At 64.9% G+C, this 115343-nt stretch carries 85 protein-coding genes, 4 tRNA genes, 1 pseudogene and 2 riboswitches (2 of these 92 cut by a window edge); of the genes and pseudogenes, 30 read left to right on the top strand and 60 right to left on the bottom strand.

Annotated elements, in window-relative coordinates; genetic code table 11:
* Together KVP70_RS18095 and KVP70_RS18090 are read right to left on the bottom strand one after the other, a co-directional pair.
* Window positions 1-1076: the 5' portion of a TldD/PmbA family protein gene (locus tag KVP70_RS18095; protein ID WP_217943590.1), read on the bottom strand. Its footprint begins 262 nt before the window's first position; 1076 of the gene's 1338 nt are visible here — the first part of the coding sequence; its start codon is at window positions 1074-1076; its stop codon lies off the left edge, out of view.
* A 17-nt stretch (window positions 1077-1093) separates the two neighbouring features.
* Window positions 1094-2731, bottom strand: coding sequence for a TldD/PmbA family protein (locus KVP70_RS18090; RefSeq protein ID WP_217943589.1), 1638 nt, complete (start codon window positions 2729-2731; stop codon window positions 1094-1096).
* 443 nt (window positions 2732-3174) lie between these two features.
* Here KVP70_RS18090 and KVP70_RS18085 point away from each other — a divergent pair, with 443 nt between their 5' ends.
* Window positions 3175-3987, top strand: coding sequence for a class I SAM-dependent methyltransferase (locus KVP70_RS18085; protein ID WP_217943588.1), 813 nt, complete (start codon window positions 3175-3177; stop codon window positions 3985-3987).
* Window position 3988: 1 nt separating this feature from the next.
* Here KVP70_RS18085 and KVP70_RS35855 read toward each other — a convergent pair whose 3' ends face one another.
* The gene (locus tag KVP70_RS35855; RefSeq protein ID WP_217943587.1) at window positions 3989-5461 is read right to left on the bottom strand and encodes a methyl-accepting chemotaxis protein; all 1473 of its coding nucleotides are present in this window, start codon (window positions 5459-5461) and stop codon (window positions 3989-3991) included.
* A gap of 104 nt (window positions 5462-5565) precedes the next feature.
* Between KVP70_RS35855 and KVP70_RS18075 the strand changes: the two are divergent.
* A pseudogene (locus KVP70_RS18075) lies at window positions 5566-6633 on the top strand (RNA-guided endonuclease InsQ/TnpB family protein).
* Between the two features lie 126 nt (window positions 6634-6759).
* Here KVP70_RS18075 and KVP70_RS18070 read toward each other — a convergent pair.
* Genes KVP70_RS18070 through KVP70_RS34355 form a run of 12 tightly spaced genes read right to left on the bottom strand, consistent with a single transcriptional unit; the run spans window position 6760 to window position 18548 of the window.
* Window positions 6760-8322 carry a HAMP domain-containing methyl-accepting chemotaxis protein gene (locus tag KVP70_RS18070; protein WP_217943586.1) on the bottom strand — a complete coding sequence of 521 codons (1563 nt, stop codon included), beginning with the start codon at window positions 8320-8322 and terminating at the stop codon, window positions 6760-6762.
* A gap of 22 nt (window positions 8323-8344) precedes the next feature.
* On the bottom strand, window positions 8345-8869 hold the full coding sequence (locus KVP70_RS18065) for a chemotaxis protein CheW (RefSeq protein WP_217943585.1): 525 nt from the start codon (window positions 8867-8869) through the stop codon (window positions 8345-8347).
* 11 nt (window positions 8870-8880) lie between these two features.
* Window positions 8881-10569: a methyl-accepting chemotaxis protein gene (locus KVP70_RS18060; RefSeq protein WP_217943584.1), complete on the bottom strand. Its 1689-nt coding sequence runs from the start codon at window positions 10567-10569 to the stop codon at window positions 8881-8883.
* A 39-nt stretch (window positions 10570-10608) separates the two neighbouring features.
* Window positions 10609-11877, bottom strand: coding sequence for an EAL domain-containing response regulator (locus KVP70_RS18055; protein WP_229224905.1), 1269 nt, complete (start codon window positions 11875-11877; stop codon window positions 10609-10611).
* Window positions 11878-11888: 11 nt separating this feature from the next.
* Entirely contained in the window at window positions 11889-12962 is a 1074-nt protein-coding gene (locus KVP70_RS18050; protein WP_217943582.1) for a protein-glutamate methylesterase/protein-glutamine glutaminase, read from the bottom strand.
* Complete coding sequence (locus tag KVP70_RS18045) at window positions 12959-13495, bottom strand: chemotaxis protein CheD (RefSeq protein WP_217943581.1); 537 nt, start codon at window positions 13493-13495, stop codon at window positions 12959-12961. The genes KVP70_RS18050 and KVP70_RS18045 overlap by 4 nt, the downstream gene beginning before the upstream one ends.
* On the bottom strand, window positions 13492-14298 hold the full coding sequence (locus tag KVP70_RS18040) for a CheR family methyltransferase (protein WP_217943580.1): 807 nt from the start codon (window positions 14296-14298) through the stop codon (window positions 13492-13494). Before KVP70_RS18040 ends, KVP70_RS18045 begins: the two co-directional genes overlap by 4 nt.
* 13 nt (window positions 14299-14311) lie before the next feature.
* Window positions 14312-14893, bottom strand: a complete 582-nt coding sequence (locus tag KVP70_RS18035; RefSeq protein WP_416053847.1) for a chemotaxis protein CheW — start codon at window positions 14891-14893, stop codon at window positions 14312-14314.
* Between the two features lie 16 nt (window positions 14894-14909).
* Window positions 14910-17093, bottom strand: a complete 2184-nt coding sequence (locus KVP70_RS18030; RefSeq protein ID WP_217943579.1) for a chemotaxis protein CheA — start codon at window positions 17091-17093, stop codon at window positions 14910-14912.
* 37 nt (window positions 17094-17130) lie between these two features.
* Window positions 17131-17439 (bottom strand): STAS domain-containing protein, encoded by a 309-nt coding sequence (locus tag KVP70_RS18025; protein WP_217943578.1) that lies wholly within the window; start codon window positions 17437-17439, stop codon window positions 17131-17133.
* Window positions 17440-17462: 23 nt separating this feature from the next.
* Window positions 17463-17831, bottom strand: a complete 369-nt coding sequence (locus KVP70_RS18020; RefSeq protein WP_026334860.1) for a response regulator — start codon at window positions 17829-17831, stop codon at window positions 17463-17465.
* Between the two features lie 33 nt (window positions 17832-17864).
* On the bottom strand, window positions 17865-18548 hold the full coding sequence (locus tag KVP70_RS34355) for a methyl-accepting chemotaxis protein (RefSeq protein WP_229224918.1): 684 nt from the start codon (window positions 18546-18548) through the stop codon (window positions 17865-17867).
* 781 nt (window positions 18549-19329) lie between these two features.
* Between KVP70_RS34355 and KVP70_RS18010 the strand changes: the two genes are divergently transcribed.
* On the top strand, window positions 19330-20892 hold the full coding sequence (locus KVP70_RS18010) for a response regulator (protein WP_217943576.1): 1563 nt from the start codon (window positions 19330-19332) through the stop codon (window positions 20890-20892).
* A gap of 94 nt (window positions 20893-20986) precedes the next feature.
* Window positions 20987-21679 (top strand): aquaporin Z, encoded by a 693-nt coding sequence (aqpZ, locus tag KVP70_RS18005; RefSeq protein ID WP_217943575.1) that lies wholly within the window; start codon window positions 20987-20989, stop codon window positions 21677-21679.
* Window positions 21680-21714: 35 nt separating this feature from the next.
* Here the strand turns inward: aqpZ and KVP70_RS18000 are convergent, their stop codons facing one another.
* The gene (locus tag KVP70_RS18000) at window positions 21715-23334 is read right to left on the bottom strand and encodes a methyl-accepting chemotaxis protein (protein ID WP_217943574.1); all 1620 of its coding nucleotides are present in this window, start codon (window positions 23332-23334) and stop codon (window positions 21715-21717) included.
* Between the two features lie 306 nt (window positions 23335-23640).
* Here KVP70_RS18000 and KVP70_RS17995 point away from each other — a divergent pair, with 306 nt between their 5' ends.
* The gene (locus tag KVP70_RS17995; RefSeq protein ID WP_217943573.1) at window positions 23641-24189 is read left to right on the top strand and encodes a Crp/Fnr family transcriptional regulator; all 549 of its coding nucleotides are present in this window, start codon (window positions 23641-23643) and stop codon (window positions 24187-24189) included.
* 96 nt (window positions 24190-24285) lie between these two features.
* Here KVP70_RS17995 and panD read toward each other — a convergent pair whose 3' ends face one another.
* Window positions 24286-24642, bottom strand: coding sequence for an aspartate 1-decarboxylase (gene panD, locus KVP70_RS17990; RefSeq protein ID WP_026334859.1), 357 nt, complete (start codon window positions 24640-24642; stop codon window positions 24286-24288).
* A 201-nt stretch (window positions 24643-24843) separates the two neighbouring features.
* Here panD and KVP70_RS17985 point away from each other — a divergent pair, with 201 nt between their 5' ends.
* Window positions 24844-26583 (top strand): GGDEF domain-containing protein, encoded by a 1740-nt coding sequence (locus KVP70_RS17985; RefSeq protein ID WP_217943572.1) that lies wholly within the window; start codon window positions 24844-24846, stop codon window positions 26581-26583.
* A gap of 12 nt (window positions 26584-26595) precedes the next feature.
* Here KVP70_RS17985 and KVP70_RS17980 read toward each other — a convergent pair whose 3' ends face one another.
* Window positions 26596-28182, bottom strand: a complete 1587-nt coding sequence (locus tag KVP70_RS17980) for a serine hydrolase (RefSeq protein WP_217943571.1) — start codon at window positions 28180-28182, stop codon at window positions 26596-26598.
* 2 nt (window positions 28183-28184) lie between these two features.
* Complete coding sequence (locus tag KVP70_RS17975; protein WP_217943570.1) at window positions 28185-30029, bottom strand: M1 family metallopeptidase; 1845 nt, start codon at window positions 30027-30029, stop codon at window positions 28185-28187.
* Window positions 30030-30116: 87 nt separating this feature from the next.
* Window positions 30117-30293: riboswitch (yybP-ykoY riboswitch) on the top strand.
* Between the two features lie 21 nt (window positions 30294-30314).
* On the opposite strand from KVP70_RS17975, the gene KVP70_RS17970 reads away from it, so the two are divergent.
* Both KVP70_RS17970 and KVP70_RS17965 read left to right on the top strand, forming a co-directional pair.
* On the top strand, window positions 30315-30890 hold the full coding sequence (locus KVP70_RS17970; RefSeq protein WP_217943569.1) for a TMEM165/GDT1 family protein: 576 nt from the start codon (window positions 30315-30317) through the stop codon (window positions 30888-30890).
* A 108-nt stretch (window positions 30891-30998) separates the two neighbouring features.
* Window positions 30999-31244: a PEP-CTERM sorting domain-containing protein gene (locus KVP70_RS17965; protein ID WP_217943568.1), complete on the top strand. Its 246-nt coding sequence runs from the start codon at window positions 30999-31001 to the stop codon at window positions 31242-31244.
* Between the two features lie 6 nt (window positions 31245-31250).
* Here KVP70_RS17965 and KVP70_RS17960 read toward each other — a convergent pair whose 3' ends face one another.
* The 3 genes from KVP70_RS17960 to KVP70_RS17950 form a co-directional block, all read right to left on the bottom strand.
* The gene (locus tag KVP70_RS17960) at window positions 31251-33401 is read right to left on the bottom strand and encodes a CehA/McbA family metallohydrolase (RefSeq protein WP_229224904.1); all 2151 of its coding nucleotides are present in this window, start codon (window positions 33399-33401) and stop codon (window positions 31251-31253) included.
* A 205-nt stretch (window positions 33402-33606) separates the two neighbouring features.
* Complete coding sequence (locus tag KVP70_RS17955; RefSeq protein ID WP_217943697.1) at window positions 33607-42276, bottom strand: GH36-type glycosyl hydrolase domain-containing protein; 8670 nt, start codon at window positions 42274-42276, stop codon at window positions 33607-33609.
* 185 nt (window positions 42277-42461) lie between these two features.
* Window positions 42462-44507: an aminotransferase class V-fold PLP-dependent enzyme gene (locus tag KVP70_RS17950; protein WP_217943567.1), complete on the bottom strand. Its 2046-nt coding sequence runs from the start codon at window positions 44505-44507 to the stop codon at window positions 42462-42464.
* A 123-nt stretch (window positions 44508-44630) separates the two neighbouring features.
* Here KVP70_RS17950 and KVP70_RS17945 point away from each other — a divergent pair, with 123 nt between their 5' ends.
* The 4 genes from KVP70_RS17945 to KVP70_RS17930 all read left to right on the top strand — a co-directional run bounded on the left by KVP70_RS17945 (window position 44631) and on the right by KVP70_RS17930 (window position 49988).
* Window positions 44631-45107, top strand: a complete 477-nt coding sequence (locus tag KVP70_RS17945) for an Lrp/AsnC family transcriptional regulator (protein ID WP_217943566.1) — start codon at window positions 44631-44633, stop codon at window positions 45105-45107.
* Window positions 45108-45169: 62 nt separating this feature from the next.
* Window positions 45170-46333 carry an HPP family protein gene (locus tag KVP70_RS17940; protein ID WP_217943565.1) on the top strand — a complete coding sequence of 388 codons (1164 nt, stop codon included), beginning with the start codon at window positions 45170-45172 and terminating at the stop codon, window positions 46331-46333.
* A 249-nt stretch (window positions 46334-46582) separates the two neighbouring features.
* A complete protein-coding gene (locus tag KVP70_RS17935) occupies window positions 46583-48400 on the top strand; it encodes a DUF885 domain-containing protein (protein WP_217943564.1) in 1818 nt (605 codons plus the stop codon).
* 181 nt (window positions 48401-48581) lie between these two features.
* The gene (locus tag KVP70_RS17930; RefSeq protein WP_217943563.1) at window positions 48582-49988 is read left to right on the top strand and encodes a sensor histidine kinase; all 1407 of its coding nucleotides are present in this window, start codon (window positions 48582-48584) and stop codon (window positions 49986-49988) included.
* Here the strand turns inward: KVP70_RS17930 and KVP70_RS17925 are convergent.
* The 14 genes from KVP70_RS17925 to KVP70_RS17860 form a co-directional block, all read right to left on the bottom strand.
* Window positions 49985-50593, bottom strand: a complete 609-nt coding sequence (locus KVP70_RS17925; RefSeq protein ID WP_217943562.1) for a helix-turn-helix domain-containing protein — start codon at window positions 50591-50593, stop codon at window positions 49985-49987. The two genes, KVP70_RS17930 and KVP70_RS17925, sit on opposite strands and share 4 nt — an antisense overlap.
* Before the next feature lie 380 nt (window positions 50594-50973).
* A complete protein-coding gene (gene rpoC, locus KVP70_RS17920) occupies window positions 50974-55206 on the bottom strand; it encodes a DNA-directed RNA polymerase subunit beta' (RefSeq protein ID WP_217943561.1) in 4233 nt (1410 codons plus the stop codon).
* Window positions 55207-55277: 71 nt separating this feature from the next.
* Window positions 55278-59384, bottom strand: a complete 4107-nt coding sequence (gene rpoB, locus KVP70_RS17915) for a DNA-directed RNA polymerase subunit beta (protein ID WP_217943560.1) — start codon at window positions 59382-59384, stop codon at window positions 55278-55280.
* A 269-nt stretch (window positions 59385-59653) separates the two neighbouring features.
* Window positions 59654-60025, bottom strand: coding sequence for a 50S ribosomal protein L7/L12 (gene rplL / locus KVP70_RS17910; RefSeq protein WP_217943559.1), 372 nt, complete (start codon window positions 60023-60025; stop codon window positions 59654-59656).
* Between the two features lie 72 nt (window positions 60026-60097).
* The gene (gene rplJ / locus KVP70_RS17905; protein WP_217943558.1) at window positions 60098-60637 is read right to left on the bottom strand and encodes a 50S ribosomal protein L10; all 540 of its coding nucleotides are present in this window, start codon (window positions 60635-60637) and stop codon (window positions 60098-60100) included.
* A gap of 255 nt (window positions 60638-60892) precedes the next feature.
* The gene (gene rplA / locus KVP70_RS17900) at window positions 60893-61588 is read right to left on the bottom strand and encodes a 50S ribosomal protein L1 (protein WP_217943557.1); all 696 of its coding nucleotides are present in this window, start codon (window positions 61586-61588) and stop codon (window positions 60893-60895) included.
* Window positions 61589-61590: 2 nt separating this feature from the next.
* The gene (rplK, locus tag KVP70_RS17895; RefSeq protein WP_008444110.1) at window positions 61591-62022 is read right to left on the bottom strand and encodes a 50S ribosomal protein L11; all 432 of its coding nucleotides are present in this window, start codon (window positions 62020-62022) and stop codon (window positions 61591-61593) included.
* Window positions 62023-62144: 122 nt separating this feature from the next.
* Entirely contained in the window at window positions 62145-62759 is a 615-nt protein-coding gene (nusG, locus tag KVP70_RS17890) for a transcription termination/antitermination protein NusG (protein WP_217943556.1), read from the bottom strand.
* Window positions 62759-63142 (bottom strand): preprotein translocase subunit SecE, encoded by a 384-nt coding sequence (gene secE, locus KVP70_RS17885; RefSeq protein WP_008444107.1) that lies wholly within the window; start codon window positions 63140-63142, stop codon window positions 62759-62761. The genes nusG and secE overlap by 1 nt, the downstream gene beginning before the upstream one ends.
* Before the next feature lie 36 nt (window positions 63143-63178).
* A tRNA-Trp gene (locus tag KVP70_RS17880) sits at window positions 63179-63254 on the bottom strand.
* Between the two features lie 66 nt (window positions 63255-63320).
* The gene (gene tuf / locus KVP70_RS17875) at window positions 63321-64511 is read right to left on the bottom strand and encodes an elongation factor Tu (protein WP_020704295.1); all 1191 of its coding nucleotides are present in this window, start codon (window positions 64509-64511) and stop codon (window positions 63321-63323) included.
* A 110-nt stretch (window positions 64512-64621) separates the two neighbouring features.
* A tRNA-Thr gene (locus tag KVP70_RS17870) sits at window positions 64622-64696 on the bottom strand.
* A gap of 30 nt (window positions 64697-64726) precedes the next feature.
* A tRNA-Gly gene (locus tag KVP70_RS17865) sits at window positions 64727-64800 on the bottom strand.
* A 69-nt stretch (window positions 64801-64869) separates the two neighbouring features.
* A tRNA-Tyr gene (locus tag KVP70_RS17860) sits at window positions 64870-64953 on the bottom strand.
* Window positions 64954-65162: 209 nt separating this feature from the next.
* Between KVP70_RS17860 and KVP70_RS17855 the strand changes: the two genes are divergently transcribed.
* Window positions 65163-68435 (top strand): EAL domain-containing protein, encoded by a 3273-nt coding sequence (locus KVP70_RS17855; RefSeq protein WP_217943555.1) that lies wholly within the window; start codon window positions 65163-65165, stop codon window positions 68433-68435.
* Here the strand turns inward: KVP70_RS17855 and KVP70_RS17850 are convergent.
* Together KVP70_RS17850 and KVP70_RS17845 are read right to left on the bottom strand one after the other, a co-directional pair.
* Window positions 68422-69951 carry an HDOD domain-containing protein gene (locus KVP70_RS17850; RefSeq protein WP_217943554.1) on the bottom strand — a complete coding sequence of 510 codons (1530 nt, stop codon included), beginning with the start codon at window positions 69949-69951 and terminating at the stop codon, window positions 68422-68424. The genes KVP70_RS17855 and KVP70_RS17850 overlap by 14 nt on opposite strands.
* A gap of 44 nt (window positions 69952-69995) precedes the next feature.
* Window positions 69996-71579: a DUF3369 domain-containing protein gene (locus KVP70_RS17845; protein ID WP_217943553.1), complete on the bottom strand. Its 1584-nt coding sequence runs from the start codon at window positions 71577-71579 to the stop codon at window positions 69996-69998.
* 239 nt (window positions 71580-71818) lie between these two features.
* On the opposite strand from KVP70_RS17845, the gene KVP70_RS17840 reads away from it, so the two are divergent.
* Window positions 71819-72301, top strand: coding sequence for a chemotaxis protein CheW (locus KVP70_RS17840; protein ID WP_217943552.1), 483 nt, complete (start codon window positions 71819-71821; stop codon window positions 72299-72301).
* A gap of 22 nt (window positions 72302-72323) precedes the next feature.
* A complete protein-coding gene (locus KVP70_RS17835) occupies window positions 72324-74036 on the top strand; it encodes a methyl-accepting chemotaxis protein (RefSeq protein ID WP_217943551.1) in 1713 nt (570 codons plus the stop codon).
* 6 nt (window positions 74037-74042) lie between these two features.
* Here the strand turns inward: KVP70_RS17835 and KVP70_RS17830 are convergent, their stop codons facing one another.
* Both KVP70_RS17830 and KVP70_RS17825 read right to left on the bottom strand, forming a co-directional pair.
* Window positions 74043-75059, bottom strand: a complete 1017-nt coding sequence (locus KVP70_RS17830) for a J domain-containing protein (RefSeq protein ID WP_217943550.1) — start codon at window positions 75057-75059, stop codon at window positions 74043-74045.
* 123 nt (window positions 75060-75182) lie between these two features.
* The gene (locus KVP70_RS17825; RefSeq protein ID WP_217943549.1) at window positions 75183-76334 is read right to left on the bottom strand and encodes a class I SAM-dependent methyltransferase; all 1152 of its coding nucleotides are present in this window, start codon (window positions 76332-76334) and stop codon (window positions 75183-75185) included.
* Between the two features lie 57 nt (window positions 76335-76391).
* Between KVP70_RS17825 and KVP70_RS17820 the strand changes: the two genes are divergently transcribed.
* The 4 genes from KVP70_RS17820 to KVP70_RS17805 all read left to right on the top strand — a co-directional run bounded on the left by KVP70_RS17820 (window position 76392) and on the right by KVP70_RS17805 (window position 78960).
* Window positions 76392-77174 (top strand): SDR family oxidoreductase, encoded by a 783-nt coding sequence (locus KVP70_RS17820; protein ID WP_217943548.1) that lies wholly within the window; start codon window positions 76392-76394, stop codon window positions 77172-77174.
* A gap of 25 nt (window positions 77175-77199) precedes the next feature.
* Window positions 77200-77598 carry a dihydroneopterin aldolase gene (locus KVP70_RS17815; RefSeq protein WP_217943547.1) on the top strand — a complete coding sequence of 133 codons (399 nt, stop codon included), beginning with the start codon at window positions 77200-77202 and terminating at the stop codon, window positions 77596-77598.
* A complete protein-coding gene (ttcA, locus tag KVP70_RS17810; protein ID WP_217943546.1) occupies window positions 77595-78530 on the top strand; it encodes a tRNA 2-thiocytidine(32) synthetase TtcA in 936 nt (311 codons plus the stop codon). The genes KVP70_RS17815 and ttcA overlap by 4 nt, the downstream gene beginning before the upstream one ends.
* A gap of 82 nt (window positions 78531-78612) precedes the next feature.
* Window positions 78613-78960: a hypothetical protein gene (locus tag KVP70_RS17805; RefSeq protein WP_217943545.1), complete on the top strand. Its 348-nt coding sequence runs from the start codon at window positions 78613-78615 to the stop codon at window positions 78958-78960.
* Here KVP70_RS17805 and KVP70_RS17800 read toward each other — a convergent pair.
* Together KVP70_RS17800 and KVP70_RS17795 are read right to left on the bottom strand one after the other, a co-directional pair.
* Window positions 78957-80726 (bottom strand): M14 family metallopeptidase, encoded by a 1770-nt coding sequence (locus KVP70_RS17800; protein ID WP_217943544.1) that lies wholly within the window; start codon window positions 80724-80726, stop codon window positions 78957-78959. The two genes, KVP70_RS17805 and KVP70_RS17800, sit on opposite strands and share 4 nt — an antisense overlap.
* Window positions 80727-80858: 132 nt before the next feature.
* The gene (locus KVP70_RS17795) at window positions 80859-81770 is read right to left on the bottom strand and encodes a LysR family transcriptional regulator (RefSeq protein ID WP_217943543.1); all 912 of its coding nucleotides are present in this window, start codon (window positions 81768-81770) and stop codon (window positions 80859-80861) included.
* A 103-nt stretch (window positions 81771-81873) separates the two neighbouring features.
* Here KVP70_RS17795 and KVP70_RS17790 point away from each other — a divergent pair, with 103 nt between their 5' ends.
* On the top strand, window positions 81874-83097 hold the full coding sequence (locus tag KVP70_RS17790; RefSeq protein ID WP_217943542.1) for an MFS transporter: 1224 nt from the start codon (window positions 81874-81876) through the stop codon (window positions 83095-83097).
* 111 nt (window positions 83098-83208) lie between these two features.
* Complete coding sequence (locus tag KVP70_RS17785; RefSeq protein ID WP_217943541.1) at window positions 83209-83469, top strand: hypothetical protein; 261 nt, start codon at window positions 83209-83211, stop codon at window positions 83467-83469.
* On the opposite strand, the gene KVP70_RS17780 is transcribed toward KVP70_RS17785, so the two are convergent.
* The gene (locus tag KVP70_RS17780; protein ID WP_217943540.1) at window positions 83466-86168 is read right to left on the bottom strand and encodes a TonB-dependent receptor plug domain-containing protein; all 2703 of its coding nucleotides are present in this window, start codon (window positions 86166-86168) and stop codon (window positions 83466-83468) included. The two genes, KVP70_RS17785 and KVP70_RS17780, sit on opposite strands and share 4 nt — an antisense overlap.
* Window positions 86169-86297: 129 nt before the next feature.
* Here KVP70_RS17780 and KVP70_RS17775 point away from each other — a divergent pair, with 129 nt between their 5' ends.
* Both KVP70_RS17775 and KVP70_RS17770 read left to right on the top strand, forming a co-directional pair.
* On the top strand, window positions 86298-87008 hold the full coding sequence (locus KVP70_RS17775; protein WP_217943539.1) for a 4Fe-4S dicluster domain-containing protein: 711 nt from the start codon (window positions 86298-86300) through the stop codon (window positions 87006-87008).
* 2 nt (window positions 87009-87010) lie between these two features.
* On the top strand, window positions 87011-89644 hold the full coding sequence (locus KVP70_RS17770; protein ID WP_217943538.1) for a molybdopterin-containing oxidoreductase family protein: 2634 nt from the start codon (window positions 87011-87013) through the stop codon (window positions 89642-89644).
* A gap of 39 nt (window positions 89645-89683) precedes the next feature.
* Here the strand turns inward: KVP70_RS17770 and KVP70_RS17765 are convergent, their stop codons facing one another.
* Window positions 89684-93247 carry an indolepyruvate ferredoxin oxidoreductase family protein gene (locus KVP70_RS17765; protein ID WP_217943537.1) on the bottom strand — a complete coding sequence of 1188 codons (3564 nt, stop codon included), beginning with the start codon at window positions 93245-93247 and terminating at the stop codon, window positions 89684-89686.
* A 328-nt stretch (window positions 93248-93575) separates the two neighbouring features.
* On the bottom strand, window positions 93576-94688 hold the full coding sequence (gene hppD / locus KVP70_RS17760) for a 4-hydroxyphenylpyruvate dioxygenase (protein ID WP_026334845.1): 1113 nt from the start codon (window positions 94686-94688) through the stop codon (window positions 93576-93578).
* Window positions 94689-94814: 126 nt separating this feature from the next.
* Between hppD and KVP70_RS17755 the strand changes: the two genes are divergently transcribed.
* Together KVP70_RS17755 and KVP70_RS17750 are read left to right on the top strand one after the other, a co-directional pair.
* A complete protein-coding gene (locus tag KVP70_RS17755; protein WP_020704271.1) occupies window positions 94815-95336 on the top strand; it encodes an Lrp/AsnC family transcriptional regulator in 522 nt (173 codons plus the stop codon).
* A 259-nt stretch (window positions 95337-95595) separates the two neighbouring features.
* On the top strand, window positions 95596-96147 hold the full coding sequence (locus tag KVP70_RS17750) for a hypothetical protein (protein WP_217943536.1): 552 nt from the start codon (window positions 95596-95598) through the stop codon (window positions 96145-96147).
* Here KVP70_RS17750 and dsbD read toward each other — a convergent pair.
* The 11 genes from dsbD to KVP70_RS17695 form a co-directional block, all read right to left on the bottom strand.
* Window positions 96137-97921 (bottom strand): protein-disulfide reductase DsbD, encoded by a 1785-nt coding sequence (gene dsbD / locus KVP70_RS17745; RefSeq protein ID WP_229224902.1) that lies wholly within the window; start codon window positions 97919-97921, stop codon window positions 96137-96139. The genes KVP70_RS17750 and dsbD overlap by 11 nt on opposite strands.
* An 11-nt stretch (window positions 97922-97932) precedes the next feature.
* Window positions 97933-98829, bottom strand: a complete 897-nt coding sequence (locus KVP70_RS17740) for an FAD:protein FMN transferase (protein WP_217943534.1) — start codon at window positions 98827-98829, stop codon at window positions 97933-97935.
* A 7-nt stretch (window positions 98830-98836) separates the two neighbouring features.
* Window positions 98837-99979 carry a DUF3570 domain-containing protein gene (locus tag KVP70_RS17735; RefSeq protein ID WP_217943533.1) on the bottom strand — a complete coding sequence of 381 codons (1143 nt, stop codon included), beginning with the start codon at window positions 99977-99979 and terminating at the stop codon, window positions 98837-98839.
* Between the two features lie 8 nt (window positions 99980-99987).
* Complete coding sequence (locus KVP70_RS17730; protein WP_217943532.1) at window positions 99988-100203, bottom strand: DUF4266 domain-containing protein; 216 nt, start codon at window positions 100201-100203, stop codon at window positions 99988-99990.
* Complete coding sequence (locus KVP70_RS17725; RefSeq protein WP_217943531.1) at window positions 100200-100694, bottom strand: TlpA family protein disulfide reductase; 495 nt, start codon at window positions 100692-100694, stop codon at window positions 100200-100202. The genes KVP70_RS17730 and KVP70_RS17725 overlap by 4 nt, the downstream gene beginning before the upstream one ends.
* 1 nt (window position 100695) lies before the next feature.
* The gene (locus KVP70_RS17720; RefSeq protein ID WP_229224901.1) at window positions 100696-102837 is read right to left on the bottom strand and encodes a choice-of-anchor D domain-containing protein; all 2142 of its coding nucleotides are present in this window, start codon (window positions 102835-102837) and stop codon (window positions 100696-100698) included.
* Between the two features lie 21 nt (window positions 102838-102858).
* Window positions 102859-103224: a JDVT-CTERM system glutamic-type intramembrane protease MrtJ gene (mrtJ, locus tag KVP70_RS17715; RefSeq protein ID WP_262311717.1), complete on the bottom strand. Its 366-nt coding sequence runs from the start codon at window positions 103222-103224 to the stop codon at window positions 102859-102861.
* Between the two features lie 87 nt (window positions 103225-103311).
* Window positions 103312-103989 (bottom strand): GNAT family N-acetyltransferase, encoded by a 678-nt coding sequence (locus tag KVP70_RS17710; protein ID WP_217943530.1) that lies wholly within the window; start codon window positions 103987-103989, stop codon window positions 103312-103314.
* On the bottom strand, window positions 103986-105245 hold the full coding sequence (locus KVP70_RS17705; protein ID WP_217943694.1) for a multifunctional CCA addition/repair protein: 1260 nt from the start codon (window positions 105243-105245) through the stop codon (window positions 103986-103988). Before KVP70_RS17705 ends, KVP70_RS17710 begins: the two co-directional genes overlap by 4 nt.
* Before the next feature lie 5 nt (window positions 105246-105250).
* Window positions 105251-105967, bottom strand: coding sequence for a glutathione S-transferase family protein (locus tag KVP70_RS17700; protein WP_217943529.1), 717 nt, complete (start codon window positions 105965-105967; stop codon window positions 105251-105253).
* Window positions 105968-105993: 26 nt separating this feature from the next.
* Window positions 105994-107973, bottom strand: a complete 1980-nt coding sequence (locus KVP70_RS17695) for a lytic transglycosylase domain-containing protein (protein WP_217943528.1) — start codon at window positions 107971-107973, stop codon at window positions 105994-105996.
* A gap of 35 nt (window positions 107974-108008) precedes the next feature.
* Between KVP70_RS17695 and KVP70_RS17690 the strand changes: the two genes are divergently transcribed.
* Window positions 108009-108605 (top strand): 5-formyltetrahydrofolate cyclo-ligase, encoded by a 597-nt coding sequence (locus tag KVP70_RS17690; RefSeq protein ID WP_255575833.1) that lies wholly within the window; start codon window positions 108009-108011, stop codon window positions 108603-108605.
* On the opposite strand, the gene metF is transcribed toward KVP70_RS17690, so the two are convergent.
* From metF to ahcY, 3 genes are all read right to left on the bottom strand, one after another.
* Complete coding sequence (gene metF, locus KVP70_RS17685) at window positions 108597-109424, bottom strand: methylenetetrahydrofolate reductase [NAD(P)H] (protein ID WP_217943526.1); 828 nt, start codon at window positions 109422-109424, stop codon at window positions 108597-108599. The genes KVP70_RS17690 and metF overlap by 9 nt on opposite strands.
* The gene (locus KVP70_RS17680; protein ID WP_026334838.1) at window positions 109417-109767 is read right to left on the bottom strand and encodes a phage holin family protein; all 351 of its coding nucleotides are present in this window, start codon (window positions 109765-109767) and stop codon (window positions 109417-109419) included. Before KVP70_RS17680 ends, metF begins: the two co-directional genes overlap by 8 nt.
* Before the next feature lie 77 nt (window positions 109768-109844).
* Entirely contained in the window at window positions 109845-111272 is a 1428-nt protein-coding gene (gene ahcY, locus KVP70_RS17675) for an adenosylhomocysteinase (protein WP_217943525.1), read from the bottom strand.
* A gap of 26 nt (window positions 111273-111298) precedes the next feature.
* Window positions 111299-111366, bottom strand: a riboswitch (S-adenosyl-L-homocysteine riboswitch).
* A gap of 121 nt (window positions 111367-111487) precedes the next feature.
* On the opposite strand from ahcY, the gene KVP70_RS17670 reads away from it, so the two are divergent.
* On the top strand, window positions 111488-112015 hold the full coding sequence (locus KVP70_RS17670) for a hypothetical protein (RefSeq protein ID WP_217943524.1): 528 nt from the start codon (window positions 111488-111490) through the stop codon (window positions 112013-112015).
* A 128-nt stretch (window positions 112016-112143) separates the two neighbouring features.
* Here KVP70_RS17670 and metK read toward each other — a convergent pair whose 3' ends face one another.
* Window positions 112144-113310, bottom strand: a complete 1167-nt coding sequence (gene metK / locus KVP70_RS17665) for a methionine adenosyltransferase (protein ID WP_161086607.1) — start codon at window positions 113308-113310, stop codon at window positions 112144-112146.
* 195 nt (window positions 113311-113505) lie between these two features.
* Here metK and KVP70_RS17660 point away from each other — a divergent pair, with 195 nt between their 5' ends.
* The 3 genes in view from KVP70_RS17660 to dapF are tightly spaced (at most 15 nt apart) and all read left to right on the top strand, a layout consistent with a single transcriptional unit that may run on beyond the window.
* Window positions 113506-114369, top strand: a complete 864-nt coding sequence (locus tag KVP70_RS17660) for a lysophospholipid acyltransferase family protein (RefSeq protein ID WP_217943523.1) — start codon at window positions 113506-113508, stop codon at window positions 114367-114369.
* Window positions 114366-115244: an LpxL/LpxP family acyltransferase gene (locus KVP70_RS17655; protein WP_217943522.1), complete on the top strand. Its 879-nt coding sequence runs from the start codon at window positions 114366-114368 to the stop codon at window positions 115242-115244. Before KVP70_RS17660 ends, KVP70_RS17655 begins: the two co-directional genes overlap by 4 nt.
* Window positions 115245-115259: 15 nt before the next feature.
* Window positions 115260-115343, top strand: partial view of a diaminopimelate epimerase gene (dapF, locus tag KVP70_RS17650; RefSeq protein WP_217943521.1) — the start only. Its footprint extends 780 nt past the window's final position; only the first 84 of its 864 coding nucleotides appear in the window; its start codon is at window positions 115260-115262; its stop codon lies beyond the right edge, outside the window.

The following is a 115343-nucleotide window of genomic DNA, read 5'->3' as shown; positions in this document are numbered from 1 at the left end:
GTACGGGTGACCAGCACACCCTTCTTGGTGTTGGCGATCAGCTCCTCAGTCGACTTGTTGGTGCCGGCCATGATGATGTTGCCCGGCGAGCCGACGGCGCGCTTGCCCTGCTTCTTGGCCCAGTAGGTCGAGTAATCGAGGTTGGCGATCTTGCCGCCCTTGATGATGTCCTGGCGTTCGCGCGCCAGCATGTTCTGGCCATTCCACGGCAGCACCGCCACGTCCTTGTCCCACGGGTCGGCCCAGACGTTGACCTGCTCGTCGAACAGTTTCTCGCCCATGCGGTTGCCGCCGCCCTTTTTCGACAGGAAGCTGCGGCCCTCGTCGGCCTGGCGCGCGTCGAAGCCGTTGAACATGAAGCCCAGCAGGTCCGAGGTCGCAGCCGGCTCCAGGATCACCGTGTAGCGGCCCGGCTCCAGGGCCTTGGCGTCCACCGAGCGCAGCGCTTTTTCAATCGCCACGTTGGATGCTTCGCGCGCGTCGAACTTGCTGACGTCGCCCACGCTGCGCTTGACCCAGCCCGAACCGCGGCCGTCTTCGGTGCGCACGGTGACGGTGAAGTCCAGCCCCGTGTCCTGCTGGTAGCCGAACACGCCGTTCGAGTTGGCGATGGTGTTGAACTTGGTGCTGTCGCTGAAGAAGCCCGCCGCCACCAGTTTGTTCTTCTTGCTGTTCTCGATGCTGTAGGCCGCCACCTGCGCGCGGAACTCGGGATCGATGTCGGCGGTCTTCTGGAAGAAGGTCTCGCTGGCCTTGTATTGCTGCTTGGTCGGCGTCGGCATGAACTCCGGGTTCTCCGGCGCCAGGCGGGCCAGGTCTTCCGCGCGGCGCACCACTTTTTCCAGCGACTTGTCGTCAAACTCGTTGATGGTGGCCGTGCCCTGCTTCTTGCCGAAGGCGACCGACACCACCAGCTGGGTGTCCTCGATCAAGCCGGCGGTCGACACGGCGTTGCGCGCGTAACGGATATTGCCCTTGCGGCTGCCGGTGATGTTCACTTCGCACTGGTCGCCCTTGGAGAAGGACAGCACCTTGTCACTGATACGTTTTGCTTCGTCTTGACTCAAATTCTTCATCTCGTGGTCTCCAGGGCTTAGCCGATTTTGCGTGCGGTGTTGATGACGTTGATGCCGTTGAAGCGCGCCGTGCTGGCGCCATGCGACACCACCGACACCTGCGAAGGCTGGCCTTTACCGTCAAAGAAGGAACCGCCCATGCGCCAATCGCGCTCGTCGCACAGACCGGCGCAGGCATTCCAGAACTCCTGGGTGTTCGATTGATAGGCCACGTCTTCCAGCATCTCGCCGATCTTGCCGTTCTTGATTTCGTAGAACAGCTGGCCGCCGAACTGGAAGTTGTAGCGCTGCTGGTCGATCGAGAAGGAACCGTCGCCGACGATGTAGATGCCCTTCTTGACGTCCTTGACCATCTCGTCCGGGGTCATCTTCTTTTTACCGGCTTGCAGCGAGACGTTGGGCATGCGCTGGAACTGCACGCTGCTCCAGTTGTCCGCATACGAGCAGCCGTGCGATTCCTTCTCGCCGATGATGTGGGCCTGGTCGCGGGTGGCCTGGTAGTTGACCAGGATGCCGTCCTTGATGATGTCCCAGCGCTTGCACTTGACGCCTTCGTCGTCGTAGCCGACGTTGGCCAGCGAACCCGGGGTGGTCTTGTCGGCGACGATGTTGACCATGTCCGAGCCGTACTTGAATTTTTTCGACTGCCATTTGTCGAGCGTGGCGAAGCTGGTGCCGGCGAAGTTGGCCTCGTAGCCGAGCACGCGATCGAGCTCGGTCGGGTGGCCGACCGATTCGTGGATGGTCAGCCACAGGTGTTCCGGCGACAGCACCAGGTCGTACTTGCCCGGCTCGACCGACTTGGCGCTCAGCTTTTGCTTGGCCTGCTTGCCGGCTGCGCGCGCATCCTCGATCAAATCGTAGGACTTGGTGTACAGCGTGGTCACGCCGCCGGCCGCCTTGATCTTGTGCTCGGGACGCGCGTCCAGGTATTCGTAGCCCATGCCGACCGGCGACGACAGGCCCTGGCGCGAACGGAACTTGTTGGTCTTCTGGTCGACGGCGGTGGCGAACACCGGCATCCACAGGCGATGCACGTCCTGGTCGATGTAGGAGCCGTCGGTGGAGGCGAAGTACTTCTGCTGGTTGACCTGGAACAGCAGCGACTGCATGAAGCTGGCGCCGCCCTCCATGCCGGCCTTGTTGGCGGCGATCAGCAGCTCGGCCTTGTCCTTGATGGCGACGGTGCGCCAGTCCTTGACGATGGGCGTGGCCCACGACACTTCGCCGACACCCTTGACCGGCGCCAGGATCACCGGCTCGGTCTGCAGCCTGGCGTTGGCCTTGGCGATGGCGACCGCCTTGCGCGCGGCGGCGGCCACGCCGTCCGGGCTCATGTCGTTGGTGGCGGCAAAGCCGTAGGCGCCGCCGGCGATCACGCGCACGCCGACCCCGGCCGATTCCGTGTTGACCACGTTCTCGACGTTCAGGTCGCGGGTGGTGATGAACTGGTTCAGGTAGCGGCCCACCCGCACGTCGCAGTAGGAGGCGCCGGCCTGGGTCGCCGCGGTCAGCGCGGTATCGGCCAGCATTTTCTTGAATTGCAGGGCGACTGGCTTGAGCAGCTCCTCCGCCGCGATTGCGCGACCGAAGGCGGGCAGCAGCATCGTGCCCAGGGCCAGACTACTAACATTGAGGAATGCACGTCGTTCCATCGTATCTCCAAAAACGTAACAGCAAGGATTAGATTGCGGGCCGGTCGCCCGGGGTTCTGCTTTTTATTTGCTCTTCTAGCTGGAACTACTTCGTTACCGCTCGTTGCTTTGCACTACACCTGAATATCCGCCGCCGTTTCCGCCGGTTTTGCAATATTAGCGCCGGATTAAGGAACGAGATAGGCAAAATGTGTGCCACGGGTATTCATGTTGAAAGTTGCTGCGGTTGGCGGGAGTTTCAGGGGTGTAGTGTCCGCCTGACTGTCCGCCCGACTGTCCGCCAGTGTCCGAAAGTGTCCGCCCGGTGTCCGCTTGCGCGCGGCCGTCACGCTGGCGCGGAGCGCCGTCCCAATTCGCTTGACCTTCTGGCAAGCCTGCACCATGATCGCGCAGGGCGAGCGGCTGCGCATCGCCACAACAAACGAACCTTTTGGAGACTTTGCATGAAACGAACCGTACTTGCCGCCCTGGCCGCCACCATGTTGATCGCCGGCGGCGCCTTTGCCGCCGAAGACGCCGCCTTGAAGGCCGCGATCGCCGCGCCGTCGCGCACGCCCGCCAACGTCGAGCGCGACGTCTATCGCCATCCTTACGAAACGCTGAGCTTTTTCGGCATCAAGCCGAACATGACGGTGGTCGAGCTGGAGCCGGGCGGCGGCTGGTACACCGAGATCCTGGCCCCCTACCTGCGCGACCATGGCAAGCTGATCGCCGCCGGCAACGACCTGGCCGCGCCCGACGCCAACGAGCGCAAGGCCGCCGAGCGCTTCATGGCGCGCCTGAACGCCAAGCCGGAGGTATACAACAAGGTGGCGCTGGGCGTGTTCTCGCCGCCGCGCAAGTATGAACTGGCGCCGGCCGGCAGCGTCGACATGGTGGTGACCTTCCGCAATGTCCACAACTGGATGGAGATCGGCCCGGACAAGCTGAAGACGCTGTTCGGCAGCGTCTACACCAGCCTGAAGAAAGGTGGTGTGTTCGGCGTGGTCGAGCACCGCCTGCCGGCCGCCAAGGTGCAGGACAAGGACGCCAGCAGCGGCTATATGCACGAGAAATATGTGATCGGCCTGGCCGAGGCGGCCGGCTTCAAGCTGGCCGACAAGTCGGAAGTGAACGCCAACCCCAAGGACAACGCCGAGCACAAGGGCGGCGTCTGGGCGCTGCCGCCGACCTACGGCAACAAGGACGAGGACCGCGCCATGTACCAGGCCATCGGCGAGAGCGACCGCATGACGCTGAAGTTCGTCAAGCCGTAGTCTAAAACCGCGTAAACTTGTTCTCGTCGGGAGCGCCCTCGGCCACCAGGTCGAGCTTGCGCGCCGGGCGCGCATGCTTGGCGCCGCCGGTCTTCAGCACCACCGGCCGGCGCGCCGATCCGGCGCGCGGCAGCTCCTCGACCGCATACTGCTTGAACACCGCCATCAGCCGGGTCAGCTGCTCGGCCTGCGCGCTCATCTCTTCCGACGTCGCCGCCAGTTCCTCGGAGCTGGCCGCGTTGATCTGGGTGGTCTGGCTGAGCTGGCCAACCGCGCTGTTAATCTGCCGCACGCCGGAGCTCTGTTCCTCCGACGCCGCCGAAATCTCCTGCACCAGGTCCGACGTCTTGCGGATATTCGGCACCAGCGCATCGAACATGCTGCCGGCCTGCTCGGCCAGCTCGACGCTGTCCGACGCCACCTTGCTGATTTCCTGCGCCGCCACCTGGCTGCGTTCGGCCAGCTTGCGCACCTCGGCCGCCACCACCGCGAAGCCCTTGCCGTGTTCGTGCGCGCGCGCCGCCTCGATCGCCGCGTTCAGCGCCAGCAGGTTGGTTTGATAGGCGATGTCGTCGATGATGCTGATCTTGCTGGCGATTTGCTTCATCGCCGCCGCCGTGGCCTTGACCACCTCGGCGCCGCGCGCCGCGTCCACCGCCGCCTGGGTGGCGATGCCGTCGGTGACCTTGGCGTTTTCCGTGTTCTGCGCGATCGACGCCGTCATCTGCTCGATCGAGGCGCTGGTTTCCTCCACGCCCGCCGCCTGCTCGCTGGCCGCCTGCGACAGCGACTGCGCGGTCGAGCTTACTTCCTCGGAGGCGCCGGCCAGGCTGCCCACCACCGCCTGCACCTCGCGCACGATGCCCGACAGGCTGCGCGCCAGCCACAGCGCCAGCACGCAACCGAGCACGGCGATCACGATGTCGATGCCCAGGATCAGCTTCTTGGCGGAGTCGGTCACGTCCGTCATGGCGGCCGATGCGTTGTTGGTCGCGCTGTCGTTGACTTTGAGCAGCTTGCGGAAGGCGGTCGAGATGGCTTCGTCCGCGCCCTTGATGTTCTTGTCCATCTCCTGCGCCGTCATGCCCTTCTCGCGCATCGCTTCCAGCTGGGTCATGCTGTCGCCGTAAGCCTTGGTGCCCGCCACCACGTCGTTCAGCAAGCTCAGCTCGTCGGCGGCGACGGTGCCCACCGCCTTGTAGCTGGCCATTTCCTTGTCGATGGCGGCCAGGTCGGCGCGGAACTTGCTGTTGTTGTCGCCACCGCGCAGGATGTAGTTCTTGAAATGATGGACCGCATTGCCGTGGGCGGTAACGCCTTCCAGCACGGCGTTCTTGCGCACCAGTGTGATGGTTTCGAAGTCGTTCCAGTGCTCGTGCAGCGAGCTCAGCTTGGCGAAGGCTATCACCCCCAGCAAGATCACCAGCAGCACGATGCCGCCAAAACCGGCATGCAGCCGGGTCTCCATTTTCATCAGATTTGCTCCGAGATACCCCGTCCTTCAGGGCGGGGAGTGAAAGGAGCCGACTGCGTAGCAGTCGTTGCCCTTCGGTTGAGATAACTGTATATAATCACAGTATGATTTTGGTCTATCGTTACCGAGTGAAGTCGCTGATCGGCTTGCTGAACAAGCAAAGCCGGGCGTGCAATTTCGTCTGGAATTTTTGCAACGACAGGCAGAAAGACGCTCTGCGGTTTGGTCGTCGTTGGCACACAGGTTTCGACCTGAACAAGCTTACGCAAGGCAGCAGCAAGGAACTGGGCCTGCACTCGGGCACGATCAATGCGGTTTGCGAGCAATACGCCAAGTCGAGAGCTCAGAAAAAGCGCCCTTTTTTGCGCTACCGAGGCAAAAAAAACCTCGGATGGGTTCCGCTCAAGGGGCGCGAACTGAAACGCGAAGGTGATGCGTTCCGGTTCGCCGGCAATACGTTCCGCGTGTTCAACAGTCGCCCGCTCCCGGAAGGCAAGATCAAGGACGGTACGAATTTTTCCTGCGACAGTCGGGGCAACTGGTTTCTCAACATCGTGATTGAAGTTGATGCGACGGCCGCTAACGCGCGCGCGCCGGTGCGAGGGGTGGGGATAGACCTTGGACTGAAAGACTTCGCGACGCTGTCCACTGGCGAGAAAATCGAAGCGCAGCGGATTTACCGCGGTATGGAACAAGCACTTGCTGTCGCCCAGCGTGCGCACAAGAAGCGCCGGGTTAAAGCGATCCACGCCAAGATAGCCAATTGCAGAAACGATTTTCACCATAAGCTGTCGAACCGTCTGGTACGTGAGTTCGACTACATCGCGGTGGGCAATGTGAGCGCCGCCGGACTTGCCAAGACCAGCATGGCGAAGTCCGTTCTCGATGCCGGCTGGTCGTCCTTCCGAAGCAAACTGGCGTACAAGGCTGTTAAGCATGGCGCATGGTTCGTAGAAGTGAATGAAAGATTTACCTCCCAAACCTGTTCGAATTGCGAAAAATAATTCCAGATCCGCGCGCCAAGGCGGGGACCGAAAGGTATCGCAGGGCTTGGAATAAGAGAGTGGCAATGTAGTGATTGCAATTGCGTACATGATCGCGATCTCAATGCTGCGTTAAACATTCTCCGTCGCGGACGTGCGACGCTGGATGTAGGAATCCCCGTCCTTTAGGGCGGGGCGGACGTCAACTGCTTGAACATGAGTCAATTCTCCAATCGGCGGCGGGGGCACGAGTCATTGTGAACCTATCCGGCGCCGCAATTCTCACCAATACTCACATGTGGCGTACATCCCACGTCAGCGGCGGCCCGCTCCGGCCAGCTTGAAGAAGGACATGGTCTGCTGCAATTGTTCGGCCTGGCCGCTCATCTCTTCGGCGGTGGCGGCCAGCTGTTCGGAACTGGAAGCGTTTTGCTGGGTGGTCTGGCTCAGCTGCGTGACGGCCGAATTGATCTGGCCGACGCCGGCCGACTGCTCCTCGGACGCCGCCGTGATCTCCTGCACCAGGTCGGAGGTGCGGCGGATATTGGGCACCATGGCGTCGAGCAGGCTGCCGGCCTTTTCCGCCAGTTGCACGCTGCTCGACGCCACCTGCTCGATTTCCTGCGCCGCCACCTGGCTGCGCTCGGCCAGCTTGCGCACCTCGGCCGCCACCACCGCGAAGCCCTTGCCGTGGTCGCCGGCGCGCGCCGCCTCGATCGCCGCGTTCAGCGCCAGCAGATTGGTCTGGTAGGCGATGTCGTCGATGATGCTGATCTTCCTGGCGATCTGGCGCATCGCCGCCACCGTCGACTTGACCGCCTCGCCGCCCTCGGCCGCCTCCAGCGCCGCCTTGCTGGCGATGCCGTCGGTGACCTTGGCGTTTTCCGTGTTCTGCGAGATCGACGCCGTCATCTGCTCCACCGAGGCGCTGGTTTCCTCCGTGCCGGCGGCCTGCTCGCTGGCCGCCTGCGACAACGCTTGCGCAGTCGCGCTCACTTCCTCCGAGGCGCTGGCCAGCGCCTCGGCGCCGTTGTTCACTTCCTGCACCACCTGCGACAGCTTGTCTATCATGCCTTTCATCGCCGCCAGCAAACTGGTGCTGTCGCCGTGCTTGAGTGCGACGTCGGCGCTGAGGTCGCCGTCCGCCACCTGGCGCACGATCTCGGCCGCATAGCCCGGATCGCCGCCCAGTTGCCGCATGATGCCGGTCAGGATCAGCATGCCCAGCGCCACCAGCAGCGCCAGCGCCACGCCGGCGCTCGTGTACATCAGGCTGAGCGCGCGGGCCGACGCCTCCTCGGCGCTCTTCACCGCCGCCTCGCCATAGCCGATGTTCAGCGCCACCAGCTTGTCCAGGCTGGCCTCGGCGTCGTGAAAGAAGGGGCGGGCATCGCCGATGGCGGCGTGCAGGGCGATGAACAGTTCCTTGCGCTTGGCGGCGTCGGCCCGCGCGATCTGGCCGGCCAGATCGCCGATGATGGCGTCGCGCGCCTTCCAGGCGTCCCACTGCTTGACGAAGGTCTTCCACAGCGCCGCCTCCTCGGGTTCCTGCGGCAGCGGCTCGTAGATCTTCCAGGCCTGGTCGACCGTGCCCCAGATTTCCTGCTTGCGCTTGAGTTCGTGGGCGATATTGTCGATCTCGCCCGGATAGGCCGCGACCGCGTCGATGGAGCGATTGGCCGAGCGCAGTGCCGTCTGCCCTTCGCTGACCTGTTGCAGCGCCTGCACCGACGGCAGGCGGTTGCCGCCGATCTCGGCCAGCATCTCGCCCTCTTTTTTCAGGCCGACAAAGGCGATCACCATCACCAGCAGCAGCGCCAGCACGGCGACCGCAATCAGCGTCAGGATCTTGGTCCTGACGGTTATCGATGAAAACATGGGCGACTCCCGGTTGTCAGTGTTAAGAGGCCAGCGGCAGCGCGCCGCCCGAGGCCAGCGCCGCCAGCTCGCTGGCCGCGACCACGTGCTGCACATTGAGCAGCAGCACGAAGCGCCCCTGCACCTTGCCTATCCCCTGCAGCATCTCGGCGCGCACCTGGGCGCCGAAACTGGGCGCCGGCTCGACGTCGGCCGGCGGAATGTCGAGCACCGCGTTGACGGCGTCGACCAGGATGCCGATCACGAAGGCGCCCTCGTCGCTGTCGACTTCGACCACGATGATGCAGGTGCGCTTGCCGATCGGCGACGGTTCGCGCTCCAGCCGGCGCGCCAGGTCGAGCACCGGCACGGCGGTGCCGCGCAGGTTGATCACGCCGCTGATACAGGCCGGCATCTGCGGCACCGGCGTCACGCCGGCGTATTCCAGGATTTCGCGCACCGCCAGGATGCCGATGGCGAACATGTCCTGGCCCAGCATGAAACTGAGGTACTGCGCCGGGCCGCCGGCGGTCAGTTGTTTGGTCTCGGATACCGTCAAAGTATGCATCGCTGCCTCGCTCAGAATTTAACAAAATGCGATTCGTCCGGTTCCTGCATTGCCGCCATGCGGCGGCTGCCCGCCGTCTCGCCCACCGGACGCAGCGAAGGCTTGCCCGGCTTGCGCGGCGCCTTCACCACCGTGCGCACAGGGCGCGACGCGCCGGCCAGCTTGAAGAAGGCCATGGTCTGCTGGAGTTGCTCGGCCTGGCCGCTCATCTCTTCGGCGGTGGCGGCCAGCTCCTCGGAACTGGAGGCGTTCTGCTGGGTCGTCTGGCTCAGCTGCGTGACGGCCGCGTTGATCTGGCCGACGCCGGCCGACTGCTCCTCCGACGCCGCCGTGATTTCCTGCACCAGGTTGGAGGTGCGGCGGATATTGGGCACCATCTCGCTGAGCAGGCGGCCGGCTTTTTCCGCCAGTTGCACGCTGCTGGTCGCCACCTGTTCGATTTCCTGCGCCGCCACCTGGCTGCGTTCGGCCAGCTTGCGCACCTCGGCCGCCACCACCGCGAAGCCCTTGCCGTGCTCGCCGGCGCGCGCCGCCTCGATCGCCGCGTTCAGCGCCAGCAGGTTGGTCTGGTAGGCGATGTCGTCGATGATGCTGATCTTCCTGGCGATCTGGCGCATCGCCGCCACCGTCGATTCGACCGCCGCGCCGCCCTCGGCCGCCTCCAGCGCCGCCTTGCTGGCGATGCCGTCGGTGACCCTGGCGTTTTCCGTGTTCTGCGAGATCGACGCCGTCATCTGCTCCACCGAGGCGCTGGTCTGCTCGGTGCCGGCGGCCTGCTCGCTGGCCGCCTGCGACAGCGCTTGCGCGGTCGCGCTCACTTCCTCGGAGGCGCTGGCCAGCGACTCGGCGCCGTTGTTCACCTCCTGCACCACCTGCGACAGTTTGGCTATCATGCCCTTCATCGCCGCCAGCAGGCTGCTGGTGTCGCCGCTGCTCAGCGCGACTTGCGCGCTGAGGTCGCCGTCGGCCACCTGGCGCACGATCTCGGCCGCATAGCCGGGGTCGCCGCCCAGCTGTTTCATGATGCCGCTCAGGATCAGCAGGCCGATCGCCACCAGCAGCGCCAGCGCCACGCCGGAGACGGTGTACATCAAGCTGAGCGCGCGGGCCGATGCTTCCTCGCCGCTCTTGAACGCGGCCTCGCCGTAGCCGATGTTGAGCGCCACCAGCTGGTTCAGGCTCTCCTCGGCGTCGTGGAAGTAAGGGCGGGCATCGCGCACGGCGGCGTGCAGGGCGATGAACAGCTCCTTGCGCTTGGCGGCGTCGGCCCGCGCGGTCTGGCCGGCCAGATCGCCGATGATGGCGTCGCGCGCCTTCCAGGCATCCCACTGTTTGACGAAGGTCTTCCACAGCGCCGCCTCCTCGGGTTCCTGCGGCAGCGGCTCGTAGATCTTCCAGGCCTGGTCGACCGTGCCCCAGATTTCCTGCTTGCGCTTGAGCTCGTGGGCGATATTGCCGATCTCTTCCGGGTAGCCGGCGACGGTGTCGATGGCGCGATTGGCCGAGCGCAGCGCCGTCTGGCCCTCGCTGACCTGTTGCAGCGCCTGCACCGACGGCAGCCGGTTGCCGCCGATCTCGGCCAGCATCGCGCCTTCCTGCTTGAGCCCCGCGAAGGCGAGCGCCACCACGACCACCAGCGCCAGCACCGCCACCGCCAGCAAGATGAGGATCTTGGCCCTGACCGTTAAACTTGACAACATAGAGACTCCCAGTGAAGTGACCGAACGGATGGTGATGCACTACGGTTGTTCCGCCAGCGCGCGCAGGCGGCGCCGGTCCTGCCTGATCCAGCCCACCAGTTCCTCGGCCGGCATCGGCTTGGCCAGCAGGTAGCCCTGCGCCATGTCGCAGCCCAGCTGGCGCAGCAGCTGCCAGTCCGCCAGCGTTTCCACGCCCTCGGCCACGGTGGCCACGCCCAGGCTCTGGCCCAGGTCCAGCGCGCTTTTCAGCACCACGTGGCGGTTCGGCCATTGCGAGGCGCCGTGCACGAAGGCGCGGTCGATCTTCAGCTCGGTGAAGGGGCAGCGGGCGAACTGCTGCATCGACGAATAGCCGATGCCGAAATCGTCCATCGCCAGGCCGAAGCCCATCAGCCGCAAGCGCCCCATATTGGTCAGCGCCTGCGACAGCTGGCGCATCACGCTGGTCTCGGTCACCTCCCACACCAGCGCCGACGGCGGCACGCCGGAGGCCATCACCAGCGCCGTCAGGCGGTCGATGAAGCCGCGTTCGGCCAGGTTGTCGGCCGACAGGTTGACCGACACCGTCAGCGACGGCAGGCCGTGACTGGTCCATTCCAGCAGCCGGTCCAGCACCTGGCGCACCATGCTCAGCGTGAACTCCGCCATCAGCGGCGTGCCTTCCATGGTGTCGATGAAGTACTGCGGCGCCAGCAGGCCGCGGCTCGGGTGCTGCCAGCGCGCCAGCGCCTCCAGGCCCTTCAGGTGGCCGTTCTGGATCGTCACCTTGGGCTGGAAGTAGGGCAGGAATTCCTGCCGCGCCACCGCCTGCGCCAGCTCGTCCGGGCCGGGCAGGTCCAGCTGCGCGCAGGCCGTCCTCGGCAGCGCCTTCTTGCCGGCGCGGTCGAGCAGCATCGCCAGCGCGTCCAGCTGCACCGGCTTGAGCAGGGTACCCAGCAGGTCCATGCAGGCGTCGTCGAAGTTCATGCTCTCGATGATCTCCAGCAGGCGCGGGTCGCGCGCGCTGACCACGATCAGGTTTTGCGCCAGCTGCCGCTCGCGCAGCTGGCAGGTCAGCTCGATGCCGTCCATGCCCGGCATTTCCAGGTCGGTCAGCACCAGGAAGATCGCCTCGCCGCCCTGGCGCTCCAGCAGCTGCAAGGCTTCGTTGCCGTCGGCCGCCTCCAGCACCTCGCCGAATTCGAGCTGGCGCAGCAGGCCGGCCAGGTAGCCGCGCTGCACCAGGCTGTCCTCCACCACCAGCACGCGCTGGCCGCTCCAGGCGCGGGGCGTCGCGGTCAAGCTGTCGGCGAGGGTGAGTGTGGGCATGATGGCGGCCATCAGTAGGACAGTTGTTGCAGGATTTCGCGGTAGATCGCGTTCAGCGGCAGCGACTTCTCGACGCCGCCGCGCTTGACCGCTTCCTTGGGCATGCCGTACACCACGCAGCTGGCCTCGTCCTGCGCCACCGTGCGGGCGCCGGCCTTGTGCATCTCCAGCATGCCGGCGGCGCCGTCGTCACCCATGCCGGTCATGATCACGCCCAGCGCGTTGGCGCCGGCCGCGCGCGCGGCCGAGCGGAACAGCACGTCCACCGACGGCCGGTGGCGGTTGACCAGCGGGCCGTCGACCACCTCGACGAAATACTGGGCGCCGGTGCGGCGCAGCAGCATGTGCTTGCCGCCCGGCGCGATCAGCACCAGCCCCTGCAGCACGCGGTCGTTGTTGGCCGCCTCCTTGACGCGCACCTGGCACACGCTGTCGAGGCGGGAGGCGAAGGCGGCGGTGAATTTCTCCGGCATGTGCTGCACCACCACGATCCCGGGCGAGACCCGCGGCAGCGCCGTCAGCACCTCCTCCAGCGCCTGGGTGCCGCCGGTCGAGGTGCCGATCGCCACCACCCGCTCGGTGGTGGCGGTCATCGGCCGGTGATCGGCCGGCGGCAGCACCGCGTCCGCGTTGAGCTTGGCCGTCACCACCGGCGGCGCCGGGCGGTTGACCAGCTTGCCGACCCGGGCGACGGCCGCCGCCCGCACCGCCGACACCAGCTCGTCGGCCGAATCGTGCAGGAACTGCTTGAGGTCCAGCCGCGGCTTGGTGATGATGGCCACCGCGCCGGCCGACAGCGCCTCGACCGAGGTCTGCGCGCCCTTCTCGGTCAGGGTGGAGCAGATCACCACCGGGGTCGGCCGCTCGCTCATGATCTTGCGCAGGAAGGTGATGCCGTCCATCTTGGGCATCTCGACGTCGAGCACGATCACGTCCGGCCACTGCACCTTCATGCGCTCCATCGCCAGCAGCGGGTTGGCCACCGCGTGGCCGACGATGATGCCGGGCGCCGCGTTGAGCAGGCTGCTCAGCACCTGGCGCACCACGGCCGAATCATCGACGATCATGACATTGATTGCGCTCATGCCTTCTCCTTGTCCGGCCCCGCCGCGCCGCCCAGAACCGATTCCGGCGGCACCTGGCGGCTCAGCACCTCGCCGCTGCGGATGGTGAAGATCAGTTGACGGTGGCCTTCGCCGTACAGGCTTTCGGACACCACGCGGATGCCGTGCTGCTGCAACAGCGCGCGGGCATAGTCGCCGTTCTGCAGGCCGATGTCGCGCACCTTGACGCTGCGCGGGAACATGGCGGCGCCGCCGAAAATCTTGCCCTGGCACTGGACCAGCGGCACGCCATGGCGCGCCATGCCGCGCAGCAGCAGTTCCATGGCGTCGGCGCCGTACATGCCCGGCTTGTCGTGCGCCTTCTTGCGGCCGGTGCCCGGCAGCAGGAAGTGCGACATGGCGCCGATGCGCAGCGCCGGATGCCACAGCGTGACCGACACGCAGGACCCCAGCAAGGTGCGCACCCGATAGCGCTCGTCGCCGACGAAGTGGTCGCCGGGCATCAGAAAGATATCGATGAGCTTGGAATCGGGCATGGCCAGCGTCGCGATCATGGCTTGCGGTAGATCGAGGGCGCCAGCGGCACCAGGGTGTCGTTGATGTCGTTCAGGGTTTCCGAGTGGCCGATCAGGAAGTAGCCGCCCGGGCGCAGCTGCGTCAGCAGCCGCGCCACCACCTGGCGCTTGGTGGCCAGGTTGAAGTAGATCATCACATTGCGCAGGAAGATCACGTCGAAGCTGCCCAGCTTGGGCAGCGGCTCGTTCAGGTTCAGGTGGCGGAACTGCACCCGCTGGCGCAGCGCGCGCTCGATCAGCAGGGTGCCGGTCTCGCTGCCCTGGCCCTTGAGACAGAAACGCTTCAGGTAGGCGGCCGGCATCTGGCTGGCGCGCTCGAGCGGGTAGTGGCCGCAGCGCGCGCGTTCCAGCACGCGGGTGCTGATGTCGGTGCCCAGCACTTCCCACGGCCCCTCGTCGAGCACGTCGGCCAGCACCATGGCGATGCTGTAGGCTTCCTCGCCGCTGGAGCTGGCGGCGCTCCAGACGCGCGGCGTCTGCCGCTTGTCGCGCGCCTCCAGCGCCAGCTCGCGCAGCAGCGCGAAGTGCTTGGGCTCGCGGAAGAAATACGTCTCGTTGGTGGTCAGCAGGTCGACCGCCACCTGCAGCTCGGCCGGCTGGGCGCGGCTCTCGAGCAGGCGCAGGTAGTCGCCGTAGCTCTCCAGCTGGTAGTGCGCCAGGCGCTTGGCCAGGCGCCCGCTCACCAGCGCCTGCTTGCCGTTGGCCATGCAGATCCCCGCCGCCTCGTAGATGAAACGCTGGAACTGGGAAAACTCGCGCTCGGTGATGGTCACGGCAGCCATGGCGTCGGCCGGATCAGCAGTGGTGCATGGCGACGGTGCCGCGTGCCAGCTCGACGATCTCTTCGCTCGACAGCACATGCTCGATGTCGAGCAGGATCACGAACTTGCCGTTGACCTTGCCGATGCCGGCGATGAAGTCGGGACGGATGCGGGTGCCGAAGGCCGGCGCCGGCTCGATGTCGCCGGCGGCGATCTCCACCACCGCGTTGACGGCGTCGACCAGCATGCCCAGCACCTGCTTGTTGTCGCCGGCGCCGCCGTCGACCTCGACGATGACGATGCAGCTGCGCTTGCCGATCACGCTGGGGCCGCGCTCGAAGCGCGCCGACAGGTCCATCACCGGCACCACCGCGCCGCGCAGGTTGATCACGCCGCGCACGCAGGGCGGCATCATCGGCACCGCCGCCAGCGCGCCGTACTCGATGATCTCCTTGATGTGCAGGATGCCGACCGCGTACGGGTCCTCGCCCAGCATGAAGGTCAGGAACTGGCTGGGCAGGGCGGCGCCGCTTTGCAGCGCCATCATCGCACTGCTGCCGTAGGTGACCACCTTGTTGACTGATACGCTTGCCGCCATGTTTGCTGCTGTATTCATTTGGTCCTCTCCACGATTAGGCGGCCAGCGCGACGCTGGCGCCCTTGCCGCTGACGGTGTGCATCAGCGCCGCCACGTCCAGGATCAGCGCCACTTCGCCGCTGCCCAGGATGGTCGAGCCGCTGATGCATTTGACTTCGCTGAACAAGGGGCTGAGCGGCTTGATGACGGTCTGGAACTCGCCCAGCAGGGTGTCGACCACCAGCCCGGCGCGGTGGTTGCCCAGCTTGAGCACGACGATGCTCTCGCGCCGCGTCGAGGCGCCGTCGATGCGGAACAGCTCGCGCAGCCGCACGAAGGGCAGCACCTGGCCGCGCAGGTTGCAGTAGTCCTGGCCCGGCTCGGTGGCGTACTCGATGCACTCCTCGATCATGTCGAGCGGGATCACGAACACCGAGCCGCCCACCTGCACCAGGAAGCCGTCGATGATGGCCAAGGTCAGCGGCAGGCGCACGGTGACAGTGGTGCCGGCGCCCTCCTTGCTGGAGACGTCGACGCTGCCGCGCAGCGCCGTGATGTTGCGCTTGACCACGTCCATGCCGACCCCGCGTCCGGACAGGTTGGTGATCTTTTCCGCGGTGGAGAAGCCGGCCTCGAAGATCAGGTTGTAGATCTCGCTGTCGGTGAGCTTGCGGTCGGCGTCGACCAGGCCGCGCTCGACCGCCTTGGCCAGGATCTTTTCCTTGCGCAGGCCGCCGCCGTCGTCGCTGACCTCGATGACGATGCTGCCCGATTCATGGAAGGCGTTGAGCTTGATCATGCCCTTGGCCGGCTTGCCGTTGGCCACCCGCACGTCGCCCGGCTCGATGCCGTGGTCCATGGCGTTGCGCACCAGGTGCATCAGCGGATCGCCGATCTTCTCCACCACCGTCTTGTCGAGCTCGGAATCCTCGCCGTCGACGATCAGGCCGATGTCCTTGCCCAGCTCGCGCGCGACGTCGTGCACCACGCGCTGGAAGCGGTTGAAGGTGGCGCCGATCTTGACCATGCGCAGCTCGAGCGCGGCGTCGCGCACCTCCTCGACCAGGCCGGACAGGGTGGAGGTGCATTCCTGCAGCTCGGTGTTCTGGATGTGCTGGCCGATCATATTGGCGCGCGCGCCGGCGATGATCAGCTCGCCCACCAGGTCGATCAGGCGGTCGAGCTTGTCGGAATCGACGCGGATCGAGCGGCTCTCCTGCGCCTTCTGTTCGCTGACCTGCTTTTGCTTGGCCAGCGCGGCCTCGACCACCACCGGCGGCACGCTGCCGGCGCCGACCAGGATGCTGCCGAGCTGCTGCGGCGTGATCTCGTCGTGCGCGTTGTCGGGGTGGGATTGCTGGTGCAGCGCGCCCTCCAGCTCGAAGCTGGTGACGCTGCCGCAGCGCACCAGGATCTCTCCCAGGCGCGCGGCCTGTTCCGGCAGGGCGCGGATCAGGTCGACGTAGTGCGAGACCTTGCTGTGCGGCGGGATGATGCGGATCTCGCAGTCGTCCTGCACGAACTCGAACACGCCGGCGATGGCCTCGCGGTCGGCCGTGCTGTCGAAGGCGATCTCGAAGCCCAGGTAGCACAGCTCGGCGTCCATGTCCTCGGCGGCCGGCAGCGCGTCGGGCACGGTGGCGATGCCGACGATCTTGCCCAGCTTGGCCAGGTAGCGCAGGAAGGCGATCGGGTCCATGCCGTTCTGCAGCACGCCGCGGCCGAAGCGCAGCGAGATGTGCCAGTAGTCGCTGTCGCCGCGCTCCTGGTCGATGCGCTCGACGCCCGGCTCGGCGTGCACCGCCAGCGGCGCTTCGGCCGCCTCGGCGTGGGCGTCGGCGGCGCCGCCGGCCATGTGGCGGCGCAGCTGTTGCAGCAGCATCTCGCCTTCCGGCGCGGTGTCGGGGTCGGCCTCGAGCTGGCCGGCGGCCAGCGCGTCGGTCATGCCGGACAGGTAGTCGCAACAAGACAGCAGCAGCACGATCATCTCGTCGTTGAGCGTCACGCGGCCGTCGCGCACTTCGTCCAGCAGGCTCTCGACCACGTGGGTGAAGGCGACGATGTGGTCCAGGCTGAACAGCCCGGCCGAGCCCTTGATGGTGTGCGCCGCCCGGAAGATGGCATTGATCGCCTCGCCCTGGTCGCCGGCGATGTCGACGTTGAGCAGCGCGTTCTCCATGTCTTCCAGCAGTTCGCGGCTTTCGGTGATGAATGTCTGTAGTGCTTCGTCCAGGTTCATGGCATGCCCTCGGAACAAAAATACGCAGATGGATGGTTCAGGCGTGTATCAGCAGGGCGTCGCCGAAGAAGGCGCCCAGGTCCAGCATTTCCAGGATTTCCACCACCGCCGGACTGTGCTTGACCAGGCGCAGCTCGCGCTGGTGGGCGTTGGCGGTGGTCTTGGCCAGCATCAGCACTTGCAGGCCGGCCGTATCGAGCTCGGTGATGCCGGACAGGTCGATCTCCAGCACCTGGGTCTTGCGCAGGGCGTCCAGCACGCTCGCCTTGAGGTCGGCGGCGCGGTAGATCGTCATCTCGCCGTCGAGGGCGATGCGGGCGACGGCGACTCCTGATTCATCGGACATGGCGTCCTCCGTGGGTTAGGGCATTAGGGCATGACCAGTTTGGCGACGGCGCCGAGCAGCACTTCCGGCTTGAACGGCTTGACCACCCAGGCTTTGGCGCCGGCCGCCTTGCCCTCTTCCTTCTTGCTCTCCTGCGACTCGGTGGTGAGCATGATCACCGGCGTGAATTTGTACAGGGGCAGCTGCTTGAATTCGCGCACGAAGGTGATGCCGTCCATATTCGGCATGTTGACGTCGCACACCACCAGATGGATCTTCTGGCCGGTGCATTTGGACAGCGCATCGACGCCGTCGCGCCCTTCGATGACCTCGTAGCCCGCGCCCTTGAGCGCGATGCCGACCACTTGACGCAGGGAGGCCGAATCGTCGACCACCATGATGGTTTTAGCCATTTTGTCTACCTCGGTTAATCGTCAGAAAAAACATCAGAAAAAGGTGATCTCGTCGGCGGCCGTGGCGACCGGCGCGGCGTGGCTGGAGCCGCCGTGCACCGCGTGCTCTTCCGCCATGGCGTAGGTCTTTTGCAGCTCGCTCAGCAGCGGCTGGGCGTCCAGCGCCTGCAGCACCTGGTCGGCGGCGTAGCGCTCGCGGTTCTCGCGCAGCAGCGCCGGCAGCAGCTCCATGTTTTCGCGCACGTGGGCCATCACCTGGCTGACCCGGTCCTGGAACTGCAGCTGCACCAGCGCCTCGCCCACCTCGCCCTGGATGCCGATGCTGTCCTGCTTGAGCTTGTCGGCCGACTGCACCAGCGCGTCGGTCATCTGGCGGAAGTCGCCCAGCACCGAGTCGATCATGCCTTCGGCCGACTGCATCGACTTGTCCTCCTGCTCGCTCGACTGCTCGGCCGCCTGGCTGGCGGCCAGGATGGCGCTGCTGATCAGGCCGACGCGGTTGGAGATGTTGCGGCCGGTTTCGGCCGAGCGGCTCGACAGGTTGCGCACTTCCTGCGCCACCACCGCGAAGCCGCGCCCGGCCGGGCCGGCGCGCGCCGCCTCGATGGCGGCGTTCAGCGCCAGCAGATTGGTCTGGGCGGCGATGCTGGCCACGCCTTCGGCCATGTCGCGCAGCTCGCGCGTGAAGCGTTCCAGGTCTTTGATCTTGGCCAGCATGGCGTGCTTGGACGCCATGGCCGACTTCATCGACGTCACCACCGAGCCGAGCTGGGTTTCACTGCGGGAGAAGATTTCGGTCATCGAACTGCCGTCGCCCTTGGCGCCTTTGCCGCCGCCTTTGCCGCTATCATGGCTGGAGACGTGGACCGCGTCGTCGAGCTTGTCGACGATGCTGGAGAAGCGTCCGGCCAGGTCGGCCACGGCTTGCTCCATCTGGGTGCGGGAATTTTCGATGTGGCGGCACCAGATCGGCAGCACGGCGTCGCCGAAGCGTTCGCGGGCGTCGAGATAGTCTTCGATCATGGCGCGCTCGCCGCCGCCCAGCGCCGACGCGGCGGCGCCGCGCACGCTCCATGCCGCGGCCGCCAGCAGCGCGGCCGACCACAGCACCGTGTACCAGCCCCAGGCGCTCCAACCGGCCAGCATCGTCCCCAGTGCGCCGCCGCCGGCCAGGCCGAAGGGGAGCAAGATTTTACTATCGAAGCCGCTAGTGTTCTTCACTGGACGCCACCCCGCTGTAGAGTCTCTCGGCACCTCGTTTGGTGGATGCCGTGAGTCCAACTGTATCCCAGAAACTCAGCCTGCGCCACAATGTAGGTGGCAATTCAATTGTATCGGTTGTTTTACGCGACAGCGCTTTAAATTGCTTCCGAAGAGAAATAATTTAACGTTAAGATGTGCGCCTGTGCGCCCGCTGCCCGCGCACCTGTTGCACCCGCGCAACCGCCTGCCGGAACCCCTTCCGCCGGGCGATTTACTTTCATGCTGGAACCCGCCTATGCCCGCCTTGAATATCGACCCTACACTGCCGTTGCTGGTGGTGGACGACAACCAGCAGATGCGCTCCGTGGTCAAGGGCATCCTGGCCGACCTGGGCTTCGTCAATGTCTCCCTGGCCGGCAGCGGCGAGGAAGCCTGCCGCATCCTGGCCGAGCGGCCGATCGCCGCCGTCATTTCCGACCTCGACATGCCGGGCATGAACGGCCTGCAGCTGCTGCAATGGGTGCGCAGCAATCTTTCCGACCGCGAGCTGCCGTTCATGCTGCTGCCCAGCGAGGCCAACCGCGACGGCTTGCGCGCGGCGGCCCAGGCCGGCGTGACCGATTGCCTGATCAAGCCCTTCACCTTGGCCACCTTCCACAGCAAGCTGCAAGCCATGTTCCAGTCGCGCGGCGACGCCGCCGCGCGCCGCGCGGCGCTGCGGCGCGCGGCCCTGCCCGGCGCCGCCGTGGCCAGCGCGCCGGCGCCGCTGATCGGCATGGAGCGCCCGCTGGAGGAGCGGCTGCGCGAGGCCACCGTGCTGGTGGTGGACGACATCGCCACCAACATCAAGGTGATCGCCGGCATGCTGGCCGAGGACGGCTACGGCGTGAAGGTGGCGATCTCCGGCAAGAAGGCGCTGGAGATCATCCCCGTGCACCGGCCCGACATCATCCTGCTCGACGTGATGATGCCGGAGATGGACGGCTTCGAGGTGTGCCGCCGGCTCAAGGCCGATCCGGCCACCGCCGACATCCCGGTGATCTTCCTGTCGGCCAAGGACCAGGCGGAAGACATCATCGGCGGCCTCGAGCTGGGCGCGGTGGACTACGTCACCAAGCCGGTCGACCCGGCCATCCTCAAGGCGCGCCTGCGCACCCACCTGCGCCTGGCCGGCACCATGGCCGAGCTGCGCCGGCAGAATTCGGCCGTGACCGACAACGCCCAGCTGCGCGAGGAAGTCGAGCGCCTGAGCCGCTACGACCTGGCCACGCCGCTGGCCGAGGTGCTGGCCGCCAGCGAGCGGCTGATGGCCGAGCCGGCGCTGGCGGCGGCGCCGGCGCTGCGCGCCCAGCTTGAGGCGCTGGACCAGGCGGCGCGCCGCGCGCTGCGGCTGGCCGGACTGTCGCTGGAACTGTGCCGCATCGAACAGGGCGCCTGCCAGCCGCAGGCCGCGCCGGTGGCGCTGAACCCGCTGCTGGCGCACGCCGCCGCCGCCATCGGCGTCACCCATCCGGTGATGCTGCCGGCGCAGCCGGCCACCTTGCTGGGCGATCCGGCGCTGTGCGCCATGCTGTTCGAACACCTGCTGCTGAACGCGGCGGCGCACACGCCGGCCGGCACCTCGATCGTGCTGGGCGCCACGCTGGAAGGGAGCAACTGGGCGCTGACGGTGGAATACGCCGGCGTGCTGCCGGCGGCGCAGCGCGCCTGCCTGCACGGCCAGGCCGAACGGCCGGACGGCGAGGCGGCGCTGACGATGTACGCGGCGCGCCTGCTGGCGCAGGTGCAGGGCGGCACCCTGGCGGCCCTGGACGACAGCGCCCGCACCCGCCTGCTGCTGTGTTTACCGTCCGCTTGAAAACTCTGCGCTCGACATTTGCGCGCTTCCCGGTTAGATTGCCAACGTTGCATGACAATGATGCAAATTTGACTACTAAGATATGGGGAACCACATGAAACAATACGGCGCGGAATTTTTTGGAACTTTTTGGCTGGTGCTCGGCGGCTGCGGCAGCGCGGTGCTGGCGGCGGCTTTTCCCGGTGTCGGCATCGGCTTGCTGGGCGTCTCGCTGGCCTTCGGCCTGACGGTGCTGACGATGGCCTACGCCATCGGCCACATCTCGGGCTGCCACCTGAATCCGGCGGTGTCGATCGGCCTGTGGGCCGGCGGCCGCTTCCCGGCCAATAAGTTGCTGCCTTACATCGTGGCGCAGGTGCTGGGCGCGATCGTCGCCGGCGGCGTGCTGTACACCATCGCCAGCGGCAAGCCCGGCTTCGACGTCATGGCCGGCTTCGCCTCCAACGGCTACGGCGCGCATTCGCCGGGCGGCTACTCGCTGCTGGCCGCGCTGGTGACGGAAGTGGTGATGACCATGATGTTCCTGCTGATCATCCTGGGCGCCACCGACGAGCGCGCGCCGAAGGGCTTCGCGCCGCTGCCGATCGGCCTGGGCCTGACCCTGATCCACCTGATCAGCATCCCGGTCACCAACACCTCGGTCAACCCGGCGCGCAGCACCGGCGTGGCGCTATACGTGGGCGACTGGGCCACCAGCCAGCTGTGGCTGTTCTGGGTCGCGCCGATCGCCGGCGCGCTGCTGGGCGCGGCGATCTACCGCTTCATCGGCTCGCCGGAAAAAGCGTAAACCGTTGCGCTGGTTTCGGCCGCGTTGGGCCGGAATCAGCGGCTGCCGGCCAGCCTCGGGCGCACCACGCTGCGCCCCAGGGTTGCCCGCCTCGGCGCGGCGTCGCCCAGCTTGAAGATGCTGACGGCGTCGGCCAGCTTGGCCGCCTGTTCCTGCATCGCATCGGCCGCCGCGGCGGCCTGTTCCACCAGCGCGGCGTTCTGCTGCGTCACATGATCCATCTGCGTGATGGAACTGTTGATCTGCTCGATGCCATGGGTCTGCTCGCTGCTGGCGTTGCTGATCTCGGCCATGATGGCGGTCACCCGGCCGATGCTGCCCACCACCTCCTCCATCGTGCTGCCGGCCTGGCCCACCAGGCGCGTGCCGGCCGCCACCTTGCCGACCGAATCGTCGATCAGCGCCTTGATCTCCCTGGCCGCGCTGGCCGAGCGCTGCGCCAGGTTGCGCACCTCGGACGCCACCACGGCAAAACCCCTGCCCTGCTCGCCTGCGCGCGCCGCCTCCACCGCCGCGTTGAGCGCCAGGATATTGGTCTGGAACGCGATCCCATCGATGACGCCGATGATGTCGACGATCTTCTTCGACGAGGCGTCGATCGAGGCCATGGTGTGCACCACGTCCGACACCACGGCGCCGCCGCGCTGCGCCACCTCCGAGGCCGAGGCCGCCAGCGCGTTGGCCTGGCGCGCGTTCTCGGCGTTCTGCTTGACGGTGGAGGTCAGCTGCTCCATCGACGAGGCGGTTTCCTCCAGCGAGCCGGCCTGCTGCTCGGTGCGGGCCGACAGGTCGAGGTTGCCGGCGGCGATCTGCGCCGAGGCGGTGGCGATGGCGTCGGTGCCGTTGCGCACCTCGGTGACGATGCGCACCAGCCCGCCCGACATGCGGTGCAGCGCCTGCAGCAGCTTGCCCGGCTCGTCCTGGCTGTAGGCGCTGGCGGCGTGGCCGCTGTGGTCGACCAGGTCGCCGCCGGCCACGCATTCGGCCAGCGCCACCGCCTCGTTGATGGGACGGGTGATGCCGGCCGTCAGCCACCAGGCGAACGCCACGCTGAAGGCCACCACCAGCGCCGCCATCGCCAGCAGCAGGTTGCGGCTGTCCTGGGCCACCTGGTCGATGCGGGCGGCGGCGGCGTCGATCTGGGTGCGCTGGTGCTCCAGCATTTTCTGCAACATCGTTTCGTAGACCTTGGCGGCCGGGATGTAGACCTGGTCGAGCACGCGCGTGGCTTCGGCGGCGTCGCCGGCGGCCTTGGCCTTCATGACGCCGTCGCGTCCGGCGACGTAGGCCTTGCGGGTGTTGACCAGGTCGCCCATCAGCGCCTTGTCGTCGTCGGTGGCCAGTTCCTCGATCTTCTTGATCAGGCCCTGGGCGTAGGCGGTCGAGGTCTTGGCCTCGTCGGCAAAGAAGGTGGCCAGCGCCGGGTCGGCGCTCTTGGCCACGGCGGTGGTGCGGCGGATGCCGGCGAACACCACCCGGTACCAGTCGGCGATCAGGCGTTCCTTGGCCAGCGGCAGCTCCATCATCGCGCGGGTCGAGGCCGCCACGCCCTGCAGGCGGTAGATCCCCAGCCCGGTGTTCAGTATCAGAATCGCAAGAATGACAGCAAAGCCCAAGGACAAACGCCGTCCTATGCTGAGGTCGGTGATCTTCATGGCAGTCTCCCGTGGCTTGCATGGTAGGCCGGACTGTGGCCGCCGGCTGGCGTGCTGCGCCCCCATGGTAACGCCAATCCGGCGCGCCATTCATCTAGTTGAAGTTTAAAATATATTTTCGTTTTCCATTCCAAATCACAACAAAAATTGCGTTGAGGACTGAGAAAACGTTTACACTTCCGGCTGTTATGTACGGCCATTTACATGCCGGGATGAAGACGACCACGAAAAATGAACCAGGCATTCTTAGAACACAGAGCGAAGTACCGGGAAATTGTTGCCCGCCGCTACAAAGTCACTCCTGAAATGTATGACGAAGTGACGCGCATGCTGGCGCCGCTGGCGGTGGCGGTGAGCGTGCGCAAGGGCGAGTATTTGCAGCGCATCGGCGCGCTGGCCAACAGCGTGGTGTGGCTGCACAGCGGCGTGGCGCGCACCGGCTTCATCACCGAGACCGGCAACGAGGTGACCTTGCACTTCCTGACCGACGGCGAACCGGCGGCGGCGCACGACGACCTGCTGCGCGCGCGCGAGGACGAGCCGGCGCTCAACTTCGTGGTGGCGGAGACGGCGGTGCACGGCTACCGGCTGGACTGGCTGGAGATCAGCAAGCTGGCGCACAGCAACCACCTGTTGCGCGATTACTATCTGAAGGTATCGGAGCGCGGCATCATCGACCAGAGCCGGCGGCGCTACCTGAGCGCGTCGCCGGCGCAGGGGCGGCTGAGTGCGTTCCGCCGCGAGTATCCGGGGCTGGAGCAGCGCATCTCGCAAAAGGTAGTGGCATCGTTCCTCGGCATCACGCCGCAGTACATGTCGCAGCTGTTGCGCAACGACGGCGCGCCGTCCAAATAAAATCGGGGTCAAGTCTGACATTCGGACACGAGCGCTGCCGTAATCTAGCGTTACGGCAGCGCTCGTGTCCGAATGTCAGACTTGACCCCCGTGTTTTTATTTCATGCCTTTGATCTTGTTCTTGTCGTCGACGAACACGACCTTCGGCTTGTAGTCGCGGGCCTGCTCTTCCGTCATCGGCGCGTAGGTGCAGATGATCAGCAGGTCGCCCAGCTGCGCGCGGCGCGCGGCGGCGCCGTTCAGCGAAATCTCGCCGGTGCCGCGCAGGCCAGGGATCGCGTAGGTGGCGAAACGCTCACCATTGTTCACGTTGTACAACTCAATCTTCTCGTTGACCCAGATATCGGCCGCGTCCAGCAAATCCTGGTCGATCCCGCACGAACCCTCGTAATTCAAATCGGCCTGCGTGACCGTCACACGGTGCAGCTTGGAGCGCAGCATAACTCGTTGCATAGACATCTTCTTCATCCCTCAATTGGTAAAAATTTAAGCTTTGCATCATAACAAACAGCCCTGCCGTGACGCGAGGCCGTCATCCTACCATTAGCGGCCGAGCGCGTCTCATTTCGCGCCGCCGCCGCCGGCCCAACAACCACAGCCGCCACGCTTTGTGGCATATTGCCAGCTAGCAAATAGGAATGCAGGTTGGCAGCAATGAGATTAACCCGATTATTCGCCCTCACCGGCGCCGTGCTGGCGCTGCTGGTGTGCGGCATGCTGGGGCGGCTGCTGTGGGGCGAGTGGGAACACTACCGTGCCGCAGGCAGCGGCCACCACACGCTGCAGCTGATGCAGCGCGCCATGATCGCCGCGGAAAAACTCTCCTTCGAACGGGGTCCGGTCAACGCCGTGCTGGGCGACCACGTGCCGGCCGATCCGGCCTACCGCGCGCGCCTGCTGCGCGCGCGCGCCGACACCGACCAGGCGCTGGCGCAGCTGCGCCGTGAACTGGCCGCCGCGCCGGTGCCCGCCGCGCTGGCCGGCGCCCTGCCGCTGGCGCCGCTGGGACGGCTGGACCAGGCGCTGGCCGCGGCGCGCCAGACGGTGGACCAGCTGGCCGCGCTGCCACCGGCCCAGCGCACGCCGGAACGGCTGAGCGAAACGGTCGAACGCATGTTCCGCCTGGTGCCGCTGGCGCTCGACGCGGTGACCGGCTACACGCGCGCCTCCGAACAAGTCTATCCCCGCATCGGCCGCATCCTGACCAAGGCCCGCCTGACGGTCGAACTGCGCGAGTTCGCCGGCCGCCTCGGCTCGGCGCTGACGGTGCCGCTGGCCTCCGCCCAGCCGCTGACCGAGAGCGACCACGAACGCCTGCAATTCCTGCGCGGCCGCATCGAGCAGCTGCGCCAGCTGATCAAGATCCCCAGCGGCGACATCGACACCGAGCCGCGCGTGCTGGCGGCCGTGGCGCGCATGGACCAGCTGTACTTCGCCACCGGCCAGCGCCTGGTGACCGAGGTCGAGCTGGCCAGCCGCGCCGGCCGCCCCTACGGCATGGACACCGGCCAGTTCGCGCAACGCTACGTGCCCTGCATGTCGCCCATCCTGGCGCTGCGCGACGTGCTGTTGGAAGAGGCGCAGGCGCAGGCGCTGCGCGACTTCCAGGACGCGCGGCACGAGCTGATGCTGGCCCTGCTGGTGGGCGCCGCCATCCTGCTGGCCCTGACCCTGCTGCTGCTGATTTTGCGGCGGCGGGTGGTGGTGCCGCTGCTGCGCGCCACGCGCGCGGTGGTCCGGCTGGGCAACGGCGACTTCTCGCTGCCGCCCAGCGGCGCCCGCCGCGACGACGAGATCGGCGACATGCTGCGCGCGCTGGCGACGCTGCGCGCCAACAGCATGGACCGCCAGCGGCTCGAGCAGGAACGGCTGCACCTGATCGAGGAACTCAAGGTGCGCGCCGACACCGATTACCTGACGGGCATCCTGAACCGGCGCGCCTTCACGGCGGCCGGCAACCTGCGCCTGCGCGGCGCCAGCGAGCGTAATGAAACGCTGGCGGTGATCCTGTTCGACGTCGACCACTTCAAGTCGGTCAACGACTCCTACGGCCACGACGCCGGCGACCAGGTGTTGATACGCATCGCCGACGTGGTGCGCGACAGCCTGCGCGACGGCGAGATCGTCGCCCGCTACGGCGGCGAGGAGTTCGTGGTGATGCCCGCCTGCTGCGGGCTGGAGGCGGCGGGCGCGCTGGCCGAGCGGCTGCGGGAGGCGATCGCCAGCGAGCCGCTGACGCTGTCCGACGGCCACATCCTGCGGGTGACGGCCAGCTTCGGCGTGGCCGTGGCGCATGGCCCGCACGCGGCGCTCGACGACCTGTTCCACGCCGCCGACCTGGCGCTGTACCGCGCCAAGCACAACGGCCGCAACCGGGTCGAGAGCCAGGTCTAGCGGTCCACTAGCTTACTTCGCCACCTTGTCGGACTTGGGCGGCTTCACCGGCGTGAAGTTCAGGTCGCGGAAGTCGTAGCTGAAATCGGTCTCCATCGAGACCGGCGCCATCTTCATGCGCTCGATGCTGGCGTCCGGGTTCAGCGCGAACGTCACGTACGCATCGGCGTTGAAGTTGCGCTCCTTCCAGCGCACGATGAAGGTGTCGTGCTGGAAGTGCTCCAGCTCCCCCGTCAGGTCCGGCGTGCGGGTGAAGCGCATGATGTGCTTCCCGCCCTCGGCGCCTATGGTCACCTTGCCGTACCACGGGTCCTCATACTCGCCGTCGTAGGAGGCCAGCGGCAGCGACGGCGTCGACTTGGCTTTGCGCGCGCCGACTTCCTTGCCCTGGCGCTCCAGCTCCTCCTTGTGCGCCACCGCTTCCTGGTCGGCGTACAGCTTGATCCAGTCGCTGGCCGGCACGTCCAGGTACTGGTCCAGGATGCGCCAGTACAGCGACGCCATCGCCGGGCTGTTCTCGGCGTTGGTCAGGATGGCGATGCCCAGCTTCTCCTCGGGCACCATCAGCACCGTCGAATAAAAGCCCTGCAGCGCGCCGCCGTGCATGGCGATCTTGCGGCCCTTGTAGTCGCGCAGGTTGAAGCCCAGGCCATAGGCCGCGAAGTTGGGCTTGGTCGCGGCCAGCGCCGGTTTCGGTTCGCGGATGCGCATCGGCGTCTGCTCGGACCACAATTCGCCCAACTGCTTGGCGCTGATCAGCTGCGTGCCGTTTTCCAGCTTGCCGCCGCCCAGCAGCATCGCCATCCAGCGCGCGATGTCCTCGGCATTGGTGTTGATGCCGACCGCGCCCACCGCGTTCTCGACCAGCATCGGCTTGACCACGGCCGCCTTGTCGTTGATCTTGCTGTGCGGCGCCGAGTAGTCGGACGTGGCCAGCATCTCGGCCACGCTGGTCTTGGTGCCGTTCATGGCCAGCGGCGCCAGGATGCCTTCCTGGATCGCCGCGCCCCACGGCTTGCCGGCCTTGGCGGCGATGATCTTGCCGGCCACGATGTAGAGCAGGTTGTCGTAGGCGTAGCTGTTGCGGAAGCTGGTGGCCGGCTTCACGTAGCGCAGGCGCGCGATGATTTCGTCGGTGCTGAAACTGGTGGTCGGCCACCACAGCAGGTCGCCCGCGCCCAGACCCAGGCCGCTGCGGTGCGTCAGCAAATCGCGCACCGTCATCGCGCCGGTGACGTAGGAGTCGAACATCTGGAAATCAGGCAGGTGCTTGGTGACAGGATCGTCCCAGGCGAGCTTGCCCTCGTCGACCAGCATCGCCAGCGCGGCGGCGGTGAAGGCCTTGGAGTTGGAGGCCACTTCGAACAGCGTCTTGCCGTCCACCGGGGTCGGGTCGCCCAGCTTGCGCACGCCGTAGCCGTTGGCGGCGATCACCTTGCCGTCCTTGACGATGGCGATCGCCATGCCGGGAACGTCGAAGGTTTTCAGCGCCAGGTTGACGTCGGCGTCGAGGTTGTAGGCCGGCGCGGCGGCCAGCGCCGGCACGGACACCGCCAGCACCAGCAGTGCGGCGGCAAAAGTACGGGAGAATTTGAGCATCGTTATTTTTTGAATTGTTTGTCGACCGATCCCTGGGTGACCGGATGATAGTGCTCGCGCGCCTGGGCGTAGACCGACTTGGCCCATTCCCGGTCGCCGGGATTTTTCAGCAGCGCGGTGTACAGCGGCACCACGAACTTCTGGCGGCCCACGCTCATCAGGAAAGTGGTCAGCGGTTCGCGCACGTTGTAGCCGGCCTTGATCGAGGCCAGGTAGAAGCGGTAGGCGATTTCATTGTTGCCGCTCTTGCCCAGCGCGAAAGCCTGGTCCAGCTCCCGCAGCTGCGTGGCGTTGGCCTTGCCGTCGATATCGTTCAGGAAGTGCATCCATTCGAGCGCGATCCAGTTCTTGCCGTTCAAGTCCCTGGTCGACAGCTCGCCCTTCAGCCACGCGCTGCGCTGCGCATCCAGCGCGGCCAGGCGCGGCGAGGCCGCGTGCCTGGCGCTGGCCGGAATGCCGGCGCCGTACAGCCACTCGTCCAGCTCCGCCGGCGCCATCACTTCAGGATGCGCGTCCAGCAGGTTTTTCTTCAGGTAGGCCACGAATTCGTCGGTGGTGGCGGACTTGAACGCGTGCTGGTCGAACCAGCCGCGCAGGAAGGGATCGAACACCTCGCGGCCGGCGCGCTGCTCCAGGGTGCGCAGCAGCCAGGCGCCTTTCGGATAAACCAGGCCGCTGTCGGTGTAGCTGGCGGCGCTGGTGTCGGCGTCGCGCGTGATCAGCGCCTGCTTGGCTGCGGGGATGGACGGCAGCGAGGCCAGCGCCTCTTCCTGCTCCACCTGCAGGTTCATCTCCGCCACTTCCTCGCCGTACAGCTTCTCGACGATGCGGGTGGTGACATAGGTGGTGAAGCCCTCGTTGAGCCAGAAGTGCTTCCACGAGGCGTTGGTCACCAGGTTGCCGGACCAGGAGTGCGCCAGTTCATGCGCGATCAGGTCGACCAGGCTGCGGTCGCCGGCGATCATGGTCGGCGTGAGGAAGGTCAGGCGCGGGTTTTCCATGCCGCCGATCGGGAACGACGGCGGCAGCACGATCATATCGTAGCGCTCCCACCGGTACGGGCCATACAGGCCTTCGGCGGCGCTGATCATCTTCTCGGTGTCGGCCAGCTCGTAGGCGGCGGCGTCGATGCGCGCCGGTTCGGCGTAGACGGCGGAGCGCGGGCCGAGGTTGCGCACGTCGATCTCGCCGATGGCGATCGCCAGCAGGTAGGACGGAATCGGCTGCGCCATCTTGAATTTCCAGCCGCCGGCGCCGGTCGATTGCTGGTCGTTCTCGGCGCTCATCACCACCCGCATGCCGGCCGGCGCTTCGATGCGGGCGCTGTAGGTGAAGCGCACCGCCGGCGTGTCCTGCACCGGCGCCCACGAACGGGCGTTGATTTCCTCGGACTGGCTGAACATGAACGGACGCTTGCCGGACATGGTCTGCTGCGGCGACATCCATTGCAGCGCGGCGGCCGACGGCGCGGTACGGTAGTACACGCGCACCTTCTGCGGCTGGAACGACAGCGCGATGCGCAGCGCCCTGCCCTTTTCGGCGTCGGGCTTGTCGAGCATGAAGGAGGCGGCGCTCCAGCGGCCGTTAGGGTTCAGCACCTGCACCTTGGCGATATTGAGTTCGTTCGTGTCCAGCACCAGCGTGCGGGCCGCCGGGTCGATCCAGGTCAGCGTCAGCTCGGCGTAGCCGGCCAGCGTCTTGTGGCCAAAGTCGGCCTTCAGGTCCAGATACAGGTCGCTGGTGCGGACCTGGTCGTAGCGCGCGTAGCTCAACGGATCGGCGTGGGCGACGCCCAAGGTCATCAGGGCCGACAGGACGAACGCGGACAGTGGTTTTTTGATAGGCATGGTGGTCTTTTCAATGTGGTCCGAAGCGCGAAGCAGAATAGCATAGCCATGTATCGGCGATGTGTACACCGGCGCACCTTATGCTATCATTTGGGCCGTTAGTGGGGAGTAGTCGGCTTGCGCCTTCCCGGTGCAAGAACCTGTGTCAACATAATCGGTCCGCAGACCGTGGTGCAGGTGGTTGAAAAACTTGACGAGACCATGATCGAGGTGCGGCCATGATGGGCCGGAGTCGCGCCTGGATCATTGGTTAATCGTTCCGGCCCGCGTACTACATTCAAACCCATGGAAGCCTTCCTCGTCTCTACCGGCATCGTCGCCCTCGCTGAAATCGGCGATAAAACCCAACTGCTCGCCTTCTGCCTGGCCGCCAAGTTCCGCCGGCCGCTGCCCATCGTCGCCGCGATTTTTGTCGCCACCATCGCCAACCACGCGTTCGCGGCCGCCGTCGGCGCCTGGATCACCAGCCTGCTGGGCCCTGACATCCTGCGCTGGGTGCTGGGCCTGTCCTTCCTGGCGATGGCCGCATGGACGCTGGTGCCGGACAAGATCGACGAGGACGACATGCCGCTGGCGAAGTACGGCGTGTTCCTGACCACGCTGATCGCCTTCTTCGTCGCCGAGATGGGGGACAAGACGCAGGTGGCCACGGTGGCGCTGGCGGCCCGCTACGACAGCCTGGTGGCGGTGGTGTGCGGCACCACCTTCGGCATGATGCTGGCCAACGTGCCGGCGGTCTACCTGGGCGACAAGATCGCACACCGGGTGTCGCTCAAACTGGTGCATGGCGTCGCCGCGCTGGTGTTTGCCGTGTTGGGCGTGGCCACGCTGCTGAGTGCAGGTTCCAGCCTCGGCGCGTAAGGTCAAGGACTTTTTGCTTCGCTCCGTGTGTTACCGCACGGAGCGAAAAGCATTAACAATCTATTATGCTTGTCACTTGATTATTAACAGGGGCAAGGAATGCGATTGATGAACACGATAGCGGCGCTGGTGGTGAGCGCCTCCGCGTTGAGCGTTCAGGCATACGCCGCCGAGACGACACTGGTGGCCACACATGCCGCCAGCACCGTCAAGACGGTCAAGCCGGCGCCGAGCCAACCCAATATGGTATCGGTGCCCGAGCCGGTGAGCTACAAGCTGATACTGCTCGGCATAGCGGTGCTGCTGCTGTTCGCGCACCGCGGCAAGAAGCGCGAACAGCCGTGGACCAAGTAAGCGGGCTTACTGCACGTTCAGCGTGACGTCGTCGATCAGGAACGACGTCGACACCGTCGTGCCCTCCACACCCTCGAAGTATATCCTCACCGTCTGCCCCTTGTAGGCCGACAGGTCGAAGCTCTTCTGCACATAGGTGCTGCCCTTGTTCAGATTCGAATACGTCGCCAGCGTCGCCAACACCGCGTTGGCGCTGCTGCGCACCTGCACCTTGAGCGTGTCGTAGGCGGTGGTCGTGGTGGACTCGCCGGACACCACTTTGAGCCAGAACGCCAGGGTGGCGCTGGTGGCGTCGGCCGGTATCGTCACGCTCTGGTACAGCGTGTCGGTATGGGCGCTGCCGTAGCCGTCCAGCCAGGCCTTGTAGCTGCCGGCGTGCGCGGCCTCGCTGGTATCGGCGCTGATGACGCCCGACGTCGCGGTCCATGACGAGGCGCCCGATTCAAAACCGCCGTTGACGATCAGCTGCGTGGCGGCGGGCGGCGTGGTGCCGCCGCCACCGGTGGTCTGCGTGACCCACAGCGGCGCCGACCACAGGATGTTGCCGTCGTTCTGGGTGACCTTGGCGTAGTAGAAGTGTTCGCCCACGGCCGGCGTGATGGTGGTGCTGGCGGTGGCCGACAGCTGCGTCACCGTGCCGTTGCGGCCCGGGACGCCCTCATACATCTTCACCGTCGATACCGTCTTGCCGCTGCTGCTGGCGAAGTTGGCGACCAGGTTCAAGCTGCCGCTGTTGGTGAAGCGCTCGCCCATCACGTGGCCGTTGGCGGTCAGGATCAGCTGCGAGGTCTTGTCCATGGTGGCGAACACGCGGCGCGCCTTGATGGCGGCGATCATGCTGGCGGAGCTCAGCGAAGTGCCGGTCGGCAGCAGCACGCCGGTGCGGTTGGTGTAGGACGCGCCCCAGTTGGCGCAGTGGTTGTCCTGGTCGCTGGAGAAGGCGACGTGGAAGCCCGCCTCCAGCGCCTTGTTGCAGGCGCCTTCGTAGGTGCTGCGGCCGGTCTCGGTCTCGCTGGTGTTGGTCGAGAAGGCCGAGGTGTTGAGCACTTCGCACAGCGCCATCGCCTGGTCGCCGTCGGCGGTGTAGCCCAGCGCCGTGCCGTTGACCAGGAACTGGCCCGACGATTCCGGATGGTTGAACTGGCCCACGTAGCCGCGCTGGCGCATCAGCGTGTACAGCGTGGCGTAGTCGTTCTTCGGCGTCAGCGTGTCGGCGATCAGCTGGCCGCTGCCGTTGCTCTCCCATCCCAGCAGCTCGGTGGTGTTGAAGATGTTCATATGGCCGCCGTTGTTGATCACGCCCCACTCCAGCCCATACATGCCGAGGAAACCGGCGTGCGCGCTGTTGAAGTTGGCGGCGGCGGTCAGGCCGGACTGGAACAGCGCCTTGGCGACGGCCGGATCGGCCGCGGCGTTGGTGCTGTCGGAACCGTCGTACATGTGATTGTGCTCGGAGGCCATCAGGAAATCGAGGCCCTTGTTCATCGCATACTGGTAGGCGTCGGCCGGTCCCAGCGCCGCGCTTTGCGGCGCTTGGGCGCCGGTGCAGCTGCCCAGCGGGCCGCCGCCGTCGCTGTGGTTGGTCTGGCTGTGCAGGTTGCCCAGGTAGACGGTGTACGGCAGCGACGCGGTCGCGGCGACGGCGCCCTGCACCACGCGGCCATTGGCGCGCGCCGCGGAATGCATTGTCGGCAGCGCCTTGAAGGCAGGCATGGCCTGCGCCGGGTTGTGGCCCACCGCGATGTCCCAGCTTTGCTCGACGGTCTCGCCGCCGGTGACGGCCTGCATGCGCGCCAGGTAGACGCCGTCGGTCAGGATCAAACCGTCGGCGCGGCCGTCCCAGGCGATGCTGACGTCGACCGGCTTGCCGGCGATGCGCTGCACGCCCTGCCACTGCTGCACCACCACGCCGTCGGGGCTGACCAGCTCCAGGCGCCATTGCACGTCCTGCTCGCGCTCGAGCAGGGGGAAGTCGAAGGCGAGCTTGAAGGTACGGGCTTCCGGCCGTTCCTGATCGGCGCCGTCGGCGGCGAACGGCGCGTGCAGCGTGGCTTCGAACTCATGGTGGTCGGCCTTGGACGCGTGGACCGCGCCCATCACGCCGGAAGACAAAATCAACATCATCGCGAGCCGGGACAGCATCTTAGATTTGTTCATCACTTCTTTCTCTCTGCGGTTGGGAATCCAAAATTCTGGCAACTATGCATGACAGGAAGATGACGAACCAATTCGAATTTACTTGGCTATTCAGAGGTCTTTGGAATAAATGCGATGGCGACTGGGGCCGCACGCGACAACGGCGCGGAGTTAATTTTCCGCGCCGTTGTAACGATGATGAAAATGTCCAGAATGGGACACTCTGTTAAGAATTGAACGTGGCCGGCATGAACAGTTCGACCTTATGGATGCTGGCGGTATCGAGCAAATCGATCGCCATGCCCAGCTGGCGCACGCCGTCGATCGTCATGATCGGCGCGCCGGCTTGCGCCGACTTCATCACGCGGATCACATACGAGGCCGCGCCATGGCGATAGGTCAGCGTGAAGTGGTCCCACGCGGCCGGCATGCGCGGCGCCATCGTCAGCTGGGTCGCGGTGCGGGTCAGGCCGAGCAGCGATTCCAGTATCAGCCGGTACATCCAGCCCGAGGAGCCGGTGTACCAGCTCCAGCCGCCACGGCCCACGTGCGGCGCCACGGCGTAGACGTCGGCCGTCACCACATACGGTTCGACCTTGTAGCGCGCCATGCCTTCCGGCGTGCCGCCGTGCTGCAGCGGATTGATCATGCGCGCCAGCTCCCAGGCGCGCCCGGGCTCGCCCAGGCGGGCGAAGGCCATCGCGGTCCAGATGGCGGCGTGCGTGTACTGGCCGCCGTTCTCGCGCACGCCGGGCACGTAGCCACGGATATAGCCCGGATTCGGACCGGACTTGTCGAACGGCGGATCGAGCAGCTGGATGATGCCGGAATCCCGGCGCACCAGGCGCTGGTTGACCTGCTCCATCGCCCCGCGCACCCGTACCGGATCGGCGGCGCCGGACAGCACGCCCCAGCTTTGCGAGATCGAATCGATCTGGCATTCTTCGTTGGTGTGCGAACCGAGCGGCGTGCCGTCGTCGAAATAGGCGCGGCGATACCACTCGCCGTCCCAGGCGTTGTGCTCGACGTTGGCGGCCAGCTTCTTGGCCTCGCCCCGGCATTCGGTGGCGAAGGCCACGTCCCGCATCAGGTCCGCCACCTCGGCGAAGCGCTGCAGCACTTCGCACAGGAAGAAGGCCAGCCACACGCTCTCCCCTTTGCCGTGCTCGCCCACCTTGTCCATGCCGTCGTTCCAGTCGCAGGAACCGATCAGCGGCAGGCCGTGCACGCCGAAGCGCAGGCCGTTGCGGATGGCGCGCACGCAGTGCTCGTACAACGTTCCGCTCTGGCTGGAGCGGCTCGGCATGTCGTAGTAGGAATCCTCTTCCGGCTTGACGGCGCGGCCCTCCAGGTAAGGCGCGCTTTCGCCCAGCACGCCGAGGTCGCCGGTGGCGATGACGTAGCGCCAGGCGCCCAGCGGCAGCCACAGATAATCGTCCGAACAGTGGGTGCGCACGCCGCGGTCGGAAGGCGGATGCCACCAGTGCTGCACGTCGCCTTCCAGGAACTGGTGGGCGGCGCACAGCATCAGCTGGTCGCGCAGCAGCTGCGGTTGTGTGTGGATGGTCGCCATCGCGTCCTGCAGCTGGTCGCGGAAGCCGAAGGCGCCGCCGGACTGGTAGTAGCCGCTGCGCGCCCACATGCGGCAGGCGATGGTCTGGTACATCAGCCAGCCGTTGGCCAGCAGGTCCAGCTCCGGTTCCGGCGTGTCGATGCGCACCGCGCCCAGGGTCTGCTCCCAGTGCGCGTGCACGGCGGCCAGCGCCTCGTGCGCGGCGCCGGCGCTGCGGTGCTTCTGCACCAGGCTGCTGGCGTCGGCGTTGCGGCGGCCGGCCACGCCCAGCACGAAGACGATCTCGCGCTCCTGGCCGGGCAGCAGGTCGAACGGCACCTGGATCGCGGCGCAGGCGTCCAGCCCCGCGCCGATCTTGCCGGACAGGCGCGAACGGCGCAGCGCCGCCGGCGCCGCCAGCGAGCCGTTACGGCCCAGGAATTCGCTGCGGTCGCCGGTGTGGGTGCGCAGCGTGGCGTCGCAGTTGAAGAAGGCCACGCGGCCGGTGAACTCGGTGTTGTAGGCGTTCTTGGCGAACAGCGCGCCGCTGACCGGATCGGCCTCGGTGACGATGTGCATGCCGGACTTGGAGCGCATGTCGCCCAGCACCCATTCGACATAGCCGGTGGCCGACAGGCGGCGCGTCACCAGCGAGTCGTTACGCACCTTGAGCACCGTGTACTTGATCGGCGCGTCGATGGCGACGAAGGTGGTCATCTCGGTGGCGATGCCGCTCTCGGTGTGCTCGAACATGCTGTAGCCGAAGCCGTGGCGCGTGACGTAGCTGCCGTTGCCGCGCGCCGGCAAGGCGGTCGGCGACCAGAACTGCCCGCTCTGTTCATCGCGCAGGTAGAAGGCTTCGCCGCTGCCGTCGCTGACCGGGTCGTTGTGCCACGGCGTCAGGCGGAATTCGTGGGCGTTCTCGTGCCAGGTGTAGGCCTGGCCGCTTTCCGAGATCACGCTGCCGAACTGCGGATTGGCCAGCACGTTGGACCACGGCGCCGGCGTGCGCTGGGCGTCGCTGGTGGTGATGACGTATTCGCGGCCGTCCGGCGTGAAGCCGCCGATGCCGTTTTCCAGCAGCAGCTGGCGCGCGGCCGGCGTGGCCGGGCCGGCGTCCGCATACTCGCCGCGGTTGTCCACCATCAGCGGCGGCATGCGCATGGCCGGCGGGCCGGGACGCTTGATCTGCTCGGCCAGCGTGCCGCGGCTGTCGCTGAGGATGGCGCGCGCCACCGATTGCAGCAGGATGCGGTCCTCGTTGGCGATCTGGTCGGCCAGGCGCACGAAGATGCCGCCCGGACGGTCGATGGCCTGGGCGTCGATGCCGGAGGCGATCAGGCCCATGATCTGCTCATGCAGCACCTGGCGGTAACCCGACAGGTCTTCGTACCAGATCACCAGGTCGACCACCAACCCTTTCAGGCGCCAGTAGGCGTGCGCCTGCACCAGCTGGCGCGCCAGCTCGATGTTGGCCGGGTCCTTGATCTGCAGCAGCACGATCGGCAGGTCGCCGGAAATGGCGTAGGCCCACAGGCCGGACTGGCCGCGCTGGTTTTTGATCAGCGTGCCGGCGTCGGCGCGCAGCGCGGCGTTCGGGTAGATGACCGAGTTGGCCAGGCGTCCGTACAACTGGGCGTCCGCCTCGCTGGCGTTGAGCTGGCGCAGCACCACCTGGCTGTGGGTCCACGCCAGTTCGAACACGCGGTCGGCCAAGTGGCGGTCCTGGTATTTGTCGATCAGGTGCAGCGCGGCGTCGCGCTGCTCGGTCATGCCGGTGACGATGTCGACGATGGCCGTCTGGTCCGGCTTGAGCGTGATGGTGTAGCGGATCGCCACCACCGGATCGAGCACCGAGCCTTCGCCGCCGCCCAGTGCGGCCTCGCTCAGCATCGCGCCTGGCGCGGCGGCGGTGTTGCCGCGGCCGATGAAGCGCGAGCGGTCGGTCTCGAACGAGACGCCGGTGACGGCGGCGTCGTGCACCATCATCGAGTGCATCAGCCACGGCATGGGGTCGGCCGGGCCGCGCGGACGGCGCGTGCACAGGATGGCGTTCTCGTCGCGCAGGATTTCGGTCTGCACAAACAGTTTGCTGAAGGCCGGATGAGCGGCGTCGGCGGCGGCCGGCGCCATCACCACCTCGGCAAAGCTGGTCACTTCGATGGTGCGCTCGCGGTCGGACTTGTTGGTGATGCGGGTGCGGCGCAGTTCGATGTCGTCTTCCGGCGAGACCACGATTTCCGTGTACAGGTCGATATTGCGGTCGGAGCGGCGGAACTCGGCGCGGCCTTCGGAGAAGATCACCTCATGCTTGCGCGGCTCGACCAGCGTCGGCTGGTAGGTGGTGGACCAGAACTGGCCATCGTCCAGGTCGCGCACGTAGCAGAAGTTGCCCCAGTTGTCGCGGGTGCTGTCTTCGCGCCAGCGCGTCACGGCCAGGTCCTTCCAGCGGCTGTAGCTGCCGCCGGCGTTGCTGACCATGACGTGATAGCGGCCGTTGGACAGCAGCTGGGTTTCCGGCACCGGTGTGCTGTGCTGGGCCAGCACGCGCATCGGCATGGCCTGCTCCGGCGCGTTGGAACGGAGCGCCGCCAGCTCGGTGGTGTTGGAGTAGAAGGCGCCCGCCTGCGGACTGCGCTCCTGCAGCACCAGCAAGGTCGATTGCAGCAGCGGATCGGATTCGAAGCGGCGCTGCATCGGCCGGTCGTGCAGCAGGTAGCTCAGCGCCAGCAGTCCCATGCCCTGGTGGTGGACCATGAAGGAGCGGATCACCGCCGCCGTCTGGCCGCGCGGCAGGCGCGAGGTGGTGTAGTCGACCGCTTCGTAGAAACCGTAGCGGCCCATGTAACCCAGCCCCGCCATCTTCTGCAGGTTGAGGCAGGCCGCTTCCGGCTGCACCATCAGTCCCAGCATGGTGGCGTAGGGCGCGATCACCAGGTCGTCGGCCAGGCCGCGCTTCAGGCCCAGGCCCGGCACGCCGAAGGCGCGGTACTGGTAATTGAGGCTGGCGTCGACGGTGTTGTAGCCGGATTCGGAGATCCCCCACGGCACGTTGCGGCGCTTGCCGTAGTCGATCTGGGCGTCGATCACCGCGTTGTAGGTGTGGTCGAGCAGCGTGCTCGGATAGTTGGGCATCACCAGCAGCGGCATCAGGTACTCGAACATCGAGCCGCTCCAGGACAGCAGCACCGGCTTGCCGGCGACGATGCACAACTGGCGGCCCAGCGCGAACCAGTGCTCCTGCGGCAGCTGGCCCTGGGCGATGGCGACGAAGCTGGCCAGCCGCACTTCGGAGGCCAGCAGGTCGTAGTAGCTGACGTCGAGACGGCGTTCGCTGACGTTGTAGCCGATCGCCAGCAGGTTGGTGGTGGTGTTGTACAGGAAGCCATATTCCATCTGGGCGTAAGCGCCGCAGCGCTGCGCCAGTTCGGCCAGTTCGCGCATGCGCTCGTGGGCGGCGCTGGCGCCCTGCGCGCACAGGCCGGCCAGCAGCAGCTGGCGATCGCGCTCGGCCGGGGCCAGGTCGTTGGCCAGCACGGCGTCGGCCTGGTTGATCATGGCGGCCAGTTCGCGCAGCGTCGGCACGCGCGCCAGGCTGGTGTCGAAGACGGCGTCCGCCGGCAGGTTGACCCACGGCGCCAGCAGCGCCAGTTCCGCCTGCGCGGCCTGGCATTGCTGCGTCAGCGAGGCGTGCCACATGGCCGCTTCGCCGTGCGCTTCGGTTGGCGCCTGAAGCGCGTCGGCGGCGGCGCTCACGCGCGCCAGCCAGGCGTGCAGTTGCTGCAGGTTGCCGGCGTCCGGCGCGGGACCCAGCGCCGCCAGCAGGGCGTCCAGTTGCCCGCTGTCGGCGGCGCCTTCCAGCGAATCCTGCAGCACGCGGCAGGTGGCGACGATGCCGTCCACCGTTTGCGGTCCCAGGATAGGCTGGTCGTACAGCCCGGTCAGGCCGGCCTGCAGGGTAAGCAGGTGGCCGGCCAGGTTGCCGCTGTCGACGGTGGAGATGTAGACCGGGTGCAGCGGCTTGAGCGTCTGTGTGTCGTACCAGTTGTAGAAGTGGCCCTGGTGGCGTTCCAGCTGGTCCATCGTGGCCAGCGTGCCGGCGGTGCGCGCCATCATCTGGCCGACGGTGATGTAGCCGAAATCGCTGGCGCTCAGGTTGGCCAGCAGCGCCATGCCGATGTTGGTGGGCGAGGTGCGGTGCGCCACCACGTGCGCGGGATGCTCCTGCATGTTATCGGGCGGCAGCCAGTTGTCTTCCGGGCCGACGTAGCGGTCGAAATACGCCCAGGTGCGGCGCGCCAGCTGGTGCAGGAAGCGCTGCTGCTCCGGCGTGAGCTGGGCATGGCGGCGCGCGATCGGGCGGCTGATGCGCTCGGCCACGGCCGGCGCCAGCAACCACGCCAGCAGGAACAGCGCGGCCGGCGCCAGGCTGACGGGGCGCCAGCCCCACAGCGCGCCGCCGACAAACAGCGCCAGCACCGGCGACGCCCACATGGTGCGCCAGACGCCGGCGGCGCCATCGGCCGCGCGCGACAGCGCCGAGGCGCGCCACTCCAGCAGGTGCTTGTGCGAGACCAGCATGCGCCAGGCGCTGCGCAGGATGGCGTCGAGGCTGAACCAGGCCTCGTAGGGCAAGAACACCAGCATCAGGATGGCGTGCGCGAACTGCATGCCGCCGCGCCGCAGCGCGGCCCTGACGTGCTGGCTCCACAAGGTGTCCTCGGGACGGCGCAGCAGGTCGTGCAGGGTGCTGACGATGGGCGGGACGAAGATCACGGCCAGCACGGCGGCGGTCCACAGCCACGGGTCGGGCAGCCAGCGCCAGGCGGTGATCAGCGACAGCACCAGGGCCGGCGCGGTCAGGCTGCGGCGCAGGTTGTCGAACAGCTTCCAGCGCGACAGCAGCGACAGCGGATTGCGTTCGCGCTTGCGGTTCGGCGCCGGCACGCGGCCGAACACCCAGGACGCCAGCTGCCAGTCGCCGCGTATCCAGCGCTGGCGGCGGCTGACGTCGTCGCTGTAGCGGGCCGGATAGGCTTCGTACAACTGGGCGTCGCTCAGCAGGCCGGCGCGCAGGTAGCAGCCTTCCAGCAGGTCGTGGCTGAGGATGCGGTTGTCCGGCAGCCGGTCGCCCAGCACCTGCTTGAACACGTCGACATCGTAGATGCCCTTGCCGATGAAGGAGCCTTCGAAGAACACGTCCTGGTAGACGTCGGAGACGGTGCGGGTGTAGGGATCGATGCCCGGCTCGCCGCCGCACAGTTTTTCGTACAGCGAGGCGTTCTCGCTCGGCAGGCTGACCGTCACCCGCGGCTGCAGGATGCCGTAGCCTTCCACCACGCGGCCGCGCGCGCTGTCGACGCGCGGCTGGTTCAGCGGGTGCTGCATGGTGGCGATGAATTGCGCCGCGGCGTCGCGCGGCAGCTGGGTGTCGGTGTCGAGCGTGATGACGTACTTGATGCCGTCCAGTTCGCCGACGTCGCCCACCACCACGCTGAATTGGTCGCGCGCGCCGCCGCGCAGGAAGCGGTTCAGCTCCTGCAGCTTGCCACGTTTGCGTTCGTCGCCCATCCACACGCCTTCCTGCGGGTTCCAGCGGCGCGGCCGGTGCAGCAGCAGGAACGGCGAGGCCGGATCGCCGTTCGGATGGGTGGCGTATTTGCGGTTCAGTTGTCCGACGCAGCGGTGCATCTGCTCGACCAGCGCGGCGTCCCCCGGCAGGGTTTCGGCGGCGGCGTCGGCGAAGTCGGTCAGCAGGCAAAACATCAGGTTGGGATCGCGGTTGGCCAGGAAGCGCACCTCCAGCTGCTCGCACAGGTCGGCGATGTTCTCCTGGCTGTAGAGCAGCGTTGGCACCACCACGATGGCGCGGGCGTCGGCCGGCACGCCGTCGCGGAAGTCCATGCGCGGCAGCGGGTTGGGACGGGTCACCAGCGTGGCGACCCAGTTCACCAGGCTCAGTGCCAGCTGGCTGCTGCCCAGCAGCGCCAGCACGCCGAGCAAGACGATCACCGCGCCGTTGACGCCGTTGCGCGAGGCGCGTTCCAGCAGCAGCGCGGTCGACACCAGCGCGATGGCGGCGATCGCGCCCAGGTAGGACGTCAGCGGCGAGGCGCGCGAGGTTTGCTGCAAGGCCTCCAGCCACGGACGGCGCATGCCGGTCTGCTTTTCCAGCGCGGCCAGGCCGCCGCCGATCAGGTAGAAACCCACATGGCCGTGGCGGGCGTCGCCGCCCTCGTAGTGGGCCTGCGCCAGCTGCAAGGCTTGCTGCGCCACTTCCAGTTCCGAGTAGCGCGAGCGCTTGGCGATTTTCTCGATCGCGTGGCGGTACTGGTCGCGGGTGGCGAATTCCATGCGGCCGTAGATGGCGGCAGGGTCCTGGCGCAAGGTCTGTTCGACCACGCTCATGGTCTCGACGAACTCCTGCCAGTCCATGGTGCCGAGGAAGCGCAGGCTGCCGATGCTGTTGGCGATCGAGACCTGCTCGGCCGCCTGCTGCTGGATCTCGGTCTGGATCTGCTGCTCGATGGTCTGGTCGGTTTCGGCCAGGCGGTGCGTGATCCACGACAGCGCCAGCGTCAGCGCCGGGCTTTGTCCCTGCAGGCGGCGCGCCAGCTCGGCCACGAAGGCGCTGCTGATGGGCGGATTGGAACGGGCCATGTCGGCCACCATCAGTATCAGGCCGCTGGGATTTTTTTCGGCGACGTCGGTCATCTGGTCGGCCCAGCTGTTGGCCAGGTCGCGGTGGATGCGGTTGTCGGCCACGCGCGCGGCCACGCGGCGCAAGTTCTCGATCAGCGCCAGGCGCAGCATGATGGGGATGGCCCACAGCTCGCCCAGCTTGAGGCTGGCCACCTCCTGGTAGGCGTCGACGAAGCGGCACAGCGATTCGGGATCGACGCGGCCGTCGCCGTGCGAGATGATTTCCAGCGCGATCTTGTAGACGCGCGGCGTGCCCTCCGGCGCGCCCTTGCCCAGGCGCGGCAGCTGCTTGCTGTAGTCCTTGGGCAGGTGGCGGCGGGCGATGCGGATCTGGTCTTCGATCAGGTAGAAGTTGTCGAGCAGCCATTCGGAGGCGGGCGTGATCTGGCGGCCGGCCTTAACGGCGGCGGTCAGCTCGTCGCAGGTGGCGTCGATGACGGCGGCGTTTTCGCTCAGCCGCGCCAGCAGGCGGTCGCGGCCGCCGCGCTTGCTCAGTTCGTGATGCGTGGCCAGGGTCTTGCCGTGCGCGGCCATCTGGGCCGCGCTGAACAGTTCGGCGCGCAGCGGCAAGTCTTCGTCGTCGGCGTCGGACAACAGGGAACCGGAGGGGGATTCGCGGAAGCCCAGCGTGAGCTCGGGCATGAGGGGGGCGGGCTTGTTCAACGGTGTACCTCGTTTTGATTCTGCGAATAGGAAATTATCTGCCTAGGCATGGTACGGGGGCGCACGGCTGGCGACTGTACGCTGACGTACGTATGGAATTTCCACGAAAAAAAAGGCCGCTTGCGCGGCCTTGTAAAGGAAGAAAACTTGAACGGCTGTATTGCCTAGGCGGCGTGCGCCAGCGGCGCCAGCGCCAATCCGCCGCTGAGGCTGTAGGCCTGGGCGTGGCCCAGGCGCTGCAGCAACTGCGCGGCCTTCAGGCTGCGGTTGCCGCTGCGGCAGAAGAACACCAGCGGGGTTTGATCGCCTTGCAGCCACCCGCTGGCGTGCTCGGCCAGACGGCTCAGCGGCACGCTGCGGGCGCCGCGGCCGGCGGTGCCCGGCGTGGTGGTGGCGGCGAACTCGTAGGGCTCGCGCACATCGATCAGCTCGGTGTCGGGATGGGCTTGCAGGAAGGCCTCGAACGCCGCGCGGTCGAGTTGCAACGCGGCTTGCATGGCGGACGCGGCGGGCGCGGCCATGCCGACGCAGAACTGGTTGTGCTCATCGCGCGTCGGGCACAGCAGCGTCTGCGCGCAGGTCAGCGCCCGCAGCGCTTCGACGGCCGGCCGCGCGCTGAAGGCGAAGCGCACGGCCTGTGGCGGCAGCGCCGCATCGACGGCGTTGCCCAGCAGGTAGTGGCGCGCTGCGCCGTCGGCCACGCTGAGCAAGGTCTGGTTGCCGAGCTCGATGGCATCGCCGCTGGCGGGCCAGCCGTAGGCGTCGGTGGCGGCGTGGCTGTCGACATGGCGGCCCAGCGCACTGATCAGCATGCTGCGGTCGATGCCGGGCGAGGTGCTGACGATGGCCTGCACCTGGTAGTTCTGGCAGCGCACATACGATTCGATGCGGGCCGTCATGTCCGGCAAGGGATCGATGACGATGCAGCTGCGGCTGGCGGCGTCCAGCACCATCCAGCTGCACGCGCCTTCCACGCCCAGTTGCAGCAGGCCGTCGTGCGGCACGGCCGTGCGTTCGGACGGGATCAGGCAGCTGGCGCGCAGCGCGGCGCCGCAGCGCTCGATGCGGCGACAGGCGCCTTCGATGGTGGCTTCGTCGGCCAGCGGACCGAAGGACATGCGGATCGCGCCGGCGCTGCGCCACAGCGGCGCCTGCATGGCGTCGAGCACGTAGCTGGGCGCGGCCTTGGCGGCCGAGCAGGCGCTGCCGGAGCTGACGCGCACCTGGGCGGCGTCGAACACATCCATCAATTCGCGGCTCGACAGGCCGGGCACGGAAAAGTTCAGCGTGGTCGGCAGCGATTTATCGAAGGGGTGGTTGAACACCACGCCAGGCAAGGCGGCGCGCAGGCTGTCGGCCAGGCGGGCGCGGAAGCTGGCCAGCTGGTGATGGCTGCGGAAGGTGTCGCCGCGTTCCAGCGCGGACAGCACCGCGCCGAGCGCGGCGATGCCGGCCATGTTCTCGGTGCCGGAGCGCTGGCCGCCTTCCTGGCCGCCGCCCATGATCAGCGGCGTGAACGGCGCGCCGGCGCGCACGTACAGCATGCCGATGCCCTTGGGCGCGTACAGCTTGTGGCCGGAGAACGGCGCGTAGTCGATGCGGGTGCTGGCCAGGTCCAGGTCCAGCTTGCCCAGCGCCTGCACGCAGTCGACCAGCCAGTAGGCGGCGCTGCCGGTCTCGGCCAGCAGCACTTCGATCGCGGCCAGGTCGGTGATGATGCCGGTTTCGTTGTTGGCGGCCATGGTGCACACCAGCGCGGCCTGCGGCGCCCACTGGCGCAGCAGCGCCAGGTCGTGCGCGCCGTCCTGGTCGACCGGCAGTTTTTGCAGGGTCAGGTTCAGGCCCAGCAGACGGTTCCAGTGCGCCAGGCTTTCCGGCACGGCCTTGTGCTCGGTGGCGCCGTAGACCAGCAGGCTGCCGATGGCCTCGCCGCGCTCGCGGCGTTCGCGCAGCGCCACCAGCGCCGACAGCACCGCCGTCTGGATGCCTTCGGTGGCGCCGCTGTTGAACATCAGGCGGCCGTCGCCCACGCCCAGCAGGCGCACGGCGCAGGCGCGGGTCTGGTCCAGCAAGACCTTGGCTTTCAGGCCGGTGCCGTGGCTGCTGCTGGGATTGCCGTAGCGCTGGCCCATGGCGTCGGCCGCGGCGGCGATGGCGGCCGGCAGCACGGCGGTGGTGGCGTTGCCATCGAGGTAGATTTCGGTCGTCATGATAGTGGTGCCTGTGTGAGCGATACCTATAGCTTACTCAGTCATGGCGAAATATATGTACTAAAATACTCCTGTTACGCACTCCGTATAGCATTTTCATACTGCCTTTCCAGGAAAAATAGAATGAACGAACTTGATCGCTATGACTATGCAATTTTGTCGGCGCTGCAGGGCGACGGCACGCTGTCGATCGCCCAGCTCAGCGAACGGATCGGCCTGTCCTCCACGCCGTGCTGGAAGCGGGTGCGGCGGCTGGAGGAGGAAGGCTATATCGAGAGCCGCGTGGCCATCGTCAACCGCCGCAAGGTGGGCTTGCCGGTGACGGTGTTCGTCAGCGTGCGCACCAGCCAGCACGACGATAAATGGCTGGCGCGCTTCGCGGCCGCCGTGGTCGCCTTGCCGGAAGTGCAGGAATTCCACCGCATGAGCGGCGACATCGATTACCTGCTGAAGGTGGTGACGAGCGATATCGAAGGATATGACCGGTTTTACAAGAAGTTAATCAAGGCGGCGCAGCTGAGCGGGGTGTCGTCGGCGTTTTCGATGGAGCAGATCAAGATCACCACCGCCCTGCCGCTCGAACTGGTTGCGCACCAATAAAGTGCGGCGGCGGGCCGAGCATGGGATAATCATTGTCCCATATCAAATACTTGATTAAGCCCATGCGCGCATTCCTCGACCGCTGGCTGCCCAGCCCCACCACCGCCAGCCGCCGCGAGCAGCTGCGCGCCGCCGGCGGCGCCCTGTTCGGCCTGCTGCTGACCGCCCTGCTCGGCCTGACCCTGTCGCCCGGCGCCATCTTCCTGGTCGCGCCGATCGGCGCCTCGTCGGTGCTGCTGTTCGCGCTGCCGGCCAGTCCGCTGGCGCAACCGTGGGCCGCCATCGGCGGCAATGTCGTCAGCGGACTGATGGGCGTGATCTGCGTGCGCCTGTTCGGCGATGTCCTGCCCATGCCGCTGCTGTGCGCGCTGGCCGCCAGCACCGCGATCGCCGCCATGTTCGCGCTGCGCTGCCTGCATCCGCCCGGCGGCGCGGTGGCGCTGACGGCGGTGATCGGCGGACCGGCCATCCACGCGGCCGGCTTCGCCTTCCCGCTGGTGACGGTGCTGGCCGACACCACGCTGCTGGCCTTGATGGCGATGCTGTACAACAACCTGACGGGACGGCGCTACCCCCATGCGCAACAGGGCGCGCATCCGAACCCGCACGCCACCAAGGATGCGGTGCCGACCGTGCGGCTGGGCTTCAAGCCGGAAGACCTGGACGCCGTGCTGAAGCAGTACAACCAGGTGCTGGACATCAGCCGCGACGATCTGGAATCGCTGTTCATGCAAACCGAGCAGCGCGCCTACCAGCGGCGTTTCGGCATCATCAGCTGCGCCGACATCATGTCGCGCGATATCGTCAGCGCCGAGTTCGGCACCAGCCTGGACGATGCCTGGCAGCAGATGCGCAGCCACCGCGTGGCGGCGCTGCCGGTGCTCAACCGCGCGCGGCGGGTGATCGGCATCGTCACGCAGACGGATTTCCTGGAGCACGGCGGGCTGGACGACTACCGCGGCATCCGTCAGCAACTTCAGCGATTTCTGCGCAAAAGCGGCGTAACCCACACTGAAAAGGCTGAAGTGGTTGGCCAGATCATGAGCCAGCACCCGACCACCGCGCGGCTGGATACGCCAATTGTCGACCTGGTGCCGCTGATGGCCGATTCCGGCTTCCACCACATCCCCATCGTCGACGCGGAACAGCGCTTCGCCGGCATCATCACCCAATCGGACCTGGTGGCGGCGCTGTACGAGAGCCGCTTTGCCGAAGCGGCGGCCTGAGCAAAAAAAAACCGCCACCCGAAGGTAGCGGCCAGGCTGTACTGCTTTGTTATTCTTGGATGTTGTTCTTGTACTCTTGCTGGTCTCCAGCATACTCCGGTTCACATGTGCCTTGCACAATTATATTTGCAAATCCGGATCTAAAATTTCCTCAAAAGAACAATGTATCGCCGATACAAAAATTGTCCCAGCGCCGCCCCGCAATGGCTTATGCTAGGCGCCAATTTTGTGACATCTTGAGGAAAAACCATGACGCGTCGCCGCAACACCCTTGCCGCTTTTGCCCCTCTCGCCGCCGCCGTGACGCTGGCGTTCGCGCCGCTGGCGGCCGACGCCGCGGCACCGGCCGCCGCCGTGCCGCAAGCCAGCGCCGCGCCCGCGCACAAGGCGCTGCTGGCGATCGCCGACCAGTACTACGACGCCAGCGCCCGCTTCGAACCGCTGGGCGCCACGGAAAACGGCGACAACCGTTACGACGACCAGCTGGGCCTGAGCATCGCCCCCGCCAAGCGCGCCCAGCAGTTCAAGCTGTATCGCCAGTTCGCCACCCGCCTGAAGGCGATCCAGCGCGCCCGGCTGGACAACAAGGACCGCATCAACTACGACATCCTGGTCTACGAGCTGGACCAGTTGCTGGCGATGGAGCGCTTCCCCGAGCACCTGCTGCCGATCAACCAGATGGACAGCGTGCCCGTCACCCTGGCCAACTACGCCGGCGGCGAAGCTTCGCAACCGATCAGCACCGTCAAGCAATACGACGCTTACCTGCACCGCATCGGCCAGTTGCCGGCGTGGATAGACCAGGCCATCGCCAATATGCGCGCCGGCATCAAGCAAGGCATCACCGAGCCGAAGGCCATCATGGAGTCGGGCTTGCCGCAATTCCAGAAGCTGGTCAGCGCCACGCCGGAAAGCAATATCTTCTACACGCCGATCACCAAGCTGCCGGCCGCCTTTGCCGCCGCCGACAAGGCGCGCCTGAGCGCCGCCTACCGCAAAACCGTCGGCGAGCAAGTGATGCCGGCGCTGGCACGCCTGGCAATCTTCCTGGAAAAGGAATACGTGCCGGCCTGCCGCACCACGACCGGCCTGGGCGCGCTGCCGGACGGCGCCGCCTGGTACCAGGCGCGCGTGGCCGGCGCCACCACAACATCGCTTAAACCCGACGAAATCCATGCCATCGGCTTGAAAGAAGTCGCGCGCATCCAGGCCCAGTTTGAACTGCTGGGCCCCCAGCTGGGCTACACCGGTCCGGCGTCGGGCCTGCCGGTATGGGTGGCGGCGCAGCCGAAGTTCTATCCGTTCAAGAGCGAGCAGGAAGTCCAGGCCGTGTATCACCAGCTCAACGATGTGCTGGACACCAAGCTGCCGCTGATGTTCACGCTGCTGCCGAAGGCCAAGCTGGACCTGCGCCTCGAGCCTCAGCTGAGCCGCGCCACCGCCTCGGACCACTACACCGCGCCGGCCGGCGACGGCTCGCGTCCCGGCGTGTTCTGGTCGGTGGTCAACGATCCCGCCAAATACGGCAGCACCGGCATGACCACCTTGTTCCTGCATGAAGGCAAGCCCGGCCACCACTTCCACATCGCCCTGATGCAAGAGCTAAATTTGCCTAACTTCCGTAAATATGGCGGCAACAACGCCTATACCGAAGGCTGGGCGCTGTATGCGGAAACGCTGGGCAAGGAGATGGGCCTGTTCGACGATCCAGCCCAGTACTTCGGCCACCTGAACGACGAACTGCTGCGCGCCACCCGCCTGGTGGTCGACACCGGCATGCACGCGCAAGGCTGGAGCCGCGAGCAAAGCATCCAGTACATGCACGACACGCTGGGCTACGACAACTCCGCCAAGACCGAGACCGAGCGCTACATGGCTTGGCCGGGCCAGGCGCTGGGTTACAAGATCGGCTCACTGAAGATCGTCGAACTGCGCCAACGCGCGGCCAAGGCGCTGGGCGACAAGTTCAGCCTGCCGAAATTCCATGCCGTGGTGCTGGGCGACGGCACCCTGCCGCTGGCGCTGCTGGAGGAAAAGGTCGATCGCTGGATCGCCTCGCAACAATAAACCGCCGGGGCGGGCCGCAATGGCCCGCCTGCCCGCGCTCCACAGCGGGACGGGAAGCCCTGGCGCCGACTTACGTTGCGCTTGTTTGATATGGCGCAAATAGTTATTCGATAGTCAAGCGAGCCAGATCAACACGCGCAATACTGCGGAGTACCCATCCAAAGTCCGTTGGAAAGAGCGCATGCATTCCCTATTGCCCGCCGTGGTCTCACTGCTGTTCTTGTGTTACGGCACCTACGTGCTGCATACGCGCGGGGTCAGCCGTATCAGCGTGGCGTCCTTCCTGCTGTGCGCGACCACGTTCTGCTGGCAATTCACCTGGGCCGTGCTGTTCCAGATCCACGACCAGCACGAAGCGCTGGCGCTGGCCAAGCTGGGCTACCTGCTGATCCTCTTCGTGCCGACCACGCTGTACCACTTCATCGCCGAACTGACGGCGCAACGCAACGAGCGCCGCTGGGTGGACCTGTCCTACGTGGTCGCCGGCTTGCTGGGCGTCGTCCTGCTGAGCACGGACTGGATGATCGCCGGCCTCTACCCCTATTTCTTCGGCTACTACCCCAAGGCGGGCCCCTTGCACCCGCTGCACCTGGTGCAGACCGCCCTGGTGGTGGGGCGCGGCCTGTGGCTGCTCTACCGCCGCCAGCAACTGGCCGTGTCGACCGAGAAGACCCGCCTGCGCTATTGCCTGGTCAGCCTGCTGATCTATTTCTTCGCCTCGGTCGACTATCTGGCCAATTACGGCGTGCAGTTCTACCCGCCGGGTGTGCTGTTCGTGGCGACCAGCCTGGGCCTGATCGCCCAGGCGATGGTGCGGCACAACCTGCTGGCCAACCCGATGGAGGTGGCCGCCACCATTGCCCACGAAATGCGCACGCCGCTGGCGACCGTCCGCAACCAGTCGCGGGTGCTGGCCAAATGCCTGCCGGATTTACTGGCCGGCTATCAGTGCGCGCTGGAAGCCCGGCTGATCGAGCCAACGTTGCGGCCTGCGCAACTCAATTACCTCGGCAAGCTGCCCCAGCACATTGAGGCCGAGATCAACCGTTCCAATTTCATCGTCGACATGTTGCTGGCCTCGGCCCGCGCGGGGACCCTGGATCGCAACGATTTCGCCAATCACTCCATCAAGAAATGCGTTGACGAAGCCCTGGCCTGCTATCCATTTGAAAGCTCGATGCGCGACAAGGTGGTGGTGAAGGCGTCCGAGGATTTCACCTTCTTTGGCTCGGATGTATTGCTGGTCTACGTATTATATAACCTGTTTAAGAACGCCTTGCATGCGATTAAATCCGCGGGGCGGGGAGAAGTTGAAATTTCATTCTTCACTCAAGGGAATAGCAAACAATTACTGGTGACGGATACCGGCGTGGGAATACCGGATGATGTGCTGCCGCACGTGTTTGAGCCATTTTATAGTACCCGGCATAATGGCGGCGGCACGGGCATGGGATTGGCATTTTGCCAGCGCGTGATTACCGCATTCGGCGGCAAGATACAGTGCGAATCGCAGGCGGGGCGTTATACCCGGTTTTCCGTATTATTCCCGCAAAAGCAGTTATGGCATGCCGAGCAGGTAACGGATTAATTCACCGCGACTTCTTCGCCGCTAATCTTATCCAGATCGGTTTCATCGCCCAAGACATATATCTTCTGCTCCCGCAATACCTGGAGAATAAATGGCTGCTGCTCGCGCAGGCGGCGTTTAAAGTCGGGGATCGAATACAGGTTGGGATTGATTTTACGACGCAATAAACGTTCGGCGACCGGCAGCCGGGATAATAGTTCGCCGTAGCTGGTGTTATCGCCGATCAGCATTAACTCCACCGGCGTATCCATGCCCTCGTGTTCCTTGGCCGTGGCGCCATAAACAAAGGCCACATTCAGCACGTGTTGCAACGGCGCCAGCGCAGAATTGAGCACGCTCACCAGGCCGAAGGTTTTCTTGACCAGGTTGCTTAATTCCCCGAACACGATGCATTCCTTGTTGGGTTTAAAGCGGCGCACGTTGCCGATACGCTCGGACACGATAACGCCCGACTCATGCAGCCGTTTGAGCTCACGCTGGGCCGAGGCGCTGCCCAAACCCGTCAGGCGCATGATCTCGTTCAAGTGAAAGCCTTGATTGACACGTACAAATAGCAAGCCCAGCAGCTTTTGCTGGGCGGGGGTGAAGAGTGCTTGAGCGATCATGAGCCAAATCTTAGCATGAACGCACTACTCTCTGGCATGTTTAACGTACCGTTTCCGGGCTAACTTGCATTCGGCTACGCGAAGCGCCTGCACATGCGGCCAGTGGACCAGGCCCAGTGCGGCGGCGGTACATGCTTACGCCGCATGAGATTGAAGGGCATGACATATTAAGCCACCTGGCCACCGGTGCAAGCCACGAACAGGCACTGATTACCTATTCTCATTACCTATATTGGATTAGGCATTGCGAATGTTTTAGGTGCACGACAATATGCGATTAAAAGGTATTGAATGATCGAATATTAAATGCATTAATCGCATCGCCAATAAAAAAACGGCACCCGAAGGTGCCGTTTTTATTTACGGGGCTATAAGCTGTATTACGCTTCGCCGTCGTGCGGAGTAACCGTTTCGGTGACTTCCACGTCGTTGCTGGACATCGAGGCTTTCTCGGCCAGCAGCAGAGCTTGACGCTCTTCCACTTCCCAAGCTTCTTTCTCCTTGCGAGCGCGGTGGAATGCCAGACCGGTGCCGCCTGGAATCAGACGACCAACGATGACGTTCTCTTTCAGACCACGCAGACCATCGCGCTTGCCCATGATTGCGGCTTCGGTCAGAACGCGGGTGGTTTCCTGGAACGATGCGGCCGAGATAAACGAATCGGTCGACAGCGATGCCTTGGTAATACCCAGCAGAACGTTTTCGTAAGTTGCAGGGATCTTGTTCTCTGCATTTACTTTGTCGTTTTCATCCAGCAGTTCCGAACGCTCAACCTGCTCGCCAACGATGTAGTTGGTGTCGCCGGCATTAACGATCTGAACGCGACGCAGCATCTGACGCACAATCACTTCAATGTGCTTGTCGTTAATCTTCACGCCCTGCAGACGGTACACGTCCTGCACTTCGTCAACGATGTAACGCGCCAGCGCTTCGATACCCAGCAGACGCAGAATGTCTTGTGGATCGGCCGGGCCGTCGACAATCATCTCGCCTTTGTTCACTACCTGGCCGTCGTGGACCAGCACTTGCTTGTCCTTGGTGATCAGGAACTCGTGCTTGTTGCCGTCCATGTCCGTGATTTCCAGACGCTGCTTACCCTTGGTTTCTTTACCGAAGGCAACAGTACCGGTCACTTCCGCCAGCATACCCGCGTCTTTTGGCGAACGTGCTTCGAACAGCTCGGCAACGCGCGGCAGACCACCGGTAATATCGCGAGTCTTCTGCGATTCGGTCGGGATACGTGCCAGCACTTCACCAACGGTCACTGCCTGGCCGTCTTTCACCATGATCAGCGCGCCAACCTGGAAGCCGATCGCCACGGCGTGTTCGGTGCCGGCGATCTTCACTTCGTGGCCTTCTTCGTTCAGCAGCTTGACCTGTGGACGCAGGGTCTTGGTCAGCGAACCGCGACGCTTGGCATCGATCACCACCAGGGTCGACAGACCGGTCACTTCGTCCACCTGACGGGCTACGGTCACGCCTTCTTCGACGTTCTCGAAACGCACCACACCGGCGTACTCGGTAATGATCGGACGGGTCAGCGGATCCCAGGTTGCCAGGGCCGTGCCGGCCTTGATCACCAGACCGTCTTTGACGATCAGGGTCGCGCCGTACGGCACCTTGTGACGCTCACGCTCACGGCCGTGGTCGTCGGTAATCAGTACTTCGCCCGAACGGGAAATGACGATCAGCGCGCCCTTGCCGTTGGTGACGTAACGCATGGTCGAGGTGAAACGGATGGTACCGTTCGACTTCGCTTCCACCGACGATGCCACTGCCGCACGCGACGCCGCACCACCGATGTGGAAGGTACGCATGGTCAGCTGGGTACCTGGTTCACCGATCGACTGCGCTGCGACCACACCGACGGCTTCGCCGGCATTGACCAGCACGCCACGGCCCAGATCGCGGCCGTAGCACTTGGCGCACAGGCCGAAGCGCGTGTCGCAAGTCAGCGGGGTACGGACCTTGACTTCGTCGATCGACAGACGCTCGATCTCTTCGACCATGTCTTCGTCCATCAGGGTACCGGCTTCGTACAGCGTCGCCTGGGTTTCCGGATGGACGACGTCGTTGACCACCACGCGGCCGAGGATACGGTCGCGCAGCGCTTCGATCACTTCACCGCCTTCGACCATCGCCTTCATCAGCGCGCCGTTGGTGGTGCCGCAATCGTCGGCGATGACGACCAGATCCTGGGTCACGTCGACCAGACGACGGGTCAGGTAACCCGAGTTCGCGGTTTTCAGTGCCGTATCCGCCAGACCTTTACGAGCGCCGTGGGTCGAGATGAAGTACTGCAACACGTTCAGGCCTTCGCGGAAGTTCGCGGTAATCGGCGTTTCGATAATCGAACCATCCGGTTTCGCCATCAGACCACGCATACCTGCCAGCTGGCGAATCTGCGCCGCGGAACCGCGGGCGCCGGAGTCGGCCATCATGTAAATCGCGTTGAAGGATTCCTGGGTGGACTTGGTGCCGTCACGCTTGATGACGTCTTCCACTTTCAGCTGGTCCATCATGGCCTTGCCGACTTCATCCGAGGTCTTGCCCCAGATGTCGACCACCTTGTTGTAACGTTCGCCGGCGGTGACCAGACCCGAAGCGTACTGCTGCTCGATCTGCTTGACTTCGGATTCCGCGGCCGAAATCAGGGTCACTTTCTGAGGCGGTACCAGCATGTCGTCCACGCAGATCGAAATACCGGCGCGGGTCGCCAGGCGGAAGCCCGACTGCATCAGTTGGTCAGCAAACACCACCGTCGCGCGCAGGCCGCACTTACGGAAGGACGTGTTGATCAGCTTGGAAATCTCTTTCTTCTTCAGCGCGCGGTTCAGCACGGAGAATGGCAGGCCTTTCGGCAGGATTTCCGACAGGATCGCGCGGCCGATCGTGGTCTCGTAACGGGTCACGGTGCGGACGAATTCGCCCGTCACTGGATCCTTGGGATTCTCGACGATACGCACGGTGATGCGGGTGGTCAGTTCCACTTCCTTGTTGTCGTAGGCACGAATGACTTCCGACACGTCCTGGAACAGCATGCCTTCGTTCTTGGCGTTGATCGCTTCGCGGGTCGCGTAGTACAGACCCAGCACGATATCCTGCGAAGGAACGATCGACGGTTCGCCGTTCGACGGGAACAGGATGTTGTTCGAAGCCAGCATCAGGGTGCGGGCTTCCATCTGTGCTTCGATCGACAGCGGCACGTGGACTGCCATCTGGTCACCGTCGAAGTCGGCGTTGAATGCGGCGCAGACCAGCGGGTGCAGTTGGATCGCCTTGCCTTCAATCAGGACCGGCTCGAAAGCCTGGATACCCAGACGGTGCAGCGTAGGCGCACGGTTCAGCATGATCGGGTGTTCGCGGATCACGTCTTCCAGGATGTCCCAGACGACCGGCTCTTGAATCTCGACCAGCTTCTTGGCGGCCTTGATCGTGGTAGCCAAGCCCATCAGTTCCAGCTTGTTGAAGATGAACGGCTTGAACAGCTCGAGCGCCATCAGCTTCGGCAGACCGCACTGGTGCAGTTTCAGCTGCGGACCCACCACGATGACCGAACGGCCCGAGTAGTCGACGCGCTTACCCAGCAAGTTCTGACGGAAACGGCCGCCCTTACCCTTGATCATCTCAGCCAGCGATTTCAGCGGACGCTTGTTGGCGCCGGTCATCGCTTTGCCGCGACGGCCGTTGTCCAGCAGCGAATCGACCGCTTCTTGCAGCATGCGCTTTTCGTTGCGCGTGATGATCTCTGGAGCGCGCAGCTCCATCAGGCGTTTCAGACGGTTGTTACGGTTGATCACGCGGCGATACAGATCGTTCAGATCCGAGGTCGCGAAACGGCCACCGTCCAGCGGTACCAGCGGACGCAGTTCCGGCGGCAGCACCGGCAGCACTTCCATGATCATCCACTCAGGCTTGATGCCCGAACGCTGGAACGCCTCCAGCACTTTCAGGCGCTTGGCGTATTTCTTGATCTTGGCTTCGGACTTCGATTCCTTCAGTTCCACGCGCAGGGTCTCGGCATCGCGGTGGATGTCGATCGAGCGCAGCAGTTCGCGGATACCTTCAGCGCCCATGAAGGCGGTGAAGTCGTCGCCGTACTCTTCGTACTTGGCGGCGTAGTCGTCTTCCGACATGATCTGGCACTTCTTCAGCGGGGTCATGCCTGGATCGGTCACCACGTATGCTTCGAAGTACAGCACGCGTTCGATGTCCCGCAGCGTCATGTCCAGCACCATGCCCAGACGGGATGGCAGCGACTTCAGGAACCAGATGTGGGCGGTAGGCGAAGCGAGCTCGATGTGGCCCATGCGCTCGCGGCGCACCTTGGCCAGCGTGACTTCGACGCCGCACTTTTCGCAGATCACGCCGCGGTGCTTCAGGCGCTTGTATTTACCGCACAGGCATTCGTAGTCCTTGATCGGGCCAAAGATCTTGGCGCAGAACAGACCGTCGCGCTCAGGCTTGAAGGTACGATAGTTGATGGTTTCCGGCTTTTTAACTTCGCCGTAGGACCACGAACGGATTTTTTCAGGCGAAGCGAGACCGATTTTGATCGCGTCAAAAGTCTCGTTCGTCTGTACTTGCTTGAATAGATCGAGCAGTGCTTTCATGTATCACTCCAGGTAGTGATGAATTCTTTAAACTGCCCCGCCGGCAACGACCGGCGGGGCCCGTGCGAGTGTTAGTTGCGTTCCAGGTCGATATCGATACCCAGGGAACGGATCTCTTTCACCAGCACGTTGAACGATTCAGGCATACCGGCGTCGATCACGTGGTCGCCTTTGACCAGGTTCTCGTACACTTTGGTACGGCCGTTCACGTCATCCGACTTAACGGTCAACATCTCTTGCAGCACATACGATGCGCCGTATGCTTCCAGTGCCCACACCTCCATCTCACCGAAGCGCTGGCCGCCGAACTGGGCTTTACCGCCCAGTGGCTGCTGCGTCACCAGCGAGTACGGACCGGTCGAACGCGCGTGCATCTTGTCGTCGACCAAGTGGTGCAGCTTCAGCATGTGCATCACGCCAACGGTGACCTTGCGCTCGAACGCTTCGCCGGTGCGGCCGTCGTACATGGTGACCTGATTCTTCGACGGCGTCATGCCCAGCTTGTGAGCGATGTCGTCCGGGTAAGCCAGGTCCAGCATGCGGCGGATTTCCGATTCGTGCGCGCCGTCGAACACCGGCGTGGCGAACGGAACACCCTTCTTCAGGTTGTTCGCCAGCTTCATGATCTCTTCGTCGTCGAACTGGTCCAGATCTTCCGGACGGCCGTTTTCGTTGTAGATCACGGTCAGATACTTGCGCATCTCTTCGGCCTTGGTGTGCACCGCCAGCATTTCGCCGATACGGATGCCCAGGCCCTTGGCTGCCCAACCCAGGTGGGTCTCGAGAATCTGACCCACGTTCATACGGGAAGGAACACCCAGCGGGTTCAGCACCACGTCGGCCGGCGTACCGTCGGCCATGTATGGCATGTCTTCCACCGGCACGATACGGGAAACCACACCCTTGTTACCGTGGCGACCCGCCATCTTGTCGCCCGACTGCAGGCGGCGTTTAACGGCCAGATACACTTTGACCATCTTCTGCACGCCAGGTTGCAGTTCATCGCCCTGGGTCAGCTTCTTGCGCTTCTCTTCGAAGGCCAGGTCGAACTGGTGGCGCTTCTCGTTGATCGATTCCTTGATCGCTTCCAGCGCGGTAGCCGATGCGTCTTCCGATGGACGGATGTCGAACCAGTGGTACTTGTCCAGATCAGCCAGGTATTCCTTGGTGATCTTGGCGCCCTTGGCCAGCTTCTTCGGACCGCCGTTGACGACTTGGCCGATCAGCATCTTTTCCAGACGCTGGAAGGCGTCGCCTTCAACGATACGCATCTGGTCGTTCAGGTCCAGGCGGAAACGCTTCAGTTCATCGTCGATGATCTGTTGCGCGCGCTTGTCGCGAACGATGCCTTCACGGGTGAAGACCTGGACGTCGATCACGGTGCCGATCATGCCCGATGGCACGCGCAGCGAGGTGTCTTTGACGTCCGATGCTTTTTCGCCGAAGATCGCGCGCAGCAGCTTTTCTTCCGGCGTCAGCTGGGTTTCGCCTTTAGGCGTCACTTTGCCGACCAGGGTGTCGCCCGCTTGCACTTCCGCGCCGATGTAGACGATACCGGACTCATCCAGACGAGCCAGCTGGTTCTCAGCCAGGTTCGAGATGTCGCGGGTGATTTCTTCCGCGCCCAGCTTGGTATCGCGTGCAACGACGGACAGCTCTTCGATGTGAATCGAGGTGTAGCGGTCGTCTTTAACGACGTTTTCCGAGATCAGGATCGAATCTTCGAAGTTCAGACCATTCCATGGCATGAAGGCCACGGTCATGTTCTGGCCCAGAGCCAGTTCACCCAGGTCGGTCGATGCGCCGTCGGCGATCACGTCGCGCTTGGCCACACGGTCGCCTACCTTGACGATAGGACGCTGGTTGATGTTGGTGTTCTGGTTGGAACGGGTGTACTTGATCAGGTTGTAGATGTCGACACCGACTTCGCCGGCGGTTGCTTCGTCATCGTTCACGCGAATCACGACACGGCCCGCATCGATGTAGTCGACGATACCGCCGCGCAGCGCCTGCACGGTGGTGCCCGAGTCGACTGCCACGGTGCGTTCAATGCCGGTACCGACCAGTGCCTTCTCTGGGCGCAGGCAAGGAACCGCCTGACGCTGCATGTTGGCACCCATCAATGCGCGGTTCGCATCATCGTGTTCCAGGAACGGAATCAGCGACGCTGCGACGGAAACGATCTGGCCCGGCGCCACGTCCATGTACTGGATGCGCTCTGGGGATACCAGGATGGTTTCGCCAGCTTCACGGGCCGAGACCAGCTCGTCGCTCAGCATGCCGCTCTTGTCGATGGTCGCATTCGCCTGGGCGATGATGTAGCGGCCTTCTTCGATGGCGGACAGGTAGTCGATCTGGTCGGTGATCTTGGAGCCCTCGACCTTGCGGTATGGGGTTTCCAGGAAGCCGTATTCATTCAGGCGGGCGTACAGCGCCAGCGAGTTGATCAGACCGATGTTCGGGCCCTCAGGCGTTTCGATCGGGCACACGCGGCCGTAGTGGGTCGGGTGCACGTCGCGCACTTCGAAGCCTGCGCGTTCGCGGGTCAGACCGCCAGGTCCCAGAGCGGAAACACGGCGTTTGTGCGTGATTTCCGACAGCGGGTTGGTCTGGTCCATAAACTGCGACAGCTGGGACGAACCGAAGAACTCGCGGATTGCGGCCGAGATCGGCTTCGAGTTGATCAGGTCGTGCGGCATCAGGTTGTCCGCTTCGGCTTGGCCGAGGCGTTCCTTGACGGCGCGCTCAACGCGCACCAGGCCGGCGCGGAACTGGTTCTCGGCCAGTTCGCCGACGCAACGTACGCGACGGTTACCCAGGTGATCGATATCGTCGACTTCGCCGCGGCCATTGCGCAGTTCCACCAGGATCTTGATCACGGCCAGCACGTCTTCGTTCGACAGCGTCATGGCGCCGACCAGCTCGTCGCGGCCGATGCGGCGGTTGAACTTCATGCGGCCGACGGCCGACAGGTCATAGCGGTCAGGGCTGTAGAACAGGCCGTTGAACAGCGCTTCGACCGAGTCTTCGGTTGGCGGTTCGCCAGGACGCATCATGCGGTAGATCGCGACACGGGCGGCCATCTGGTCGGCGGTGTCGTCGATGCGCAGGGTTTGCGAAATGTAGGCGCCCTGGTCCAGGTCGTTGGTGTACAGAGTCTGGATGTCGGAGATGTGGGCTTCGCGCAGGCGGCCCAACACGTCTTCGGTCAGCTCGTCGTTGGCGGACGCGACCACTTCGCCGGTCTCGGGATCGACGATGTTCTTGGCCAGCACGCGGCCCAGCAGGTAGTCTTCCGGTACCGAGATGTGCTTGATGCCGTTCGACTCGATATCGCGCACGTGCTTGGCGTTGATACGCTTGTCCTTCAGGACCAGCGTCTTGCCTTCCTTGTTGACGATGTCGAAACGCGCGACTTCGCCACGCAGGCGCTCGGCGACGAATTCCATTTCCGCGCCTTCGGAGCGCAGGTTGAAATTGTCGAACACGAAGAAGTTCGCCAGGATCTGCTCGTGCGACATGCCGATCGCTTTCAGCAGGATCGTCACTGGCATCTTGCGGCGGCGGTCGACGCGGAAGAACAGGATGTCTTTCGGGTCGAACTCGAAGTCCAGCCACGAACCGCGGTAAGGAATGATACGCGCGGAGAACAGCAGTTTGCCGGACGAGTGGGTCTTGCCGCGGTCGTGCTCGAAGAACACACCAGGGGAGCGATGCAGCTGCGAAACGATAACGCGCTCGGTACCATTGATGACGAACGAACCGGTGGTGGTCATCAGGGGCAGTTCGCCCATGTAGACTTCCTGTTCCTTCATCTCTTTGACGACCGGCTTGGTCGGCGATTCCTTGTCCAGGATCACCAGACGCACCTTGGCGCGCAGCGGCGACGCGAAGGTCAGGCCGCGCAGTTGGCATTCCTTGACGTCGAAGGCGGGGTCGCCCAGGACATACGACAGGAATTCGAGACGCGCAAAGCCATTGTGCGAAACGATAGGGAATATCGAGGTAAAGGCCGACTGCAGGCCGTCGTTCTTGCGTGTCGACGGTGCTACGTCTTCTTGCAAGAAACTATGGTAGGACTCGAGCTGGGTAGCCAGCAGGAACGGAACGTGGTGAACGTTGGCGCGCTTCGCGAATGATTTGCGAATGCGTTTCTTCTCAGTAAATGAGTAGTGCATGGACACTCCGTGAGTGACAGAAAGGATAAAAAATTCAGGTTTTGCCAGTGCAAAATTAGCCACTTCAGCAACAAGATCGGCTGCATGTCACACAGACGAAACCTGAAACTTCTACCATTTCCAGCTGATTCGATAAAACTGCGGCGTCGGACAAACGCTACAAATACGACGAGGACGACAAAGGAGCCAAAGCCGGATTTCCTCCCTTTCGAGAGGAAATCCGCAGCTTTGGCTCGTGGCGCTAACTAACTAGCCGCCGTACAACTTGATTACTTCAGTTCGGCCTTGGCGCCAGCTTCTTCCAGCTTCTTCTTAGCGGCTTCAGCGTCAGCTTTCGACAGGGCTTCTTTAACGGTCTTAGGAGCGCCATCAACCACGTCTTTGGCTTCTTTCAGGCCCAGACCGGTGATTTCGCGAACTGCTTTAATTACGCCAACTTTGTTCGCGCCGACTTCGGTCAGAACAACGTTGAATTCGGTTTGCTCTTCAGCAACCGCAGCAGCAGCGCCGCCAGCTGCTGGAGCAGCCATTGCAGCGGCCGAAACGCCGAATTTTTCTTCGAATGCTTTAACCAGGTCGTTCAGGTCCATTACGGACATTTCGCTAACTGCGTTCAGGATGTCGTCTTTGCTAATTGCCATTTGAAACTCCAATAATTTTTTGATTCGTTAATACATCAGATTGGTACTTGAGAAAAGATCCGGCTACTGCAATTAAGCAGCGGCTGGCGCTTCTTCTGCGGCCACTTCGGCAACAGCTGGAGCACCTTCGGATTTTTTCGCTGCCAGAGCAGCCAGACCACGTGCAAAGCCCGACACCGGAGCCAGCATAACGCCCAACAACTGCGAGATGAGAACTTCACGGCTAGGAATGCTCGCCAACGCTGCAACAGCTGCTTTATCCAGCTGCTTGCCTGCGTAGTTACCTGCGGTGATGACCAGTTTGTCGTTGGTTTTAGCGAAGTCAGCGATGACTTTAGCTGCTGCAACGGCATCGTCCGAGATCGAGTAGATCAACGGACCGGTCATGCTGTCTGCCAGGTTGGCGAACTGCGTGCCTTCGACGGAGCGACGTGCGAGGGTGTTTTTCAACACTCGCAGGTACACGCCTTGAGCGCGCGCTTTGGCACGAAGTTGCGTCAAGTGAGCAACCTGGATGCCACGATATTCGGCCACGACGATAGTTTGCGCAGTTGCAACTTTTGCGGAAACTTCGGCGACGACGGCCTTTTTGTCATTCAGATTGAGACCCACGGTCAACCTCCTTAAATGATGACGGGCAAACTGCCTGCCATCGGTTCGAACAACGGCGTCCGAGGTTTAGGAGTCCAATGGACTACGAAACTTGATCGGGTACACCATCTGCGTTGGGTGAAAAATTCAATTAACCAGTTGCCTACCTGATGCATCCGGCCCAACGGTCTTTGATTGCCTGGCCGCTCCCGAAGAAACGACCAGCCCAAAGAACTGCCCCATGCCTTACAGCACAGGGACTTAATTTTTTAAAACTTAAGCAGCCAGGGTAGCCTGGTCAACACGGACGCCAGCGCCCATGGTCGACGACAGCGATACCTTGCGCAGGTAAACACCCTTGCTGGTAGCTGGCTTAGCTTTGTTCAGTGCGTCGATCAGGGCAACCAGGTTGCTCTTCAGATCTGCATCAGCGAACGATTTGCGGCCGATGGTCGCGTGGATGATACCGGCTTTGTCGGTACGGTACTGAACTTGACCGGCTTTCGCGTTTTTCACGGCGGTAGCGACGTCAGGGGTTACGGTGCCGACTTTCGGGTTAGGCATCAGGCCACGTGGGCCCAGGATCTGACCCAGGGTACCAACGATACGCATGGTGTCTGGCGAAGCGATGACGATATCGAAAGGCATGTCGCCGGCTTTGACGCGCTCGGCCAGGTCTTCCATACCAACAACGTCGGCGCCGGCGGCTTTAGCCTGCTCAGCTTTTTCGCCCGAAGCGAATACAGCGACGCGAACGGTCTTGCCGGTGCCAGCTGGCAGCACGACGGAACCGCGAACGACTTGATCCGACTTCTTAGGATCCACGCCCAGTTGTACCGACACGTCGATCGATTCATTGAACTTGGCGGTGGCCAGTTCTTTGATCAGAGCGACTGCGTTGTCGAATGCGTAGGACTTGGTGCTATCAACTTTGGCTTTGATAACTTTAGCGCGTTTGGACAGTTTTGCCATGATTACAGACCTTCCACCGTGATGCCCATCGAACGTGCGGAACCAGCGATGGTGCGTACAGCAGCATCCAGGTCGGCAGCGGTCAGATCAGGGGTTTTCAATTTAGCGATTTCTTCAGCTTGAGCGCGGGTCAGCTTACCGACTTTGTCGGTATGTGGCTTCGGCGAACCTTTGACAACGCCCGAGTGCTTCTTGATCAGGAAGGTTGCTGGAGGCGTCTTCATCACGAAGGTGAAGGACTTGTCAGCGAACGCGGTGATCACGACTGGGATCGGCATGCCTGGTTCCATACCTTGGGTCTGCGCGTTGAACGCCTTGCAGAATTCCATGATGTTCAGACCGCGTTGACCCAGAGCTGGACCGATCGGTGGGGATGGGTTTGCTTTACCAGCTGGTACTTGCAGCTTGATAAAACCAATGATTTTCTTTGCCATGATGGCTCCTATCTTGGATATGAGTAGTAGCGCCCCACCATGCGCAGTTGCAGGGCGGGGCTCCTCTTTGCCAGATGCGCTAGGGTTTTAACACCGTCGCCCGTTCTGGCGAACGGTGCTGCTTATACTTTTTCGACCTGGCCGAACTCAAGTTCCACCGGAGTAGCGCGGCCGAAGATGGTGACCGACACGCGTACCTTGGATTTCTCGTAGTTGACTTCTTCGACGTTGCCGTTGAAGTCGGTGAACGGGCCATCCTTGATACGGACTTGCTCGCCCACTTCGTACAGCACTTTCGGCCGTGGCTTCTCGACACCCTCCTGCATCTGCTGCATGATCTTGTCGATCTCGCGCGCTGGAATCGGGGTCGGCTTGTTCGATTTGCCGCCGATGAAGCCGGTCACCTTGTTGGTGTTTTTCACCAAGTGCCAGGTTTCGTCGGTCATTTCCATCTCAACCAGGACGTAGCCTGGGAAGAAACGACGCTCGGTGACGGACTTCTGACCGTTCTTGACTTCGACGACTTCTTCGGTCGGCACCAGGATCTGGCCGAACTGGTCCTGCATGCCGGCGCGCTCTACACGCTCCGTCAGCGCACGCTGGACGCTTTTTTCCATGCCGGAATACGCATGTACAACGTACCAGCGCTTGTTGCTGACTGGCACGCTGATTGGCGCTGCGCCAGCGTCTTGTGCCGGAACTTCTTCCGGCAGCTCGTCTTGCACATTTTCGCTCATTATTTTCGTATGCCCAGAATGACGTCGTACAACAGGAACTCGAGTGTCTTATCCGTGCCCCACAGGAACAGCGCCATCACCAGCACGAAGGCAAACACGATGCCCGTGATCTGGGTAGCTTCGCGACGAGTAGGCCAGACGACCTTTTTCGTTTCGCGCACGGCTTCTTTGGCGAAATTCAGGAATTCACGGCCAGTCGTCGAGGTCCACAAGAGCAGAACGGCAAAAGCCAAACCAGCTACAAGTGCGCCTGCGCGTACGAGAGCTGGTTTGTCTGACAGGTAATAAAACCCGACCACACCTGCGATTGCAACGGCTATTGCCAGAGCAACCTTAATCTTGTCATTCGACGTGCTGACGGTCTGCACGGATTGATTTGACATTTATATTTACTTTCGGTGCCCTGCACCTGAAAACGGTGGCAGGGACGGAGGGCATCGAACCCCCAACCTTCGGTTTTGGAGACCGACGCTCTGCCAATTGAGCTACGTCCCTACGTAAAACTACAAAGGATATCGATTATACCACCAGAGACGCCCCTGGTGGTACGACCAGCATTCCTTAAGCGATGATCTTCGCTACAACACCAGCACCTACGGTACGGCCACCTTCGCGGATTGCGAAGCGCAGACCTTCTTCCATCGCGATCGGGTTGATCAGCTTGACGGTGATCGACACGTTATCGCCTGGCATAACCATTTCTTTGTCCGCTGGCAGTTCGATCGAACCGGTCACGTCAGTCGTACGGAAGTAGAACTGTGGACGATAGTTGTTGAAGAACGGCGTATGACGGCCGCCTTCGTCTTTCGACAGAACATAGATCTCGCCGGTGAAGTGGTTGTGCGGCTTGATCGAGCCTGGCTTCGCCAGAACCTGACCACGCTGTACGTCTTCACGCTTGGTGCCGCGCAGCAGCAGACCGACGTTGTCGCCAGCCATACCCTGGTCCAGCAGCTTGCGGAACATTTCCACGCCGGTGCAGATGGTCTTGACGGTGTCGGTGATACCAACGATTTCGATCTCTTCGCCGACCTTGATGATGCCGCGCTCGATACGACCGGTCACAACGGTACCGCGACCCGAGATCGAGAACACGTCTTCCACTGGCATCAGGAAGGCGCCGTCCACTGCGCGCTCTGGCGTAGGGATGTAGCTGTCCAGTGCGTCGGCCAGAGCCATGATGGCTACTTCGCCCAGAGGACCGGTGTCGCCGTCCAGCGCTTTACGTGCCGAACCTTTGATGATAGGCAGGTCATCGCCTGGGAATTCGTACTTCGACAACAACTCGCGAACTTCCATTTCAACCAGTTCCAGCAGCTCTTCGTCGTCGACCAGATCGCACTTGTTCAGGAACACGACGATGTATGGAACGCCAACTTGACGGGCCAGCAGGATGTGCTCGCGGGTCTGTGGCATTGGGCCGTCGGCTGCGGAGCAAACCAGGATCGCGCCGTCCATCTGCGCGGCACCGGTAATCATGTTCTTGATATAGTCGGCGTGGCCTGGGCAGTCTACGTGAGCGTAGTGGCGGGTAGCGGTTTCGTATTCAACGTGAGCGGTGTTGATGGTAATGCCGCGTGCTTTTTCTTCTGGAGCAGCATCGATCTGGTCGTATGCTTTAGCTTCGCCGCCGAATTTCTTCGACAGAACAGTAGCGATCGCAGCGGTCAGGGTGGTCTTGCCGTGGTCGACGTGGCCGATGGTGCCGACGTTAACGTGCGGCTTGGTCCGCTCGAATTTCTCTTTTGCCATTTTAGACTCCTAACGATTTGGTGTGATTGCCTGGGCGTACGCCCGACTGTCTTGATAGTGCTGCGTATATTTTTAAATATGCTGCCGGTGCTGCGGGATACTGCGAATTCTGGTGCCCTTTACGTGGATTGAACACGTGGCCTCTCCCTTACCAAGGGAGTGCTCTACCACTGAGCTAAAAGGGCTTATGGGGTACTACTGCATTGCAACAACACTGGAGCGGGTGAAGGGAATCGAACCCTCGTCGTAAGCTTGGAAGGCTTCTGCTCTACCATTGAGCTACACCCGCGAGGATTGTTCAATTCTTCTTCATCTACTTGCCGCATCTACTTGCATACCCAGTCTTTTTGCAAAAACTTGGTGGAGGGGGCTGGATTCGAACCAGCGTACTCGAAAGAACAGATTTACAGTCTGTCGCCTTTAACCACTCGGCCACCCCTCCGCGAGGAACCGCAGAGTATGAAGCAACTTCTTTGACCTGTCAACCCCGCATCGCGCTTTTATTTACTGCCTGATTCGCGCCATGCAGATGAACCGTCTGCTTCGGGGCGAGATTTTAACTGCACCAACTGCAAAAGTGCAAGTGTTGTTTTTACGTTGAACGAATTCCTATACAATCGGCCCACGATACTGAGACCTGGAGCCCCGCAGTTGAACAACCGTAGCGGTAGTTTGCGCAGCCTGGTGCTGGCCAATCTGGGCCTGTTGGCCTGTTACTTCGTCGCCGGCCGTCTGGGCCTGCTGTTGGCGCTGCCGCCCGGCTACGCCTCGCCCATCTTCCTGCCGGCCGGTCTGGCGCTGGCCTGTTGCGTGCTCGGCGGTGCCCGCCTGCTGCCGGCCGTGGCGCTGGGCTCGCTGACGGTCAACCTGATCTATCCCTTCCTCAGCCCCGGCGGCATCGGCGCCAGTGCGCTGGCCGGCGCCTGCTTCGCGGCGCTGGGCGCCTCGCTGCAAGCCTGGGCCGGCAGCGCGCTGTTCCGCCGCCACATCGATCCCGCCATCGGCTCCGGCCGCGACGTGGTGCGCTTCATCCTGCTGGCGGCCGGCGTCACCGTCATCAGCAGCACCGTTTCGCTGAGCGGCATGGCCCTGGTCGGCATCCTGCGCTGGGACACCCTCTTCCTCGACTGGCTGGCCTGGTGGATGGGCGACACCATCGGCATCCTGCTGGCGGCGCCGCTGACCTGGATCGTCATCGGCCGCCCGCGCGCATTGTGGTCGCGCCGGCGCCTGCTGGTCGGCCTGCCGCTGGTGCTGTCGGCGGCGGCCTTCATCGCCATCTACCTGCAGGCGGACCGCTGGGAGAACAACCAGCAGCTGCAGGCGTTCCGCCTCAAAGCGCAACAGACCGGCGACCTGCTGCAGGCGCAGTTCAGCGAGCACGAACGCTTCATCTATGCGATGGCCAAGGCCCTCAACGACCCGCGCCGCACGCTCAGCGCCGAGGACTTCGGCAACCTGGCGCACGGCTACCTGGACCAGCGCCCCGAGCTGCTGTCGATGGCCTGGCTGACGCCGGTGGCCGGCGACGAGCGCGCCGCCTTCGAAACCTGGGGCCGCGCCCAGATCTCGCCCGGCTTCGAGATCCGCCAGTCCAACGCCGACGGCGCCCTGGTCGCCGCCGCGCCGCGCCAGCGCTACTTCGTCGCCACCTACATCGAGCCGGCCGAGAACCGCGTCTACCAGGGCCTCGATTTCCTGTCCGATCCGCAGCGCCGCACCGCGCTCGAACGCGCCATCCAGTCCGGCCAGCCGACCGCCACCGCGCCACTGCAGCTGATCCGCACGCAGGCCAGCGCCGGCTTGCTATTGCTGCAAACTGTCTACCCCAACAACAACCGCCACCAGGCCATCGGCTCGCTGCTGATCTCGATGCAGTTCGACGCCTACCTGGACCAGGCGCTCAAGCGCTCCGAGTTCGGCCACTTCCTGATGCGCTTCGAGGACATGGACGACGACGGCCCGCGCCACCTGGTGCGCGACAGCCTGCGACGGGCGCCGGCGCCGGGCGACTTCCAGCGCCAGCTGCACTTCGGCGGCCGCATCTACGAGCTGACGCTGGCGCCGACCCCGGCCTACCTGCAACAGCAGCGCGGCTGGCAAAGCTGGACCGTGCTGACCTGCGGCCTGCTGCTGACCGGCCTGCTGGGCACCTTGATGATGCTGATCAGCGGCGAGCGCGCCCGCATCCAGGCCCAGGTCAAGGACAGCACCGCGCGCCTGCGCGAGCGCGAAGCGCGCCTGCAGGCCATCCTCAACAAGGCGGCCGACGCCATCCTCACCATCGACGGCGACGGCCTGCTGATGTCGGCCAACGCCGCCGCCGGCCGCCTGTTCGGCTACGCGCCGGAAAACATGACCAAGCTGCCGCTGGACCGCCTGATCCCGGTCGGGGTCGGCGACGCCGCCGGCCTCGACGCGGCCGGCCTGCTGCGCATGATCGCCTGCGGCGTCACCCACGAATACGAGCTGACCGGCTGGCGCAGCGACGGCAACGAATTCCCGCTGGCGATGTCGGTGAGCGAAGTGGAGCTGCCCGACGAGCACCTGTTCGTCGCCATCCTGCACGACCTGACGGCGCAGCAGCTGGCGCAGGAACGCATCCACCGCCTGGCCCACCACGACACCCTGACCGGCCTCGACAACCGCCTGTCGCTGAACCTGCGGCTCGACCAGCTGCTGGCCCAGACCCGCCGCGCCGGCGGCGCGGCGGCGGTGCTGTTCATCGACCTCGACCACTTCAAGAAGATCAACGACACCCACGGCCACCAGACCGGCGACCTGCTGCTGGTGGCCGTGGCCCAGCGCCTGCAGGAGCTGCTGCGCGAAGTCGACACCATCGCCCGCCTCGGCGGCGACGAATTCATCGTCGTCACCTCCGGCAGCGTGACGCCGGACGAGGCCTCCAACATCGCGGTGCGCATCGTCGAATCGCTGGGCGCGCCCTACCACCTGCAGGGCAAGACGGTGCACAGCGGCGCCAGCGTCGGCGTCGCCATGTTCCCGTCCGACGGCGAGGACGGCAGCACCCTGCTGCGCCACGCCGACACCGCCATGTACGCCGCCAAGAGCCAGGGCCGCGGCAACTTCCAGTTCTTCTCGGCCGAGATGAACAGCGCCACCCACGAGCGCCTGATGCTGGAGAACCGCCTGTGGCAGGCGCTGGAGCAGAACGAATTCGAACTGTACCTGCAGCCGCAGGTCGAGCTGGCGTCCGGCCGCATCATCGGCGCCGAGGCGCTGCTGCGCTGGCACCATCCGGAGCTGGGCATGGTGGGGCCGGACCGCTTCATCCCGATCGCCGAGGAGTCGGGCCTGATCCTGCCGCTGGGCGACTGGGTGCTGCAACGCGCCAGCCGCCTGCTGGCCTCGTGGCGCACGCCGGGGCTGGCGCACCTGCGGCTGGCGGTCAACCTGTCGGCGCGCCAGTGCCACGGCGCCGGCCTGCTGCCGCAGCTGGACCGGCTGATCGACGCCCACGGCATCGACCCGGCCCTGCTGGAGCTGGAGATCACCGAATCGGCGGCGATGCAGGACCCGGAGCGCAGCCGCGCGCTGCTGATCGAACTGCGCTCGCGCGGCTTCAAGGTGGCGATCGACGATTTCGGCACCGGCTATTCCTCGCTGAGCTACCTGAAGCTGTTCGAGATCGACCGCATCAAGATCGACCGCGGCTTCGTCAAGGATATCGAGAGCGATCCGAACGACGCCGTGATCGTCGCCGCCACCATCGCGCTGGCCCACTCGCTGGGACTGGGGGTGGTGGCCGAGGGCGTCGAGACCCAGGCCCAGCGCGACTTCCTCAGCGCCAAGCAGTGCGACGAGGCGCAGGGCTATCTGTACGCGCGGCCGATGCCGGTGGCGCAGTTCGAGGCCATGGTGCGCAGTGTCAGGCTGGACGCGGTCGACCTCAGCCCGGCGTGAGCGCCACCAGCACCTGGCCCTTGAGGGCGCGGATCAGCGAGGTCTCGTCGGGCGGCACGCCCTCCGGCGCCGGCAGCGCGCGGTCCGCGTAGAACAGGCCCAGCTGGATGGAATTGACCACCAGCGGCAGCACGATGAAGCTGCGGGCGTCGGGCAGCAGGCGGCGGTGCCATTCCGGCAGCAGCGCGCGGATCTTGGGCGCGCTGGCGTCGGCGATCATCAGGTCGGCGTTGTTCTGCATCGCCAGGTGGAACAGGTCGTCGCCGCCGGCGCTGGGGAAGATGAAGCCGGCCTGGCGCTGCGCATGCAGCTCGCCGAACGCCACCCTGGCGCGGTACTGGCCGCTGCGCACATCCTTCAGGCACACCGTGGCGAAACGGAAGCCCATGCCGCGGTACAGCGTCTCGAGCACCGCCTGGATGATGTCGTTGACCTTGCCGTGGCCGCCGGCGCGCATCTGCGTCACCTCCTGCACCCCGGCCAGCAACTGCTCGCGGGCGTTGTACGGCTTGCCGCTGACATGGTTGCCCTGCGGCGCCTCGCCGGCGCCCATGGCGGCCTGCGCCAGCACGCTGGGCAGGCCGGGCGCGCCGTCGTCGGGGTCGGCGTGCGCGCCCATCTGCAGACTCTCCAGCAGGCCGTCCATGTCGCGCGATACGGTGGTGAACAGCTGCGTCAAGCGCTCGCGGTCCAGGTTGAGCGCGGCGCCGTAGCGCTGCTCCAGCGCCTTGCCCTCGGCGCTGTCGGCGCCCAGCCGGCGCGACAGCAGGCGCGCCGTCTCCATGCTGAACGCCACCACCTGCCGCATCCACTCCTGGCGGCTGGCGGCCGGCTTGCAGGCGCCCGGCGGCAGCGGCGCCAGCGAGCGCACGATCACGTCCGGGATCTTCCACTCGTGGAGGATGGCGGCCGACAAGCTGTCGTAGCTGCAGCCCAGCACCTGCAGCGCCGCCTGCGCCTCGGTCAACTTGCCGGCCGCCGTCAGCAGGCCGATCTCGCGGAACAGGGCGTGCTCGTGCGAGGCCACCACCAGCGCGCCGATGTTCTTGAACAGCGCGCCGATGGCCGCCTCCTCGGCGCCCTGGTAGATGCTCAGGCGCGCCATCTCGCGCCCCACCAGGCTGGCGCACAGCGCCGCCTCCAGCTCGATGCGCACGCTGTGCGCGTGGCGGCTGTTGGCCAGGGTGTCGACCAGCAGCATGGCCATCGCCGTGGTCTTGACGTTGTCGAAGCCGAGCAGGGAAATCGCGCGCGAGATGGTGGTGACGGCGGTGCCGCCGGCGGCGCGGTAGGTCGGCGTGTTGGCCAGCCGCAGCACCTTCTGCGTCAGCGCCACGTCCGACAGCACGTAGTAGGCCAGGTTCTGCGTGCCCTGGTCGTCGGAATCGGCCATCTGCACCACCCGCGCCACCGACGCGCCCAGCGCGAACATGCCCTCGTCGCCGCTGAGTTTTTTCAGCAGCGCGCCGCGCACGGGGCGCAGTTCGCTGTCTGACGGAAGCGGGGTCGATGGCATGGCATGTCCTGGCGTGTAGCGTAGCCGCCCGCGGCGGGGGCAGCCTAGTCCGGCGTATGGCCGATGGTCGGGTCGCGCTCGATCAGGTCCAGCAGCGCGGCCACCACCTCCGGATCGAACTGCTTGCCGGAGCGGTCGGTGATATAGGTCATCACCTCGGTGTGCGGCCACGGGTCCTTGTACGGACGCTCGTGCAGCAGCGAGTCGAACACGTCGACCACCGCCACGATGCGGGCCGACACCGGGATGGCGCGCCCCGCCAGCTGGTTCGGATAGCCGTTGCCGTCGTAGTGCTCGTGGTGGCCGCCGGCGATCTCGGCGCCGTAGGTCAGGTAGCTGACGCCGTCGACCATGCTGGCGGCGCGCTCCAGGATGGTGCGGCCGACCGCCGCGTGGGTCTGCATCTCGGCCCGCTCCTCCGCCGTGTGGATGCCGGGCTTGAGCAGGATGTGGTCCGGCGTGGCGACCTTGCCGACATCGTGCAGGATGCTGGCCAGGCCGATCATGTCGAGCAGCTGCGGCGTCAGTTCGTCGGCGTAGACGCCGCGCGCGGACAGCCGCTGGGCCAGCGACGACGACAGCATCTGCACCCGCCGCACATGACCGCCGGTGCCGCTGTCGCGGAACTCGGCCAGGTCGGCCAGCGCCACCACGGTCGCCTCCTGCGCCTTGCGCAGCTGGCCGAACATGTACAGGTTGTCGAAGGCGGCGGCGATGCGCTGGCAGAACACCTCCAGCAGGTCGCGCTGGATCTGCGCCAGCGGCCACGGCGGCGTGACCGAGATCGCCACCTCGCGGTTTTCCTGGGTGTGGATGAACAACACATTGGCCGGATGGTCGAACTGGCTTTTCTTTTCGGCGAAGGCCTTGGCGATGGTCGGCCACAGCGGATGGGAGGTCGGCATCAGCTCCGATTCGCTCAGCGCGGCGTAGCTGCCGGTGGCCGCCACCACGCTGGTGACGCCGGTGTCGCCCTGCATCAGGCACAGCACGCCGTCGGCGCCGACGTCGAGGATGGCGCTGACCTGGTTCAGCACGCCGGAGGCGAATTCGCGCAGCGAGTGGATCTGGTACAGGTTGGTGGCGCCGGCCAGGATCTTGCCCAGGCCGATGCGGCTGCGCTCGAGCATGTTCAGGCTCTCGTACGCGCGCAGCGCCGAGATCACGGTGGTGAACAGCTTCTGCGTGGTCAGCTCGGTCTTGGCCTTGTAGTCGTTGATGTCGTATTCGATGATCACGCGCTGCTCGGGCGCCTGGCCCGGCTGGCCGGTGCGCAGCACCACCCGCACGATGGCGTTGTGCAACTCCTCGCGGATGCGGCGCGCCAGCAGCAGGCCGGCGTCGTCGGTCTCCATCACCACGTCCAGCAGCACCAGCGCGATGTCCGGCGTGTCGCGCAGGAAGTCGTAGGCTTCGCGCCCGCTGTAGGCCGAGAACAGCTCCAGCTCGCGGCCCTTGAAGGAGACGTTGCGCAGCGCCAGCCGCGTGACCGCGTGGACGTCGACGTCGTCGTCGACGATCAGCACCCGCCACAGGCGCTGGTCCGGCGATCCGTTTCCGTCAGCCGGCGCTGGCTCCTCGTCCTCCTGGATCAGCCAGTTGTCGTCTGCGGCGGTCGAATCTGTCATCACATCTCCTGGGGCCAGGCCCGTGGCTGTCTTGGTCCTAGCATAATCAGATTCCCCCCCTGTGACAACCCCCTTCGAAATTGATAGCAACAGGCGTGCGTTTTTCGCCCATGCGGGGCTTTTCCGCGCTCGTCATTGTGGTCCGACTCTGATACGCTAGCGCCGTCATTGTAAGGATTGCGGCGCGCGCGCCGACCAAGGCGTAGCGCGGTCAAATCAATATTTCAAGGACCATAATCATGCAAGAAAACGCATCGGACATCGCCGGCCGGGAATTCCTCGCCTTCACCCTGGGCGCCGAGGAATACGGCATCGACATCCTCAAGGTGCAGGAGATCCGCGGCTACGAGGTGGTCACCCGCATCGCCAACGCGCCGGAGTTCATCAAGGGCGTGATCAACCTGCGCGGCATCATCATCCCGGTGGTCGACATGCGCATCAAGTTCAAGCTCGGCGAGCCGGTGTACGACCAGTTCACCGTGGTCATCATCCTCAACATCGGCGGGCGCGTGGTCGGCATGGTGGTCGATTCGGTGTCGGACGTCACCACCCTCACGCCCGACCAGCTCAAGCCGGCGCCGGAGATGGGCACCGCCTTCAATTCCGACTACATCATCGGCCTGGGCACCATCGACGAGCGCATGCTGATCCTGGTCGATATCGACAAGCTGATGTCGAGCGCCGAGATGGGCCTGACCGACGTCGTCGCCGCCGCCAACTGACCCTATCAAATCGGAACCCCCTATGAACCTGACCGACTATAAAATCAAGACCCGCCTGGGCGCCGGCTTCGGCCTGGTGCTGCTGCTGATGCTGATCATGATCGTCACCGCCATCGGCCGCTTCGGGGCGGTCGGCCAGAGCGCCAAGGACATCGTCGAACGCGACTGGCCGAGCGCCTCGGCCGCCGCCACCATCGACGCCGCCGCGCGCGAGGACGCGCGCCGCGTGCTGGCCCTGTTCGTCATCAGCGACAAGGCGCAGCGCGCCAAGAGCTACGAGCGGATTGACCAGGACAAGAAAACCATCGACGCCGCGCTGGCCACGCTGGGCCAGCTGACCGAAACACCCGACGAGAAGGCGCTGCTGGCCAAGATCCAGGCCGCGCGCGTGAGCTACAACACCTCCTTCCTGAAGGTGGCCGACCTGGTCGAGGCGGACGAGCGCGACAAGGCGGCCGAGCTGATGAACAGCGAAACCTTCCCCCTGCTCGACACGCTGGAAGAACTGACCGGCACCATGGTCAAGCAGCAGAAGAGCGACATCGAGGGCGGCGGCAAGGTCGCCACCGGCCACATCGACTTCTCGCGCACCATGATGATCGTGCTGGGGGTGGTGGCGCTGATCGTCTCGGGCGCGCTGGCGGCGTGGATCACCGGCTCGATCACCGGCCCGCTGGAGGAGGCGGTGGCGATCGCCAAGTCGGTGGCGGCCGGCGACCTGAGCACCCGCATCGACGTGCGCGCCAGCGATGAAACCGGCGAGCTGCTGGCCGCGCTGCAGCACATGAACACCAGCCTGGCGCGCACCGTGCACGAGGTGCGGCGCAGCACCGCCACCATCAACCAGGCCTCGGGCGAAATCGCCAGCGGCAATATGGACCTGTCGGGGCGCACCGAATCGCAGGCCAGCTCGCTGGAAGAGACCGCCAGCACGATGGAGGAGCTGACCTCCACCGTCAAGCAGAACGCCGACAACGCCCGCCAGGCCAACCAGCTGGTGATCTCGGCGTCGTCGGTGGCCACGCGCGGCGGCCAGCTGGTGGCCCAGGTGGTCGACACCATGGGCTCGATCAAGGCCAGCTCCAGCAAGATCGTCGACATCATCGGCGTCATCGACGGCATCGCCTTCCAGACGAATATTTTGGCACTGAACGCGGCGGTGGAGGCGGCGCGCGCCGGCGAGCAGGGACGCGGCTTCGCGGTGGTGGCGTCGGAAGTGCGCAGCCTGGCGCAGCGCTCGGCCACGGCGGCCAAGGAAATCAAGGTGCTGATCGACGATTCGGTGGAAAAGGTCGACGGCGGCAGCGCCGTGGTCGACGAGGCCGGCCAGACCATGGGCCTGATCGTCACCTCGGTGCAGCAGGTGGCCGACATCATGGCCGAGATCACCTCGGCCAGCCAGGAACAGAGCATGGGCATCGAGCAGGTCAACGAGGCGATTTCGCAGATGGACGAGATGACGCAGCAGAACGCCGCGCTGGTCGAGCAGGCCGCCGCCGCCGCGCAAAGCATGCAGGACGAGGCGGGCACGCTGTCGGCCTCGGTCAGCGTGTTCAAGCTCGATGACAGTTATGCGGCGGAGCCGGCTGCGGCGGCCCGTCCGGCCGTCGCCAGAAGGCCCGCCCCGGCCGCCGCGCTGGCCGTCAAGCCCGCCACCAAGCCTGCGCCCAAGCCGGCCGCGAAAGCTGCCGCCAAGCCCAAGGCGGACATGAATTCCGAGTGGGAAGAGTTTTAAGACCGCTTAATTGCTGACCGGCGGCGCCGGTGGCGCCGTGCTGGCCGCCGCCGTGCGGCTGGCCGGCGTGCAGCCGTTCTGGTTGGCGCCCACATCCAGGTTCTGGTAGCGGATCTCGTACTTGCCGTTGGCGAGCTTGTCGACCACCAGCTTGTCGTGCGCCTGCACATAGGCGTAGCGCACGTTCGAGCGGCGCTCGGTATCGTAGATCTTGATGAACACCGCCGAGGCGTTGCCCGCGTTGTCGAGCATCAGCTGCATATCGTCGCCGCGGTTACCGACCGGGAAGCCGGTCATGTAGCCGGACTGCGTCGGCCACGGCTCGCCGTTGGGCGCCACCAGGGTCTGGGTCTCGCTGTCGCAATCGACGGTCGTATTCGGCAGCACCACCTGCGACAGCGCCTGCACCTTGATCGGCGCCGGCCGGCCGCTGTTCGCCTCCGGATAATACGGCTGGGTGCTGGCCCAGGCTTCGCGCATCTCGGCCTTGGGATCGCGCGCCGCTGCGCGCGGCTGCGCGCGCGCGCCGCCGTTGTCGGTCTTGCCACCCCAGGCCGCCGCCAGCGCGGACGACAACAGCTGCGGTTCGGACACCATGGCCACGCCGCCCACCCAGCCCACCACCAGGCTGGCGGCCAGCCCGCCCCACCATTTCCAGGCGGCCGGACGGCCAGGCCGCGGCAGGTCGTCCACCGCTTCCGGGCTCCAGGCCCGCTCCGGTCCGTCGTGGCGGTGCCTGTCGCCGCGATGGCCATGGCCGTCCTCGTGGCGGGTACTCTCCAGCCACTCGATTTCCCATTCCTCGGCGGCGATCCATTCGTCGTGTTCCTTGCGGCGCTGGACGTCGGACAGGGTGTCGTAGGCGCTGTTGAGGATGGCCATGATGCGCGCAGCCTTCTCCTCCCCCGGATTTTTGTCCGGGTGGTATTTTTGACTGAGCGCCTTGTAGGCGGCACGTATGACTTCCTGAGGCGCCATGCGCGACACCTTCAGGTTGTCATAGTGAGTGTGTATCTTTGCCATCGTTCCAATAATTGTCCGGCGAGCGCGCGTCATTCATCATAGCCGATCTGGCGCGCCGCGACTCAGCGGCTCAGCGATCAAGCAAGGTTTAGTCTTGCTGTTTTAATCACTGTAACATTTAATCTACAGGCGGTGGCTGCGGTCCTGGGCGGCTATGGCGTCCGGCAAGACGACGTTCTTGCCGATCACCAGCACCTTGAACAATTCGCCCATCTCGGCCGGCGACAACAGCTTTTGCAAGGCCTTGGCCTGCGGCAGATAGCGCAGCGCGTCGGCCGGATCGGTGCGCAGCAACAGGTCGCCGGCGCCGGCGCCGATCAGGAAGCCGGCCTGGTTCAGGTAGGCCAGCACCTCGGCGCCGGCCTCCTGCGCCGCCAGCGCCATCGCCGTGAAGTCGACGTGGGCGGTGATGTCCTGCAGGCCCGGATAGTAGAACGGGTCCGGGTGGGAATGGTGGCGGTAGTGGCACATCAGGGTGCCGGTGGCGCGCTGGCCCAGGTAGTACTCGTGGGCAGGGAAGCCGTAGTCGAACAGGAAGGCGGCGTTGGCGCGGCCGTTGCGCAGCATGCGCGCCAGCGTGGCCATGAAGCCGCAGGCCACGCCGTGCACCTCGGTCACGTAGCCGACCGGCAGGCTGTCGTGCTGCTGGATTTGCAGCGCGATCTGCGCCTGCAGTTCGGCGCCGGCCGGCGTTTCCAGATAATCGAAGCGGCCGTCGCGCACCGTCACCTGCAATTCGTGCCAGCCCTGCGGGTGCCTGGTGACCAGGTGGACCGGCATGGCGTCGAGCACCTCGTTGCCGACCACCACGCCGTCGAAGGCGTCGGGGAATTCATCGAGCCACTGCACGTTGGGGAAGTCGCGCAGCTTTTCCTGCTGGCGCGCGCGCAGTTCGCCGGACAGCTCGACGATGAAATAACGCTCGATCGCCACCCCGGCGACGGCCATCTCGGTCAGGATGTCGAAGGCCAGCTTGCCGGTGCCGGCGCCGAATTCGAGGATCTGCGGCGCGCTTTGGGCGATAATAGCGGCAGCGGCCTGCGCCACCGCCGCGCCGAACAGCGGCGTGAGTTCGGGTGCGGTTGTAAAATCGCCATCTTTGCCCAGTTTGGCGGAGCCGCCGCTGTAGTAGCCCAGATCGGGGGCGTACAGCGCCAGTTCCATATAGCGGGCGAAGGAGATGGCACCATCGTTGCGCGCGATTTCGGCGGCGATCAGGTGCGACAGGGCGTGGGACGCGGCCAGCGCGTCACTGGAAGGTACAGGTAGGGACATAACCGGCATTGTAGCGAATCGGCGCGCCGGGCCGCCATTTTGACATTCAGACAGCACATGACGACAGCAGAAAAAACACCAGCCGGCGTACCCGTGGCGCTCGTGACCGGCGCGGGCCGCCGCATCGGCCGCGCCATCGCGCTTGGCCTGGCGCGCGCCGGCTGGGACGTGGCGGTGCACTACCGCGCGTCGCAGGCCGAGGCGCAGGAAGTGGTGGCCGCGATCGAGGCGATGGGCCGGCGCGCCGTCGCCCTGCCCTGCGACCTGGCCGACGAAGCGACCGTGCGCGCGCTGCTGCCGCGGGCGGTGGCCGCGCTGGGCGCGCTGCGCTGCGTGGTCAACAACGCCTCGCTGTTCGAGTACGACAGCGCCGCCGACTTCAGCGCCGGCCGGCTGGACGCCCACATGCGCGCCAACGTCGCCGCGCCGGTGATCCTGGCGCAGGCGCTGCACGCCGCCCTCGCGGAGGGCGAACAGGGGGTGGTGATCAACCTGCTCGACCAAAAACTGTACAATCTCAATCCTGATTTTTTGTCGTACACCCTGTCCAAGGCGGCGCTGCATGCCGCCACCACGATGCTGGCGCAGCAGCTGGCGCCCGCGGTGCGGGTGGTCGGCATCGCGCCCGGCATCACGATGGTGTCCGGCGACCAGACCGAAGCCGGCTTCGCCCACGCGCACCGGCAAACCCCGCTGGGCCGCTCCAGCACCCCGGAAGATATCGCCGACAGCGTGGTCTACGCTGCCACGGCGCGCGCGCTGACCGGCACCACCCTGCTGGTCGACGGCGGCCAGCATTTGATGCCGCTGCCGCGCGACGTGATGTTCCTGGCCAAATGAATACAATCTCAAGAAGGTAAAAACTATGCTGTCCGCCCTGATCCACCCGCAACTGAACGACTGCCGCCGCCTGTTCCTGCGCAACTACGAAGTGCTGATCAACATCGGCGTCTATGAGTTCGAGAAAAAGGGCGAGCAGCGTTTGCTGATCAACGTCGACCTGTACATCCCGCTGGCCGTCTCGACCCCGGTCAAGGACCAGCTGGAAGAAGTGGTGGACTACGACTTCATGCGCGACTCCATCGCCAAGTTGATGGCGCGCGGCCACGTCCACCTGCAAGAGAGCCTGTGCGACGACATCGTCAGCGCCATGCTGGAACACCCGCGCGTGCGCGCGGCCCGCGTATCGACCATGAAGCCGGACGTGTATCCGGACTGCGAAGGCGTGGGCGTGGAAGTCTTCAAGATCAAGGAATCCGTATGAACGCAGTACTCGACAACGTAGCGGCCGCGCCAGGCGCCGCTTCAACCAAGTCGGCCGAGAAGATCGCGCTGGAAAACAACAAGCTGCACAAGCGCCTGTGCCGCCTGGTCGGCCAGGCGATCGGCGATTTCAACATGATCGAGGACGGCGACAAGGTCATGGTCTGCCTGTCCGGCGGCAAGGACAGCTACGCGCTGCTCGACATCCTGATGACGCTGCGCGAACGCGCGCCGATCAACTTCGAGCTCATCGCCGTCAACCTCGACCAGAAGCAGCCCAACTTCCCCGACCACATCCTGCCGGCCTACCTGAAGCAGCTGGGCATCCCCTTCCATATCGAGAACCAGGACACCTACAGCATCGTCAAGCGCCTGATCCCGGAAGGCAAGACCACCTGCTCGCTGTGCTCGCGCCTGCGGCGCGGCATCCTGTACCGCGTGGCCGATGAACTGGGCTGCAACAAGATCGCGCTGGGCCACCACCGCGACGACATCCTCGAGACCTTCTTCCTGAACATGTTCTTCGGCGGGAAGCTCAAGGCCATGCCGGCCAAGCTGGTGTCGGACGACGGCAAGCACATGGTGATCCGGCCGATGGCCTACGTGAAGGAAGAAGACAGCGAGCGCTATGCCGCCGTCAAAGGCTTCCCCATCATCCCGTGCGACCTGTGCGGCTCGCAGGAAAACCTGCAGCGCAAGCAGATCAAGGGCCTGATGCGCGACTGGGAAAAGAAATTCCCCGGCCGCGTCGAAAGCATCTTCTCGTCGCTGTCGACGGTGGTGCCATCGCACCTGATGGACCGCGACCTGTTCGGCTTCAAGGACATCAAGGCCGACGGCCAGGCAAATCCGCTGGGCGACATCGCCTTCGACGAGGAACCGTGTTCGACCCCGACCACGGTGCCCGGCATCATCCCGCTGCAACAGGGCTGAGCGGCCGCCGATCTTCTGCGCTCCCCCTGCTAGTGCAAATTACGCTATATTGCGTAAATAACCACTAACAGGGAAAGCAAACATGAAAATCGACACCAGGGCGCTCGGCGACGCCAGCGTGGCAGCCTTCACCCCGCGCAAAAAATCCGACGGCGGCGCCGAATTCAAGGCCGCGCTGGAGGCGGCCAAGCAGCCGACCGCCGCGCAGGAGCTGGACACCTACATGAAGAAATCGCCTGCGCAACGGATGCAGGAAATGATATTGAAAAGCCTGGGCCTGACGCCGGAGGGCCTGGCGGCCAAGTCGCCGGAGGAACAGGCCTCGATCATGGCCAAGGTGGGCGAGATCCTGCGGCAAAAGATGGAGGAAGCCGCCGCCAAGGCATCCGGCGGCGGCCAGGCGGCCGGCGGCGGAAGCCCTGCGGTTTAGTACTTCTGCACGGTGCGCAGCACCGGATAGAGGTTGTAGCGCTCGTCCCACGAAGCGTGGCGACGGGCGAAGAACTCCAGCCGCTTGGCCGGGCTCTTGTTGAACTCCGCGTCGCTGTCGAGCTTTTTCTGGAACTCCTCGCGCAGCGCCGGATCGGCCTCCAACTGCGCGCGCGCCACGTCTTCCGCCACATACTCCTCCATGTACTCCTTGCGCTCGAAGGCGTTGTTGAATTCGCCCCAGGCCAGCAATGAATCGGCGCCGCGCGGCTCCAGCATCGTCATCACCAGGCGCGCCTTCGGCTGCGCGATCGGCACGAACAGCGCGCCCTTGGCCACGCTGCGGCGCTCGCGTCCCCAGTCGCCTTCCACCGCCAGCGATTGACGGCCTTCGAACGACTGCGCGCCGAACTTGGTCTTGGCCGCGCGGAAGGTCTCCACTTCGGCCGACATCAGGTCCGACGTCACCACCTTGAAGGCGATGCCGTGCTGCTTCAGCTTGGCGCCGACGCGGGCCGCGTCGGCCAGCGGCACCAGGTAGCCGCCCTTGGGCGCGGCGATCTTCAGGTCCGGCACCACTTCGTCACGCAGCGGCAAGGTCCACATCTGCGGCTTGGTCTCGTCGTAATGCGTCATCAGGCCGCCCGACACTTCCGAATAGCTGCGCGTGTACTCGTAGCCGGGGAACTCGATGGTCTTGGCGTTGAAGGTGGTGCGGTAGCTGATCGGGAAATCGGCGCCGGCCAGGGTCGCGGCGCGCACGTCGGCGTCCTGCGTCATCTTCTGCCATTGCTTGCCGTGGGCGGCGACCTGCGACAGCAGCGAGACAATGGTGTTGCGGGTGATCCGCACGCGGGTCGGGTAATCCTTCCACGAATGGGTTTCGACCAGCATGGCGAAGCGGTTACGCATCGGGAAGTAGCCGGTCGAGAAGCGCGCCGTCGACATGCTGTCGACGAAGCCGGAGCTCGGGTCGTCGTCGGCCGCGAACGAGATGTAGTACGGCTTGGGATCGGAGCCCTGCGCCTTCAGGTCGGCCATCACCGCCGTTTGCAGCGCCAGGCCGGCCCGCTTGAGCTCCTCGTCGCCGCCGTGCACCGGCTCGACCTGGATCGAGACGTCGGGCTGGAACTTGGCGCCGTCGGTAACGTGCAGGTCGACGTAGGCCAGCGGGTCCCAGGCGTTCACCAGCGCCAGCATGGCCTGCATTTCCGGCGCGTCGGCTTTGACGTAGTCGCGGTTCAGGTTGTAGTTCTGCGCCGTGGTGCGCCAGCCCATTTCCACCGGGCCGCGCTGGTTCGGACGATTCCATTTGCCGAAGCGCTCATGGCCGTCGACGTTGAACACAGGGACGAACAACAGCACCTGCTGGTCCAGCGCGCCCGGCGCGGCCTTGTTCTCCAGCGCCTCGCGCAGCGCCAGGAAGCCGGCGTCCTTGCCGTCGATCTCGCCGGCGTGGATGCCGCCCTGCACCAGCAGCACCGGCACGCCGCGCTTCTTCGCCTGCTCGGCGCTCAGCGCGCCGCTGCGCGAAACGGCCAGCGCCAGCATGGGCCGGCCTTCCGGCGTGCGGCCGAATTCAAAGCAGCGCACCTGTTTCGGATACGCCTTCTGGAAGCGCGCGCACAGGTCGACCACTTCGTCGTAGCGGCCGGTGTTCTGGAAGCCGGAGCGTTCGGCGACGGTGCTCAGCGGAGCGGAGGCTGGCGCGGCGGCGGCCAGGGTGGAGGTGGCGGCAAAGGCAAGCAGAATGGCGGAACGTATCATGGACTGGCTTCCAGCAAGGGTTGAATGGCCGGTGCCCGGCGGGGCCTACCCGCCGGCATCGGATCGCCGGAAATTATAGTCGGCTTTGCGACTCGGCGATCATCGATCGCAATTTCCCTGGCCGCCGGCCACTCAGGCTTGCAGGTCGGGATCGGCGCGGAACACGCCGGCGATCCACTCGGCGAACACGCCCAGCCGCGGCGACGCCATGCGGCCCTGCGGGTACAGCAGGGAGATCGGCATCGGCGTCGGCGGCGTCGCCGCCAGCACCTCGACCAGCGCGCCGCTGGCCAGGTGATGCCGCACCTGGTAGCGCGCCGCCTGGATCACGCCCATGCCCTGCAAGGCGCAGATGATGTAGGCGTCGGGATCGTTGACGGCGATCGCGCTGGGCACCTCCACCGTCACCACGCCGCCGTCGACCATGTAGTCCCAGTCGAAGGGGCGGCCGGTGCGGCCGGAAAAATGCGTCACGCCGCGATGCGCGCGCAAATCGGCCGGCGCGCGCGGCACGCCGTGCGCGGCCAGGTAGGACGGCGCGGCGCAGGTCAGGAAGGCCATGTTGCCCAGGCGCCGGCCGATCATCGCCGAATCCTGCAGCTCGCCCACCCGCAGCGAGCAGTCCAGGCCTTCCTGGGTCAGGTCTGTCAGGCGCTCGTTCAGACTGATGACCAGGTCGAGCTCCGGGTACTCGCGGCAAAACGCGGGGATGTGCGGCATCACCACGTTGCGGCCGACGGCGCCCGGCAGCTCGACCCGCAGCCGGCCCTGCGGCTTGCTGCGGCCGTGGCCGCGAAACGCGCCCTCGGCGTCCTCCACCGCCTGCAGGATCTCCAGGCACTTCTTGAAATAGTCGGCGCCGTCCGGCGTCAGCGACAGGCGGCGCGTGGTCCGCTGCAGCAGCTGGGTGCCGAGGAAGGCTTCCAGCTTCTGGATGGTGGCCGTCAGCGCGGCGCGCGGCAGGTCCAGCGTTTCGGCGGCGCGCGTGTAGCTGTTGGCCTCGACGATGCGCACGAAGGTCTGCATGGCCTTGAGTCTGTCCATGATTGTTCATATAAAGTGAAAAGTATGGGAGCATTATGCCCTGATTATCTTTGCCCGGTTTTTGTCTAGACTCCGTCCATTCCCACTGACCCACGGAGTCCGCATGAACCACCCCGCACAAGACGACATCAGCCCCGGCATGGTGCTGCTGCTGGCCGCCGCGACCGGCCTGATCGTCGCCAACCTGTACTACGCGCAAACCCTGGTCGGCCCGATCAGCGCCGCCACCGGGCTGTCGCCGCAGGCGGCCGGCCTGATCGTCACGCTGACGCAGATCGGCTACACCCTCGGCCTGCTGTTCGTGGTGCCGCTGGGCGACCTGCTGGAGAACCGCCGCCTGATCGTCACCGGCCTGCTGTTCACCGCCGCCATGCTGGTGCTGGCCGCGTTGAGCACCAGCGCGTGGATGTTCCTGACCGCCGCGCTGGGCATCGGCCTGGGCTCGGTGGCGGCGCAGATCATCGTGCCGTTCGCCGCCCATCTGTCGAAAGAGGAAACGCGCGGCCACACGGTCGGCAAGGTGGTCAGCGGCCTGCTGCTGGGGATCATGCTGGCCCGTCCCGCCGCCAGCCTGATCGCCGACGCCAGCAACTGGCATGTGGTGTTCGGCGGCGCCGCCGTGCTGGTGCTGGCGGTGGCTCTGGTGCTGCGCGCCAAGCTGCCGCTGCGCGCGCCGACCGCGCGGATCGCCTATCCGGCGCTGATGGCATCCCTGTGGCAGCTGTTCCTGCGCACGCCGCTGCTGCGCCGCCGCGCCGCCTACCACGCCGGCCTGTTCGGCTCCTTCAGCCTGTTCTGGACCGTCACCCCGCTGATGCTGGCTGGCCCGCAGTTCCACCTGTCGCAGACCGGCATCGCGGTGTTCGCGCTGGTCGGCATGGCGGGCGCGGTGGCCTCGCCGGTCGCCGGCCGCCTGGCCGACGCCGGCCACACGCTGATGGCGACCGCCGCCGCGCTGGCGCTGGGCGTGATCGGTTTTGCGTTGCCGCTGCTGGCGCCGCAAGTTCCGGAGTTGCGCAACCTGGCGCTGGCGATCCTGGTGATCGCATCGATCGTGCTGGACATGGGCGTGGCGGCCAACCTGGTGCTGGGCCAGCGCGCCATCTTCACGCTGGGCGCGGAAGTGCGCAGCCGCCTGAACGGCGTGTACTTCGCGCTGTTCTTCGCTGGAGGCGCGCTCGGTTCGGCGCTGGGCGGCTGGATGTTCGCCACCCACGGCTGGCACGCGGCGCTGTTGACCGGCATGGCCTTCCCCGGCTTGGCGCTGCTGTACTGGCTGACCGAGTATGCCGGCCACGCTGCTGCGAGCGGCAAGGCCGTGGTGTAGGACCTGAGCCGGGCACTGGCCCGAATGCGACATATGATGGCCGCTCAGCGCAAGTCAGGCCATGCGGCGGCTGGCAAGATGGAGTCCTCATCAACCACAGGAGATTGCATCATGCGAGCACAGGACATACTGCCGGACCACGTCAACACCGGAGAATTCAACGGTGTCACCGTCAGGAAGGGCACCGTCGGCGCCTTCCTGGCCAATGCCCGCACCTTGCAGGCGGAGGGCAGCACGGAACAGGCCCGTGCCGAGGCGCGGGCCGACATCGTCGACGCGGTGCCGGCGATGGCGGCACTGGGCATGTTCGATGTCTTCGAAATCAGCGACCCGGCGCTGCGCGCACTGGTCGCGCAGCACCGTCCAGCTTAGGAGCCGAAGTGGTAATTCAGCTCGACCCAGCCCTGGCGGCCGGTCGGGCTGTAGTTACCCACCGTGTAGTACGGCCAGCCGCCGCTGGTGTCGGGCTTGACCTTGTTGAACAGGTTGTTGACCGCCACCGACAGCGTGGTGCGCTGGTTCAGCTTATACACGATGCTGGCGTTGGCCAGGGTGGTCGGCGACAGGAAGGCCGTGCCGGCGGCGTTGGGCACCTTGCCGTAGCGCTGCAGGAACAGGGTGTTCGACCAGTCGCCCTGGTTCCACGTCAGGCTGGCGTTAAGCTTGTCGCGCCAGTCGGAGTTGCCCAGGTCTTCGCGGTCGTCCTTCAGGTCGTCGCCGGAGAACTGGCGCGATTTGGCACTCAGCGTCTTCGAGTAGTTGACCTTGGAAATCCACACGCCATAAGCCTGGGTGCGCAGCACGTGCTTGGCGCTGACGTCGATGCCGCTGACGCTGGTCGATGCGGCGTTGATCGGATTGACATGGATCTCCTTGATCTCGCCCGGCTTGTTCAACGCCGTCAGCGGATTGCGGACGATGCGGGCGATGGCGTCGGCGCAGGTCGGCGAAGTCAGATCGCCACCGATGCGGCAATTCGATTCGTCGCGCAGCAGCTTGTCGGCGCTCAGGTTGGTGACCAGGTCGTCGATCTTGATGTCCCAGTAGTCCAGCGACACATCGAAGCTGGCACTCGGCGACCACACCGCGCCCAGTCCCGACGAACGGCCTTTTTCCGAGCGCAGATCCTTGCTGCCGGCCTGCACGTAGTTCGCGCCCGGCGAGATGTTGGCGAACTCGCAGCTGTCGAGCGGCTGGCCTGTCTTGGCGCAGCGGTAGTAGTCGGTGCTCGACGAGTAGTAGCCGGTGCCGCGCGCCTTGTAGATGTAGTTCATGTCCGGCGCGCGAAAGCTGGTGGCGTGGTTCGCGCGCAGCAGCAGCTGCGTGGCGGGGCGCCATTCCAGGCCGGCGTTGTAGGCCAGCTTGCCGTCGCTGACGCCGGCGAAACTGTAGCGGTCATAGCGGGCGGCCACGGTCGCATCGAGTTTCTCCAGCAGCGGCACATTCGCCTCCACGCCCAGCGCATAGCGCTTGCGGGTGCCGGCCGTCACGTCGGACGGCGTCACCGTATTGAAGTAGCCCTGGTTGATGCGTGGGTCCGGCGTGTTCGAGAAACCCTGCTTGCCCAGTTCCGCCACCGTCGCCAGCTTGACCGGACCGGCCGGCAGCTTGAACGCCTCGCCGTTGGCGCTGACACTGACGGTGTTGGTCCACGACTTGTCGTTGCCAACTGCGGTGCCGGTGATGCTGTCGAATTCCGCCGGCGTCAGGCGCTTGCCCAGGCGCGCAGGGTCCGGCGCGTAGATCGGCACGCCGTCCGCGTCCACGCCCAGTTTGGGGCCGAGGAAGAAGCTGTCGATGTTGGCCAGCGCGCGCGGCGTGTGGCTCTCGCTCTTGTACAGCGAGGCCGTGTAGCCGGCCTCGTACTGCCAGCTGGTGCCGGGGATAGCCCCCTTGGCGCCGAACGACAGCGACGCGGCCTGGTCGTCCCAGCTGCGGTTGTAGCGCTGCACGCCGCCGATTTCCTCCGGCGAGATATAGCGGTTCCAGGCCTCGTTGGTCTTGGTGTTCTGGTTCCAGAAATAGGTGTCGGCGGTCGCCACCGAGGTCCACGACGGACCGCGCGTGTTGTTGGCGCTGCGGTTCTGGCCGTACAGCGCCTCGGCGAACAAGGTGGTGGTCGGCGACAGCTCGTAGTTGGCGCTGCCGAAGAGGTTCTGGCTGCTGTTCCTGGTCTGCGTGGTCCAGTAGGTCGGCGCCACTTTCGGGCTGGCGCAGTAGCTGCCCGCCTTGCCCGTGTACTTGACGGTGCTGCCGCCGAACAGGTCGCCGAGCTGGGCGCAGGTGTCGCCCGGATCGATGTATTTGCCGGTGTCGACGTTCTTGCGCCACAGCAGAGGAGTCGGCGCCACGCCCACCTTGGCGCTCATGAAGTCGCGCTCGCGGCCCCACAGCGGATCGCGCTCCAGGAATTCCGCGCTGAACAGCGCATTGAGCTTGCCGTAGCTATCGCCGCCGGTCAGCTGCAGGCGCTGGTCGCCGCCGCCGCCGCGCGTGGTGGCGCCGGCCTTGAGGTTGACGTCCAGGCCGGAGGCCTGTTTCTTCAGGATGATGTTGACCACGCCCGCGATGGCGTCCGAGCCGTAGACGGCGGAAGCGCCGCCGCTGAGGATCTCGATGCGGTCCACCACGCTCGATGGAATGTTGGCCAGGTTGGTGAAGTTGACCGTGCCTTCGTAGGCGATCGGGAAGTCCGCCAGGCGGCGACCGTTGAGCAGCACCAGCGTGTGATTGGGTCCGAGGCCGCGCAGGCTGATGGTGTTGGCCGACGGCGTGAAGGTGTTGCCATAGTCGGCGCCTTGGGTGAAGCCGCTGTTCTGGGTCAGGTTGCTGAGCGCATCGAAGACGTTCTTGTAGCCTTGCTTGGTGATGTCCTCGCCGGTGATGACGGTGACGGCGGAAGGCCCTTCCAGGCTGGCGCGTGGAATGCGCGAGCCGGTGACGACGACGGCAGGCGGCGCGGCGGTGACCGCGCCCGCCTCCTGCGCTTGCGTCAGCGCAGGGCCGGCAGCGCCGCACAGCAGCGCGATAGCGCCTGCCGCCAGCGGCTTCAATTCAAATTTTGTCTTCATTGAGGTGATCCGGGGAGAGAAAGGGATGCCACCTTATCAAGCGGGGTATCAAACCAGAACGAATGAATTCGCGATTGCTTATGCATTATTTTGTGGTCTAATGTTTTTCCATCTATCGGGGACAGTCTCATGACCACATCCACCAGCGCCGGTCCCAAATGGGGCATGGCGATCGACCTGGAACGCTGCATCGGCTGCCACGCCTGTTCGGTTGCGTGCAAGGTCGAAAATTCCGTCTCGCTCGGCCACTTCCGCACCAAAGTGTATTACTACGATTTCGCGTCGATCAACCCGTACAACCAGCAGCCGACGACCAAGCGCGCCTTCCTGCCGACGCTGTGCATGCAATGCGAAGACGCGCCCTGCCTGGACGCCTGCCCCAACGACGCGATCGCGCGCGGCAGCGACGGCATCATCCACATCGACGATAGCGCCTGCGACCGCAGCCGCGACTGCATCAAGGCCTGTCCCTACGGCGCCATCCACATCGACCCGGTGGCGGAAGTGGCCGACAAATGCGACTTCTGTTCTCACCGGCTGGCGGCCGACATGGAGCCGGCCTGCGTGGAGGTATGTCCGGCCGACGTGTTCGCGTTCGGTGACCTGAACGATCCGGCCAGCCCGGTCAGCCGGTTCCACGCAAAGCACCGCCAGCAGGTGGCGCCGCTCAAGCCGGAGGAAAAGACTAAGCCGCTGGTGCAGTACCGCGGCCTGGGCGGCGTGGTGCCGCGCGCGATGGCGCACAAGGTGCCCAAGGGCCGCAGCCACGATCCGTTTTCCTACGAGATCGACACCTGGGACCAGCTGAAGTCGCAGTTCCCGCGACCGAAGGGAGCATGAACATGGACCGTCGGGGATTCATCAAAAGCGGCATCGGCTCGATGGCCGGACTAGGTCTGGGCGAGACCATCCTGCTGACGCCAAGCAGCGCGCAGGCGCTGAACTACCGGCCGCTGGCCGACGGCGCGCAGCGCAAGGTCAAGAACGATTACCGCAGCGCCCAACGCATCACCAGCGTGTGCCTGAACTGCTCGACCGTGTGCGGCATCGAAGCCTTCGTCCAGGACGGCAAGGTGATCAAGATACGCGGCAATCCGCTCGATCCCAACATGGGCAGCTACATGACCTGCGCCAAGGGGCAGTCCGGGCCGACCATCAACGACTATCCGGAGCGGCTGCTGTATCCGCTCAAGCGGGTCGGCGCGCGCGGCGCGGGTCTGTGGAAGCGCATCAGCTGGGACGAGGCCTACGCCGAAGTGGCGCAGCGCATCAAGACCAGCATCGACAGCGGCCATCCGGAACGGGTAGCGCTGCACCAGGGCCGCTCGCGCATCGACGCCGAGATCAACCGCTTCCTGAGCGCGATCGGCACGCCGGTGCAGTTGAACCATCGCGCTCTGTGCTCCGCCAACAAGCGCGCCGCCAATTACGTCTCGCTCGGCGAGACCGACTGGGAATCGATCGACGCCGAACGCTGCAAGTACTTCCTCAATTTCGGCTCCAATTTCTACGAGGCGCACCAGGGCGGCCTGCATCTGGTGAGCCGCGTGGTCAAAGCGCGCTTCGACCACGGCGCCAAGCTGGTGACGTTCGACGTGCGCCTGTCCAACACGGCCGGCCGCAGCGACGAATGGCACCAGCCGTTTCCCGGCACCGACGGCGCGGTGGCGCTGGCGATGGCGCACGTGATCGTGCGCGAGAACGAGATCGATCACGACTTCATCGACAAGTTCGTCCAGCCCGGCCTTGAAACCATACGCGGCTGGCTGGCCCCGTGCACACCGGCGTGGGCCGCCAAGCTGTCCGGCATCGCCGCGCAGGACATCGAGCGCCTGGCGCTGGAGTTCGCGCGCAAGCGGCCGGCCGTCGCCGCCTTCACCAACCGCGGCGCCGGCGCCCACTACAACGGCTTCAACGCCGAACGCGCCGTCGTCATGCTCAACGCGCTGGTCGGCTCGATCGCCCGGCCGGGCGGCTACTGCTATGGGCTGGAAGAGAAGCTGTCGGCCAGCCGCTATCCGCAACCGCAGCCCGTGCCGCCCGCGCCCAAGATCCGCACCGACCTGGAAGACCCGCCGGAATGGCCGCTGGCCAATCGCTGGCAGAAGATGAAGGTCGGCCAGATCGTCTACGACTACCTGCGCCAGGGCCGCGCCAAGCTGGATGTCTACCTGAGCTACACCATCGCCTCGCCGATGACGTGGCCGGAGGGCCGCAGCACCACGGTCGAAGTGCTGATGGACGAGCAACTGATACCCTTCCACGCCTGCTCGGACATCGTCTATTCGGAAATGGCGCACTATGCGGACCTGATCCTGCCCGACGCGACCTACCTCGAACGCTGGGGCATGGACATCCGCAACAACATGGAGCTGACGCACTTCGTCACGCTGCGCCAGCCGCTGGTGCCGCCGCCGGGCGAGGCGCGCAGCTTTGCCGACGTGTTGTTCGATATCGGCCGCCGTCTCGGTCCGGAGCAGGCGAAGTACTTCCAGTTCGGCAGCCATGAGGATTTCGTGCGCATCCAGTGCTCGAAGCTGCCCGCCACGGGGCCGGACGGCAAGCAGTTCAAGGACGGCTTTGAATACATGAAGCACTACGGCGTCTACGTCGACACCTCTCAGCCAAAGCCTTACGAGGTGTTCCAGAAACCGCTGAGCGGCAAGCAGCTGGACGGCAGCCGGGTGGACGCCGCCAGCGGTGTGGTCTACCGGCCCAACGACAAGGGCAAGGACAGCGCCATTGGCCTGATGGCCGGCGGTGCGGCGGTACGCGGCTTCGCCACGCCGTCGCGCAAGTTCGAAGTGCATGCGCCGGAGGTGACGCTGGTGGCCAAGACGCGCGGCTTCGACGACGACGGCATGCCGACCTTCGTGCAGATTCCGTCGCACCGCAAGCTGCCGGCGGACCGCTACATCCTGAGCACCTTCAAGTGGAACGTCCACACGCAGGGCCGCACGGCGTCACAAAAATACCTGACCGAGATCGTGCATGACAACCCGATGTGGATCAACGTCGCGACGGCAAAAAAACTGGGCCTGAAAAGCGGCGACATGGTCGAGCTGACCACCTACCGGCCGCAGTCCGGCCCGGCCGACCAGCCGTCCCTGCAGGCCTATCGCGGCAACGGCGAGAAAATCGGCTCGGCGCGGATGCGGGTGTTCGTCACGCGCGGCATCCATCCGCGCGTGGTGGCGGTGTCCAATTCGCTGGGATGGATCAGCGGCGGCCGCGCGGCGGAAGGCCGCAGCGGACGCCGGGTCGAAGTGGCGGCGCACGGCATCGGCCCGGAGGCGGCCAAGGCCTTCGGGCCGGCGCCGGCGCTCGATGACCTGAACGCCGGGGTGTGGTGGGACAAGAAGAACGGTGGCAGGGGCAATGGCGTCAACATCAACGCCCTGCTGCCGATCAATCCACAACCGCTGGTCGGCATGCAATCCTGGTTCGACACCGTCTGCTCGCTGCGCAAGGTGTGAAGCGGACAGACGAAAAAAACGGCCCCGAGGGGCCGTTTTCTATGCTGCGTTGGTGTGGCTGTCAGCCGGCTTGCCGAAGGCCGCCAGCAACGCCGCCTCCTTCTGCTTGGCCGCCTTGAAGTGACGCTCCTTCACGTGGCCATAGCCGCGGATGTCTTCAGGGATGCTGGCTATCGCCACGGCCTGCGACAGGTTCCCGGCCGTCAGCTTCGGCAGCAGCGAGGTCACGGTGTCGCGGTATTCGCCGATCAGCGCGCGTTCCATCTTGCGCTCCGCCGTGTAGCCGAAGATGTCCAGCTTAGAGCCACGCAAGCCCTTGAACCTGGCCAGCAGGGAAAAGGCCTTCATCATCCACGGACCGAATTCCTGCTTGATCAGGTGGCCTTCGGCATCGTGCTTGGCCAGCAGCGGCGGCGCCAGGTGGAACTTCAGCTTGATGTCGCCTTCGAACATGCCGGCGATCTTCTGCTGGAATGCACCGTCGGTGTACAGGCGCGCGACTTCATACTCGTCCTTGTACGCCATCAGCTTGTAGTAGTAGCGCGCCACGGCTTCGCTCAGGCGGGTGGTCTTGCCCAGCTTGGCCTCTTCCGCGTGCACCTGGTCGACAAACGATTTATACTGTTTAGCATAATTCGCGTCCTGGTAGGCGGTCAGCAGCTCGACGCGGCGGGCGACGATGTCGTCCAGCGTCTGGATGCGTTTGAACTCGATCACCTTGGCCGGGGTGGTCAGCTTGGTCACGGAAGCCAGGTCGTGGGCGGCGGTGCGGCCCCAGTTGAAGGCCGATTTATTGAAGCCCACCGACACGCCATTGAGTTCGATCGCCTTGATCAGCGACGCTTCGCTCAGCGGCACATGGCCCTTCTGGAACGCGTAACCGAGCATGAACATATTGGTGGCGATCGAGTCGCCCATCAGCGCGGTGGCGATCTGGCCAGCGTCGACGAAGTCCACCAGTTCGTTGCCGCAGGCGCGGACGATTTCGCCGCGCGAGGAAGCATCCGGGAACTGCCAGTTCGGATTCTTCACAAACGCCGCCGTCGACGAACCGGTCGAGTTGATCATCGCGTGCGTGCGGCCTTCGCCCATGCGTGACAAGGCGTCGCGCGAGGCGGTGACGATCAGGTCGCAGCCCACCACCAGGTCGGCGCTGCCGGTGCCGACGCGGGTCGAGTGCAAGTCGGCCTGCTTGTCCGCCAGGCGCACGTGCGACATCACCGGGCCGCCCTTCTGGGCCAGTCCGCTCATGTCCAGCACGATCGCGCCCTTGCCTTCGACGTGCGCGGCGACAGCCAGGATCTGGCCGACCGTCACCACGCCGGTGCCGCCGATGCCGGTGATCAGGATGCCGTATGGCGTCGCCGTCGACGGCAGCACCGGGGTAGGCAGCACCGCCTGCGTGCCCTCGCCAACCGCAGCCTTCTTCGGCTTCTTCAGCGCTCCGCCTTCCACCGTCACAAAGCTCGGGCAGAAACCGGTGGTGCAGGAGAAGTCCTTGTTGCAGGACGACTGGTTGATCTGGCGCTTGCGGCCCAGTTCCGTCTCCAACGGCTCCACCGACAGGCAGTTGGACTGCACGGAGCAATCGCCGCAACCTTCGCAGACGGCTTCGTTGATGACGGCGCGCTTGGCCGGATCAGGGTATTCGTTACGCTTCCGGCGACGACGCTTCTCGGAGGCGCAGGTCTGGTCGTAGATCATGGCCGAGACGCCCGGCTTGTCGCGCAGTTCGCGCTGCACGTCCATCAATTCGCTGCGATGGCGCACCGTGACGCCTTCCGCCCATTTGTAATCGGCCGGGTATTTCTCCGGTTCGTCGGTGACGACGATGATCGGCGTGACGCCTTCGGCGGCGATCTGGCGCGAGATCATGCCCGGATCGAGCGGACCGTCGAACTGCTGGCCGCCGGTCATGGCGACGGCGTCGTTGAACAGGATCTTGTAGGTGATGTTGACCTTGGCCGCCACCGCCGCGCGGATCGCCAGGATACCGGAGTGGAAATAGGTACCGTCGCCCAGGTTGGTGAAGACGTGCTTCTCGTTGGTGAACGGCGCCTGGCCTACCCAGGTCACGCCCTCGGCGCCCATGTGGGTGAAGGTCGAGGTTTCGCGGTCCATCCACAGCACCATGTAGTGGCAGCCGATGCCGGCCAGCGCGCGCGAACCTTCCGGCACTTTGGTCGAGGTGTTGTGCGGGCAGCCGGAGCAGAAGAACGGCGTGCGGTCGGTTTCCGGATTCGGCTTGGACGGCAGCGTTTTCAGCGCCAGTTCCTTCGCTTCCAGGAAGGCCACGCGCTCCTGCACGCGCTGCGCGACCGGATGGCCGGCGCAGTAGTGGGCGATGCGCGAGGCGATGGCGCGCGCGATCTGCGCCGGGTTCAGCTCATAGGTGGCCGGCAGCAGCCAGTCGCCGTGGCCGGACTTGCCCTTGTTGCTCCACTCGCCGGTGTCGTCGAACTTGCCGACCACGCGCGGACGCTGGCCGTCCGGCAGGTTGTACAGCTCTTCCTTCAGCGCGTATTCAAGGATCTGGCGCTTTTCTTCCACCACCAGGATCTCGTCCAGGCCCTTGGCGAATTCGTGCACGCCGTCCGCTTCCAGCGGCCAGGTCATGCCGATCTTGTACAGGCGGATGCCGATGTCGGCGGCGGCCTGCTCGTCGATGCCCAGGTCGGCCAGCGCCTGGCGCGTGTCCAGGTAGGATTTGCCGGCGGTGATGATGCCGATCTTCGCCTTCGGCGAATCCCAGATGATTTTGTTGAGTTTATTCGCGCGGCAGTAGGCCAGTGCGGCGTACCACTTGTAGCTGTTCATCCGCACTTCCATATCGAGCACGGTGTCCGGCCAGCGGATATTCAGGCCGCCGGCCGGCAGCTCGAAGTCGGTCGGCAGTTCGATCTTGACGCGGTCCGGGTCGAAGTCCACCACGGCGCCGGATTCGATGATGTCGGTGACGCACTTCATCGACACCCACAGGCCGGTGTAGCGGCTCATGGCCCAGGCGTGCAGGCCGTAGTCGATGTATTCCTGCACCGACGACGGATACAGCACCGGGATGCCGCAGGCGTTGAGGATGTGGTCCGACTGGTGGGCGGTGGACGAGGATTTGGCCGCGTGGTCGTCGCCGGCCAGCACCAGCACGCCGCCGTGCCTGGCGCTCCCCGCATTATTCGCGTGCTTGAAGACGTCGCCGCAGCGGTCGACGCCGGGGCCTTTGCCGTACCACATGGAGAAGACGCCGTCGTATTTGGCGTCCTGGAAAAGATTGGTTTGCTGCGTGCCCCAGACCGCGGTGGCGGCCAGGTCTTCGTTCATCCCTGGATGGAACTTGACGTGATGGGCGTCCAGGTACTTCTTGGCCTTCATCGCCGTCATGTCGACGCTGGTGACCGGCGAACCGCGATAGCCGGTGATGTAACCGGCGGTGTTCAGGCCTGCCTTCAGGTCCCGTTCGCGCTGCATCATCGGTAGACGGATCAAGGCCTGGGTGCCGGTCATGAAGGCCCGGCCGCGTTCCAGCGTCCACTTGTCGTCTAGTGAAATTTCGTTGTCCGAGTGCGTGCCCGGCTCCAGTTGCGAGCCCTTGTGAGGTGCGTTCATTGTGTCTCCATTATTCTTTAAGCCATGCGCTACAGGGCCTCGTTGGCCCATTCGCGCGCGATCCGCCGGCCCTTGTGGAGACGTCGGAACGGAAAAATGTGGTTTTTTATAGGGTACCACAGGCCTGCGCCCCGTTCTGTGCGGGACTACCGGCTTTCCACCCAGTGGACTGTAACGCTTAAATTGGGAGCGAAGGACGCGCAGGCGGCGTGCAGGGCAAGGCGCAAAGCGCAGCGATAGCGAGCTATCGCGAGCATTTGCAACGCCGCCATGCGCGTTGCCTGCGCGGCAGGCGCTACCGATTTAAGCGTTACAGTTCACTAGTTCCTTAGGCGGCGGTTGGATCTTTCAGCACGCCGCGCTTGATCTGATCGAGCTCGATCGATTCGAACAGCGCGCGGAAGTTACCCTCGCCGAAGCCCTGGTCGCCCTTGCGCTGGATGATCTCGAAGAAGATCGGACCGATGACGTTCTGGCTGAAGATCTGCAGCAGCAGTTCGCGCTCGGTCTCGTTGCTATGGCCGTCGATCAGGATGCGCAGGCGGCGCAGGTCTTCCAGCGACTCGCCGTGGTTAGGCAGGCGGCGGTTGACCAGTTCATAGTAGGTCTCGATCGTGTCCTGGAAGACGATGCCGGCCTTCTTCATCGTCTCGACGGACGAGTAGATGTCGTCGGTGCCCAGGGCGATGTGCTGGATGCCCTCGCCGTGGTACTCGTCGAGGTATTCGGCGATCTGCGACTTGTCGTCCGACGATTCATTGATCGGGATGCGCACTTTGCCGCATGGCGACGTCATGGCTTTCGACTTCAGGCCGGTCAGCTTGCCTTCGATGTCGAAGTAGCGCACTTCGCGGAAGTTGAACATCTTCTCGTAGAAGTCCGCCCATTCCTTCATGCGGCCGCGATGGACGTTGTTGGTCAGGTGGTCGATATAGGTCAGGCCATGGCCGACCGGGTTGGCGACCGCGCCAGGGATGGCGACGAAGTCGACGTCGTAGATGCTGATGTCGCCGATGGCGCCTTGCTCGCCGCCGTTCTTGCCGCGCCAGCGGTCGACCAGGTAGATCAGCGAATCGCCCACGCCCTTGATGGCGGGGATGTTCAGCTCCATCGGGCCGGTCTTGTTATCGAAGCCCCAGGCGCCCTGCTCCAGCGCGCGCTTGTAGGCGAACGCGGAATCCTGCACGCGGATCGCGATGGCGCACACGGACGGGCCGTGGTGGCGGGCGAAGCGCTGGGCGAAGGAGTCCTGCTCGGCGTTGATCAGGAAGTTGATGTCGCCCTGGCGATACAGGGTCACATCCTTGTGGCGGTGACGGGCGATAGCGGTAAAACCCATGCTCTCGAACAGCGCGCCCAAGGCCTTTGGATCGGGTGCGGCGTATTCGACAAACTCAAAACCATCGGTACCCATAGGGTTGTCCCAAGGCGTAAATTTCATGCGAGTCTCCTTCTTTGAATAGCGCACAGTATAGACCCGCTTCACCAGCATTAAATTGCAAACAATTCCCACGCATCGCGGTTCTGCGCAATAATATTGCCTGAACTATGAATTTTTGAGGTATTTATGACCAAAATTGCGCTGGACAAAACCGACCGTAAAATTTTGTCAATTTTGCAGGCCGATGGCCGGCTGTCGAACCAGGATGTGGCGGAACTGGTGGCTTTGTCGCCGTCGCCCTGCCTGCGCCGCATCAAGCGGCTGGAAGAGGCGGGCGTGATCCGCCAGTACGTGGCGCTGCTGGACCCGGACAAGATCGGCCTGGGCCTGCTGGCCTACGTCAACGTGCGGCTGGAGAAGCACAGCGATGCGGCGGCGCACAGCAACGCCCGCGCGCTGGGCGCGCCGAACGCGCCGGTGTCGCCGCGCGCGGATTTCGCGGTGTCGGTGGAGCAGTGGCCGGAAGTGGTGGCCTGCTATGCGATGACGGGCGAGATGGACTACCTGCTGCGGGTGCACGTGGAAGACATGGACCACTTCTCGCGCTTCATGATGGCGACGCTGCTGCGCCACCCTGCGGTGCTGGACGTGAAATCCTCGTTCGCCCTGCAACGCATCAAGGACACCACCGCGCTGCCGCTGGTATAAAGGAGGATGGCTGGCCGGATGCGCGGCCGGCCGGATTTCAACAAACCCAGCAGTGAAGGAGCGCAATCATGTTTAATGTGTCGCCATACTTTACGCCCGAAGAGATTCGCCGGATTTGCGAAAATATGTCGGTTAGCATCGACGACAATCCACACCTGTCAGAAAGAAGCAAACGCATAATTAAATCGGTGCATTTTTCACGCGAGGATATTGAAAAGACTATCGCGAAGATGGCAGCTGAGCGCAAGACGAGATAATCTTGCAGCATGTATTTAAAGCGCTAGTAAAGTACGAGGACGACGTCCCCGGCGTCATTGCTTACGCCATCTACAAGCGAAGCAAAATAGAATGGCGCACCAGTTTCGCCGCGCTCCATGACGGTGCGGAACCAAACGCGGAGGATGAGGCAGAGTTTATTGCATTCTGCATGCTTCCAGAAAACCTGATCAGCTTGAGACAGCGCGGTGAGCAAATTGCCGCCGAGTTTCTCGCGAAATCTCTCGAAGAGAAGATGGCGCAGGTCGCCGAAAGCGTCACTCAGTCTGAACTTTCGGCTCGACTTTTCTTGCTCGATGCCGGAGTGAAAGCAGGGTTTCAGCACATCGCAAGAAAGCTGGACGAGAAAAAATCTTTGCGGGCTTGGGGACCGGATATTGTTACGGCCTTTATCGCAGGCCTCGGCGTGATCCTCGCGGTCGGCCTGCTGTTCAACGGGTATGTGCGCTTTGCGGCGATCAATGCCACCGCCGAGAAGGCGGTGGGTATCGATCTGGATGCTCAGCAGAAGAAAACCGCGCCGCTCAGGAAGTGAGATGGCGGCCCAGGTGCTGGACGAAGGGCTCCGGCGCCAGGAAGCCGATCACGCGGCTGTTGGGGATCTCCTTGCCACCGTTGAAGAGGATGATGCCCGGTGGGCCGAATAGGCCGAAGCGCTTCATCAAGGCCTTGTCGTCGGCGCTGTTGGCGGTGACGTCCACCTGGATCAAGCGCACCTGCTTCAACTTGCCGCTGACGGCCGGCTTAGAGAAGGTGAAACGCTCCATCTCCTTGCAGGACACGCACCAGTCGGCGTAGAAGTCCAGCATCACCGGCGTGGTGCTCGACGCCAGCACCTGATCCAGTTCGGCCACGGTCTTGATGCGGCTGAAGCGGATTTCTTCACCGGCCGGCGCCGCGCCCTCTGCGCGGGCGAGGCTCAGGTGGCCCAGCGGTTGCAGCACGTCGCGGCCGGCGCTGGCGGCGCCCGCCAGTTCAAACAGGCCGCCGACCAGGAAGGCCAATCCCAGCATCTTGCCGACATAGGCGCCCAGGCCTGCGCCGCTCTTCGCAGGCAACGGCTCGAACACATGCAGGAACACCGCGCACAACAGTGCGAACATGCCCCACAAAGCCATCATCACCGTCACCGGGAACACCGGCGTGATCATCCAGATGGCCACCGCGATCAACAGCAGGCCGAAGACCTTCTTCACGCCGTTCATCCAGGCGCCGGCACGGGGCAGCAGGCTGCCGGCCGAGACCCCGGTCAGCAGCAGCGGCACGCTCATGCCGACCGCCATCGAGAACAAGGCCCAGCCGCCGGTCCAGACGTTGCGCGTCTGGCTGATGTAGAGCAGCGCGCCGGCCAGTGGACCGGCCACGCATGGACCGACGATCAAGGCCGACAAGGCGCCCATGACGAACACGCCGGCGAAACGGCCGCCGCCCATATTGCCGCTGGTCGCGCTCAAGCGGCTTTGCAGGGCGCTCGGCAGCTGCAACTGGTAGACGTCGAACATCGACAAGGCCAGGCCGACCAGCAGCGCGCCGAAGGTCAGCAGCACCCAAGGCTTTTGCAGTGCGCCGGCCAACCCTTCACCCGCCAGTCCTGCGGCAACGCCGAGCGAGGTGTAGACCAACGCCATGCCCAGGCAGTACGCCAGCGCCAGCGAGAAGCCACGGCTGCGCGACACCGCGCCCTCGCCGACAATGATCGACGACAGGATGGGCACCATCGGCAGCACGCACGGCGTGAACGACAGCAGCAGACCGAAGGCGAGGAAGGCCAGCCCGATGCGCCATGCGCTGCCGCTTTGCAGCGTGCGCTGGGCGAGCGAGCTGTCGTCTTCATGGGCCGGCGCGCTGGCCGGCGGCGGCGCATCAACCGCCACCAGCTTGCCCGGCGCCGACGGATCGACGCGGTAACTCTGCGTCGCCGGCGAGTAGCACAGGCCCGCGTCCGCGCAGCCCTGATAACCCACTTGCAGCGTGAACGCAGCCGTCGCAGCCACCGGCAGCTTGACCACCAGACTGTCCTGGTAAGTCTCCATCTCCTTGTTGAAGTTGGTGTCGAACTTGCGCAGCCCTGCCGGCAGCGCGGGCGCTTCCAGCTGCGCGCCATCCGCCTTGAAACTCAAGCGGTCCCGGTACAAATGATAGCCCGGCGCGATCACCCACGACAGGCGAACCGTATGCGCGTCGACCAGCTCACCCTTCAGCTGGAACGCCTGGTCCGGCTCCAGAAAATCATCCGCTCGTGCGCCGGTGGCCAGCGCAATCACCGCCACCAACAGCGCCATCAAGCGCGTCATCCAATTGTTCATCATTTCCATCCTATTCAAACATCCCTGAACAGCATCTGTCCCTGATCGTTCACGACCAGATACCCCATGTCCGACGCATTCAAAAAATTCAAGCCATCCTGCTGCTTCAGCATCGCGATGGTCGAGCAGCTGCCGGCGGCGATCGCCATCGGCGCCAGCACGCTGACCGAGCGCCAGTAGCGCACCGGCATGCCATCGCGCGGATCGAGGATGTGGCAGTAGCGCTGCCCATCGAGCTCGAAGTAGCGCTCATAATCGCCGCTGGTCGCCAGCGCACCGGTGCTGACCGGTATGCTCGCGATCACGCTGTCCGGATCGCGCGGGTCCTGGATGCCGATGCTCCACGGCCGCCCGTTCAGGCGCGGACCGATGAAGCGCATGTCGCCACCCAAATTCACATAGCCATGCCTGACGCCCGCGTCGGCCAGCAGCGCCGCCGCGCGGTCCGCCGCATATTCTTTGCCGAAGCCGCCGAAATCGATCTCCATGCCGGGCTGCCTCAGAGCCACGTCCTCCGCACCGCACTCCACCTTGTCCCAGCCGACCAGCGCCAGCAAGGGTTCCAGCACCTCCTTGCGCGGCACCTTGGGCTGGCGAAAATCCCAGGCCCGCCGCAGCACGCCGGAGGTGATGTCGAACAGCCCCTCGCTGGCGCCGTGCAGCGCCGCCGCGTAACCCATCAGCGACATGGTCTCGCTGTCGCAATGCACCGCCTCCTTGCCTGCCGCCGCGTTGATGCGCGAGACGATGCTGTCCGGCCGGTAGCGCGAATACTTGGTTTCGATACGCAGCACCTCGTCCATGGCACGCTGCGCCAGCAGCGCCGCCGACTGCGCGTCCGGCGCTGCAAACCGCAGCTCGCAGCGGCTAGCCATGGCCTGGAACGTGGTGCGCTGGATCGCGTCTATCATTTTTCGTCTACCACTGCCGGTTGATTGCTATCTGTATCGTCTGCGCCCGCAACGCATCCAGGCCAGGACTGCCTTCATGGAACAGGCGCCAGCTGCCGCGCTGCTGGTACACCGACGCCTTCACGTCGACGGACCACAGCTTGTCCAGCTGCTTGCTGACCTTCAGGCCCAACGTCACCGCGCCGAAGCCGGACAGACGCTGGTCAGCCGACATGTAGCCGCTGCCGTTGTACCCCGGCGGGAACGGCGCGCCCAGCTTCGCGTCGTAGAACGGATCGTAGTAGAAGCTCGCCGCGCTCTGCGAATACAGCCGCACTTCGGGCGTCACCGTCCAGCCCTGCGACAGCGGCTGCACATATTCGGCGCCCAGCGTATGCCCGCGCACGCCGAAGCTGTCGCGGTAGTAGCGGTAGGACAGCCGGCTGGTGCCTCCGGTCGATGCCAGGTGGTGATTCCAGCGCGCCAGCAGCGTGCTCTCGTTGCGGCTGCGCGGACGGTTGTCCAGCGCCTTGTACGGATCGGAGAAATAGCCTTCGCCCTGGCTGTGCGTCAACGTCATCTGGGCGATATCGTTGGCCGTCAACACCTGCGTCACGCCCAGCAGCAGGCTGCTGGTGCGCTTCTTCTCGTTGCTGACGATCTTGTTGACCGGATCGATGCGATCGTCCGCATGGCCGACGCCGACGGTCCACGTGGTGTTCTTGCTCTCGCTTTCCAGGCTCGCTTGCAGCGACAGCGCGCGCGACACGTAATCGTGCTCGGTCGAATACGCCGCGCCGACGGTCACGCTGCCTTTTTCGAAATAGCGCGTGGCCGATGCATCGCCCGCCGTGCGGTGGTCCTGCATGTGCGAGGCGCCGGAGATCGCCGTGTGGTAGCGTGGCGAAGCGCCCGACACATCATCCGACACCAGCGAAGCGCCGATGCTCCACACGCCGGCCACCGGCGCCGTGATAGCCACCGACGGCGAATGCACGGTGATGCGGTCCAGGCCAGACTGGCTATCTTTGTAGTTCAGATAGCCCAATGTGATGTTGCCGTTGGCCGGCGGCGTTTCGGCATGCGCCTGCACGCCGGGCAGCATCAGCGCCGCCGTCATGATGGAGGCGGCCAGGCCGCGCCCCGATGCCTTGTCTTCGTTGCTCGTCATGGTGGTCCTCAATTGCAGCCGCAACCGCCGCCACCCACACCGGCGCCGCCGGACGAGGCCTCGCGGCTGGTGTAGATATGGTCGTCGAAGCGTGTGAACATATGGCCGTCACCGAAGGTCATCTCAGAGCGCGCCAACGTGCCCTTCTCCCAGGGCTGCACATTGCCCAGCGTAGTACAGCCGGACAGGCCGGCCGCCAGCGCGATCAACAGTAACGATTTCATTTGACGGCTCCCAATGCGTTCTGGATTTTGCTTTCCAAGTCGGCGCGGTCGGTGTCGCGGAAGCCGGAATGCTCCAGCAGCACCTTGCCGTCCGGCCCAATCAGCACGCTGCTCGGCATGCCCTTGATGCCGTAGCTGCGCGGCGTGGCGCCTTGCGGATCGAAGCCGATGGCGAAGCGCGCCGGCGTCGTCGTCAGGAACTGGCGGGCGTCGGCGCTGTTGGCGTCGACGTTGACGCCGATGATCTGCAGGCCCTTGGCGCCATACTTGGCCTGCATCTCGTTCATCCACGGGAAGGACTGGCGGCACGGGCCGCACCAGGAGGCCCAGAAGTCCACGTACACCACCTTGCCCTGCAGCCTGGCCAGCTTCACCGCGCCGTCCACCCCTTGCAGGTCGAACTGCGGCGCGGTCGCGCCCTTCTCCAGCGCCCAGGCCGGGGCTGCGCTCAATGCGGCAGCCAGCAACATGGCAATCGATATCGGTTTCATGTCAGCCTCCCACGCGTTTCGATTGACGACGGCGCCAGCCGATGGCGATGGCCGCCGCGATCATCAGGAACACCATCATCGGATCGTTGACGTCGTCCGAGGCCGAGCAACCGCCGCCGCCTTTATTGGTCGGCACGGCGTTGCTCGCCGCCGCCGTACCTTGGCCGCTCAGCGCGATGGTCCAGCTGCTGCCGGCGACGCTGGCCTGTATCGCCACGCTGCCGCTGTTGCCGCCGGTGTTGACCGGCGCGTAGCCCACCACCAGGTCGCACGAGGCGCCCGGCGCCAGCGTGACCGGGAAGGCCGCGCAGCCGGTGCTGTCCGCCACGGCTGCGAACGGGCCGGTGTAGGCGGCGCTGGCCAGCGTAACGGCGGCGGCGCCGCTATTGGTCAGCGTGAAACGACGCGTCGGCGCGGCGCTGCCGATGACGACGGCGCCGAAATCGAAGCTCTGCGGTGCAATCGTCAGCGACGGTGTGCTGATGGCGACGGCCACGCCGTTGCCCTGCAACGCCAGATGGAACTGCGCGCCGCCGTCCGTCACCAGCAGCAGGTCGGCACTGCGGGCACCGGCGGCGACCGGTTTGAACGCGGTGGTCAAGGTGCAGCTGGCGCCCGGCGCGACGGTGGCGCCGGCGGCGCAGCTGCCGCCGAGGACAAAGTCGCCCGGCTGGTTGCCGCCCAGCGTCAGCGTGGCGATGCTCAGCGAGGCGTTGCCGCTGTTGGACAGGGTGGTCGTGTGAGCCGCCGCGCTGCTGCCGACCTGCGTATCGGCGAAGACTATCGGACCGGCTTCGGAAAGCAGCGGCGTCGCCGTGGCCTGCTTGGTGCCGGCGCCGGTGATGCCCACTTGCAGCGCAGCCGCATTCGAGCTCACCGCCAGCGCCGCCGCGACCGCGCCTTCCACCGTCGGCGCAAAGCGCACCGGCACGGCGCAGCTGGCGCCCACTGCCAGGCTGCTGCCGCAATTGCTGCCGCCCAGGCTGAAGCTGGCCGCGCCGGAACCGGTCAGGCCGATGTTGTTCAAACTAATGGCGACATTGCCGGTGTTGGCCAGCGTGACCGTCTGCGCCACCGCGGCGGCGCCGATAGTCTGGGTGCCGAAGGCGATGGCCGACGGCGTGGCCGTCAAGGCCGGCGCCGGCGTGGCGGCGCTGCCGGACAGGCCGACCGTGGCGCTGCCGTTGGATGCGTTGGAGGCCAGCGTCAGGCTGGCGGAGAAGGCGCCAGCTGCAACCGGCAGCGCTTGCAGCGTCACCGTGCAGTTGCCGCCCGCAGGCACCGGCGTGGCGACGGCGCAGCTGCCGCCCAGCGTGAAGATGCCGGCATTGGCGCCTCCCAGCGCGATGGAGCTGAAGGTCAGCGCGGCCTGGCCGCTGTTGCTGACGGTGATGGTCGACACGGCGGAAGGAGATCCCGTCAGCAGCGTGCCGAAGTTGACGCTGGCCGCCGACAAGGCGATGGTGGCCTGCGGCGTGGAGTTGCCGGTGCCGCTGAGCGCGACGCTGCTGCTGCCGCCCGTGGCGTTGTGTGTGATGGTCAGCGAGGCCGCGCGCGCGCCTGCCGCCGTCGGCTTGAAGCTGGCCTGCACGGTGCAGCTGGCGCCCGCCGCGACGGCGCCGCCATTGGCGCAACTGCCGCCGGCGACACTGAAGTCGCCCGCCGCCGCGCCGGCGATGGAAATTGTGCCGATATTGAGCGTGGCGTTGCCGGTATTGCTCAAGGTGGCGGCCAGCGGACCGGCCGTCTGGCCGATATTGGCGCCGCTGAAGGTCAGACTGGCCGGCGCCAGCGAGGCTGCCGGTGCCGCCACCACGTTCGGATTGCCAATGAAGGCGGCCAGGTCGTCCAACTCTGTCGCGCTGAATTTTCCGCTGTACAGACTACCCATGCCGCCCTTGTTGGTGGCGATGGCGTTCTGGATCACGGACGGCTGGTTGGCCGCCGCCAGGATGCCGTTGACGTTATTCGCCGGCGAGGCGCTGTGGCAGGTGGCGCATGAAGCACCGCCGGACACCGGTCCATTCAAATACAGGCTCTTGCCGTTCAAGGCATCCGCCGCATTGGCGCCCTGCCCCATCACACCGACCAGCAGGACCGCAGCCCACCGAAGCCGGAACACCTTTGCTAACAAGCCTGTCATGACACTCTCCTGAAGTTTGATCTATAAGCTGCAGACGGAGATCGCAAACGCATTCATGCCGCTGTGTGCCAAAGCACACCAGGTCCAGCTTCGGCTGCGCTGGTAGAGCAGCGCCAGCGCCAGTCCCGGCGCCAGCACCGCCAGCACGTGCTGCCACCCGGAGCCTATATGCAGCAAGCCGAAAACCGCCGTCGACACCAGCACGGGTCCGCCCTGCGTCAAAGGCAGGCCGCCGTTGCGGGCGGCCAGCTGGCGCGTCATCCACTCCTGTAGCCCGGCCCTGACCACACATTCCTCCAGCGCCGGCGAGAGCAGCAGCAAGCGTAGGCAGACGGCGAAGTCCGGCGCCTGCAACTGCGTGCTGCAAAAATGAGTAATCGACGACACGGAATATGGGTGGTTTTGCTGCCGGTTGCGTATCTTGTCCGACCGTTCATACCCGGCCGCGCAGCAAAGGTTCTAGCGGGGAGAGATTTATTTTCGGCCGAGCAGGCGGTCGAGCCATTTGGCGGCGATGCGCTTGTTGGCTTTGAGGGTGTAGTCCAGCGTGGCGAATTGCTCGTCCAGCGCTTCTTGCAGCATGCTGGCCGGATTGGCCGGCGGCAGTTTCAGGTAGGCGTCCGCTTCGCCGTAGTCGCGGTGGATTTCCATGCCCGCTTTTTTCGCGATATGCATCATGGTCTTGTTGGACGACAGGCAGTGCATGTACAAGGTGTCGACGTCGTTGTTGCGGCAGTGGATGGCGGCGCGCTCGAACAACTTGGAACCTATGCCCAGGCCACGCGCCGAGCGGCTGACCGACACGCCGAATTCGGCCACCCTTTCCTTGTCGGTGACGGCGCTCTTCGATTCATCGCGCGGCGCGAACGCCAGGTGGCCCACCGCCACCAGCTTGAACACGCGGTTGTAGACGCCGAACACCATGTCGCGCGCGAAGTCGATGCGGTTGACATAGTTCGCCACCTGCTCGTCCGGCAGCACGGTGCCGAAGCGCAGCAGGCGGTCGCTGTCTTCCAGGCCGAGGAAGTGCTTGACCATGCGCCGCCGATCGCGCTCGCGCAGCTCCTTGACCAGAACCGTAGGACGGCGTTTGCCGTCTTTGTGCTTGCCCCAGCGGCGCAGCGGGTTCTGGAAAAGGTCGATCGAACTCATATTTCCGCCGCATCCTCTTCATCATCGCCGGCATTCAGCGCCAGCTTCACCGCCGTCACGCGCGCACGATGCACCAATTCCGGGATGCGTTGTGGATTATCGGCACAGCCTTGCGCGATTTCGCCGGCGTTGACGCCGCGCGCGGCGGTCAGCGCCGTCTCCAGGTGCGCCCGTTGCGGGAACGGCGCGTCGCGGAAGCTGGCGCCTGGGCCGATGCGGCCGCGCGAATCGCATTCGGTCGCCAGCAGCATCTGCGAGAAGCGCGCCGGCTTGCGGAAGGCGTCGCAGCGCTCCAGCAGGGTGACCACGGTATTGGGCCGCAGCTGCAGCGCGCGGCCGACGTTGCCGTGTTCGCGCGCCGTCATCACGGCCAGGTCGCGGCATTCGGTCGGCACCTTCAGGCGCTTGCACACCTGCTCCACCAGCTTGACGCCCAGGCCCTCGTGGCCGTGGTGCGCGGGCCAGTGCTCGGGCGGTGTCGCGCCCTTGCCCAGGTCGTGCATCAGGCAGGCGAAGCGCGTGGCCAGTTCATGGCCCGCTTCCGCCGCGCAGTCGATCACTTGCAGCATGTGGATGCCGGTGTCGATCTCTGGGTGCCACTTCTCCGGCTGCGGCACGCCCCACAACACGTCCAGCTCCGGCAGGATGCGCGCCAGCGCGCCGCAATCGCGCAGCACTTCCAGCATGCGCGAGGGCTTGTCTTCCATCAGGCCGCGCGACAGCTCCTGCCACACGCGCTCCGGCACCAGCGCATCGACTTCGCCCTGCTCCACCATCTGCCGCATCAGCGCATTGGTTTCCGGCGCCACGCGGAAGTCGCTGAAGCGGGCGGCGAAACGGGCCACCCGCAGGATGCGCACCGGGTCTTCGGCAAACGCGTCGGAAACGTGGCGGAAGATGCGCTGTTCCAGGTCGCGCCGGCCGCCGTATGGATCGGTCAGCGTGCCGTCGTCCGCGCGGGCGATGGCGTTGATGGTCAGGTCGCGGCGTACCAGGTCGTCTTCCAGCGTGACGTCGGGCGAGGTATGGAACACAAAGCCCTTGTAGCCGGGCGCGGTTTTGCGCTCGGTGCGGGCCAGCGCATATTCTTCCTGCGTCTTCGGGTGCAGGAACACCGGGAAGTCCTTGCCGACCGGGCGGAAACCCTTGGCCAGCATGTCGTCCGGCGTGGCGCCGACGACGACGTGATCGTGATCCTTGACCGGCAGGCCTAGCAGTTCATCGCGCACGGCGCCGCCGACTACATAAATCCGCATCATCGTCAGTCCGGCATTTCGGCGTCGTGCTTCGGCGCCATTTCGGTTTCAGCCATCGCTTCCTCGACCCAGCGGGCCACGGCGGGATGGGCCAGCACGCGCTGGCAGTAGGCGTCCAGCGCCGGCGCCAGCGACACGCCGTAGGTGCGGAAGCGCATCACGACGGGCGCGTAGTAGGCGTCGGCGATCGAGAAATCGCCGAACAGGAACTGGTGGTGGCCGAAGCGCGACAGGCACTCTTCCCAGATCTCGCTGATCCGGCCGATGTCGGCCTGGGTGCCGTTGGTGCGGCCCTTGCCCGGATAGCTGGCGCGGATGTTCATCGACATCGAGGTGCGCAGGTCGGCGAAACCGGCGTGCATCTCGGCGCATACCGAGCGCGCCATCGCGCGCGCGGCCACGTCCTGCGGCCACAGGTGCAGTTCCTGGAATTGCTCGGCGAGATATTCGCAGATCGCCAGGCTGTCCCAGATCGTCATCTCGCCGGCCAGCAGCACCGGCACGCGGCCGCTGGCCGAGTAGCCGCAGATGCGGTTGGCGGTGTCGTCCTGGTCCAGCAGCACGCGCACCTCCTGGAACGGGATGCCGAAGGCGGTCATCGCCACCCACGGACGCATCGACCACGACGAATAGTTCTTGTTGCCGATGATGAGCGTCAGGCCCGGCTCGCGCGCGGCGGCCAGGGTTTGCGACAGGCTGGGATCAAGTTGAGTGGTCTGCATGGTGCGTCCAAAGATGGTTGTAGATGTCAGCGAGAGCCGAAGCTCGACTCCTGCTGTTCCTGTTCGGTGTAGCCTCTTGGCGCGACGTTGCCCAGGCGCGCCTTCAACGATTGCGGGCGGCCTTCAAACAAGGCCGCGTAATAGGTGGTGTTCGACATCACGTTCTTGACATAGGTGCGGGTTTCGACGAACGGGATCGACTCGATGAAGACCGCGCTGTCCATCGGCTTGGTGAGCATGGAGCGCCATGAGCGCAGGCGGCCCGGCCCGGCGTTGTAGGCGGCGGTGGCCAGCACCTGCGAACCATCCATATTCCCCAGCACCATGTTCAGGTAGTTCGCGCCCAGCAGGATGTTGGTGCGCACGTCGCTCAGCATCTCCTGCGCGAAGTCGGCCAGGCCGATCTTCTTGGCGACCCAGCGGCCAGTGGACGGCATCACCTGCATCAGGCCCGAGGCGCCGACGTGCGATTGCGCATCCATGATGAAGCGCGACTCTTGCCGTATCAGGCCGTAGACCCAGGCCTTGTCCAGGCCCAGCGTCTGCGTGGTCGGGTGCATGATGTCGATATGCGGCGACGGGAAGCGCTGCGTGTAGTCGACCTGGATGCGGGTGCGGTCCGAGGTGTTGACCATGCGATCGAGGATATTGTTCTGGCGCGCGAATTCGGCGGCGGCCAGGTGTTCGCGTTCGCTCAGGCCGCGCAGGCCCCAGTTCCATTCGCGCGTGCCTTCGAAGCGCAGGCGCATGCTGAAGAACTTGATGGCGCGCTGGAAGTTGGGATTGGCGGCGATCGGCACGATTTCGGACTGCGCGATCGGCAGCCCTGGCAGCGGAATGGTAATCAGCTTGCCGGTTTCCTCCAGCGCCAGCTGGCCGTAGAAGTTGGACTGGTCCGCAATGCTGCGGAACAGCTGCATCGCTTCACCGGTGGCCTGGATCGAACCCGCTTGCAGCATCAGCGAACGGCCGAGCCAATAGACCCAGGCCGGATCGGCGCGCAGCGCGGACGGCATGCTGCGGATGTTCTTCTCCACCTGCTTCCAGTCGCCGTTGCGCAGCGCGATGCGGGTCTTCCACTGAATCTGGTCGATCGACAGCGCGGCGCCGTTCGACTTCTGCCAGTACTCGGTGGTCTCCGGCGACAGCGAATACGACGATTGCAGCGCCACCGCGGCCCAGGCTTCCTGCTGCTCCTGCGGGCTCAGTTTGGACGAGGCCTTGTTCAGCGCCAGCACCGCCAGCTTGGTGCTGGTCTTGGCCATGCGGCCGATGGCGACGATGTAGATCTCGTGTTCGACGCGGCCGTTGCCCACGCCCTTGGCCAGCGTGATGGCGGGCAGGTCGACCGCCTGCACGGCCTTCTTCTCGTTCCCGTCCAACAGCGCGACGATGCGGCGCGCCTGGCCGGTGGCGTTGTACTCGCCGGACAGGCGCAGTTGCGCGGTCAGGTCGTCGATGCTGAACTGGCCGGCCTGGTACAGCGTGGCGATCAGGCCCGCGCAGGCTTCGCCGTAGCCGTTCGGCGCGGTGAGCAGCTCGCGCGCGTCGCCTGCCACCTTCTGGCCCTTGAGCGCGCGCGATTGCAGCGCGTAGCATTTGACCTGGGTGTCGTCGTTCAGCACGAACAGCGGCAGCTGCTCGTCGAAGGTGGCCCAGTCGCGCTTGCGGCCCAGTTCCAGCAGCCAGTCGTTGCGCAGGCGGTCGACGATGGCCTGGCCTTCGTAACGTTTCATGAAATCGCGGATTTCCGCTTGCGAGGCATCCTTCAGGCGCGGTTTCAGCCGATAATAATCGACATAAGACGGAATGGAATAATCGCCCAGGCGAGCGGCGTAGAAATCGGCCTTGGATGCGTCGTCCTGGCGCACGGCGTCGCGCAGCAGCAGGAAGGAATCGTCCGCCCTGCGGCCGTCATCGCCAAGGTCGTCGGCGTGGGCCAGGGAGCTCAGGGCCACTGCGGCAAAGGCGGCGGCGCCGGCAATCCATTTCAAAGCGGAAATCAATGTGCAACTCTCTAAAGTCTTGAAAATCTGAACCTATGACCAGCGACCCTAGAATACCACGCGCCACGACCGCACCACCAGCCCCGCCAGCCCCGCAAAAGGCCGATTTGCGCAAGCAATTGTTGACTGCGCGGCGCGCTTTGGACGCCACTACGCGCGCCGCGTGGGACCATGCGATCGGCGCGCAGGTCGTGGATTGGTGGAAGGCCGCGCAGCCGGCGGCGCTGGGCGTGTACTGGCCGCTGCGCGACGAGCCGGATCTGCACGCGGCCTACGCGGAACTGGCGCGGCTGGGTGCGCGGCTGCTGCTGCCGGTGGTGGTGGAAAAACATGCGGCGCTGGAGTTTGCCGAATGGCGCATCGGCGAGGCGATGGTCAAGGATGCGATGGGGGTGGCGGTGCCGGCCGAGCTGCGCTTGCAGCAGGCGACTCCGCCGGCGCTGCTGGTGCCGTGCCTGGGATTCAATCCGCAGGGCTACCGGTTGGGATATGGCGGCGGCTTCTACGACCGCACGCTGGCGCGCTCACCGCGCCCGCAGACACTGGGCATTGCCTACCAGTGCCTGCGGATACGGTTCGACAGCGACGGTCACGATGTGGCGCTGGACCGCATCATCACCGAACTACACTAAACGCTGCCACAGCGCGGTGGTGGCCGCGGCCTGGTTCATGCTGTAGAAGTGCAGGCCGGGCGCGCCGCCCGCCAGCAGGCGTTCGCACAGCGCCGTCACCACGTCCAGGCCGAAGGCCTTGATCGAGGCGCTGTCGTCGCCGAAGCTGGCCAGCTTCAACCGCACCCAGCGCGGGATCTCGGCGCCGCACATGTCCGAGAAGCGCATCAGCTGCGTGTAGTTCGTGATCGGCATGATGCCGGCCACGATGGGCACGTCGATGCCGATCTTGCGGGTCTGCTCGACGAACTGGAAGTAGGCGTCGGCGTTGTAGAAGTACTGGGTGATGGCGGCGTTGGCGCCGGCCTTCACCTTGCGCTCGAACGCCAGCAGGTCGTCCTGCGGCGACTTGGCCTGCGGGTGCACTTCCGGATAGGCCGCCACTTCGATGTGGAACCATTCGCCGGTCTCCTGGCGGATGAACTCCACCAGCTCGTTCGCGTAGCGGAACTCGCCGGCCGCGCCGTAGCCGCTCGGCAGGTCGCCGCGCAGCGCGACGATGCGCTTGATGTTGTGGGCCTTGAATTCCGTGAGGATCTCGCGGATCGATTCGCGCGTGCCGCCGACACAGGACAGGTGCGGCGCGGCGTCTTCACCGGCGGCGAGGATTTCCACCACGGTGTCGAGCGTGCCGCGCTGCGTACTGCCGCCGGCGCCGAAGGTCACGGAAAAATATTTGGGTTTGAGCTCGGACAGCTTGGCGCGCGTGACGCGCAGCTTTTCCGCACCCTCCGCCGTCTTGGGCGGAAAGAACTCGATACTGAAATTATGATTAGCCATCTGACTTCTTCAAAAGTAAGGTAGACAGGGCCCAGGAAATCACGCTGTACAACAGTGCGCCACCGATCGCCGACGCGAAGCTGTCGACGTGGAAGCCGTCCACCCATTGGGCGACCAGCCAGAACATGAAGCCGTTGATGATGAAGATGAACAGGCCCAGCGACACCACGGTCACGGGCAGCGTCAGCAACAACAGCACGGGGCGTATCAGCGTATTGACCAGGCCCAGTACAAGAGCCGCGACGAGGGCTGCGCCTATGCTTGTGACATCGACGGAATGCATCAGGTAGGGAACTGCCAGCAAGGCAATTGCATTGATTAACCAGGTAAGGACCAAACGCATAAAATGAACTCGCTGCAAAAAAGGACTGGATAAAAACAGGGCCGGCGATTCCGCCGGCCCCGCTTCACACCGGCAGATTAATAACGGTAGTGGTCAGGCTTGTACGGGCCGGCCTGCGACACGCCGATGTAGGCCGCTTGCTCTTCGGTCAGCACGGTCAGCTGCGCGTTCAGTTTCTTCAACTGCAGGCGCGCCACTTTTTCGTCCAGGTGCTTGGGCAGCACGTAGACGCCGACCGGATACTTGTCGGTGTTGGCGTACAGCTCGATCTGGGCGATGGTCTGGTTGGCGAACGACGACGACATCACGTACGACGGATGGCCGGTGCCGCAACCCAGGTTGACCAGGCGGCCTTCGGCCAGCAGGATGATGCGCTTGCCCGACGGGAAGATCACGTGGTCGACCTGCGGCTTGATATTGTCCCAGGTGTACTTCTTGAGCGCGGCGACATCGATCTCGTTGTCGAAGTGGCCGATGTTGCAGACGATGGCCTGGTCCTTCATGGCCAGCATGTGCTGCTCGGTCAGGATGTGATAGTTGCCGGTGCAGGTGACGAAGATGTCGCCGTGTTCGGCGGCGTAATCCATGGTGACCACGCGGTAGCCTTCCATCGCGGCCTGCAGTGCGCAGATCGGATCGATTTCGGTGACCCACACTTGCGCCGACAGCGCGCGCATGGCTTGGGCCGAGCCCTTGCCGACGTCACCGTAACCGGCGATCACGGCGACCTTGCCGGCGATCATCACGTCGGTGGCGCGCTTGATGCCGTCGACCAGCGATTCGCGGCAACCGTACAGGTTGTCGAACTTGGACTTGGTGACCGAGTCGTTGACGTTGATCGCAGGGAAGGCCAGCTTGCCTTCCTTGTGCATCTGGTACAGGCGGTGCACGCCGGTGGTGGTTTCCTCGGTCACGCCCAGGATCTGCGGCAGGCGCTTGGAGTACCACAGCGGGTCGATCGCCAGGTGGGCCTTGATGGCGTTGAACAGGCAGATCTCTTCTTCCGAGCCGGGAGCGGCCAGCACCGAGATGTCTTTTTCAGCGCGCGCGCCCAGGTGCAGCAGCAGCGTGGCGTCGCCGCCATCGTCGAGGATCATGTTCGAGTAGACCGCGTTGCCGGCGGCGTCGGCAGGCCATTCGAAGATGCGGTGGGTGTAGTCCCAGTATTCGTCCAGGGTTTCGCCCTTGATCGCGAACACCGGGGTGCCGGCGGCGGCGATGGCGGCGGCAGCGTGGTCCTGGGTCGAGTAGATGTTGCACGAGGCCCAGCGGACCTTGGCGCCCAGCGCTTCCAGCGTCTGGATCAGCACGGCGGTCTGGATGGTCATGTGCAGCGAACCGGTGATGCGCGCGCCCTTGAGCGGTTGCGTGGCGGCGAATTCCTCACGGATGGCCATCAGGCCAGGCATTTCGGTTTCGGCAATCTTGATTTCTTTGTCGCCCCAGGCGGCCAGGGAGATGTCGGCGACCAGGAAGTCTTGTGCGGATTTGAGTACGGCGTTCATCACGCCCTCCTTTCATGTTGAAAAAAGTAACGTGAGCGCGGTTTGGGACTCCGAGCCTGGCGAATTCATGATTCGTCGCAACGCTCCTCGGAAGCCGCATTTTAGCACCGTTGGGCTGGAATGGTGAACTGGGCCGCCAATAAAGTCTCGTTTGTGGCGGATCAAATCAACGACTGCAGCGCCGGCTAAGCTGGATTTTTCAGGCGGCGCCCATCATGACTATCGATCCCCGCGATGCAATCTGGAATGAAGCCCAGGACCTGCTATACCGCGCCAGCTATGCCGGCGAACTCAAGACGGCCTTGCTGGCGCGCTGGGTATGGCTGGACAGCATCACCAAGGTCGCGGTGGCGATCTCATCGGGCGGTGCGGCGCTGGCCGGCCTCGTATTCTGGAAAAATAGCGACTATACTTTTTTATGGCCGATGTTCACCTCCGCCAGCGCCCTGCTCGCCATCATATCGCGGCAATTGTCGGTCGCCGAGAAACTGCAGGCACATGCCACATCCGCCGTCAGCCTCAGCGCCCTGACCATCGAGATCGGCTCGCTGGTTGTCCGGATGAAAATCAACCCGAACTTTTCCATTGTTGAGTTCGAAAAGAAACTGCTGGGTTTCAGAAGCAAGTACGGCACCGAAGTCAGCAAATTTCCGTATGACTTGCTGCTGACGCAAAAGCTGCGCGTTACCACGCAGGCCACCGTCAATCAGGCCCTGGGCCGGCAACCGAAGGAGGAAATATGATGCCGAAAGACGATCCCCGCCGCAGATATGAACCACCCAATCCAATACCGCCGCCGCCCAAGCGGCCGACCTAGCCCAGACGCGACAACGCCCCGGCATGCGGGGCGTTGTCGTTTAGTGCGGCGGGATTACTTCAGGCCGGCCGCGGCGCGCAGGATCGCGGCCTTGTCGGTGCGTTCCCACGTGAATTCCGGCTCTTCGCGGCCGAAGTGGCCGTAGGCGGCGGTCTTGGCGTAGATCGGACGCAGCAGGTCCAGCATCTGCACGATGCCTTTCGGACGCAGGTCGAAGTGCTCCATCACCAGCGCGGCGATCTTGTCGTCCGGGATCACGCCCGTGCCTTCGGTATACACCGTGATGTTGATCGGACGCGCCACGCCGATGGCGTAGCTGACCTGCACCTGACACTGGCGCGCCAGGCCGGCGGCCACCACGTTCTTGGCCACGTAGCGGGCGGCGTAGGCGGCCGAACGGTCCACTTTCGTAGGGTCCTTGCCGGAGAACGCGCCGCCGCCGTGCGGGCTGGCGCCGCCGTAGGTGTCGACGATGATCTTGCGGCCGGTCAGGCCGCAATCGCCCTGAGGACCGCCGATGACGAAGCGGCCGGTCGGATTGACCAGGTATTTGGTGTCGACCAGCCATTCGCGCGGCAGCACCTGCTTGATGATCTCTTCGATCACCGCTTCTTCAATCTGCTTGTGCTGCATTTCCGGCGCGTGCTGGGTCGACAGCACGACGGTGTCGACCGCGACCGGGCGGCCGTTGACGTAGCGCAGCGTGACTTGCGATTTGGCGTCCGGACGCAGCCAAGGCAGGCGGCCGTCCTTGCGCAGCTGCGACTGGCGCTCGACCAGGCGGTGCGCGTAGTGGATCGCGGCCGGCATCAGTTCCGCGGTTTCGTCGCAGGCGTAGCCGAACATCAGGCCCTGGTCGCCCGCGCCTTGATCCAGGTCTATCCCCGCGCCTTCGTCCACGCCCTGGGCGATGTCCGGCGACTGCTTGTCGTAGGCCACCAGCACGGCGCAACCCTTGTAGTCGATGCCGTAGTCGGTGTTGTCGTAGCCGATGCGTTTGATGGTTTCGCGCGCAACTTGAATATAATCAACATTGGCGAAGGTGGTGATCTCGCCGGCCAGCACGACCAGGCCGGTGTTGCACAGGGTTTCCGCAGCAACGCGGGCCTTCGGGTCCTGGGTCAGGATGGCGTCCAGAATCGCGTCGGAAATTTGGTCGGCGACCTTGTCGGGGTGGCCTTCCGAAACGGATTCGGAAGTGAAAAGATAATCGTTAGACATCGCAAGCTCCTGGTACTGGTTGAGAATGTTTTGTCGCTCACCAATACGGCTTGCGACGCTTTAGCGATATTTATATTCCGCTTCGCAAGTTGTCTGTTAACTCAGCGGATACTCCATACGTGGTATTTTACGCTTCTTAAAAAATTTTGGCAGAGCAACAGAAGCCAAAATACTCCTCTATTAGACGAATTACTCATGCTTGTACCAATTTTTCGATTTCTCTCAATCTTCCCGTTGCCATTTCTACACGCAATGGGCGCCGCGCTGGGCTGGCTGGTCTACCTGGGCTCGCCTTCCTACCGCCGCCGCATGCGCGACAACCTGGCGCAGGCCGGCTATTCCCGGCACCTGCCGGCCGCCATCGCCGAGGCGGGCAAGAGCATCGTCGAGCTGCCCTTCATCTGGTGCGCCAGGCCGGAGCGCGTGTCGCGCCACGCCACCGACGAGAACTGGGCCATCGTCCAGGCCGAGCTCGACGCCGGGCGCGGCATCGTGTTCCTGACGCCCCACCTTGGCTGCTTTGAAATCGTCGCGCAGGAAATCGCGCTGCGCACCGAGCTGATGGTGATGTACCGTCCGCCCAAGAAGGCCGCGCTGAAACCGCTGATCGAAGGCGCCCGCGCGCGCGACAACCTGCTGCTGGCGCCGGCCACCCTGTCCGGCGTGCGCATGCTGGCCAAGTGCCTCAAGAAGGGCAAGCCGATCGGCCTGCTGCCGGACCAGGTGCCGCAGGAAGGCGAAGGCGTGTGGGCCACCTTCTTCGGCCGCGCCGCCTACACCATGACCTTGCCGGCCAAGCTGGCCCAGCTCGGCGACGCCACCATCATCGTCACCTACGCCGAGCGCCTGCCGGGCGGCAAAGGCTATGTGATCCGCTTCGTGCCCTTCGACGGCACGCTCGACGGCAGCGCCGCCGAACAGGCGCAGGCCATCAACCACGCGATGGAACGCCTGATCGCGCGCAGCCCGAGCCAGTATTTCTGGAGCTACAACCGCTACAAGGTGCCGGCCGGTATCGATGGGCCCGACTCCGCACCCGCCCCGGGAGAATCGGCATGAAGCTGCTGCTAGGAATCATGTGGCTGCTGCACTGGCTGCCGCTGCCGGTGCTGGGCCGTTTCGGCGACGCCATCGGCAGCCTGCTGTTCGTGGTGATGCGCGCGCGCCGCCACATCACGCTGACCAATCTGCGCCTGTGCATGCCGGAGCTGACCGAGGCCGAGCGCACCGACATCGCCCGCCGCCACTTCCAGGCCTATTCACGCAGCGTGTGGGAACGCGGCATCCTGTGGTGGGCGTCGGAGGCCAGGCTGAAGCGCCTGATCAAGGTCGAGCCCGGCCCGGTGCCGGTGGATGAGATGACGGCCAGGCCGACCATCCTGCTGTGCCCGCACTTCGTCTGCCTGGACGTGGCCGGCGCCTCGATCGCCATGGTGACCAGCGCCTCGTCCATGTATGTGCAGCAAAAGAACGCCGCCTTCGACCAGGTGCTGCGCGCCGGCCGCGCCCGCTTCCAGCCGGTCAAGCTGTTCACCCGCCAGGACGGCATCAAGCCCATCCTGCGCGCGCTGCGCGACAAGCTGCCCTACTTCATGCTGCCGGACATGGACTTCGGTGAAAAGGATGCCGAGTTCGTGCCCTTCTTCGGCATCGAGGCGGCCACCCTGACCGCCACCGCCCGCATCGCCGCCACCACCGGCGCCCAAGTGATGCCGGTGATCGCCACCTTCCTGCCCGATTACCAGGGCTGGCGTGTGAAATTCTATCCGGTGTGGGACAATTACCCTGGTCCCGACATGGTTGCCGCCACCCGCCGCATGAACCAGTTCATCGAGGAGCGCGTGCGCGAAGCCCCGGCTGAATATTTCTGGACGCACAAACGGTTCAAGACGCGCCCGAACGGCGAAGCTTCGCTGTACCAGCGTTCCGAGTAACAACACAGGCAGCAGATGAAACTCAAATTCACCAAAATGCATGGCGCCGGCAATGACTTCGTGGTCATCGACGGCATCAACCAGGACATCGACTTTTCG

The organism is Duganella violaceipulchra (assembly GCF_019166075.1).
GTDB lineage: Bacteria > Pseudomonadota > Gammaproteobacteria > Burkholderiales > Burkholderiaceae_D > Rugamonas > Rugamonas violaceipulchra.
The sequence above is the reverse complement of the archived record's forward strand: the minus strand, read 5'-3'. Positions and strand labels throughout refer to the sequence as shown.

Coding starts and splice junctions, on each gene's coding strand:
- dsbD (WP_229224902.1), bottom strand. CDS start 97,921: ATGATGAACAATTGGATGACGCGCTTGATGGCGCTGTTGGTGGCGGTG.
- rplA (WP_217943557.1), bottom strand. CDS start 61,588: ATGGCAAAACTGTCCAAACGCGCTAAAGTTATCAAAGCCAAAGTTGAT.
- KVP70_RS17935 (WP_217943564.1), top strand. CDS start 46,583: ATGACGCGTCGCCGCAACACCCTTGCCGCTTTTGCCCCTCTCGCCGCC.
- KVP70_RS17945 (WP_217943566.1), top strand. CDS start 44,631: ATGAACGAACTTGATCGCTATGACTATGCAATTTTGTCGGCGCTGCAG.
- KVP70_RS17765 (WP_217943537.1), bottom strand. CDS start 93,247: ATGAACGCACCTCACAAGGGCTCGCAACTGGAGCCGGGCACGCACTCG.
- nusG (WP_217943556.1), bottom strand. CDS start 62,759: ATGAGCGAAAATGTGCAAGACGAGCTGCCGGAAGAAGTTCCGGCACAA.
- KVP70_RS17825 (WP_217943549.1), bottom strand. CDS start 76,334: ATGTCCCTACCTGTACCTTCCAGTGACGCGCTGGCCGCGTCCCACGCC.
- KVP70_RS17755 (WP_020704271.1), top strand. CDS start 94,815: ATGACCAAAATTGCGCTGGACAAAACCGACCGTAAAATTTTGTCAATT.
- KVP70_RS17830 (WP_217943550.1), bottom strand. CDS start 75,059: ATGGCAAAGATACACACTCACTATGACAACCTGAAGGTGTCGCGCATG.
- KVP70_RS18000 (WP_217943574.1), bottom strand. CDS start 23,334: ATGAAGATCACCGACCTCAGCATAGGACGGCGTTTGTCCTTGGGCTTT.
- metF (WP_217943526.1), bottom strand. CDS start 109,424: ATGGCTAATCATAATTTCAGTATCGAGTTCTTTCCGCCCAAGACGGCG.
- rplL (WP_217943559.1), bottom strand. CDS start 60,025: ATGGCAATTAGCAAAGACGACATCCTGAACGCAGTTAGCGAAATGTCC.
- KVP70_RS17735 (WP_217943533.1), bottom strand. CDS start 99,979: ATGACGAGCAACGAAGACAAGGCATCGGGGCGCGGCCTGGCCGCCTCC.
- KVP70_RS17850 (WP_217943554.1), bottom strand. CDS start 69,951: ATGCCATCGACCCCGCTTCCGTCAGACAGCGAACTGCGCCCCGTGCGC.
- KVP70_RS18020 (WP_026334860.1), bottom strand. CDS start 17,831: ATGGCTAAAACCATCATGGTGGTCGACGATTCGGCCTCCCTGCGTCAA.
- KVP70_RS18040 (WP_217943580.1), bottom strand. CDS start 14,298: ATGGCTGCCGTGACCATCACCGAGCGCGAGTTTTCCCAGTTCCAGCGT.
- KVP70_RS18010 (WP_217943576.1), top strand. CDS start 19,330: ATGCCCGCCTTGAATATCGACCCTACACTGCCGTTGCTGGTGGTGGAC.
- KVP70_RS17780 (WP_217943540.1), bottom strand. CDS start 86,168: ATGAAGACAAAATTTGAATTGAAGCCGCTGGCGGCAGGCGCTATCGCG.
- KVP70_RS17925 (WP_217943562.1), bottom strand. CDS start 50,593: ATGATCGCTCAAGCACTCTTCACCCCCGCCCAGCAAAAGCTGCTGGGC.
- rplK (WP_008444110.1), bottom strand. CDS start 62,022: ATGGCAAAGAAAATCATTGGTTTTATCAAGCTGCAAGTACCAGCTGGT.
- KVP70_RS17985 (WP_217943572.1), top strand. CDS start 24,844: ATGAGATTAACCCGATTATTCGCCCTCACCGGCGCCGTGCTGGCGCTG.
- hppD (WP_026334845.1), bottom strand. CDS start 94,688: ATGAAATTTACGCCTTGGGACAACCCTATGGGTACCGATGGTTTTGAG.
- KVP70_RS17950 (WP_217943567.1), bottom strand. CDS start 44,507: ATGACGACCGAAATCTACCTCGATGGCAACGCCACCACCGCCGTGCTG.
- KVP70_RS17670 (WP_217943524.1), top strand. CDS start 111,488: ATGACTATCGATCCCCGCGATGCAATCTGGAATGAAGCCCAGGACCTG.
- KVP70_RS17785 (WP_217943541.1), top strand. CDS start 83,209: ATGCGAGCACAGGACATACTGCCGGACCACGTCAACACCGGAGAATTC.
- KVP70_RS17690 (WP_255575833.1), top strand. CDS start 108,009: ATGACCAGCGACCCTAGAATACCACGCGCCACGACCGCACCACCAGCC.
- KVP70_RS17775 (WP_217943539.1), top strand. CDS start 86,298: ATGACCACATCCACCAGCGCCGGTCCCAAATGGGGCATGGCGATCGAC.
- KVP70_RS34355 (WP_229224918.1), bottom strand. CDS start 18,548: ATGCTGGCCAAGATCAAAGACCTGGAACGCTTCACGCGCGAGCTGCGC.
- KVP70_RS17720 (WP_229224901.1), bottom strand. CDS start 102,837: ATGACAGGCTTGTTAGCAAAGGTGTTCCGGCTTCGGTGGGCTGCGGTC.
- KVP70_RS17940 (WP_217943565.1), top strand. CDS start 45,170: ATGCGCGCATTCCTCGACCGCTGGCTGCCCAGCCCCACCACCGCCAGC.
- KVP70_RS17975 (WP_217943570.1), bottom strand. CDS start 30,029: ATGCCTATCAAAAAACCACTGTCCGCGTTCGTCCTGTCGGCCCTGATG.
- KVP70_RS17710 (WP_217943530.1), bottom strand. CDS start 103,989: ATGAGTTCGATCGACCTTTTCCAGAACCCGCTGCGCCGCTGGGGCAAG.
- KVP70_RS17845 (WP_217943553.1), bottom strand. CDS start 71,579: ATGACAGATTCGACCGCCGCAGACGACAACTGGCTGATCCAGGAGGAC.
- KVP70_RS17805 (WP_217943545.1), top strand. CDS start 78,613: ATGAAAATCGACACCAGGGCGCTCGGCGACGCCAGCGTGGCAGCCTTC.
- metK (WP_161086607.1), bottom strand. CDS start 113,310: ATGTCTAACGATTATCTTTTCACTTCCGAATCCGTTTCGGAAGGCCAC.
- KVP70_RS17840 (WP_217943552.1), top strand. CDS start 71,819: ATGCAAGAAAACGCATCGGACATCGCCGGCCGGGAATTCCTCGCCTTC.
- KVP70_RS17655 (WP_217943522.1), top strand. CDS start 114,366: ATGAAGCTGCTGCTAGGAATCATGTGGCTGCTGCACTGGCTGCCGCTG.
- KVP70_RS17680 (WP_026334838.1), bottom strand. CDS start 109,767: ATGCGTTTGGTCCTTACCTGGTTAATCAATGCAATTGCCTTGCTGGCA.
- KVP70_RS17835 (WP_217943551.1), top strand. CDS start 72,324: ATGAACCTGACCGACTATAAAATCAAGACCCGCCTGGGCGCCGGCTTC.
- KVP70_RS18085 (WP_217943588.1), top strand. CDS start 3,175: ATGAAACGAACCGTACTTGCCGCCCTGGCCGCCACCATGTTGATCGCC.
- KVP70_RS18045 (WP_217943581.1), bottom strand. CDS start 13,495: ATGATCGCGACGCTGGCCATGCCCGATTCCAAGCTCATCGATATCTTT.
- KVP70_RS17770 (WP_217943538.1), top strand. CDS start 87,011: ATGGACCGTCGGGGATTCATCAAAAGCGGCATCGGCTCGATGGCCGGA.
- KVP70_RS17930 (WP_217943563.1), top strand. CDS start 48,582: ATGCATTCCCTATTGCCCGCCGTGGTCTCACTGCTGTTCTTGTGTTAC.
- KVP70_RS17740 (WP_217943534.1), bottom strand. CDS start 98,829: ATGATAGACGCGATCCAGCGCACCACGTTCCAGGCCATGGCTAGCCGC.
- KVP70_RS17795 (WP_217943543.1), bottom strand. CDS start 81,770: ATGGACAGACTCAAGGCCATGCAGACCTTCGTGCGCATCGTCGAGGCC.
- KVP70_RS18050 (WP_217943582.1), bottom strand. CDS start 12,962: ATGAGCGCAATCAATGTCATGATCGTCGATGATTCGGCCGTGGTGCGC.
- KVP70_RS18030 (WP_217943579.1), bottom strand. CDS start 17,093: ATGAACCTGGACGAAGCACTACAGACATTCATCACCGAAAGCCGCGAA.
- secE (WP_008444107.1), bottom strand. CDS start 63,142: ATGTCAAATCAATCCGTGCAGACCGTCAGCACGTCGAATGACAAGATT.
- ahcY (WP_217943525.1), bottom strand. CDS start 111,272: ATGAACGCCGTACTCAAATCCGCACAAGACTTCCTGGTCGCCGACATC.
- KVP70_RS18035 (WP_416053847.1), bottom strand. CDS start 14,893: ATGAATACAGCAGCAAACATGGCGGCAAGCGTATCAGTCAACAAGGTG.
- KVP70_RS35855 (WP_217943587.1), bottom strand. CDS start 5,461: ATGAAAATGGAGACCCGGCTGCATGCCGGTTTTGGCGGCATCGTGCTG.
- rpoB (WP_217943560.1), bottom strand. CDS start 59,384: ATGCACTACTCATTTACTGAGAAGAAACGCATTCGCAAATCATTCGCG.
- KVP70_RS17730 (WP_217943532.1), bottom strand. CDS start 100,203: ATGAAATCGTTACTGTTGATCGCGCTGGCGGCCGGCCTGTCCGGCTGT.
- KVP70_RS18070 (WP_217943586.1), bottom strand. CDS start 8,322: ATGTTTTCATCGATAACCGTCAGGACCAAGATCCTGACGCTGATTGCG.
- KVP70_RS17790 (WP_217943542.1), top strand. CDS start 81,874: ATGAACCACCCCGCACAAGACGACATCAGCCCCGGCATGGTGCTGCTG.
- KVP70_RS18090 (WP_217943589.1), bottom strand. CDS start 2,731: ATGGAACGACGTGCATTCCTCAATGTTAGTAGTCTGGCCCTGGGCACG.
- KVP70_RS17800 (WP_217943544.1), bottom strand. CDS start 80,726: ATGATACGTTCCGCCATTCTGCTTGCCTTTGCCGCCACCTCCACCCTG.
- KVP70_RS17980 (WP_217943571.1), bottom strand. CDS start 28,182: ATGCTCAAATTCTCCCGTACTTTTGCCGCCGCACTGCTGGTGCTGGCG.
- KVP70_RS18065 (WP_217943585.1), bottom strand. CDS start 8,869: ATGCATACTTTGACGGTATCCGAGACCAAACAACTGACCGCCGGCGGC.
- KVP70_RS18055 (WP_229224905.1), bottom strand. CDS start 11,877: ATGCCCACACTCACCCTCGCCGACAGCTTGACCGCGACGCCCCGCGCC.
- KVP70_RS17995 (WP_217943573.1), top strand. CDS start 23,641: ATGTATGACGAAGTGACGCGCATGCTGGCGCCGCTGGCGGTGGCGGTG.
- KVP70_RS17815 (WP_217943547.1), top strand. CDS start 77,200: ATGCTGTCCGCCCTGATCCACCCGCAACTGAACGACTGCCGCCGCCTG.
- panD (WP_026334859.1), bottom strand. CDS start 24,642: ATGCAACGAGTTATGCTGCGCTCCAAGCTGCACCGTGTGACGGTCACG.
- KVP70_RS17820 (WP_217943548.1), top strand. CDS start 76,392: ATGACGACAGCAGAAAAAACACCAGCCGGCGTACCCGTGGCGCTCGTG.
- rpoC (WP_217943561.1), bottom strand. CDS start 55,206: ATGAAAGCACTGCTCGATCTATTCAAGCAAGTACAGACGAACGAGACT.
- KVP70_RS18025 (WP_217943578.1), bottom strand. CDS start 17,439: ATGTCCGATGAATCAGGAGTCGCCGTCGCCCGCATCGCCCTCGACGGC.
- KVP70_RS17960 (WP_229224904.1), bottom strand. CDS start 33,401: ATGAACAAATCTAAGATGCTGTCCCGGCTCGCGATGATGTTGATTTTG.
- KVP70_RS18060 (WP_217943584.1), bottom strand. CDS start 10,569: ATGTTGTCAAGTTTAACGGTCAGGGCCAAGATCCTCATCTTGCTGGCG.
- KVP70_RS17955 (WP_217943697.1), bottom strand. CDS start 42,276: ATGCCCGAGCTCACGCTGGGCTTCCGCGAATCCCCCTCCGGTTCCCTG.
- ttcA (WP_217943546.1), top strand. CDS start 77,595: ATGAACGCAGTACTCGACAACGTAGCGGCCGCGCCAGGCGCCGCTTCA.
- KVP70_RS17965 (WP_217943568.1), top strand. CDS start 30,999: ATGAACACGATAGCGGCGCTGGTGGTGAGCGCCTCCGCGTTGAGCGTT.
- KVP70_RS17700 (WP_217943529.1), bottom strand. CDS start 105,967: ATGCAGACCACTCAACTTGATCCCAGCCTGTCGCAAACCCTGGCCGCC.
- aqpZ (WP_217943575.1), top strand. CDS start 20,987: ATGAAACAATACGGCGCGGAATTTTTTGGAACTTTTTGGCTGGTGCTC.
- KVP70_RS17970 (WP_217943569.1), top strand. CDS start 30,315: ATGGAAGCCTTCCTCGTCTCTACCGGCATCGTCGCCCTCGCTGAAATC.
- tuf (WP_020704295.1), bottom strand. CDS start 64,511: ATGGCAAAAGAGAAATTCGAGCGGACCAAGCCGCACGTTAACGTCGGC.
- KVP70_RS17725 (WP_217943531.1), bottom strand. CDS start 100,694: ATGAAACCGATATCGATTGCCATGTTGCTGGCTGCCGCATTGAGCGCA.
- KVP70_RS17660 (WP_217943523.1), top strand. CDS start 113,506: ATGCTTGTACCAATTTTTCGATTTCTCTCAATCTTCCCGTTGCCATTT.
- KVP70_RS17705 (WP_217943694.1), bottom strand. CDS start 105,245: ATGCGGATTTATGTAGTCGGCGGCGCCGTGCGCGATGAACTGCTAGGC.